Below are 115,343 nucleotides of genomic sequence, written 5' to 3' on the forward strand. Positions count from 1 at the left end.
CGCTCTACGACGCCGTAGATACCAAAAGCGACTACGGAGTTCTGATATGCTGCCCACTGAGAGAAAGTCTGGATAGCAGTACCGATTGGCGGCCATATAAAGGACAAAATCACGCCCACGAAGATCGCTGTGAAACCAGAGATAATCGGAACGAAGCGTTTGCCCGCAAAGAAGCCCAGATATTCAGGTAATTGGATACGATAGAAGCGGTTAAACATGTAGGCCGCTATTGCACCTGCAATGATCCCGCCCAGTACCCCAGTATCAGCTAAATGCTTGGCAGCAATTTCTTCTGCCGGCAGATGCAAGACCAATGGTGCTACCACCGCCATGGTTTTCACCATGATGCCGTATGCAACAACTGCCGCTAACGCAGATACACCGTCGTTATTGGTAAAGCCGAGTGCAACGCCAATAGCAAAAATCAATGCCATGTTAGCAAAAACGGAACCGCCCGCTTCTGCCATTACGTGAGAGACTACCGATGGTAGCCAGCTAAAATTCGCGGACCCGACACCCAGCAGAATACCTGCAATGGGTAACACGGATACCGGTAGCATTAGCGATTTACCGACCTTTTGCAGGTTTGCAAATGCGTTCTTAAACATAGTGAGTGAGCTCCTGAGTAATAGTGCTTTTACTGCTTTTTCTCGCGTTTATTGGCATTACAAAGGGGGGAGTAAGCCTTTGCGAATCAGGGTGTCTAAAGCACCCCTTTAATTTTTACGAAGAGTAAAATAAATAGCCTGCTTAATGTTTGATGGCAGTCACGTTTCTTCCAAGAAAGCGCTTAATTTGCTTCAGATAGCGCATTTTTTGTAAAAAAACGTCAATATTAGCTGCCCTCACCCAATAAATCGGGTGAGAACATTACTCGTTTCGGCGATTAATTACGAGCTTAAAAAAAAGTATTCTTAAGGAAATTAGCGCGTTTCGCTGTGGAGTATTGACGAGTCCAGATGAAATAACCGGCAGAAGTTATCCGTAGTGGCTTGAGCCAAGGATTCAAGACTGACGCCTTTGAGAACTGCCATATACTCTGCAACATCACGGACATAGGCAGGTTGGTTCTCTTTACCACGATGCGGAACCGGAGCCAAATACGGCGAATCGGTCTCGACCAGCAACCGGTCTAACGGCACATAGCGCGCAACATCACGCAGTTGCTCCGCATTGCGGAAAGTGAGAATACCCGAGAAAGAGATATAAAAGCCGAGGTCCAATAAGGTGGCTGCGGTCGCTTTATCTTCTGTAAAACAGTGTAAAACCCCGCCACACTCTTGCGCCTGTTCTTCACGCAAAATCGCGAGTGTGTCTTCGCGCGCATCGCGGGTATGCACAATCACTGGTTTATTTAATTTACGCCCAACCCGAATGTGTTCACGAAACGAAGCTTGTTGCAGTGTGATATTGTCTTGCTGATAAAAGTAATCCAGCCCAGTTTCCCCCATCGCCACCACATTATCTGCCGCGGCTAAAATCTCAAGCTGCTGAAAATCATAGCCGCCATCAAGATTCAGTGGATGAACGCCACATGAAAACGCCACGTTTTCTCTCTCACCGATAAGTGCCGTCATGGCGGAGAAGCCCGGTAATGTAGTGGCTACGGCGAGCACAAAACCCACATCCCGAGCTTTCGCTTTGGCTAATACATCATCGACGCTACTGTGTAGCGTCTGGTAATCAAGGCTATCAAGATGACAGTGAGAATCTATTAACAACATATTAAACTCAATTAAAGTGATGTGGAGTAAGACCCCGCGGTCAGGGCGCTTTCCCAGTTGAGCAAAAGCTCGGTAAGTAATAACTCACGATTGACACCGACCACGGATAACAATTGATGCCGGCAATGGCCCAGCGCCTTGGCTGAATGAAGCAATATAGGTGTCGTGGCCATCTGTGCCAATTGCTGCACCAACGGCAATTGGTCCTGATTAACCGCAAACTCACCTGCACCTTGCTGCCACTTCAAAGCATCCAGCACCAATGAAGAGAGCCATTGCAAGCGCTCTGGGGCATCTTCATGATTAAGCTGCGGTAATAGCGACAGTAAATCCGAACTGTTCAGGGCGCTGCTCAGCGCGCTACACAAGGCCGTTCTGATGGCCCAGAGTTCGGGTTGGAGCAAGCGCTCAGCCGCCAACGGTGCGCCCTCGCTTAATTTAAGTGCCGCCAGCATCGAAATCGGTTCTGCCGGAATCTGCCGTTGCAGCCATTGTAAGCTGAGCGCGGTATCCGGGCAGGCCAGATGCCAGTAAAAGCAGCGGCTGCGTAATGTCGCTAACAAACTGGCGGGTTGATGGCAATCGAGCAGAAAATAGGTTTTCTCTGGCGGCTCTTCCAGAGTTTTGAGTAACGCATTGGCCGCCGCGTCAGTCAGTGACTCGGCATGAGGCAGCCACACAACTTTTGCCCCGCCCTGCTGAGCATGAGAATAGAGTTTTTCAATCTGTTGGCGCACCAACTCTACACCGATGCTATTTTTGCCTTTCTCCGGGGCCAGCACATACCAGTCCGGATGATTACCCGCCAACATCAAGCGGCAACTATGGCATTCGCCACAGCTTTTCTCACCTTGCCGCTGCTGGCACATTAACCAACGGCTGATACCATAAATCAGCGCTTCCTCGCCATTCCCGGGCAAAGAATGCAGTAATAATGCATGATGACCACGCCCGGCCGTCTGCTGTCCAACCCACTGACGATAAGGCGCGGTAAGCCATGGATACCATTTCATTACGCTGTTTCTCGGCGAGTCAGCCATTGCTTAAGTACCCGGCTAATAGATTCACTGACTTGCTCAAGTGGTTGAGAAGCATCAATGGTCTTGATGCTTGAGTCTGCGGCAGCCAACTCAAGATAACGTGCGCGGGTGCGCTCAAAAAAGGCCAATGACTCTTGTTCAATCCTATCTAATTCACCACGAGCCCGCGCGCGCGCTAGCCCAATCACCGGTGGCAAATCGAGATACAGTGTCAGGTCTGGGCGAAATTCACCTAATACGGTGTCACGCAGAGATGTCATGAGGTTGCTATCAATCCCACGCCCACCGCCCTGATAAGCTTGCGATGACAAATCATGGCGATCACCCACCACCCAACTGCCGCGCGCCAGCGCAGGTTTAATCACATTTTCAACCAATTGCACTCGGGCAGCATACAACATCAGCACTTCGGCTTTATCTGTCAGAACTTCGCCGTCAATACCTTGCTTTATCAAGTCACGCAGTTTTTCTGCCAGCGGCGTTCCCCCTGGCTCCCGGGTGAAGACAATATCGTTAATCCCTTGGGCATGCAGCGTAGCAACCACGGTATCTCTGGCGGTGGTTTTCCCTGCCCCTTCAAGCCCCTCAATAACGATAAATTTACTGTTCATTTTTATCCTTTAGCGATTGACGATAAACCCGCACCGCTTGGTTATGGCTGGCTAAATTGGTGGTAAAAGTATGACCGCCCTTGCCGTCTGCCACAAAATAGAGATAAGCCGTTTTAGCCGGATGAGCGGCAGCCATGAGCGATGCCAACCCCGGCATTGCAATGGGGGTCGGCGGCAAACCGGATATCACATAGGTATTATAAGGCGTTGGAGTATCTAAGTCTTTACGACTAATGTTGCCATTATAGTTATTCCCCATGCCATAAATGACGGTTGGGTCTGTTTGTAGGCGCATACCAATGCGTAACCGGTTGATAAATACCGACGCCACTTTGGTTCGTTCTTCATTGACTGCCGTTTCTTTCTCGATGATGGACGCCATAGTGACTAAGTCGCCCGGGGTTTTGTAAGGCAATGACTTATCACGCCCTTGCCAGATTTCATCGACTGTTTTTTCCATCTTCACATGGGCACGTTTGAGTAATGCCAAATCAGTGGTGCCAGCGGTATAGGAATAAGTATCCGGGTAGAGCCAGCCTTCTGGGTGTTCACTGTCATTCAACCCCAACAATAGCGCGATTTCAGCATCACTCTTCCCATCCAATACATGCTTTATATATTTTGATTGTTGTAATTCATCCATCCAATCACGCAGCCGTTTACCTTCAATAAAGCGCACGGTAAATTGTGCTTCTTTGCCACTGGCGAGCAGTTCTAGCATGCCGCGCACCGTCATTCCGGGGGTAAACCGATAAGTCCCCGCCTTGAATTTGGCTAGCTCTGGTTCAAGCCGCAGCAACCAGGGAAACCAGCGGGTGTTTTTAATCAGGCCGTCGCGTTGCAGCAAGTTCTCCAGCGCCACTCGCCCGGTGCCAGCAGGAAGTTTGAAGAAGGTTTCTTGTTGGATAGCCAAAGGCTGATCGGCAAAATGTTGTACTCTTTGGTAACCCAACAGCAGCAATCCCAAACAGATAGCGACAAAAAGGATTAATGCTCTGGTGCTTTTTATTTTCATCGGACGACCATCTTCAAATTAAAGGTATCATTGGTACGAAAATCAAAATCCCCATAAAGCTTATATTTCACAGCAATGAAGATTTAAGAAATCAAACAACTGACGTGAGTGATAAACCCACTCTTCGGCGCGATTTACCGGCTCGATCCTATTTACCGGGAGTAGCGGCATTAGCGCGTTACACAGGATAACTTCATCTGCGTCTGCCAACACACTCACCGGTTGTGCCACAATCTCCACTTGCCGACCATGAGCGGACAGACAAGTGATTATTCGTTGGCGCATAATGCCATCTACACCTGACTGACACAGGTCTGGGGTAAATATTTTATCCCCTTGACGCCAGAATAAATTAGCCGCACAGCATTCCACCAGCATGCCTTCAGTGTCAAGCACCAGTGCCTCATCCGCCGTTGTCTGGTCAAGATGCGCGCGGATCAAGACTTGTTCCAGGCGATTCAAGTGTTTAACCCCGGCCAGTAAAGGATTGCGTGCTAATAATATCGGGCTAAGTGCCAAAGAAATACCCCGTTCACGCCAACTAAGATAATGAACCGGATAATCACTAAGAGAAATAATTCGCGTGGGATGCTGACATGCTGTGCCACTGTAGCCTCGGCCACCGCTTCCCCGGCTGATAATCACCTTCAGCACACCGTCCTCAGTATGATTTGCCGCCTCAACCATTTCCTTGCTCAATGCATTCCAATTTACGACCGGCATTAATAGCCGCTCAGCCGCCTGTTGCAAACGCGATATATGCTTATCCAGCCACACAACTCGACCACCGGAGACTCTGGCGGTGGTAAAGCAGCCATCACCAAACTGCACTGAGCGGTCTGAAGCTGAAATCAAATTTTGTTCAACACCATTAATCCAGAACATTCAGATTCTCTTTAAATGGGGGCGTCTTGGCTCTACATTCAATTAGGGTATAGGTATTGCCCATAAATATAAATCCTACCTGCTGACAGTATCAGATTTAAGGCCGTGGCTGTTTTCAGATTTATCTCTTATTGAGACAATTTTTATGGAAGGATGTTATAGCTGATGCTTGCTAAGCAAATAAAAAACCCGGAAAACCGGGTCTTTTAAGGTTGCTGACAAACGTCTTTTATAGCCCGGAGACTGGCGGGGCGACTGTACCTATGGGCGCTCCGACGGCTTACGCACTTGTATTTGAAACCAAGAGGGACCCATTCGGCACATTTCCCCGCGAATCAACTTTGTCAGCGGTCTTTTGAACAGTGAATGCTATACCTTGCGGAACACCAAAGAGCCGTTAGTACCACCGAAACCGAAGGAGTTACACAGGGTGTACTCCAAATCTGTTACTTGGCGAGAGGCACCCGGAACAAAGTCCAAATCACAACCTTCATCTGGGTTATCCAGGTTAATGGTTGCCGGAATAGCCTGATCACGCAGCGCTAATACCGTAAAGATAGACTCAACCGCGCCTGCTGCACCTAACAAGTGCCCAGTCATGGATTTGGTGGAACTGACCATCACTTTGGTGTCTCCACCAAATACAGACTTAACTGCCTGCGTTTCGGCTTTATCGCCAGCAGGAGTTGACGTGCCGTGGGCATTGACATAGCCGATTTGAGAGGGGGTCACACCCGCATCACGCAACGCATTCACCATTGCCAGAGCTGCACCAGAACCGTCTTCTGGTGGAGAGGTCATATGGTAAGCATCGCTGCTCATCCCAAACCCAACAACTTCAGCATAGATTTTTGCGCCACGTTTTTTCGCGTGTTCGTACTCTTCCAGCACCATCATGCCTGCGCCATCACCCAGAACGAAACCATCACGGTCTTTATCCCAAGGGCGACTGGCAGCCTGCGGATTCTCGTTGCGAGTAGACAATGCACGCGCAGCACCAAAACCGCCGACACCCAATGGGGTACTGGCTTTTTCAGCTCCACCGGCCAGCATAACGTCAGCATCATTGTAAGCAATGATACGAGCCGCTTGCCCGATATTGTGGACGCCAGAAGTACATGCCGTAGCAATAGAAATGCTTGGCCCACGCATACCGAACATAATGGTCAGGTGGCCGGCAATCATATTAACAATGGTTGAAGGCACGAAGAATGGGCTAATTTTACGCGGCCCGCCTTTCACCAATGAGGTGTGGTTCTCTTCAATCAGACCCAACCCACCAATACCGGAACCAATCGCGGCACCGATACGAGGAGCATTGGCTTCTGTCACTTCAAGCCCGGAGTCTCGCATAGCTTGCATGCCAGCCGCGACACCGTACTGTATGAAGGCATCCATTTTGCGTGCATCTTTACGCGAAATGTAATCTTCACAATTAAAATCTTTTACTAAGCCAGCAAATTTCGTTGCATAGTCTGTAGTATCAAAATGGTCGATCAGGCTGATGCCACTCTGCCCGGCAAGAACAGCGTTCCATGTGGATTCTACTGTATTACCGACAGGAGACAACATGCCCAGTCCAGTCACAACAACTCGACGCTTAGACACGGTTGTCCTCCAGGGAGGGAAAATTACACTAGGGCAAAAAAAACTTAGGCGGTCAAATGACCGCCTAACTATCTATCCAAACTTAAAGCATATTCGCTTACTGCTGGTTAGCGTTGATAAAATCAATAGCTGCCTGAACAGTAGTGATTTTCTCTGCTTCTTCGTCTGGAATCTCAGTGTCGAATTCTTCTTCCAGAGCCATTACCAGCTCAACGGTGTCCAGAGAATCTGCGCCAAGATCTTCAACGAAAGAAGCACTGTTCTTCACTTCGTCTTCTTTAACACCCAGTTGTTCAACGATGATTTTCTTAACGCGTTCTTCGATAGTGCTCATACTCTTAAATTTCCTATCAAAACTCGCTTTCGCGATGGTTTTCGTAGTGTATAAAATGTTGAAAAAGATGCAACTAAATCTCGGCTGGTCAAACCACGATTTTACGCTATTTTGCGGTTTTTACCTCAAATAACGCAAATACTTTCGTGATTTTTAAATCATATACATGCCGCCATTGACATGTAACGTTTCACCAGAGATGTAGCTGGCCTCGTCAGAGGCTAAAAATGCAACAGCGCTGGCAATTTCTTTAGCTTGCCCAAGCCGGTTAGCTGGTACTTGGGCTAAAATGCCTGCGCGTTGATCATCTGTCAACGCCGTCGTCATGTCCGTCTCAATAAAGCCAGGTGCCACAACGTTGACAGTAATGCCACGTGAAGCAACCTCACGCGCCAAAGACTTGCTAAAACCGATCAGACCCGCTTTAGCTGCCGCGTAGTTAACCTGCCCTGCATTGCCCATTGTCCCAACTACAGAACCGATGGTGATGATACGCCCAAACCGCTTTTTCATCATAGCGCGCATTACCGCTTTTGATAGGCGGAACACGGAAGTTAGATTGGTGTCAATAATATCTTGCCACTCTTCATCCTTCATACGCATCAGCAGGTTATCACGCGTAATACCTGCATTATTCACTAAAATGTCGACTTCGCCAAATTCCGCACGAATCGTTGCCAGTACTGACTCGATTGATGCAGGATCCACGACATTCAGCATTAAACCTTTACCTTGGTCGCCCAAGTAGGCGCTGATGGCTTCAGCGCCCTTTTCACTGGTCGCGGTACCAATAACACGGGCACCACGCTCAGCTAATAATTCTGCAATCGCACGGCCAATACCGCGGCTAGCGCCAGTGACTAGCGCAATTTTACCTTCGAAGCTCATGTTATCCTCTTTTCTTAGTTTTCGAGCGCGTTGGTCAGCGTGGCAACATCGTTTACCGGTGCTGCAGCTAAAGTATCCACGATGCGCTTAGTCAAACCAGTCAATACCTTACCCGGCCCAACCTCTAACAGCAGCTCAACGCCTTCTGACGCCATGAATTCCACACTTTCAGTCCAACGTACCGGATTATATAACTGACGCACCAGCGCGCTACGAATAGCCTCTGGCGACACTTCAGCTTTCACATCGACGTTGTTCACCACCGGGAATAACGGTGCCTGGAACTCAATTTCTTCCAGTGCGACGGCCAATCTATCTGCCGCAGGTTTCATCAACGCACAATGGGATGGCACGCTGACTGGCAGAGGCAAGGCGCGTTTCGCACCGGCTGCTTTACAAGCCGCACCTGCGCGCTCTACCGCATCTTTATTACCGGCAATAACGACCTGTCCCGGTGAGTTAAAGTTGACTGGCGAGACAACCTGCCCAAGTGCTGATTCTTCGCACGCTTTGGCGATGGATTCATTATCCAAACCAATAATCGCGTACATGGCACCGGTGCCTTCCGGTACCGCTTCCTGCATCAGTTTACCGCGTAATTCAACCAGACGAACCGCCTGTTTGAAATCCAGCACGCCAGCACACACCAGAGCTGAGTATTCACCCAAGCTATGGCCCGCCATCATCGCCGGCAGTTTGCCGCCTTGATGCTGCCAAACACGCCAGATAGCAACAGATGCCGTCAGCAATGCCGGTTGCGTCTGCCAGGTTTTATTCAATTCTTCAGCCGGGCCTTGTTGTACCAACTGCCAGAGATCGTAACCCAGAACTGAAGATGCTTCACTGAAAGTCTCTTCAACTATCGGAAATTGTGCGGCCAAATCGGCCAGCATACCAAGAGATTGAGATCCCTGGCCTGGAAAAACACAAGCAAATTTCGACATTTTACTTTCCTGTTAAATCAAAAAGGCCCTGTTAAATCAAAGAAACCCTGTTAAATCAAAAGCGAACCAGCGCCGAGCCCCAGGTAAAGCCGCCGCCAAACGCTTCCAGCAGCACTAACTGCCCACGTTGAATACGCCCATCTCGCACGGCTTCGTCAAGTGCCGCCGGTACAGATGCTGCAGAAGTGTTGCCATGACGATCGAGCGTGATGACCACTTTCTCCATCCCCATGCCTAATTTTTTAGCCGTTGCGCTAATAATCCGCAGGTTAGCCTGATGCGGCACCAGCCAATCCAGCGCTGAACGATCCAGATTATTGGCCTGCAAGGTCTCGTCCACAATGTGAGCAAGTTCAGTCACCGCAACTTTGAAAACCTCATTACCGGCCATCGTGACATAGGCTGGCTGGTCTTGCTGCTGGCGATCCTGATACGGCAATGCCAGCAATTCCCCATACTTACCATCTGCATGCAAATGGGTAGAGAGAATGCCAGGTTGTTCGGATGCACCTAATACAACGGCACCCGCACCATCACCAAACAGAATAATCGTGCCACGATCTTCAGGATTCAGTGCTCGCGACAGTACGTCTGAACCAATGACGATAGCATGTTTGACAGCACCACTTTTCACGTACTGATCAGCAACACTAAGTGCATAGGTAAAACCAGCACAGGCGGCAGCCAAATCAAAAGAGGCCGCATCTTTGATGCCCAACATTTGCTGCACCTGACAGGCCGAGCTTGGGAAAGCATGGCTTGAAGAGGTGGTGGCAACGATAATCAGCCCGATATCGTCTTTAGCAATACCGGCCATCTCCAGTGCTTGTTCAGCCGCCTGGAAACCCATTGTCGCCACAGTTTCATCAAGGCCAGCAATACGCCGTTCACGAATACCTGTCCGAGTGACAATCCACTCGTCCGACGTATCCACCATTTTTTCTAAATCAGCATTACTGCGCACTTGTACGGGCAGATAACTCCCCGTACCGAGAATCTTAGTATACATGTACGATCAGTCACTCTTGGGTAAAACCGCTTCAAGGCGCGCTGCAATCCGTTGTGGGACTTGCCGCTGCACCGCCTGCACAGCCTGTTCGATAGCCACTGCGAATGCACGTTGATTCGCAGCGCCATGGCTCTTGATTACGATGCCCCGTAATCCTAACAGACATGCGCCATTATACTGGTCGGGGTTCAAATGACCGAACCGCTTAGCCACACGTTTTTGTAGCCAACGGCCAATAAATTTAAGCCACCAGGACTGTTTTTTGCCGTCGCCCGATGATTTGAGCAATGACAAGAACATTCTTATCACACCTTCCATGGTCTTTAGAGTGACGTTACCCACGAAGCCGTCACAAACCATCACATCAGTCTTGCCTGTCAGCAAATCATTGCCTTCAAGATAACCAATATAGTTGATCGCCGGTGTATTTTTTAATACTGCGGCGGCTTCGCGGATATTATCTAACCCCTTGCTCTCTTCTTCGCCAATATTGAGCAAAGCAACACGTGGGGTTTTTATGCCAACAACTTCTTCTGCCATCACCGAACCCATGACAGCAAATTGCACCAGCATCGTGCTATCACATTCAACATTGGCCCCTAAATCCAGTACCACAGTCTTGCTGCGCTGCTGATTGGGGATAACTGTCATCAATGCCGGGCGCTCTATTCCATCCAATGGCTTAATAAGCATCTTCGCCAACCCCATCAATGCTCCTGTATTCCCTGCACTCACACAGGCTGCTGCATCACCGTTTTTGACCAACTCCAGAGCTATACGCATGGAGGTACCACGGCTGGCACGAATAGCTTGTGAGGGTTTAGCATCGCTGGCAATAACATGCTCAGCGGAGATTACCTGTAACCTCTCCAGCAACAAAGGATCGGCATTAACAAGTAACGGAGTGATGGCGTCGGGATTCCCGATCAGCAGGAGTTTTAGCTTTGGATTAGAGGCCAGTGCCTGCAATGAAGCAGGCACTGTGACGTGGGGACCGAAATCCCCACCCATTGCATCTAACGCTAGGGTTAGACAAGTCAAGGTATCGCCTTGCTAAAGATTAGCAAGTACTACTCAGCCGATAACCTTGCGGCCGCGGTAGAAACCGTCGGCTGTGATGTGGTGACGCAGGTGAGTTTCACCGGAAGTTTTGTCCACAGACAGAGTGGCAGTGGTCAGTGCATCGTGTGAACGGCGCATGCCACGTTTGGAACGAGTGGGTTTGTTCTGTTGTACGGCCATTGACCTTACTCCTTAATTACTTTCTTTAAACTGGCTAATACGGCAAATGGATTCGGTTTCTCCACCTCTGCAGGCAGTTTACCAAATACCATGTCCGCCTCGGACACTTCACAGTGTTCAGAATCATGTACCGGAACGACAGGCAGTGAAAGAATAATTTCGTCTTCAATCATAGCCAACAGATCAACTTCGCCAAATTCGTCGACTTCGATCGGCTCGTACGCTTCCGGCAATGCCTCAGCCTGCTCATCATTGACGACCGGGCTAAAACAATACGTTGTATGAACATGGTGCGCAAACGTGCCACCACAGCGCTGACACATCAATGTTACATCGACGTCCGCATGACCTGTAATAACCGCCAGGCGCTGATTATCAATATTAAATGATAATGAGGCCACGACATCGCTGTCCACACTTACCACTGAGTCGGCTACTCGTGTAACCTGCTCAGGCGAATAGATACCTGCGTAATCTAAACGTTTCTGAGCGGTACGAACCGCATCAATGGTCAGGGGTAATTTTACCTTTTGCATAGGGCGCGCATATTAACTTTGTAACGACATAGAGTCAAAGAAAAAGGCCGTTTTACTGCACCTTTCACCAATATTCGCTTCCGAAGCGGAAGACAGTTTAAAATGTCTGATTCAATTACGCCACGGTTTATGGAAAATATTATGCCGCAATTAGTCCTTGCTTCAACCTCGTCATACCGCCGCGCATTACTGGAAAAGCTGCAATTGCCTTTTATCACTGCCGCGCCAGAAACCGATGAAACCCCGTTGCCCACCGAAACCGCGAGCGCATTGGTGCAGCGTTTGGCACAAGCGAAGGCCCAAGCACTGGCTGCGCATTACCCACAACACTTGATAATAGGTTCTGATCAAGTGTGTGTTATCAACAGGGGCATCATCGGCAAACCCCATAATCATGCCAATGCCGTCAAACAATTACACCAAGCCAGCGGGCAATGTGTCACTTTTTATACCGGACTGGCGCTGCTAAACACCGCAACTAATAGCCATAGTTGTCTTTGTGAAACGTTTGATGTTTATTTCCGCACCTTGAATAGTGCAGAAATTGAAGGTTATTTAGTGCGGGAAAAACCGTGGAATTGCGCGGGAAGTTTTAAAAGTGAAGGGTTGGGTATCACCTTATTTGATAAATTATCAGGCCGAGATCCAAATACCCTCATCGGCCTGCCGTTAATCGCCCTCACCCAAATGTTAATTGAGCAAGGGGTAAATCCATTACTTTAGAACTGATGGCCGTAAAACTGATGACTGTAAAACTAATAGCGCTATTTTAAATAGCGCTATTCTTGCGTAATACTGACAAGCAATGGCGCAATTGATTATCCAGCGGTGCTTCAATGCGCATGGTTTCACCGGTATTTGGGTGTTCAAAACGTAAAGCGGCGGCATGCAGGAATAAACGATGTAACCCAGTACCCTGTAATTGTGCATCAAATTCACGGTCACCATAGCGATCGTCAAAAGCGATCGGGTGGCCAGCATGCAGCGCATGGACACGAATCTGATGTGTTCGACCGGTAATCGGGCTAGCTTTAACCAGTGTGGCATGCTCAAAACGCTCTTCTATTTTAAAGCGGGTTTCTGATGGTTTGCCCTCGCTACTGACTTTCACCATGCGTTCACCACTTTGCATAATATTTTTCAGCAAAGGCGCTTGCACGGCTTTGCAATGTGATTGCCATTGTCCGCGCACCAAAGCTAAATAATCTTTCTGCATCCCTTTCAAGCGCAGTTGCTCATGTAAGGAACGCAAAGCTGAACGTTTTTTTGCAACTAATAAAACACCGGAGGTATCACGATCAAGACGGTGGACCAATTCCAGGAAACGCGCTTCCGGGCGCAGGGCGCGTAATGCTTCAATCACCCCGAAACTTAAACCGCTTCCGCCATGGACCGCAGTGCCGGAAGGTTTGTTCAGCACTAAGAGATAGTCATCTTCAAATAGAATGCAATCGGCTAACGCGGCAACTTTATCAAGTTTAGCTGATACCTGAATTTCTTCGCGCTCAGCAACCCGTACCGGCGGCACACGCACCACATCACCGTCAGCCAATTTATATTCTGGCTTAATGCGCCCTTTATTAACTCGAACCTCACCTTTGCGTACGATGCGGTAAATCATACTCTTTGGCACACCTTTCAATTTAGTGAGCAAAAAGTTATCGATCCGCTGACCGGCTTCGTCGGCAGAAATGGTGATTAATTGTACTACTGGATTATTCGTTTTCATGGGACGCGATTCTAAATACACCGAGGAATTAGCGCCACCCCTTTTTCTGTGCTTAACTGTCAATCTGGCTATTTAAAGATAACGTTTGCGTGCATTTATTGTTTAATAAGACAACGATAGCCGCCAACACTGTGAATACAGTAAAAGAATCTTTACCTAGACAGGTAAAGTCATCTTGCTATATCAGTGTCAGCAATGGAATAATGTGTTTAATTCTGCGTTGATTCTCGTTAGACCAAGAGACTTGTGGAATAATAAACTTTGCCTGATCACGCAAAAACGCAGCAATGGCGTAAGACGTAATGTGAAATCAAGCAATTAGCGGGCTGCGGGTTGCAGCTTGGTCGGCAAGTGGGTAAGGCTCTGTTGTCTTATATTCAGAAGCTACCCTTTATATAAAAAGCGCTGTTTTTCAGAAAGAAACACAGGCTTACCGAAATAATGCGCCCCTATGCAGGCGACAACCGTGAGGTTGACGGCTTTGCTAGAAGACTCGGGGTCATCGGTTTACCCGACCATGAGGTTATTTTGCCCGCAGTTCTAATGACAATGTAAAAATAACGAGTAAGTTAAAGATGAAAAGAATGTTGATTAACGCCACTCAGCAAGAAGAGTTGCGTGTCGCCCTTGTAGATGGACAGCGGCTGTATGATTTGGATATTGAAAGCCCAGGTCATGAACAGAAAAAAGCGAATATTTACAAAGGGAAAATCACCCGAATCGAACCTAGTCTGGAAGCCGCTTTTGTTGATTACGGCGCTGAACGACATGGTTTTCTCCCATTAAAAGAAATCTCTCGCGAATATTTCCCTAGTAATTATTCCTCTCATGGCCGCCCAAACATCAAAGATGTGCTGCGCGAAGGCCAGGAAGTTATTGTTCAGGTTGATAAAGAAGAACGCGGTAATAAAGGTGCCGCACTCACGACTTTCATCAGCCTGGCGGGTAGTTATTTAGTTTTGATGCCAAACAACCCACGTGCCGGGGGTATTTCTCGCCGTATCGAGGGTGATGACCGCACTGAATTGAAAGAAGCCCTATCCTCCCTGCAATTGCCTGACGGCATGGGCCTGATTGTTCGCACCGCCGGTGTCGGTAAATCTGCTGATGCGCTGCAATGGGACTTATCATTCCGTCTGAAGCATTGGGATGCGATTAAAAAAGCCGCTGAAGGTCGCCCTGCGCCCTTCCTGATCCATCAGGAAAGTAACGTGATTGTCCGTGCTTTCCGTGATTATCTGCGCCCGGACATCGGCGAAATCCTGATCGATAACCCTAAAGTTCTCGAACTGGCTAAAGAGCATATCGCCGCACTCGGTCGCCCGGATTTCAGCAGCAAAATTAAATTGTATAGTGGTGAGATTCCATTATTCAGTCACTACCAAATTGAGTCACAGATTGAATCTGCCTTCCAACGCGAAGTGCGTCTGCCTTCCGGTGGTTCGATTGTTATTGACACTACCGAAGCGCTGACTGCGATTGATATCAACTCCGCGCGAGCAACGCGTGGTGGTGATATCGAAGAAACCGCATTCAATACCAACCTTGAAGCTGCCGATGAGATTGCTCGCCAATTACGTCTACGCGACTTGGGTGGCCTGATTGTCATCGACTTTATCGATATGACACCGGTACGCCACCAGCGTGAAGTGGAAAACCGTTTGCGCGATGCCGTCCGTCAGGATCGTGCGCGTATCCAGATTGGCCGCATCTCCCGCTTTGGTTTACTGGAAATGTCCCGTCAGCGCCTCAGCCCGTCACTGGGTGAGTCAAGCCACCATGTGTGCCCACGCTGTAGCGGTACCGGTACTGTACGTGACAATGAATCCCTGTCACTTTCTATTCTGCGTTTGATTGAAGAAGAAGCGCTGAAAGAAAATACTCATGAAGTTCACGCGATTGTACCGGTACAAATTGCGTCGTATCTGTTGAACGAAAAACGTGAATCCGTCAATGCTATCGAAAAACGCCAGGGCGGTGTACGTGCAGTGATCGTGCCAAACGATCAAATGCAAACGCCGCATTACTCGGTGCTTCGCGTACGCAAAGGCGAAGAAGTCCCGACTCTCAGCTATTTGTTGCCACAACTGCATGAAGCAGAAATGGCGCAACCGCTGGAAGAAGCGACTATTGAGCGTAAACGTCCGGAACAACCGGCGTTGGCAACTTTCTCTCTGCCAACTGAAGTGCCGCCAGAATCAGCCCCTACAGCTACGCCGGTTGAGCCAACTGTTGCACCACAAAAAACTGCTGCGGCGGTTGAACAACCTGGTTTCTTCAGCCGTCTGCTCAGTGGCCTGAAAGGTATATTCGGCACATCAGAAGAAGAAATTAAACCGGTCGAAGTTGAAAAAACGGAAAACAGCGAAAATCGTCGCAATGATCGCCGTAATCCTCGTCGCCAGAATAATAACCGTAGAGATCGCGGTGACCGCACACCACGTGAAGGTCGCGATAACTCAAGCCGTGATAACTCAAGCCGTGATAATAATGGCCGTGACAATGCTAACCGCGATAATAGCAATCGCGAGGGCCGTGAAGATCAACGCCGCAATAAACGCCCAACACAACAGACAACTGCGCCATTAGCGCAAACTGAAGTTGTAGAAGCGGATAAAGCACCGCGTGAAGAGCAGCCACAGCGCCGCGGTGATCGCCAGCGTCGCCGTCAGGATGACAAACGCCAGGCACCACAGGACGTTAAAGCTAAAGTTGATGACATTGATGTCATTACTGCGGCTGTAGAAGAAGTACAACCTGAGCAAGAAGAACGCCAACAGGTGATGCAGCGCCGTCAACGCCGCCAATTGAATCAGAAAGTCCGTATTCAATCCGCGAATGATGAGCTGAATGTTCTGGAAACGCCGATCACCGCCCCGGTTGCTCAGGTTGCTGCACCAGTAGTGCACGAAGAAGTGAAATTACTGACACAGACCAGCCCTCAGACCGATGATGATGCAACGAACGACCGCAATGCCAACAATGAAAATGGCATGCCACGTCGCTCTCGCCGCTCGCCTCGCCACCTGCGTGTCAGCGGTCAACGCCGTCGTCGCTACCGTGATGAGCGCTATCCAACACAATCTGCTATGCCGCTGGCAGGTGCTTTCGCCTCACCAGAAATGGCGTCGGGTAAAGTGTGGGTGCGTTATCCGGTTGCCCAGCAGGTTGAACAAGCCTTTGTGGAAAACCCGGTTGAAGAGCAATTGCCAGTAGAACGCGTGCAAGAAGTTGCAGCTGTAGAAACGTCAATCGCTATTGCTGCCGCACCAGTTGTTGTTGCTCCAGTGATTGTTGCTCCAGTGATTACTGCTCCAGTTGTTGCCACTGCCGTAGCTGAAATTGCCGTACCGACGCCACAACATAAGCCGGGGGGGTCATCCTCATCCGCCGCTGCCGTACCTGGCCGTGCACCTGTGGTCGTGGAAACAAAAATTGTAGAAACGACAATTGCAGAAACAGCAGTTATTGAGCCAGCAACAGTAGAAGCCACTGTTGAAAGCCGCGCGATTGAAGAACCTGTTCAGGTTACTGAAATAGCAACAGAAGCTGAAACTATCACGGCAACTGAGCCAGTGGTTGAAGAAGTGGCTGCAACAGAAACAGCAGTTGAAAAAACAATCGAGCCAGAAGCGGTTGTTGTAGAAACTGTTGTTGTGGAAACTGTGGTTGAAGAAGCTGTGGTTGAAGAAATAACCGAGCCAGAAGCGATTGCTGCGGAAACTGTAACTGAAGAGGCTGCAGTTGAAGAGGTCAATGTGACAGAAGAGGCCGTTGTAGCGCCTGTTGCCGTGGCAGCACCACAGCCGGTTGTCGCTCATCCTGAAGGTGTGCTATTTAAGCACTATGCTTCAGCACCGATGACTAAAGCACCTGCGCCTGATTACGTCCCAGCATCACCAACTCAAGGCCAATGGGAGCGCCCAGCCTTTGATTTCGCAGGAAAAGGTCCTGCGGGTGGCCATGCTGCTGTTACTCAGGCCACGGCACCGGCAACAAAACCACAATCGGTCGAATAATAGCAATATCATTCAGTCCTAATATTGCAAAACCCGCCATCTGGCGGGTTTTTTATTTCGCCGATAAATTCAAGCGATCTGCTTCACTTTCTTGATCTCAAGGCTTTCCAGCTTGCCCTCTAGTGCTTTAACAAATTCTTTGAAATGTTCAGTTTTGTTATGTTTTTCCAATGCATCATCAGACGCCCAGCGCTCGAAAAATACAAAAGAACCTTCTTGGCCGCTTTCGGTATGGAGATCATATTGCAGATTCCCCTTTTCCTCACGGCTAGGGTCGATAACCTGATGAACCGCCGCTTTAACTTCAGCAACAAACTCAGGTTTCGCCACTAAACTGGCAATGACACGGACTTCCATGATTATTCTCCCATCTGATATTTAATTAGCCTACTTGCCGATAAATCAATCACTCGTCCTGCAGGACAATGTGACTTGGCGCCTCCCTATAAGAGACCCTTTTTATATTATTTTCAACTGACCAAAATTTCCAACTAACCAAAAAATATTGTTTTCAACTTAACCGTAACAATCAGATGCATCCTAAGCGCTTTCCGCTTATCCTTATACCCCGCCGGAAACAGCACAAAAACCCATATCCTAAATAATTCGAGTTGCGAGAAGGCGGCAAGCGAGAGAGTCCCGATGAGCTTACATTTGTAAGTGATTCGGGTGATTGAACGCAGCCAACACACATGCAGCTTAAAGTATGACGGTATATATTTCATGACTGCGGAGCCCGTTAAATGACTGCACAACCTCAAACCCTGAAAATTCGCCGCCCGGATGACTGGCATATTCACTTACGTGATGACGAAATGCTCAGTACCGTGCTGCCCTACACTTCCGAGGCGTTTGCCCGAGCCATCGTCATGCCAAATTTGACCCCACCGATTACCACTGTTGCCAGTGCTATTGCTTATCGGGACCGTATTTTGGCGGCAATACCTACAGGTCATACATTCACCCCACTGATGACGTGCTACCTGACCAATACCCTGGATGTCAATGAACTGACCCAAGGTTTTGAAAACGGTGTATTTACCGCGGCCAAGTTATATCCGGCCAATGCCACCACTAACTCAACGCATGGTGTCTCTGATATTCCAGCGATTTATCCGCTGTTTGAACAAATGCAGAAGATTGGCATGCCGCTGTTGATCCACGGTGAAGTCACCGATGCCGCGGTGGATATTTTTGATCGTGAAGCGCGTTTTATTGAAACAATTCTGGAACCGGTACGCCGTAAATTCCCAGAATTGAAAATTGTCTTTGAGCACATCACCACCAAAGATGCGGCCGACTATGTGCTGGCAGGCAATCGTTTCCTTGGTGCGACCATCACTCCTCAACATTTGATGTTCAACCGCAATCACATGTTGGTGGGTGGGATTCGCCCTCACCTGTTCTGTTTGCCAATTCTGAAGCGGAGCACTCATCAAGATGCCTTGCGGCAAGCTGTGGCCAGTGGCTCAGACCGTTTCTTCCTTGGCACTGACTCTGCTCCTCATGCCAAACATCGGAAAGAATCATCTTGCGGCTGTGCCGGTGTTTTCAATGCCCCATCGGCGCTTTCGGCTTATGCCACTGTGTTTGAAGAAATGAATGCATTGGAACATTTGGAAGCTTTCTGCTCTTTGAATGGCCCGCGTTTTTATGGTTTGCCAGTTAACGAAGATTTTGTTGAGTTGGTTCGGAAACCTTTCCAGCAACCAGAGGACATCACATTAGGAAACGAATCTATCATTCCTTTCCTTGCCGGTCAGACCCTCAATTGGTCAGTTAAAGCCTGATAACACCAGCTGTAGAGCGCACTTTTCTCTGCAGCTGAAAATTTTTTTCTTAGTCAGTTGCGGCCTGAATATTTATACTGTATAAATAAACAGTATAAATATTCGGAGGGCCAAGTATGCGTGTTGAAGTCTGTATTGATAAAAAAAACCAGTTACCCGCAGGTGCTATCGAAGCACTCACCAATGAATTGAGTAAACGACTGAAGACTAAATTCCCAGATACGACCACTGCGGTACAAGTACGTTATGCCAGTGCGAATAATCTTTCTGTTTTAGGTGGAGCCAAAACGGATAAAGACCTCATATCTGAAATATTACAAGAAATATGGGAAAGCGCGGACGACTGGTTCGACGCGGATTAACCCACTGCAATAGGCTGTCAATGACGGCGATATGTTGTAGATAAATGCAGTTTTTTGCCGGGGAGTCGCTCCTCGGCTTTTTTATATCAATGTATATTGGCCCTTTCCGTTTCACATTTTTTATTTTTAACTTTCGATTCATTAATCATCAGAAAATAAATAATTTGTAAATATCTGTAGATAATCGCCAAATTCATCAACGGTTGCGTATACTGAAAAAGCTCACTCAGTATTGGGCCGCATTGATCCTCATTAGTCACTACCGTTCAGTAACTACTATATAAGGGGTCTTTATGGACAGAAATGATGAAGTTATCCAGACTCACCCGCTCGTAGGTTGGGATATCAGCACTGTAGATGTATATGACGCGATGATGATACGCCTTCATTACCTGTCTTCCATGGATCAACCGCCAGAAGATGCGCTAGTTGATAGAACACTCTGGCTGACGACTGATGTTGCGCGACAATTAATAAATATATTAGAAGCAGGCATTGCTAAAATTGAATCATCAGATTACCAAGATTTGGATCACCGTAAGCATTAATTATCACCAGCAATTAATTTCTCAAAGCTCGTAAAAAGGCACCAGTGAATATCACTCGGTGCCTTTTTATTAACCGCTCCCACTATAATATGGTGAACATTCCTTTTGCTCTCTTGGCTCTCATGTTATTACTATCGTTTTAATTTTTATGACAACTTACTGCCTTTAATTTAAATCGCTCTGGTCATTTTCAGGATAAAACTGCGTTACAAATCAAACAATATTAAATAAGATCGGGCGTTAAATAGGGTTCGCGGTGATATTCAGCAGGGTGAAAAATATGGATTATGATTTGATTGTCATTGGTAGTGGCTCGGTCGGTTCAGCCGCAGGTTACTATGCCTCACAAGCCGGTCTAAATGTGCTGATGATTGATAGCGCAATGCCCCCTCACCAAGCAGGTAGCCACCATGGTGATACCAGAATCATTCGCCATGCATATGGTGAAGGCGAGAAATATGTCCCATTAGTATTACGTGCTCAAGCACTTTGGGATCAACTTTCAGCCCAGACTGGTGAAAAATTGTTCCAGGCCTGTGGTGTGCTTAATCTGGGGCCAGAGGATTCGGTCTTTCTAAAAAACTCACAATACAGTGCTCAACAATTTAATTTGCCGGTTGAGATCCTAAATGCTGCACAAATTCGTGAGAAATGGCCGGTATTTACTGTCCCGGATAATTATATCGGCGTGTTCGAACCGCATTCCGGTTTCCTCCGCTCAGAGTTGGCGATAAAAACACTGATAAAAACCGTCACTGAAGCCGGTTGTGGCATTCTATTTAACTGCCCGGTGACCGCGATTGAACCTCTGGATGAAGGCGTGGATGTCGTGACCATCGATGGTACCTACAGCGCTAAAAAAGTGGTTGTGACTGCTGGAACTTGGGTGAAGGAGTTGCTACCGCAATTGCCGGTAACCGCAATACGCAAAGTCTTTTCCTGGCACCATGCCGATGGCCGATACAGTGAAGGGAATCATTTCCCAGCATTCACGGTGGAAACACCGGACAATATTCATTATTACGGATTCCCTTCACAAAATGATGAATTGAAACTCGGTAAACATAATGGTGGGCAGCCCATAGAATCAGCGACACAGCGCAAACCCTTTGGCAGTTATGCTGAAGACGGAACAGAAGTATTTGGCTTTTTGCGTAATTTCTTACCCGGCGTGGGCGTTTGTTTACATGGTGCTGCATGCAGCTATGATATGAGCCCTGATGAAGATTTCATCATCGATACTTTGCCGGATAACCCCAATATTATGGTCGTGACGGGGTTAAGTGGCCATGGGTTTAAATTTGCTACTGCGCTGGGCGAGGTCGCTGCACTGTTTGCACAAGATAAACCATCACCTATTGATATTACTGCCTTTTCTTTGGCTCGATTCACGGATTCATAGCACTCATATCCGCAATTGACTCACTAAATTATTGCCAATGACTATTGAGACTTAAACAAGTCATTGGCAATTAATTCATATCTAATCGTTAGCATCAAAACCACATTAGCCTGGTAATTAATAGCCATCAATTCATAAAACCCGCAAAAAAACATCGTAAATGCCGAATTGACGCTTTGGTCGTCAGAGGATTACCTTATCCTAGTATGCAGTCAGGTATGGTTGCAGTTAGACAAGGATGTATGTCACATGAAAATATTAATTATTGACGAGTGTTTTTATACCCGCTCAGGGGTAAATACTTATTTAAATAGTTCCGCATCTCTTAATTTAATGGATGTTTCTACCGTTGAGCAGGCAACATTAGCCATTGATAATTTTAATCCTGAAATAATAATTGTTAATCTTACGCAATACTGTCGATTCGGTGGACACTGCCCATTATTAGCACAATTCATCAACTGCTGTGGTCAGGCAAGAGTTTATATTTATCTGGATGCATCATATCCCTTTAGCGAAACGCCTATCCCTCTAACGGATTCTGTTTCAATCTTGGCTAAAAAGCATTTGCCCGAATTATTACAAAGCTTATCAAGTGTTTCAAATGATAACGATAAACCAGTGCTGCCATGTCCTGCATCACTGTTCAGCCCACAAGAACATAAAGTTATGTGCTATTGGATGACAGAAATGCCCAATTACCGGATAGCCAGAAAATTAAATATCAGTGACAGTACAGTTTACTCACATAAGCGCCATATTACTGAAAAAATAAAAGTCAGAAACCGCTTGGAACTGTGCTTTATCTATAATGTATTTAAATATTTATACTAGACTTTGGCCTGTATTTAGAGGCAGCATCAGCCAATAGCACTCTAGATATAGCCAAATAATACACATATATATTTATATTATGAATAATGTAGCCGAGAAAACAATGCGACATAGATTACTGTTAAAAATATCGGTTACATTCTATTAAATGCCTTTTTATATAAACTAATTTCTATTTCCTTCAATTTTTACACACGCCTGAAAATAAGTTATTTAATTTATTATTCTCTTAGATAAAGGTTTACCCCCTAACTGATTGTTTACCCAATTAAAATCACCTACAATGGGCTATAACTTTAACCTCAGGCAGTCAGTATGTTAAGTAAATTCATCTCAATGGTTATCAATAATGTACGAGAGCATTTAATACTCTATATCTGTTTGTGGTTAATATTGTTGGCGCTGGATATTTACTTCTTTTTCTATTAACTCGCCTCTCCTTTTTTAACGGGGCCAACAGGCATCAAATCACCTGCGGCCCTCAGATGTTAAGTTACAATATGGGCGTATCCGATTCAATCTTAGCCGGCTTACCATCACTCAGTAACACTGCAAACTTATAACCGGCAGGTGTTAATTCCAGTGCGATTTTGGCAATAATGGTTAATGGAACTGACAGTAACATACCTATCGGCCCCAATAACCATCCCCAGAAAATTAATGATAAGAACACCACCAATGTTGATAGCCCTAAGCCACGGCCCATCATGCGCGGATCGATGATATTGCCACCAATCAGATTAATGAGAATATAACCGCCGGTTACAGCAAAGGCGTCAGCAAAACCGTTAAAGAGTAAGGCCTGAATAATGGGTGGAATAGCGGCCAATACAGACCCGATGTTGGGAATATAATTGAGAACAAAGGCCAGTAACCCCCACAGGAAAGCAAACCTAACCCCCATCGCGGCCAAAAATAGCCAAATGACAATCCCCGTCGCAATACTAATAATGGTCTTAATCACCAGATAATGCGTCACGCCATTCAGCGCACGCCGCAAAATCGCATTCCCTTGTTCTGGGTTATCAAACATTAATTGCATTTTATAGGGAAGGCGCTCGACTTCAAATAACATGAAAACGACCGTCATTAACAGCAAGAACGTGCTAGCCATAGCACCGGAAAGGTGGCTGAGCAGGCGGGTAACAAAGTTCATGGCCATGCTGGGATCGACATGTTTCATAATGTCATCCACCGAAAACTCGATATTAAAGCGCATGGCGAACTCTTGCAGGTCACGCATTTTTTCCAGCATCATCCCGCGATATTGCGGTAGTGAGCGGGCAAATTCATTTAATGAAGAACCTAAGCGGCTAAACAGTAATGCCATCAGTAAAACAATAATGGTTACCAATAAGATGATAGCCAATGTCCGGGGGATCTTTATTTTTTCGAGTAATTTCACCAAAGGGTTTAAAACAATAGCGAGAAATATCGCCAGTAAAAAGGGAACTACAATGGGCGATGCCGCTTTGATCCCGGCCATAATCACCACCAACATTGCCAGCATCGCAACTAACCGCAACCCTTGGCCACCTACCACAGGTTTTGTCATTATTAATCCTTGTATTGGAACCGCCACGGCTCAAATGGCAAAAAAAAGACGCTAGCGGATAAAATAACCGACAACGCCTTATTTTAATAGCACTGGATATTACTTATCTGCGCCCTTTTCCGGCATAGGAATATGCATGGTTGTTTGTAGCAAACCTTTAGATTTATTAAAAATCTTAATGCCATTCTCTCGCCCGGCCCGGCGAGAGCGTTGTTCTTCCTGTGGAAGCTTCAGCTCTTCCTGGCAAATCTGGCTACAGCAACCTTCAAATTTTGCTGCACAAACGGGGCATTGAATAAACAGTAAGTGGCAACCATCATTCTTGCAATTAGTATGCGTATCACTTGGGGTGCCGCACTGATGGCAATGTGCGATAATATCTTCAGATATCCGCTCGCCCATCCGCTCATCGAAAACAAAGTTTTTACCAATAAACTTAAGCGGCAATCCCTGTTCTTTTGCTTTACGGGCATATTCGATAATCCCGCCTTCGACGTGATAAACATTTTTAAAGCCATTATGCAGCATATAAGCGCTGGCTTTCTCGCAACGAATCCCACCGGTGCAATACATCACAATATTCTTATCTTTATTATGTTGCAGCATATCAACCGCCATCGGCAGTTGTTCTCGGAAAGTATCCGACGGAACTTCTATCGCGTTTTCGAAATGGCCGACTTCGTATTCATAATGATTGCGCATATCGACAAACAAAGTATCGGGGTCATCAATCATCTGATTGACCTGATCGGCCTTTAAATAATGCCCAACATTGCTGGGGTCGAAACTGTCATCGTCGATACCGTCAGCCACAATGCGCTCACGAACTTTCATGCGTAGCACCCAAAATGACTTGCCGTCATCTTCATGCGCAACATTCAACCGCACTTGGTTCAGCGCGGGATGAGCGGCAAACAGCGCGACTTGAAACTCATCATAACGATTTGCAGGCACGCTAATCTGGGCATTAATTCCCTCTTTTGCCACATAAACCCGGCCAAATACCCCGAGTTTAACAAATTGGCTATAGAGGTTATCACGGAAGGTTTTTGCATCTTCCAGCATGAAATATTTATAAAAAGAAACTGTGGTGCGCGGTTCGGTTTCAGCCAACATGCGCGCTTTAAGTTCCTCATTAGAAATTCGGTTATGTAACACTGGCATGGTGTACGTTCCTGTCTTTCAGAGAGGTTACTGATGAATATTTAATTATTGCTCAATGGGTTAGGTTAATCATTAGACGGCTAACCACGCTAAATCATCGCGCAATAGAACTGATATTTCGGCACCGGCTATCCCGTGCGGCGCATATAATACCTGAAACCCCGCCACGGCACATCTTTAGCGGCTATCACGCTCAGTCAAAGCAGAAAAAATAACACCCGCGAGCAAGGCAATTCCGGCAGCAATCAGTAACGGTTTGCTCTGCCAATCAGCGCCGAGATAACCCAATATGCCACCGACGACCAATAAACCCGCACTGAGTCTTGCAACTGTCATCGACGGCTCTCCGATAAGAATGAATAATATCCATTTATACACTGGAAATATCATACCGCAGAAATAAAAATCCCTCTTCGACAGACAGGGATTGGACTACTGACCAAGTTAATTTGCGGGGAAATGTGCCGGATGGGTCCCTGTTAGTTTCAAATACAAGTGCGTAAGCCGTCGGAGCGCCCATCGGGGCAATCGCCCCGCTTACATAATCATCAAACAAATGATTTATTTGATGAAGTTTTCGACAAAAAAGCATGAAAATGGCTTTTTGGTGCGCTCTTTTTTCCTGTAGTCTCCTAAAAATGCCACAATAGGCTACCTTAAAACGACAGATAAGTAGGTTGGGACTGGGCTTATTGAGGTTTTCTGATTAACTCAATGTGCACCATCAATATGTCCGAACGAATGACAATAATGCTGAGAACAGATATGCAAGTTCCGTCTTTTAATCGCTCACTACTGCACCCTCGTTATTGGCTGACTTGGCTCGGCCTCGGTATTCTCTACCTACTGGTACTGCTACCCTATCCGGTCATCTATTCCATGGGCACCTCCCTTGGCCGTTTTTCTATGCGTTTTCTTGCACGACGTAAGCGAATAACGCGGCGCAATCTGGAGCTGTGCTTCCCTGACATGCCGAAAAACGAGCGGGATGAACTGCTGGTTAAGAATTTTGAATCCGTCGGCATGGGGTTATTTGAAACCGGCATGGCGTGGTTTTGGCCAGACTGGCGAATTAAGCGCTGGTGCAGTGTCAGCGGGCTGGAGCATATCCAACAGGCGCGTGATGAGGGCAAAGGGGTTTTGTTGATTGGCTTGCATTTTCTGACGCTAGAACTGGGCGCGCGTATTTTTGGTATCTACAATCCGGGAATTGGCGTTTATCGTCCACATGATAATAAAGCCATGGATTGGATGCAGACCTGGGGCCGGATGCGGTCAAATAAAGCCATGCTTGATCGCAGAGACCTCAAAGGGATGGTTCGCAGCCTCAAGCAAGGTGAAATTATCTGGTATGCGCCCGACCATGACTATGGCCCACGCAGCAGTGTGTTCGTGCCCTTGTTTGCCGTCAGCCAAGCCGCCACCACCACCGGGACTTATCTTCTGGTGCGTATGGGTAAACCCGCAATCATTCCTTTCACACCACGTCGGTTACCGGGTGGCAAAGGTTATCAACTGATTTTACAGCCCGCAGTGGATAATTTCCCGCTGGATAATGAAGTCGAAGCCGCGGCCTTTATGAATAAAGTGATCGAAAAAGAGATTATGCGCGCCACGGATCAATACATGTGGCTGCACCGGCGTTTTAAAACCCGCCCCGAGGGCGCACCTTCGCTGTATGACTAGCTTAGCTAAACGGAATTAGCTTAGAGCAAAATAATATAACAGATGATAATGAGAATTAGTTTATATCAGTTTTTTTGATACAATCTGTCAGTATTATCCGATAGAAATATAGTTGTGGTCTGACGATACTGAATTAATTTCCCTTGGTTATCTTCTGGTGACGCCCTAATTAATTCGAGTTGCAGTAAGGCGGCAATTGAGCGACAAATCGGTCGGGAACCGATTTGAACAGCATTTATGCTGCCCATAGGGTGAGCCTCAGGGATGAGGCTCATTAGTCCCCAAGAACTTACACAGGTAAGTGACTGGGGTGAGTGAACGTAGCCAACACACATGTAGCTTGAAGTATGACGGGAATATCTTTTTCTTGATAAGGATATATATGCTCGCAACTCTTAATCTGTGGTTCACGCGGTTAACAGATCATCCGAACGGCGGTAAATTGTTATTACGCCTGACATTCGGTGTTTTGATGTTATTTCATGGCGTGGCAAAAATTCAGCACGGCACCAGTTGGATAGCCGCCTCTTTACAGGCGCAGGGCATCCCTGGCTTTGTTGCCTATGGCGTTTACATTGGCGAGATTATCACCCCGATCCTGATTATTTTGGGCTTATTTACTCGCCCTGCGGCTTTCATTTACGCCGTTAACCTATTGGTCGCGGTATTGATGGTCGGCACCGGTAAGTTCTTTACTCTGACCCAAGTGGGCGCATGGGGTTTGGAAAACGAAGCCATGTACTTCCTCGGCGGCGTGGCTATCATGCTGTTGGGTAGTGGCCGTTATTCCGTCACCAAAAATGAAGCTTATCGCTGATAATAATCTGTGCTGATAAATGAGCTGCTGCGCCCATCGCGTAGTGGCTTTTTTATTTCGCGGCAATGAGTTATAACAAACGGTCAAAGCTCTCTCCATTCAGTTATAACCTAATCGAATAAGCATATCCCCGAATTTCAAACCCTCTTTTCATTTTAATAAAAACTAACATTCATCTCATTGATGTCAATGTGCTATAGGCGCATACTTACCAAGCTAACTGTTTTATTCTTGTGCTTTGTTGCCCCTTCAAACGCCCCTATCGACGAATAAAGAGACGCAAAGCGCTCAGTTTGTTAAGAAGCAATCCCTTGTTTAATCGGTAATTTATGACCTCAGCACCACAACCTGTTAACTGGAAAAGAAACTTATTTGTCACCTGGTTAGGCTGTTTTCTAACCGGCGCGGCATTCAGTTTGATCATGCCATTCCTGCCACTGTATGTGGAACAGTTGGGTGTGAGCGGCCACCAGTCATTGAACATGTGGTCGGGTTTGGTGTTCAGCATTACTTTCCTGTTTTCCGCCATTGCCGCGCCTTTCTGGGGCAGCCTTGCCGACCGAAAAGGCCGGAAAATCATGCTACTGCGATCCGCTCTCGGCATGGGGATTGTGATGGTGCTGATGGGCATGGCGCAAAATATTTGGCAATTCTTGGCCCTACGCGCCCTGCTGGGGCTGTTGGGCGGCTTTATTCCTAATGCCAACGCGCTGATTGCCACACAGGTGCCGCGCAACAAAAGTGGCTGGGCATTGGGCACACTCTCAACCGGCGGGGTCAGTGGTGCATTAATCGGCCCATTGATTGGTGGATTATTGGCGGATAATTATGGTTTGCGGCCGGTGTTTTTTATCACTGCCGGAGTGCTATTCGCCTGTTTTGCCATGACCTGGTTTTATGTCCGCGAGCAGTTTGCGCCAGTGCTGAAGAAAGATATGCTGAATGGCCGACAGGTATTTAACTCACTGAAAAACCCTAAGTTAATCCTGAGTTTGTTTGTCACCACCATGATTATCCAAGTTGCGACCGGCTCGATTGCGCCCATTTTGACCCTGTATGTGCGCGAGCTGGCCGGAGATATCCATAATTTGGCTTTTGTCAGTGGCATGATTGCTTCGGTGCCGGGTGTCGCTGCGCTGATAAGTGCGCCGCGCTTAGGCAAGTTGGGGGATAAAATCGGGCCAGAACGCATTTTGATCGCCATGCTGGCATTATCCATTCTGATTTTAATCCCGATGGCCTTTGTACAAACCCCATTACAACTGGGTATTTTGCGTTTTTTATTGGGGGCGACAGATGGCGCACTGTTACCCGCAGTGCAGACTTTGCTGATTTATAACTGTACCAATCAGATTGCGGGTAGAATTTTCAGCTATAACCAATCATTCCGTGATGTGGGGAATGTTAGCGGCCCACTCCTGGGTGCGGCGGTATCCGCCAGCTATGGTTTCCGCGCAGTATTCTGCGTCACCGCCGTGGTTGTGCTATTTAATGCCCTGTATTCTTACTGGTGTTTGCAACGCCAGCCCTTAAAAGCACAGCGCGAAGTTCAACAACAGCAAGATAGCTAACTCAAGATAACACCGCTGAGGCGACGAAAAGTCAGGATAAAGCAATCTAGATTTGTGTATTTTTTCAGCATAAAAATCCGCAAAATGCGAATAAAAACAGTAAAAAAAACCATAAGATTCGGTTCAAACTGATTGATAATTGCGATGAATGTCGACTTTTTATCTAAAAATACGATATAACCCCCAGTGGAAATTAAAAAATGACGTTATTATTGCGTTAAATTCTACTGTAACGCGTGTTAACTCCGACAATTGGTCACAGCGCCAAAGAGCTGACACTCGATGATAATTACACCCTAAATAATTCGAATTGCAGGAAGGCGGCAACTGAGTAAATTCCTGGGAGCTTACATAAGTAAGTGACCGGGGTGAGCGAAAGCAGCCAACGCACATGCAGTTTGAAGTATGACGGGTTTATTCGCTCATTTTAAAGCGATTCTATGGGAAGACTTTATGCAAACCTCTGTTAACACCCCTGGTGGTCGTACATTTTTTGGGCACCCTTATCCGCTCAGTGGACTATTTCTTTCCGAAATGTGGGAGCGTTTCTCATTCTACGGTATTCGCCCTCTCTTAATTCTGTTTATGGCGGCCACCGTTTTTGATGGCGGTATGGGTCTACCCCGTGAGCAAGCTTCGGCTATCGTCGGGATTTTTGCCGGTAGTATGTATTTGGCGGCACTGCCCGGCGGTTGGCTGGCGGATAACTGGCTGGGCCAACAACGCGCGGTGTGGTATGGCTCGATTCTGATTGCCTTGGGCCATCTGTCGATTGCTTTATCTGCTTTCTTCGGCAATGACCTGTTTTTTATCGGCTTAGCATTTATTGTGCTCGGTACCGGCCTGTTCAAAACCTGTATTTCGGTGATGGTCGGCACCCTCTATAAGCCCGGTGATGCCCGCCGTGACGGTGGTTTCTCACTGTTCTATATGGGTATCAATATGGGGTCGTTTATTGCACCGCTGCTTTCCGGCTGGTTGTTGCGAACTCATGGCTGGCATTGGGGCTTTGGTATTGGCGGGATCGGTATGCTGGTGGCGTTGCTTATCTTCCGTGGCTTTGCCATACCGGCGATGAAGCGCTATGACGCAGAAGTGGGGCTGGACTCAAGTTGGAATAAACCGACCAATCAACGCCAGGGTGTGGGTAAATGGGTTGCAGCCATTATGCTGGTGGTGGTGGCCATTATTGCTCTTATTTCACAGGGCGTTATCCCGATTAATCCGGTGCTGATTGCCAGCTTGCTGGTGTATGTCATTGCCGCCTCCGTGACACTCTATTTTGTCTATCTGTTCGCTTTTGCCAAAATGAGCCGTAAAGATCGCGCCCGTTTGTTGGTGTGCTTTATTCTGTTGGTATCAGCGGCATTCTTCTGGTCTGCTTTTGAACAAAAACCAACCTCATTTAACCTGTTTGCCAATGATTATACTGACCGTATGGTGATGGGTTTTGAGATCCCGACCGTCTGGTTCCAGTCAATAAATGCACTGTTTATCATCCTGTTAGCGCCAGTATTTAGTTGGGCGTGGCCAGCACTGGCGAAGAAAAAGATTCAGCCGAGCAGCATCACTAAATTCGTGATTGGTATTTTATGCGCGGCGGCTGGTTTCGCCGTGATGATGTATGCCGCACAGCATGTCCTCAGCAGTGGCGGCGCGGGCGTTTCACCCTGGTGGTTAGTGATGAGTATTTTGCTACTGACCTTGGGCGAATTGTGTCTTAGCCCTATCGGGCTGGCGACCATGACCTTACTGGCTCCAGACAGAATGCGGGGTCAGGTGATGGGGCTGTGGTTCTGCGCCAGTTCACTGGGTAATCTGGCTGCGGGCTTGATTGGTGGGCATGTTAAAGCTGACCAGCTTGATATGCTGCCAACCTTGTTTGCGCGCTGCTCAATTGCGCTGGTTATCTGTGCGGCGGTATTAATATTGCTTATCGTGCCAATTCGTCGCCTGATGAACAACACTCAGGGCCAGCAAACTGCCTAACAGTGATAACCCGCCTTAATGGCGGGTTTTTTATGTTCAAAATAAGCTTACAGTTCCCATACACGCTGCTGTAAAACCACCCGATAACCATCTGTATCTTCGAAAGTTTTACCACCGATATCCCAATAAGGGTTATAAGACGCCACCGCGCGAAAACCGGCAAACAACATTTGCTGGCACTGCCCTGCCCATTGCGCTTCATCCGGCAGATAAAAAACTAATAAGTTATCCTGCGTGGGCGCAAAACCTACCCGAGTGCCACGATGATGAGTAAACTCTATATGATAAGCATGATGTGGGTGACCCAGAATGGCACCGTCAAATCCTTGATGATCCGCAAAACTGCCCAACAGAGTGAACCCTAAGCCGTTACAGTACATCTCGCTGATTAATTTGAGATTATCCGTAGCTCTGGCCACTCGCATTACCGAAGTTTGTGGCAATATGGCCGCTTCTTTCGTCAAACCGGTAGCAGGCAAACCAATGGATTTGGATGACATCTAGCTCTCCTTTGATAGCACATTTGAATGCTGAGACTAAAAATGAAAATAAGACCTGCGCAACCTGCTGATTACCCCGCCATATTACAGTTACAATCACAAAATACCCCAGCAAATTTAAGCACGGAACAGCGCAAACAGGGTTTTATTGTGTCGCAGATGGACGAAAAACAGCTGGATGCTATCAATCAAGATCTGGGGATTCTGGTGGCTATTGATGATGTTCAGGTGGCGGCATTTGTCTGCCTGGCTCGCACACATCAGCAACCTCGCCCACCGGTGGTCGATGCCATGCTGGAGGCGATAAGTCAGCACCAATTTCAAGGTAAACCATTGAAAGAATTGCGGGTATTTCTTTATGGGCCGGTGTGTATTGATAGCCGTTGGCGGGGAAAAGGCGTGCTAAGTCAGTTAGTTACCGCCGTTAAAGCCCATACCTGCAAAGACTTTGATGTCGGTGCCGCTTTTGTTAACCATGATAACCAACACTCACTGGCGGCCCATGTAAAAGGGTTAAATATGACGCCGATCTGTGAGTTCACTTGCCAGCAACAACATTATCAATTGTTAGTTTTTACGACCACAGCATAGCATTACTCATAGGGGCCGTGCTGGGCGTCAATTGGCAGCATAAAAGTATCAACAATCATTGATAAAGGAACATCAATCACCGTGATGTATTTCCATGGCCCCTCGCGCATATCCCATTGCACTCCGGGGTAATATTGGTGTCCATGCCCCTGCCCCGGCACGGTGCGGCTGATAATACTGCCGCAGCCCGATAACAGCAGAATAACGGCCCCGAGCATGAGAATGCGAGTTCGCGGAAGCCAGCGGCGGGTCAGTTTAAACATGGAGTTCCATCGATTTTTAATCTTCATAGCAAGCTTTTATATACACAAAAAACGGGCAATTTATATGCCCGTTTTTTATTTTACTTCACCGCTATTTCGCGGCGGGAAACGCCTTCATATTATGCGCCAGTTGGCGATAATAACCGTTCCAGATTTGGTACTGTTCCGGCTGCTGCCAGACTTGCTGGTGCAAACGCGAAATCATGACCGGGTCACTGAGCAGTTCCAAGCGCTGTAATTTAGCCAATTTCTCCGGCCCAGCCTCTAGAGCTTGCTCCACCCGCTCACGACGATATTGCTCGATAATCGCGCGAGTGTGATGGCGGGCCGTTGCCATAGCACTGACTAACGCGTTATACGACGGGTTCATTACCGCATGGAAGAAGCCATGACTGAGCGCCCGCTGATGATTAAGTTTCAGATACTCTTCCGTGGCAACCAATTCCCGTGGCGGATTATATTCCTCTGGGATCAGGAATAATTTCGCCCGTTTACTGGCCAGCCCCAAGGTACGGCGGCTGGAGAATACAGAGACCACCGGCGACAGGATCAGCGAAAAGACGATGGGCGATAACCACCATAAGAAACGCAGATCCAACCAGGCCACACCACTCGCCCAAACCACACCTAGCAACAGTTGTGGCCCGTGGCGGACCATAGCTTCACTCCATGGCGTGGCGTCATCATCGCGCTGCGGTGAATTCCACTGCACCGACCAGCCGAGGAAAGCACTGACCACAAACACGGTGTGGAACAGCATCCGCACCGGTGCCAGTAAGACTGAGAACAGCATTTCCGCCAGCATCGACAGCAACAGACGGAGTGCTCCGCCGTACTCTTTCGCCCCCTTAGCCCAGATCAAAATGATGCTGAGTAGCTTAGGCAAGAACAGCAAGACCAAGGTGGTGGAGAACAAACCGATGGCCAATTCCGGCCGCCACTGAGGCCATACCGGGAACAGCTGGCGCGGTTGCAAGAAATACTGCGGTTCCATCAGGGTATGCACCGCCTGCAAAGCCGTGCATAGCACCAGGAACATAAACCACAACGGGGCCGACAAATAAGACATCACACCGGTGAGGAACACTGCACGGTGAACCGGATGCATACCTTTAACCAAAAATAACCTAAAATTCATTAAGTTACCGTGGCACCAGCGACGGTCTCGTTTTAACTCATCAAGTAAGTTGGGGGGCAATTCTTCATAGCTGCCCGGTAGATCATACGCAATCCACACGCCCCATCCAGCACGGCGCATTAATGCCGCTTCCACAAAGTCATGGGACAAAATAGCGCCCGCGAATGAGCCTTCGCCCGGCAAAGGTGCCAAAGCACAATGCTCAATAAACGGCTTCACCCTGATGATGGCGTTATGGCCCCAATAATGGGATTCGCCCAGTTGCCAGTAATGTAACCCGGCAGTGAACAACGGGCCATAAACGCGAGTGGCAAATTGCTGTATTCGGGCATACAGCGTATCCATACCGGAGGCTTTCGGCGCGGACTGAATTATCCCGGCATTCGGATTGGCTTCCATCAACCGCACCAAGCCCGTCAAACAGCCGCCGCTCATCACGCTGTCGGCATCCAATATCACCATATAGCTATACTGGCTGCCCCAACGGCGGCAAAAGTCATCAATATTGCCACTTTTGCGTTTCACCCGACGCCGACGGCGGCGATAGAAAATACGCCCGTGCCCATCCACATCGCGGCACAATTCCAACCAGGCTTTTTGCTCCGCCACACAGATATCGGGGTCATAACTGTCACTCAGCACATAAATATCAAAGTGATCCAGTTGCCCGGTTGCGGCCACCGACTCATAAGTGGCCCGCAAACCGGCAAATACGCGCTCCACGTCCTCATTACAAATGGGCATAATCAGCGCTGTCCGATGTGCTGGATTTAGCGCCTCATCCCCTTTGATGGTGGAGGAAATGCTGTATTTGTCTTTACCAATCAATAATTGCAAGAACCCCATCAGCGCGGTCCAGAAACCGGCGGAGACCCAACAGAACAGAATGGCGAACAGAATGAGAATGCCGGTTTGCAGTAAATAAGGCAGCAATTGCATCACTGAAACCTGCCAGTTCTGCTGCCAAATTTCGAATGGATCGAGTAATGCCCAGCCCTGATAAGGTAAAATGGTCTTCATATAGCTGGTCGCAATGGTGGTTTGCAACACAATCAGTATCAGCAATATATAGCGGCGCAGAGACCCCACGCTGCGCCATTTTTTCTCGGCAAGTGCCTGTTCATGTGTTTGGGCGCGTGACACCGGGCTGCGGCCCAGTAGCGAATCCCAAAAACGCCCGACCGGATTGGTGCGCCAAGCCTGCGGTGCCATACTGGTGCGCTTGATGGGCGGCGTAGCATGAATAACCGTGCGCCCCTCGTCGTCTTGCGCCAGTAATTTTTTATCAGCCAGTAATTTCTTATCGGCCAAAGCATCCGGCCATGCCGCTTGCAAGCGGGCATTGACCGAAGCCAATGCACTGTCTTGCTCACTGAAAACCATCTTTTCTGATGTACTGGCAGCTAATTGCTGATGTACTTGTGGTATCGCATCAGGTGTGCTGCCGAGCAGCACATCCTCAGGCAAAGCATCGCGCAACGCCCCTTGCTGCTGTGCAGTCAGGGGCAAATCCGCAATATAATCCTGTACAGGAGATTGATTTAACTTATTCATTGGCAGGTAGCTGATAGCTCCAGGTTTCCGTCAGGGTTTTGTCGCCATTAACCAGCGCAGCGCGCATTTCTATTGGTTTCTTGGCATCCTTAACTTTTAACCGCAGTGTCAAACGCCAGCCTTTGGTCACTGGATTGTAGCGAACACTGTTTTCGATCAATTCACCGTTGTCATCAATACTGACCTGCGAAGCCAGTGGCGCATTTTCATCCAGTGATTTCAGTACCGGGCCGACAAAATCAACCAGGAAAGCCACACTGCCGTCTGGCTCACGGATCAGATTCGACTGTTTCACATCCCCGGTTGAGCGCAGAGTTTGTTTCACATAAGCCACATCCGGTGAATGCAATTTGTCTTCATCACGGGTGAAATGCAGGCGGTAATTCAGATCGAGCGAATTCTTGGCATCCGGTAAAACATCCGGTGTCCAGAAAGCCACGATGTTATCGTTAGTTTCATCCGCAGTTGGAATTTCCACCAGCTCCACTTTACCTTTGCCCCAATCGCCACGGGGTTCAACCCAGGCGCTCGGACGCAAATCATAGCGATCGTCTAAATCCTCATACTGCGAGAATTCACGGCCGCGTTGCAGCAAACCGAATCCTTTTGGATTTTCAACAATATAAGTGCTAACTGACAAATGCTTTGGATTGTTCAGCGGCCGCCAGATCCATTCACCATTACCAGCATGAATAGAAAGACCATTGGAATCATGTAAGGCCGGGCGATAGTTCAACACCGCAGATGGCTGACTTGGGCCAAACAAGAACATACTGGTTAATGGTGCAATCCCCAGTTTCTCTACTTTATCGCGCAGGAAAACTTTAGCTTGCACATCAATGGTGGTATCGCGGCCCGGATAAACCACAAAACGATAAGCCCCGGTGGCGCGAGGGGAATCTAGCAAAGCAAAAATAACCAGGTGCTTATCATTAGGTTTGGGACGCTCAATCCAGAACTCACGAAAACGCGGGAACTCCTCGCCAGAAGCCAAGGCAGTATCAATCGCCAGCCCGCGCGCAGAAAGACCATAAACCTGGCCTTTACCAATCACACGAAAATAGCTGGCACCAAGCATGCTGATGATTTCGTCTTTTTTATCCGCTTTGTTAATAGGATAAAGCACTTTGAAACCGGCAAAACCCAAATCCTTCACTGACTCGGGATCATGCTTGACCGAGCCAAAGTTAAAGTAGTCCGGGTTATAATTGATAGGCTTCACACTGGTGGCCGTCACTTCATTAATTTGCACCGGTGTATCGAAATACATACCTTGATGATAAAACTCTAACTTAAATGGCGTATCCAGTTTGTTCCAATACGATTTATCATGGTTAAACTGAATTTGCTGATAATCGGCAAATTTCATTTCGCGAAATTGCGATGGCAGATTACTTTTCGGCGTTTCAAAACGTTTACCCGCCAGAGCCTGTGCCTGCTTAGCCACATCATCTAATGAGAAAGCCATGGCCTGAGAAGTGAATAATGACAGCAAGAGAGCCACCCCCAGCCATCTGACGCTGTTTGCGCGTGACCCTTTTGACATTCTATTGACGTTCGACAAAATATTAACTCCCACATCTCCCCCTAAATCATAACAGCCAAATAATTGACGGTTTATCCAGCAGGTGCCGTTGATAAGTCCCGGCTAATGTTATGCCCAAACTTACACCACCAGCCCAGTGTTTAAACCAGTGGCTAAGCCACCAGCCTAGCAAGCTAGACTAAAATACGCTATGGAAAATCATTAACCCTTATAGTAGTGTTTCTTGCCGTACTGATCCATTGATAACGCATATAGTTACCAATGAGTAATTACCATAAAAAATATTCTGGGCAAAATCAGATACGTTATTCTAATTCCGATAACAAACAGCGAATAAGTATGAAAAAAAACACTCACCAACGGGAGTACTTTTTAGACGCCATCCGCGCCTATTTGATGTTACTCGGCATTCCTTTTCATCTTTCACTTATATACTCCAGCCATCATTGGGCAGTGAATAGCAGCCATTCCTCATTGGAATTTACCCTATTAAATGACTTTATCCATGCTTTCCGCATGCAAGTGTTTTTTGTTATTTCCGGTTATTTTTCGTTCATGTTATATCAGCGTTATGAGCGCCACCGCTGGCTGCAAGTCCGGCTGGAACGTGTTGTTATTCCGTTAATTACTGCTATCCCGCTCATTACTTTGCCTCAGTTTTTCTTACTTAAAAATTACACCAGTAAATTACAAGATTGGAATTTATTTACAATTTATCAAAAAATAAATATTGCTATTTGGGAAGTTGTTTCTCACTTATGGTTTTTGTTAACACTCGCCTTATTGACCACACTTTGTTTTTATCTGTTCCAGAAGATAAAGAATAAACAGCACTCAGTTCCGACCTTGATAAAGAGAATGAATAACATAGGAAAAATCTCACTATCATTGTTTTTATTCGTGTTCATTTATTCAGTCATTCGCAGAATAATATTTATCCTAAATCCTGAAATACTCTTTAATAGTGTCTTCAATTTCGTTGTGATGGAAACCGTGTTTTATCTGCCTTTCTTTCTTCTGGGCGCTTACAGCTTTATCTATCCCCCACTCAAGCAGGTTTTTCTCACCTTTTCGCCGGGTGCACTAGCTGCTTCACTCCTGTTATTTGGTGCTTACTATTTAAACCAACACTTTAATACTGCTGAGTTTTTTGCCTTCGAGCTGGATCTTATGATTAAAGCGTTAATGGGCGTGACGATGACCAACGTGGTCTACTCTCTGGGGCACCAGTTGCTCAATTATCCTTCTACACGCATCACCTACCTGGTTAATGCCTCTCTTTTCATTTATCTGGTGCATCATCCATTGACCTTGATTTATGGTGCCTTTGTCACTCCCAAAATTGACAACAATGGCGTGGGCTTTTTACTCGGAATGCTCTTTGTGTGTTTGATTTCATTTATTTTATATGAGGTTCATCGCCGTATTCCTTTGCTAAAATTCTTGTTTTCTGGCAAGTCGCAGCAGCAAACGACGCAACCAAAGTATTGTGCAAAGTAATAAAGTTATTGCTAAGCGATCTACCTAACTGCATACCGTTTTGGTCATAAAACCGCTACACTGTGAGACCATCATGTAGATGCGGGATGGCAAATGCCTCACTGTGCGCTCTGCTTTCAGAGCAATTATCCTGTTGATTCCTTATCAGGGTTTGTTTCACTTGCAGTGACAACAAAAAGAGGAATTGTGATGAGTAAGCAAGAATCTATTGAGAATAATCCCACATCTGATACTACGCCAGTCACCGGGTTCAGCACCTTATTGGCCCTGATTAGCCGCCTTAGCGGTGCTTTAGATAGCGCGATCACCGGCAAAGACCGCAGCGTATTGGTCAATGAACTTTCACAATTTTCTGTCGATAATCTTCCTGAACAGGAAAAATCAGTGACGACTGAAGCACTAAAAAGATCGTTAGCAACACTGAAACGCGATTAATTTCATTATCCAACGCTCACCCTTGATTCCCCGCTGGGCGATTAAAGGTGAGCGATCTGGAGATACTTTCCTATATGCTGCGGCTATACCTTAATTTAACATATTGAATTAGGTCATATCTTCCCATCGATTCCTCCAAATCTGTGTATAATAATTCTGCTCACCCGCCATTTCTTTTCATATCAGGAGACCTCCCACATTGGACGCCATCACTATTAACAGCCTTTTTTTGATTGGCGCTGTGCTGGTGGGAGCCAGTATTTTACTGAGTTCACTCTCTTCCCGCCTGGGCATCCCCATTTTGGTCATTTTCTTGGCCATTGGCATGTTGGCGGGTACCGACGGCATCGGTGGAATTGCTTTCGATAATTATCCTGTCGCGTATTTGGTGAGCAATCTGGCGTTGGCCGTCATTCTATTAGATGGCGGTATGCGCACCCGAGCATCATCATTCCGCGTCGCATTGTGGCCGGCCCTCTCGCTGGCGACAGTCGGGGTATTGATTACTGCTGGCCTAACCGGCATGGCCGCTGCCTGGCTATTTGATTTAGATATCATTCAAGGCTTATTAATTGGGGCAATTATAGGGTCAACCGATGCGGCGGCGGTCTTCTCACTGTTAGGTGGGAAAGGTCTCAACGAACGTGTTAGCGCCACTCTTGAGATAGAATCGGGCAGTAACGACCCCATGGCCGTCTTTTTGACCGTGACTCTGATTTCCATGATTTCAGCCGGTGAAACTAGCCTAAGCTGGATGTTTTTGGTGCACTTAATTCAACAATTTGGCTTGGGTATTCTCATCGGCTTGGGCGGCGGCGGCTTACTGATATTACTCATCAACCGGATAGAATTACCCAGTGGTTTATATCCATTACTGGCGGTATGCGGCGGGATTCTGGTTTTTTCACTCGCCACCGCGCTAAATGGCAGCGGTATTTTGGCGGTCTATCTCTGTGGCTTGCTACTGGGCAATCGCCCCATCCGCAACCGCTCTGGGATTTTGCAAACCTTTGATGGGCTGGCCTGGCTCAGCCAAATTGGCATGTTCTTGGTATTAGGGTTGCTGCTTAATCCAAGTGAGTTGTTGCCGATCGCCATTCCGGCATTAATTCTCTCATTGTGGATGATTTTGTTCGCCCGACCGCTGTCAGTGTTCATCGGCCTACTGCCCTTCCCCAGTTTTAATCTGCGCGAGCGTATCTTTATTTCGTGGGTCGGTTTACGCGGTGCAGTCCCAGTTATTCTGGCAGTATTCCCGATGATGGCGGGTATACCCAATGCAAATTTATTCTTTAATGTCGCCTTTTTCGTGGTGCTGGTTTCACTGCTGCTGCAAGGCACCAGTTTGTCATTCGCGGCGCGCAAAACAAAACTGGTGGTGCCTCCTGCCCTCGCGCCAGTGGCACGGATTGGTTTAGACATTGATAAGAATAACCAGTGGGAGCAATTCATTTACCAGCTCAGCTGTGATAAATGGTGTATCGGAGCTACCCTGCGTGATTTGAAAATGCCGGAGGGCACGCGCATTGCCGCACTGTTCCGTGGCAAGGATCTCTTACATCCCACCGGTAGCACTCGCCTGAAAGAGGGCGATATTTTGTGTGTTATTGGTCAAGAACATGATTTACCCGCACTAGGGAAACTCTTCAGCCAGTCCCCCAGCATCCAGTTGGATGAGCGTTTCTTCGGCGATTTCATTCTTGATGCTGATGCAAAACTTCATGATATTTCTCAGATTTATGGTCTCAATCTGGAGCCGGGTGTTGATAAACAACAAACACTGGGCCAATTCGTGCTCTATCTCTTTGGTGGTGAACCGGTTATTGGTGATCAGATTGAATGGGATGGTCTTACGTGGACAATTGCCGAAATGGAATCTGACCGAGTGAGCCGGGTCGGGGTTAAGATAGTCACGGATAAAGCCTGAGTTGAGTAGCACAACCGCTTGATCTAATATTCAACTCGGGCTTAGAGTTCGCTTAATTTATTTAAGAGTTTTCTTGTATTTTATTGGCAATATAAATATTAGCCCGTGGTGAATTCTAGTCTCAGTCAATTTCATTTCAAAAAAAACCATTAAATACAATATATTAAGAAATGTTGGCCTGTTGTATATATTTGTTGATAAATTAATCAATAATGGTATATATTGTGAATTATAATCAGTGGTTTATAATGAATTAGTAGCCACAGTTCTTATTGACACACGACGTAGTTAATTATTCTCTCTATGCCTTCGCTCTAAGGTCGTGAGTATAAGCTGACAGATAACATTATAAATTCGCTTGGTAATTCTAATGTCAGAATAGTGTTTTCTCCACGGTCAAGAATACAAACTCAAGCACTAAAACCCTAAATTTAGCCCGATTTCACACTTAGGCTATATAAAGAGCCAGTCATTATGAAAAATTTTTTAACCGGTATCATTTTCGTTGTTCTGACATTTTTAACCTATGGCACTGTCGCTGCCCCACAAGAAATAATCAGAACATTAGTTAATGTAGGTTATCTTGATAACCTGTCGCCACTTGTGTTTCGCGAAGGAACTTCACAGCCCAGTGGGTTAGCTGTCGACTATCTCAATCAATTCAGCGAAATAAATAATTTTCAATTTGAATATGTTCATTATAAAAATAAAAATGATTTATGTGATGATTTAGAAAGCGGAAAAATCAGTATTGCTATTGGGTTTACTCAAATAACACAATGTAAAATTGCCATTAACTCACCGGTTTTTTGGCAAACTCGCCTTTATAAACTACAAAACAGCCAGCGCCAGAGAGACATAAAAACAGTCTATTCACTCTCACAACAGATTTCCGCTGAAAGCCTGAAAAAGATTTATCCTCATGCTCAAATAATAGAAGATCTGCCCGAGGCCGAAGTTCTAAAGGTTTTACTGGCAGATCCTTATTCTATCTATATTGCAGGTATTTTTAACACTAACCGTATCGTGCAAGAAAACGCAGCAAATATTCAATATGCGCCGTTAACTTATAATTATGATACAAAATTTATTTTTGCCTTAACGCCCTCTATTGATAGAAAATTATTTAATGCACTTAATTCCTTCATGACAGAGAAGTCGTCCAAATATCCTAACGACGATGAGATGTATTGGCTTAATTATGCCCAATTAGGTAACTATCAAAGAATTCAATTAACTCCCGAACAAAAAGAATGGGTGGCAGAGAAAAAAACCATCATTGTTGCGGTGCCTAAATACTCTTATCCAATAGGATACCAGGACGATGAAGGTAATTTTAGTGGATTATCGGCACAACTTTTGGATATTGTCTCAGCCAGTACCGGTCTTAAATTTAAACCTGTGTTTGTCGAATCATTAGGGGAAATGATTGAGTATGTCTCATTAGGAAAAGCCGATATGGGGGCTCATCGCAGTGTTACATCAAATTACACACCTAATACCATTTTCAGTCCACCATTTTATATTTCAAGATTCGTCGCGGTTGCAAGGGCAAGTGATAACGATATCCAAAGCTCAAAAAATATCAATGGTAAGCGTATTGTGCTGGTGAAGGGCCAGAAAGTCATTCAGGAAATTGCGGCTGAATTTCCCAAGTCAGAAATAATCACTATTGAAGGTTCAGAATTAGATTTATTAAGTGCCATCGTTAATAATAAAGCAGACATTGCTATTATACCGAAAATTGTATCATCTTATTGGATTAAATATTTTTACGAAAAAAAACTAAAAGAATACCCATTAACCAATCCACCGGCGGTCATAGCATTTACAATTAATCGTAAATATACCATCCTCAATGATATTATCAAAAATGTCATGCTTACATTACCTTATAACAATTTAGAGATGATTGACTATCATTGGTCAAAGTCAATAACCCCTCCCTCCACCATTGCGCCAAGAATTCCGACTATTATTTACCTGACTTTATCAGTATTAGTTGTTATAGCAGCAATTAGTGTGATCATTTATATAAATAGCCGCCTAAGAAAACGACGGAAGACCAATTTAGAATTGTATAACAGTAACTTAAAAGAAATTATAGATGCAACCCCGTCCCCGCTTTATAAAGTGAGTGTCAATGGCGATATTATTTTAGCCAACAAAGCATTTTATGATTTCCTTTCAATCAAAGACCCTGACAGTATTAGCTCATTGCAAGATATTCAATCTCTGGCACCAAACAGCTTGTCAAAGATAATGGAATTACACGAGACCGCATACACAACTAACAGAGAGATAAATTCGGGTCAAACGTATAAAATTTCAGATATCGACTTCTACATTAGGCAATGGATATCACCAACTCAAAACAGTGATAAGCAACAAGTCATGTTAATTGGTGGTTGGTTCGATGCTATACACAGTAAAAAAACAGATATTACATTTGCAACCGCGAAAAAAAATGCTGTCGACAGCAATTATAGCATGCTTCACATCGCTATTATTGACGACAATTCCATCAGTAAAATCTTACTTAAAGCCCAACTTCTAGAATATGGGGTTAATGTTAGCGAGACTAATGACCTGCTTGAATTAAAACAGCTAGTGGAGAAAGGATCACTTGATGCCGTTATTAGTGACTTAACCATGAAAAATATAACAGGCTACGATGTACTCAAAACGCTGGTAGAATCTACCCAATATCCACCACCTTGTTATATTTATACTGACCGTATTGAAAAAGAAATCGAAGAGAAGAGCTTGGCACTTGGGGCCACCGAACTCATCGCCAAACCATTATCAATTGAACAACTACAAGAGATACTAGACAATATTAAGTCATCGCAACAGACCTACAAATTACTCACACTATTAGAGAAAAATGCTTATGGTAACCAAGACACGTTATTAGCTATAGTCAATGTTCTGTCAGATGCAGTGAATGAAAATATCCAACAGTTACAAAATACGCATCCTGAAGATAAAGAAGCCAGACTCGAGATAGTCTATAGCATTAAAAGAATGTTAAGTTTGCTCCAGTTTGAGGATCTAATGAATCAGTGCGATAGCTATGCTGCTATTTTGCAACATGAGTCTGAAAATATTGCACTCATATCGCACGCTTTTGAGCAAAGCTTGATACCCTTCTTATCTATCATTCAGCAATGCCAAATATTGATCACTAAAAAGCAGAGTCAATGACATAGCCATTCAGTCAAGACGGCAAGAGTCGTACTTTGTATTCGCTGTAATCATCTATTACAGCGAATACATTATAGGATTACTTTTTGGTCACACTTTCCAGTTTTTCTTCTACACTGATTTAATTTTATTAACCAAAACAATCCCCACACAGACCAATATTAGGGCGATGGCATTCTTCCATTCTAAAATACTTTCGTTCAGGAAAATGGCGGATAAAACCGCACCAGAAACCGGGATAAGGAAATTGAATGGCGCCACCATGCCGACTCGATTATATTTCAGCAACAAGCTCCACAGTGCAAAGGCGGCCGACGACAACAGCACCAAATAGCCCAGCAACAATAATGCCTGCCAATCAAAATCACTTAAATAGCCACCAAAGAGATAGCCGCCCAGCGTTAATACTAACCCGCCGATCGCCAACTGATACCCCGTCATCACGGTGGTGTCCATGGTTTGTGAGATCCGTTTACCATAAATACTGGCGGCGGATAGAATAAAAGCCGCCAACACCACACAACCCTCGCCCATCAAGGAAAAATTAAAGTCCATTAAATCGGAACCAAAATTCACCACCATGACACCGGCAAAGCCTAAAGCGCATCCAATGATTTTATTGAACGTCAGGCGGTCATTTTTATAAATATAATGCGCTAATAGCACACTGAAAAATGTACCTGTCGCATTCATGATAGAGCCTTTGACACCCGTGGTATAGGCCAGACCAATATAGAAAAACACATACTGTAACGTTGTCTGTGTTAGCCCCAATAGAGCAATTTGTTTATATTGGCTCTTTTTGAGGCGGCCAATCGCCTTGCCGCTGGCCACAGCAAAAAATAGCAACACCACTCCGGCCAATAAAAAACGATAACCCGCAAATACCATCTTGCTCGGAATATCATCTGGTGCAATATGAAACAGCGCATAGCCATTCTTTATCGCCGGATAGGCACTGCCCCAAAGAAGGCAACAAAATGTCGCGACAAGAAAAACAAATTTTTTATTGGTAAAAAGCGGAGGACTCCGGTCCACGTCAACATCCTTTCAAACAAGAAATGAAACATTGTTTCGTTATAACCATTTCTGGTTTAAAAATCCTGTCTAATGTCACTTTTCTCCTAAAAAGATGCCAATAAAATTATTGCTTCACACCTATAGCGCATCTGGATGTCAAAACCCTCAAAACTGTTTGTATTAAAACTATCAAAGCTCTTTGCGTTTGATCTTTTTACTGATTCCAGCCCCCAAAGTCGCTTTGCTATGTGACAGCCCTGCCCGGACGATTTTATCGTCACAATACGCAATTTATCTTGTCGCCTATCACGCATTTAAGCTGCAACCTACTTTCAAGTGTATTAATGCCGCTAAGAGTGTAAAAAAATATTCTTCAAAAACATATAAACATTAAACATATTAATGTAATTTTGATAAACTTGACTTAAGTCATTTCAATAACCTAAATTAATCGCATGATAAGTAACCGGTTATAATGTTTCCCTGGTGTTGGCCGAATTGGCATCCCTTACCAAATGAGATTGGTAAGGGTTTTTTTTGTCTATTATTTGGCCTACAACCGCGTTTTATTGGATGACGACTCTACTGTAGCGCTCGAGCTAAAGTAATGGCTCGGATAATCATCGCGCGATCGACGTCAGGATGGGGGCTTTCGAGTAATTGCTGCCAGATAACTATAGCTTGTGCATACTTGGCATGAATAAAGTCATCATTGGCTTGCAACATCAGTGCGGTGTATTGCAACGGATCTTTTGCCAGTGCTTGCTGTAGCCAATAGGTCACATCCTCAGTCATTTTTTGCCCTGACTGATAATAAAACAGAGTCGCTCGGGCAGCATCTATTGAAGCACTCGCCCCCTGCAAACGTTCTGTCTGCTGCAATGCCACCAGCGCGTCCTCAAATTCATTCTGATACAAATAATATTGAGCCAAACTAAACCAGAGTTCACTGTTATCAGGTGACTGTCGGATACGCTGCTGTAATAGAAATAATGTGGGGTCACTGCTTTGCTTATCCAACATATTGTTCAATCGCGTAGCTTCTTTCTGGCGTAAAACTTCCTGCTGCACCGCGGCATAGTGGCCTAATTGCTGATATCCCAACAGAATAAGTATCGGGAGCAACAAGCTCAATCCCAACGGCCAGCGCCAACTCAGACGACCATATTGCCGCAACCAAGGCCACCATATGCCGCTTAAAATCATGAGCAATAATATCGCCATTCCGATTGCCAATATCATCAGCGCCCCTCTCTTGAACTTGAGGCCGCTCGGTTTCGAATGCGTAACACTAATCCGCCTAACACACCGGCCAGCAGCACTCCCGGCCCAAACCACAGTATCAATGTTGCACTGCGCACCGGCGGCCTATAAAGAACAAAATCACCATAGCGCTGAGTCATCAGGGCCATAATTTCTGGAGAGCTGTGCCCCGCTTCCACCAACCGGTAGACTTCTAAGCGCAAGTCCTGCGCGATGGGTGATGTTGATTCCAATAAGTTTTGATTCTGACATTGTGGGCAACGTAACTCTTTTGCCAGTGCCAGCGCTTGTTGTTGATTTTGTTGCGAACTAAAGTGGTAAGTATCCACCAAATCGGCCAACACCCACGGCGAGAAAACCAGTGATAACAGCAGCAAAAGGGTTTTCATGGTGTTTCCGCCTCAGCCCATTGCGCCAATAATGGCATAAACTGCTGTTGCCATATCTCTAATGTCATTTCACCCGCATAGCGCTGGCGAATAATACCATCAGCATCAATCAGCCAGGTTTCGGGGGTGCCATAGACTCCCATCGCCAGCGCTAAAATCCCTTGTGGGTCATAAAGATTCTTTTGATAAGGATTGCTGTAGCGGTGGAGTGTATTCAATGCCGCCTGGCGCTCGTCGCGGTAATTCAACCCGTAAAACTGTACTTTATTTAAGCTGCTAGCAATCTGGTCTAATACCGCCAGCTCTTGTTTGCAACTGGCGCACCAACTGGCCCATACATTAATCACAGTCACTTTCCCCAGCAGTTGGCTCCGCGTTATTTTTTGTTCTGGTTGCTGTAATTCAGATAATGAAAACTCGGGGATTGGCAGGTTTTTCTCTGCTAACTCAATATGATGCGGGTCACGATTTAGGCCGCTGTAGAGCACCAATCCTAAGAAAAAGGCCAGCACTGGAACCAGCAACCAAGGCCACCGCTGTTTCATTTGTCCTCCACAATATCACTGGCAGGTTTGGCTCTACGCCACAGTGTCAGCACGCCACCAAACACCATTATCAATGCGCCGCCCCAAATCCAGCTAACCATCGGTTTATGATATAAGCGCACGCTATACTCCCCGGCAGACAGATTATCCCCTAACACGGCATAAAAATCGGCCAAGGGGCCACTGGCTATCGCCGGCTCAATCATCAACATTTCACGCGCGGTATAATGCCGCCGTTCAGGTAACAATGTGGTGATAGGCCGCCCATGCTGACTCACCCTGATGTGCGCCCGTTCGCTGGTGTAATTCGGGCCGACCAGTAATTCGGTTTGCTGATAAGTCAGTTGGTAGCCCGCCAATGTTGCTTCGCGACTAGGTGACATGCGGCTGCCCAGCTCCGTCGAGTGATAGGAAGCAAACAGCATGCCCAGCAAGCTGATGGCCACCCCGCCATGAATCAACCATGAGCGCCAGCGGATCTTGGCGGCAAACAGCGGGGCAAATAATGCCCAAAGAGCCAGTGTGACGCCCGGCATCATGGCTGGCTGCCATTGTGATTGTGGTTGCCATAGAAATTGAAACCAGCCCGCACTGAATAGCGCCCCGAAGATAGCCAACAATGCAGGAGCCACCAGACGCCAGCGCGGGGTTTTGCGGCTTTGCTGCCAATCAGCAAATGGCGCGGCCCCCATCAGCAATAACAACAGCAACACAAAAGGCGTCAGTGTTTGGTTAAAATAAGGCGCACCAACAGAGAGTGACCCCAAACCTAATGCGCTGAAAATTAAAGGATATAAAGTACCAATCAACACCGTAACCGCCGCGATACTGAGTAACACTAGCGCCGCCAGCAGCAAGGTTTCCAAAGAAAATAACGCGAAATCAGCCGCGCGGTGATTACCCCGCACCCGCAGTGCAAATAACATCAAAGAAATCAATGTCACCATGCCAAATAGCGCCAGTAAAACCTCGCCACGGGCGGTATCAACAGCAAAAGCATGAACTGAGGTCAACACGCCGGAGCGGACGATAAAAGTCCCTAACAAGCAGAGCTGAAATGTCACCAATGACAGCAAAATGCCCCATTGATGATACAAACCGCGCCGCTCATTGATAGCCAAAACATGCAATAGTGCCGTGCTGGTAAGCCAGGGTAATAATGACGCATTTTCTACCGGGTCCCAGAACCACCAGCCTCCCCAGCCCAATTCACTGTATGCCCACCAAGCGCCCAGTAAAATCCCGATGCTCAATAACCCCCAAGCCGCCAGCACCCATGGACGGCTGTAACGCGCTATATTTTGGCTACTTTTGCCCTCAAGCAATGTCGCGACCGCAAAAGCAAAACTGATAGCAAAACCGCTATAACCCAGATACAGCAGCGGAGGGTGAAATATCAGCGCGAGATCTTGCAGCATCGGGTTCAAATCGCGCCCCTCCGCTAAGGTGGGGAATAATCGCACAAAGGGGTTGGAGAAGAAGAGGATAAAAGCGCTGAAAGCAACCAGCAGCCAGCCCATCACGCCCAAGGCGCGGGCAAAGAATCGCAACGGAAAATGGTGGCGAAAGAGTGTCAGCGCGCTGCTCCACAAGCTCAGTGCAAACAGCAGAAATAACATGGAACCTTCGTGCCCCCCCCAGATTGCCGCAATTTTATAAAACAGTGGGAGCTGACTATTGGCGTGCTGGGCAACATACAATACAGAAAAATCATTGGTGACAAAGCACCACCCCAGAGCCAATAGCGCCAATGTGATCAATAAAGTCACGCCATAGCTGAGCGACGGCAGCCAGACAAGCAATGGCATTCGCCGCCCATACAAAGCTATAAAGGGCACACAACCGAGCAATAGCGCCAGTGACGCCGCCGCCAGCAGTGAAAGCAGCCCAAACTCTCCTGTCATAGAATTTTATCCATTACTCTACCTTATCCATCAGACCATTTTTCCATCACACTATTCCCTATCACACCAGGGTCATCTGACCGGCATAAAGAATGAAAAAACGCAAAACGAATACGCCGAACAAGCTGAAACCGGAAACCGTGAGCAGGAATGAGACCCGGTGGCGCAGGTTATGGCTGCAATAGCGGTTTAGAGCCAATGGCAGCACCATGCCGCAGCCAACCACCCAGAACCAGAACATCAGCGCCCAGAAACCGCCGCCGAGGGCGGCTGTCACCGCCACTTCTTTCTGTCCGCCGCCAAACCATAGTCCGGTAAAAAAAGCCAACAGCAGAAAAAGCTCCAGCCAAACCACCGGTTTTTCCAATCGATGAACAAAAGCCAATGCCGGGCTATGGAGCGGCTCTTTGAAAAAAGCCACCGAGCACAGCACCATGGCGGCGATACCGGAAGAAACACCTGAAAACAGGAATAACACCGGCAATACTGGGTTATTCAACAGTGGGTAACTCTTCAACGCGGATAACAGAAAACCGGTATAAGCCCCTAATGCGACCGCCAGAAACATCATCAACGGCTCAAGTTTGCGTTCAATTGGAGCCAGTTTATTCAGTAGCGCGCTAATCCAGCTCAATTTAGGATAAGGCTGTAAAAATGCCGTTATTCCCCGACGGAATATCACCGCCAGCCAAACCAATAACACCAACATATAGATCTGAAATAACATGACGCCCAATGACATCACCGAGCTGCTGCTGTAGAAAAACATCAGCTTCCAGAAAGTCCAGGGGCGGGTAAGGTGCAGGATCAAAATAAGCAAACCCGCGATAACTGCCAGTGGCGCGATAATTGCGGTGGATTTTAGTAAGCCACTTTGCGCGGCATCCTCCCCCAAGACGCGCCACTTAACCAGCAAGCTCACCACCACCATACCGGCCGAAACCCCGATTAAAAACAGATAGATAGCAATCGGCCAGTCCCAGACTAATGACTCAAAATGAAAGGGCGTATTCAGTGCAGGACTCATCCGGTTATCTCCCCATACTGGAAAGGAACACGATAAAGTTTCGGTTGTGTTCCCAGATGTAACTTGGCGCGATAGACCGTGCGCTGATGCAACAGCTTCACCAACTCACTGTTGGCATCATCCAAATTGCCAAAAACCAGTGCTTTAGTTGGGCACGACAAGACACAAGCCGGTTGTTTGCCCTGCTTGAGATTAGTTTTGCGGCAAAAATCGCATTTGTCGGCGGTTTTCGTCACCGGATGAATAAAGCGAACCCGATACGGACAGGCCGCGATGCAATACTGGCACCCGACGCAAAGGTCAGGATCGACGTCAATAATTCCGGTCGCCTTATCGCGATAAGAAGCCCCGGTGGGGCAAACATCGACACACGGCGCTTTATCACAATGCTGGCAAGAGTGGCGGTAAAACTGATATTTCACCGCCGGGAACTCGCCAATAGGCTGACTGCGGATGATGCTTAAGCGCGAAACACCGGCGGGCACCTGATTAACTTCACGACAAGCATCCATACAGGCGGTGCAGCCAATGCAGCGGGTTTCGTCATGCAACATACCGTAACGAACACCATCAATCGTGCCGCTCAGCGCCAATGACCGCCCAGATGAGCTGGTCATAAAAATCAGCGCCCCCATACTGACGATAAAGTGACGACGATTGGTCTTCATGGCGCGTCCTTAGGTAGCAACTCCTGCTGACGGCGATGGCAATCCACACAGATTTTGACCCGCCCTTTATCATCCAGCCCATGCATTGGATCTGTTTTGGGGTGCAACTGATGACAACTGACACAAGAAAGTTTCAGCATATGCACATCATGTGGCCAGAATGCTTCGCGTAATTTTTCCGGCTGATGACAACTCATACAAACACTGTTTTGTTGTGACACACTGAACATCGCCTTATCGGCATTCAACATATCACTATTAAAACGCATCACATCTTTGACGCCATTTCGGTGCAGTATTGATGCTTTTCCATGACAATTAGTACAAGTTACCGCCAGTTGAGTATTCGGATTGATGGCTCCGGCATGTTTACCGTGTAACTCATCTTTTTGTTCTTTATGGCATTGGACACAAGCTGCATCCGGGTTGCGCTGCGGCTCCACCACATGGCGCGAGTCGGCAGCTTTCGGCGGTTCGGCCGATGTTGTGGCGAATGTGGGCAGAGCCAACACTGCCAGCAACACTGCTGAACAGAATGAACGTAAAACGCGCATAGTTATTCCACCTTTGCTATGGCTCCAAGTGGGAGCCAGTTTGTCTCTGGAATAGCTCCGGCAGGTGTTTTACCCCACCGGAACGCCTTTTACTGGCTCAAACGGCCCGCTTTTTTGGCTTCGGCATCCCAGGCTGGCACCACTTGTTGCAGAAACTCCTGCTTCTGACTGTTCAGCTTATCCATGTCCATCCCCAGCGCTTTTTGCGCATTGAGTTTGGTGGAGATATCCGGCAGTGGAATTTCGTGGCTAATCCCCTTGGTGGCCAGTAAGCGCGCTAATTTGGTACGGGCGTCTGCGGCTTTATTCAACGCGCCGCCGAGAACCCGCAGCCCCACATCCGGTGCATGCATATGAATGCCGTGGGAGGCAATGGCGTAATCCCAGCGCCACTGCGCATGGCGAATATCCTGCAAAATCGGCTGCATTTCTTGCTCCGTCGCCCCTGCATCCCAAGCCGCTTTGGCCTCGTAATGCGCATGAACCAGCTGTTTCTCAACATTCAGTTTCAACTCCTGAATGCTGGCTTTGCGTTCGGCGACAATATCTTGCAAGGTTTTTTTATCTTGGGTATGGCAGTTAACACAGGTGGTTTCGAAACTATCAAAGGGATTACGAATTTGATGATCGGTATACACTTTACCCGCCGCATTTTGGATTTTCGGCATATGGCAATCAATGCAACTGACATTATTTTTACCGTGAATACCTGCACGCCAGGTTTCGTATTCAGGATGTTGCGCTTTCAGCAGAGGGGCTTTTGACAGAGGGTGAACCCAATCAGAGAAAGCAATTTCATCGTAATATTTCTCCATCGAATCTACATCAGTCCCTTGATCCCAAGGGAGTTTCACGGCTTTATCTTTACCGGCGAAGTGATATTCCACATGGCACTGACTGCACACCATAGACTGTTGATCCAGGCGGCTGGCATGCTCGAAAGGTTTGTTGATAGATTGCAGCGCGCGGTCAATATAGGGGCGAGATAGCACCAATGCAGGTTTACCCGCCGCAAAATCGGCCGAGGCGGTGTCATGGCAATCGGCGCATCCCAACTGATTGACCACTTCCGGGCCGCCTCTGGCCCATGTGCCGTTGAAATAGCCCTCCTCCCCCTGTTCATTAATTAAACGGGCGACATCCGGGCTTTTGCAGCTCCAACACGCCATGGGTAGTGGGCCATCTTCCGCGGTTTTGGGGGCCGCTGTGCGCAATGTTTCCCGCACATCAGTGACGGCATAAGCATGCCCGCGCGGTTTGTTATAATCTTTGGCGAAAGGATAACCCGCCCACAGAATCACCAAATTAGGATCTTCGGCCAATGCATCTTCTCGCGGCCCACTTTCTTTGGTTTTCAACCAAGAGGTGAACTGATCCGCATGCTGCTGCGCGAACTTATCGTTGCGGGCCTCAATCGGCGGCGTAGGTGCTGCCGACACAGAAAACACCCCTCCGATGACCAATAGCGCCAATATCCCTACCGACATTTGTCTTATAAATTTGCTCACAATAGATACTCCAGTGTGTTTTTCCATACCGGACGCCGCCGGTGCTTGCACCAGACAGTCATTTTTTTATTTTTAAATCCGCACCGGAATGTAAGACACTCACTCAGTGATACCCATGACAGATTTACCCAGTGCGGGTTATGGAGATAGTAAGGAGGATTTTCAGTAAATGATTTGTTGTAGTAACAATGCTTGTTTTAGATCAAATATTCTTTGTGTGGGTATTTGATTTTATGAACCAGCTCAAAAAAAACTCAGCACCAAACAATTTTTGCATAAAATCAAACATATACCTCTTTGGAGGTATGAAGCGAGAAAGGAGAAATAAGAAGTCGGATAGATTTCTAAAGCTGCCTGTGCGGCAGTGAACCGTGTGACCAGCTTCGCCGCTGGACATATGCCTTTCTAAGCTGCCGGTGCGGCAGTGAACATAGCCGTGCAAAAGCAGCGGCCATATGACGTTTTCTAAGCTGCCTGTGCGGCAGTGAACGATTAGATTACTGTGGGCCTTGGGATTGTTTATTTCTAAGCTGCCTGTGCGGCAGTGAACACATAACTATTCCTCAGTAGATTGCTGTAATGTTTCTAAGCTGCCTGTGCGGCAGTGAACCCCTGCGCCTTTATCTCGTTAAGCGCCTGAGTTTTCTAAGCTGCCTGTACGGCAGTGAACACGTTACCACTAAGAAGGGCCGTGACCGTATTTTTCTAAGCTGCCTGTACGGCAGTGAACAATATGGCGCTGATTTCCCTGGTGTTAAAGTATTTCTAAGCTGCCTGTGCGGCAGTGAACCAGTCAGTTTCTTGACGAGAAAGAGGGTAACCTTTCTAAGCTGCCTGTGCGGCAGTGAACATCACCACGCGCACCAGCTCCCAATCCATCGGTTTCTAAGCTGCCTGTGCGGCAGTGAACGATGAGTCTGCGTTCCTGGAGCGGCCTTATCTTTTCTAAGCTGCCTGTGCGGCAGTGAACCTCTTCATGCTCTGGAATGATGGGCCAGTGTCTTTCTAAGCTGCCTGTGCGGCAGTGAACGTGCGAGCTTGTCTTCCGGGCTTGGTTCTTTCTTTCTAAGCTGCCTGTGCGGCAGTGAACGTGGGGTGCGCCGCTAACAGGCATTCCCCGCTTTTCTAAGCTGCCTGTGCGGCAGTGAACTGGGTTTCAAACGTATCAGTCGCGTCCATCAGTTTCTAAGCTGCCTGTGCGGCAGTGAACACCGCCAGCCATTTCACGCTGGAACGGGTTTTTTTCTAAGCTGCCTGTGCGGCAGTGAACAATGACCATTTGGCTAAAGTGTGGCTTGAGTGTTTCTAAGCTGCCTGTGCGGCAGTGAACTCGCTAGATGGTGCTTGCGGTTGACTGGTGTATTTCTAAGCTGCCTGTGCGGCAGTGAACCGCTGCGGCAAGAGAAAATTGACGAAATTTTATTTCTAAGCTGCCTGTGCGGCAGTGAACAGTAGAACAATACAGATAACTTACTGATAATAAAAGCGCATTAGACCGTAGTAATAAAAAATGATTTTTTAAAATCTTGGGGGTTTTTATATAAAATCAATAAGTTAAAAAGTACGTTAAAAAAAGGGTTTAAAATGAGGTTTAGCCAAAATGTTATTAAGCCTTTTTCTGCTGCGGATGATGTGACGAACAACAGAGAGTTTGAAAAACTTATAGTTCACTATTTTGTGGGCGGGCTTTGCTAGTTTTGTTATGTCAGAAAGAATAAATATGACCGATAAAATTGAGGTACTTCAGGAGATTAAGCAAGGATAATCAGCGGGAGAAACAGAGAAATGATGGCGGAGGAGGAGAGATTCGAACTCTCGAACGGTTACCCGTCGACGGTTTTCAAGACCGTTGCCTTCAGCCACTCGGCCACCCCTCCGCAACGAGCCGAACTATAAACACAGCTCCGCCGCTTGTAAAGCTTGTTCGTGTTTAATCGCCCAAAAAGCCGCCATCTGATTATCGAATGATGAATTAATCATCATGATGATGATTCACTGTACAACCGCTCCGAATATTTATTATCTAGAGGCCATTTTACCCAGCAACAGCACAGACTTCTTTGGGGTACCGGCAAATATTTGCTAAATTAGCAGCCGTTTCATTGATTGAACCACCGAGGTTGTATGTTGGAGTTTGAAGGCCGCAGGATTGATACCGACACTCAGGGTTACCTGAAAAATAGCGCAGACTGGAGTGAAGCTCTGGCCCCGATATTAGCTGAACAAGAAGGCATTACCCTCACCGAACCTCATTGGGAAGTGGTGCGTTTTGTGCGCGCTTTTTATCAGGAATTCAATACGTCACCAGCCATCCGAATGTTGGTAAAAGCTATGGCGCAAAAATATGGCGAAGAAAAAGGTAATAGCCGCTATCTCTACCGTTTATTCCCTAAGGGGCCAGCCAAGCAAGCGACAAAAATTGCCGGGCTGCCAAAACCGGTGAAATGTATTTAATTGGCGGCCATATTCTAGGTGGGTTGGTTAGTAGCGAATGTTAAATGTCTCAAATGGCGTGGCAGGATGAGGCTCTGTCAGCAGGCGATCAACTCGCGCCCCCCGTGGCCCGCCCTGTTTAATCCACGCCATCAGTTGCTCGACCGCCTGTTGTTCACCATAAGCCACCACTTCTACACTGCCGTCGTCACAATTGCGGGCATAACCGGTCACCCCTAACGCCAATGCTTGCCGTTGCGTGCTATAGCGAAACCCTACACCTTGAACCACACCATAGACATACGCCGCGGTGCATACTTTTGCCATATTAACCCCGCATCTATTTATCACCGTTCTTTTGGTTCAAGTGGAACGAAAAACGCGACTGGAAATAAGATTTAACCTGTTCTTCCATCGAGTGAATTTTTTGGTCAATGCTATTACACAGAAACTCATCACTGTTCATTGCCTGGACGCGCTGTAACGCAATCTCGTCAATTTCTTCTTTTTGTTTTTCTGTGAGTGCTAAGTCAGTTTGCTTATTCGTCATGATGCTGTCCCTATTTGGCAGAAAGAAAGTTACTATATCTCTATGAAGACTATAGCTCTATGAAGACTATAGCTCTATGAATACATATAGCTCTATGAATATAGTAGTGAAAAAGTTTTTAGTCGCCCTGTTGAACACAATATGCCCGCCCATAAGACACAGAATCGCCCCAATGGCCGCCAGATATCAAGGCCGCCGTGGTAGTGAGCGGCATGATATTGCTATATCATAATGGCCTTATTTTGATTGATAATGACTTATCAATTTCAACTATTTTGATTTAATAAGAATATTACAATGCGCCTATTTCTTGCTAAAGGACGTGAAAAATCCTTACTTCGTCGCCATCCATGGATTTTCTCTGGGGCCGTACAACACCTTGAAGGCAATGCAGTTCCCGGTGAAACCATCGATGTTCTTGATAGTCAGGGTAAATGGCTGGCCCGCGCCGCCTACTCTCCTGAATCACAAATTGTGGCGCGAGTCTGGACGTTCCAACAAGATGAAGTTATCGACAGTGAATTTTTTGTTCGCCGTCTACAACGGGCGCAAACCTGGCGGGATTGGTTGGCGCAACGCGATGGTTTGAATGGCTACCGCCTGATTGCCGGTGAATCCGACGGCCTACCGGGCATCACCATTGACCGCTTCCAAAATTTCCTGGTATTGCAATTGTTGTCGGCAGGGGCTGAATATCAACGCGCAGCGCTGGTCAGCGCATTACAACAGTGCTACCCGGAATGCTCTATTTATGACCGCTCCGATGTTTCGGTGCGTAAAAAAGAAGGTTTGCCGCTGACTCAGGGCACTGTTTGTGGCGAAATGCCCCCGGCACTGTTACCTATCACTGAGCACGGAATGCAATTGCTAGTCGATATTCAGCAAGGCCATAAAACAGGCTTTTATTTAGACCAGCGCGATAGCCGCCTCGCCGCGCGTCATTATGCTGAGGGCCGCCGCGTTCTGAACTGCTTCTCTTATACCGGGGCCTTTGCCGTTGCGGCGTTGATGGGGAATTGCCAGCAAGTTATCAGTGTTGATACCTCGCAATCAGTATTGGATATTGCCAAACAAAACGTCGAGCTGAACCAGTTAGATTTGAGCAAAACCGAGTTTATTCGTGATGATGTGTTCCAATTGCTGCGTAATTACCGCGCACAAGGGGAAAAATTTGACATGATCATCATGGACCCACCGAAATTTGTGGAAAATAAAAGTCAACTGGCCAGCGCTTGCCGTGGTTATAAAGATATTAATATGTTAGCTATACAGCTATTACGCCCCGGCGGCATCTTATTAAGTTTCTCCTGCTCGGGCTTGATGCCAATAGATTTATTCCAGAAAATTTTAGCCGATGCTGCATTAGATGCAGGCCATGATATACAATTTATAGAGCAGTTCCGTCAGGCCGCGGACCACCCTGTTATCGCGACATATCCTGAGGGTTTGTACCTGAAAGGCTTTGCGTGTCGGATAATGTGACTTGAAATGCCCTGCACTGCCCTCATATAGATGGCAGCGTAATGTTTATCCGGAGGTTATCATGATCGCCAGCAAATTCGGTATTGGGCAGCAGGTTCGCCACAACCTACATGGCTACTTGGGTGTAGTGATTGATATCGATCCTGAATATTCTCTTGAGCCACCAGCTCCTGATGAAGTTGCAAATAATGATACTTTGCGTTCATCACCTTGGTATCACGTGGTTATTGAGGATGATGAGGGGCAACCGATACATACTTATCTGGCTGAAGCGCAGCTGACTTATGAAGATATGGATGCTCACCCGGAGCAACCTTCATTAGATGAATTGGCCGCTTCTATCCGCCATCAATTACAGGCTCCGCGCCTGCGCAACTAAGTTTTGCACTGATTGATAAAACCCGGCATTGGTTGCCGGGTTTTTTATACCCAATAGATTTCGGGCTGCAGGTAGGCGGCAACAGAATGAACCCAAGGAGTTGAGATAACTCAATGAGTTGGGTAAGTGATAGCAGCCAACACCCCTGCATATTGAAAGATGACGGGGATAGAAAAATTACTCTTTCTCGAGTCCTAATCGCGGAATTTCAATTTTAGGACAGCGATCCATAACAACTTTTAGCCCTGCATCTGCCGCCAATGTTGCCGCTAACTCATTAATCACACCAATTTGTAGCCACAGCACTTTGGCTCCGATAGCAATGGCTTCCTGCGCAACGCCATATGCCGCTTCAGTGTTACGGAATACATCAACCATATCAATAGGATAAGGGATGTCGGCCAATTCAGCATAAACCGGCTGACCCAATAATGTCTTCCCCGCCAATTTGGGGCTGACAGGCGTCACCTGATACCCCTGCTGTAGCAGGTAAGCCATAACACCATAGCTGGGCCGCGCAGGGTTATCACTTGCCCCCACTAATGCAATTGTCTTCACCTGTTGGAGAATGTCAGCAATGTCTTTATCGTGCATTTTCAGTTCCTCTGATGCGCTAAAAGAGTATTTCAATCCATTTGCATCCAGATGGATTTACACATGTCAGGTGATAGCAAGTGTATATCATGTAGAAAAATGATGATAAACGCCGTCTAATTGATTTGATGTAATAGGTATAGTGGGAATAACTGTTAGATTGGTTATCTAATCTTTAAAATTCATTGAGATAACATCAATATAGTTATACTGATTGTTTCAGAAAGTAAATAAATATGGGCAACCTGAAAGACTTTGACACATAATCTAGCGTGTCTGACAATATAAACGGATATCACCCTCAGGAGTAGCACATGAAAGTTGGTCTGGTGGTCGCAGGGATTCTGGCCGTTAGCTGTAGTGCTTCCGCTATAGCCACGACCTTAAAACTCGCGCCGGAAATTGACCTGTTGGTGGTCGATGGTAAAAATATGTCAGGATCCCTGCTCAAAGGGGCTGATAGCTTGGAATTAAATAATGGACAGCATCAAATATTGTTCAAAGTTGCAAAACCTCTTCCGGCTGACCCGAAGATATTATATGCCTCCCCGCCATTAGTGGTGGTATTTAACACCCGCAATATCAGCTCGGTGGCGATACAATTACCCACTCTCGAGACTGAACGAGATGCCAGCAAGTTCTCTAAAAACCCGACATATCAGCTTATAGGTGATAACGGACGGCCATTATCGGTACGCCACGATGTATTGCATCAGGATAATCTCAATACTGCTACAACCCTTGAAACAGCCATGGCCACCTATAACGTCGGGCAATTCAGCGCTTCGGTTCCGTCTTTTGCCAAGATCCCGCCATCACCGGTGAGTGCTGTGCCGGGAACAACAATCGCAGTTGCGGGCACGAATACCGCCCAGAAAAAGACCAATTTACAAGGTGAGAATGTAGCAGAACAAATGCTGCAATATTGGTTCCTACAAACCGATGCCGAAACGCAACAGCGTTTTCTACTGTGGGCTAAAAAACAATCCACAAAGTAGTGAGGTAGAACCAAGGGCGTTCTTAAACATCAGGTTATGCTTGTCCCCTCGCATTTCTTGGCGTTACCCCTATGCACAAAATCGCCATTTCAGTAATCTGTCTGCAAACCGCTGGCACTCATACCCTAAATAACTCGAGTTGCAGGAAGGCGGCAACTGAGTGAATCCCCAAGAGCTTACACCAGTAAGTGATTGGGGTGAGCGAAGGCAGCCAACGCCCATGCAGCTTGAAGTATGACGGGTACATTGAAGGAAAACTTGATGGAACTCACCACCCGCACTATTGCGGCACGTAAACACATTGCACTGGTTTCCCACGACCATTGCAAAAAATCTCTGCTCGAATGGGTCATGGAAAACAGAGATCTTTTGGCACAGCACGAACTTTATGCAACAGGCACCACCGGAAACCTGGTACAGAAAGCAACGGGGATTGATGTCCGCTGCTTGCTCAGTGGCCCAATGGGGGGGGACCAGGAAGTTGGAGCGCTGATATCTGAGAAGAAAATTGATATTTTGATTTTCTTCTGGGACCCACTCAATGCTGTACCACATGACCCAGATGTCAAAGCCCTGCTACGTTTGGCGACAGTGTGGAATATTCCGGTCGCGACCAACCGCTCTACCGCCGATTTCTTGATTGGCTCCATCTTATTTAGCAGTGAAGTGACCATTGCAATACCGGATTATGAGCGCTACTTACAGCAACGCCTGAAATAATCATTAGGCTCGGGGGCGATAACTGGACTGATACCATACCTCGTCATTCTTCAAGCTGCATGGGCGTTGGCTGCCTTCGTTCACCCCAGTCACTTACTTATGTAAGCTCCTGGGGACTAATGAGCCTCATCCCTGAGGCTCACCCTATGGGCAGCATAAATGCTGTTCAAATCGGTTCCCGACCGATTTGTCGCTCAATTGCCGCCTTCCTGCAATTCGAATTATTTAGGGGATTACCCCTGGGCTTTATTTTTAACAAAAAACTGCACATGTGAATTTTTCATGCAATGACGTTCTAGGGTTTGCGCTGAGTTGACACTCCTAACTCGCTAAGTTGATTAACAAAAACAGAGGGGTTAGCCGTATCTTGTAGTAGCCAAACCTGATGTTTTGCTCGCGTCATGGCGACATACAGCAAACGCCGTTCTTCCGCATCAGGGAAATCTTCAGGGGCCGGTAGCAACACATCCTCCAAAATTGACTCGCGCGCCGCTGCCGGGAAACCATCACTCCCGTAATGTAAACCAACAATAATCACATAATCTGCTTGTTGACCTTTGCTGGCATGAATCGTCATAAAATCAATGGTTAACTTCGGCCAGCGGGTGGACACCTTTTGCAAAATTGCTGGGCGCAAATGATGATAGCGGGCCAAAATAAGAATGCGCTCATCATCCTTAACAAAACCACTTAACTTATCCAATAGCGATTCCAGCTGTTCATTCGGCAAAATAGTCACTGACTTTTCATTACCTTTACTCAAGCTGTTCAGTGGTTTTTTCAATTGGTATGGATTCTGTTGAATAAACCGGTTAGCAATTTCACCAATCCTGTCATTAAAACGATAGGTGGTATCCAATGCGCACTCAGCGCCCTCACCAAAATTCTGGCTAAAAGCCGTTGTGAGAGAAAGTTCTGCGCCGCTGAACCGGTAAATAGCCTGCCAATCATCCCCAACCGCAAACAGGCAAGTTTGCTTATTTTGTTTACGCAAAGCAGTCAATAACATGGCGCGCTGTGGCGAAACATCCTGAAACTCATCGACTAATATGTGTTTCCACGGGCTAACAAACCGCCCTTTTTCCAGCAAGTTAACAGCCTGATGAATCAGCCCGGAGAAATCAACTGCCCCCTCTTCTTTCAGCGCTGCTTTCCATGCTTTCAGTAACGGTGCCATTAGTCGGATACGTTTTTGGAAGAGATCTCGCACTTCTTCATCAGCCTGCTCAATCATTTCGGCCTGACTACCGCCGTGCATACGCATCAACCCTAACCAACGTTCAAGCCGCCCAGCCAGTCGGGCTGCAAGGCGCGAATCACGCCAAAACTCGCCATCATCGACTTCCCACGCTAACTCATCCGTTAGCCATTCTCGCCACCCTTTAGCCTGCGCCTTTTTTTCACTGCACTGCTGCTGCCAATGTTTGATCAACAGCGACCGTCTGGCTTGGCTGTCAGATTCAAGTTGACTAATCACTGGCATTTTACGGCTACCTTGCTGGATTATCTGCAACGCAAGTGCATGGAAAGTTTTGGCTTGAATATCATCCACACCAAGCCGTTGCTTGATGCGGCTGTTCATTTCATCGGCAGCCTGACGGCCAAAAGCGAGGAGTAAAATTTGCTCCGGCAGTGTTTCATTGCGGCGCAGTAACCAACCCGCTCGCGCAACCAGCACCGAGGTTTTGCCGCTGCCAGCACCGGCCAGCACCAATACCGAATCTTCGCCGTTGACGACCGCCCGACTTTGCGACTCATTGAGGGGCGAAGTTTCTACGCTCTGGAAGAAATCTTGATGTTCTTCCAACATGCGATGAGTCCATTGCTGATTGCGACGATCAACACTGCGGTTACCTTGATCCAGCCAGCGCAAACAAAGCTCATAATCGGCGCGGCAAGAATCAAACTCGGTTAAACGCTGAACCGGGATCGGCAATGACGTGAAAGCTTCGCGAATAGACGCCTGCACCTGACTTAACTCACTGCGTTTAAACCATTTATCCTGCTGCTCAATTCGCTTAATTAATTCAACTTGTTTATGTAAAACCTCAACACAAACCAGGCTCATCTCCTCACTCCATTGCTGCCAGATGCCCAGTAAATGATGATAGAAACGTTGCGTTTCCTGCCATTCGGTACCATGCAAACGCACAACTTGCTGATTCGGCAATTCAAACTCCATCTCGCCCCAGACAATACCGCGCTTACATTGAATGTTAACCAACTGGTTGAAAGGAATCAGGTATTGATGTTTATCACCGCATACTTCGATGCCCGCATTCAGCAAACGAACCCGGTTATAGGGATGCTGAGCCAGATGCTTGCCAAAAGATGTCGCTTTAAGTTCCATATCTGCGCGCCATTACTCGTATTAAGTGAATTGAAATAACATGATGGAGTGTAAATAAAATAATTGAGTTTAAACAACAGGTATCCGATAGTTAACAAAGGAAACTAACCGGCGCTATGCGTATAGAATAGCTAACGCCAGTTATCACTCACCCGCATTGCGGTTTTTATTCAGCCAGGTAGATTAATCACTATGCGTACTGTATTGAATATTCTTAATTTTGTTTTAGGTGGTTTCTTCACCACATTGGGTTGGTTATTGGCCACCGTGGTCAGTGTCATGCTGATTTTCACCTTACCATTAACTCGCTCTTGCTGGGAGATTACCAAGTTATCATTTCTCCCTTATGGCAATGAGGCGATCCATGTCAATGAATTATACCCAGAAAAAAGTAATCCTCTGTTATCCGCCAGTGGTTCTTTACTGAATATCGTTTGGTTTATTTTATTTGGTTGGTGGCTATGTTTATCACATATTGCAACCGGAATTGTGCAATGTATCACCATAATTGGTATTCCCGTCGGAATTGCCAATTTTAAGATTGCCGCTATTGCGTTATGGCCAGTAGGCCGCCGTGTCGTTTCTGTCGAAATGGCGCAACAGGCAAGAATGGCTAATGCTCAACGCCAGTATCAGCAACGCTGAATTTTCTGTTTTTAGAGGTTTTTTGTGCTCACTTTCGTCACTGGTTTACGCCGTTATATCTACAATAGCAGCCTGCTTTATCATGTTCGTATCTTTATCGCGTTGGTGGGTGTAACGGCGGTTCCTTGGTGGATTGAGCAGCCCAAACTGACAATCCCCCTAACTCTCGGTGTCGTGGCCGCAGCATTAACTGATCTTGATGACCGCCTGGCTGGGCGGTTGCGCAATCTATTCATCACACTGATTTGCTTTTTTATCGCATCAGCCTCTATTGAACTGTTATTTCCTTATCCTTGGCTCTTTGCCCTTGGCCTGACTTTTTCAACCTGTGGCTTTATCTTGCTGGGCGCCTTAGGCCAACGTTATGCCACTATCGCCTTTGGTGCCTTGTTAATTGCTATCTACACCATGTTGGGCACTTCGATGTACCATATTTGGTATCAGCAACCTTTGCTACTGATACTCGGTGCCGTCTGGTATAACGTGCTGACCCTATGTGGACACCTTATTTTCCCTATCCGACCCTTACAGGATAATTTGGCCCGCTGCTATCAACACCTGGCTCAATACCTGGAAGCAAAAGCCAACCTATTTGATCCTGATATTGAATCTGAGGTTAACCAGCCGCTTATTGATGTTGCAATGGCCAATAGCACATTAGTCTCGACACTGAATCAAGCCAAAACCTCACTTGTTACGCGGCTGAAAGGCGATCGCGGCCAGCGCGAAACACGACGAACCCTCCACTATTATTTTGTGGCGCAAGATATTCATGAACGCGCCAGTTCATCCCATGTTCAATATCAAATATTGCGCGAAAAATTCCGCTACAGCGACGTGTTATTCCGCTTTCAACGTCTGCTGAACATGCAATCCCGAGCTTGTGTGCAACTGTCGCAATCAATTCTCATGAGACAGAAATATCAGCATGACCCGCGTTTCGAACGGGCGTTTACTTTCCTGGATGCAGCCCTTGCCAGAGAATTAGCTCAAAACGAGAATGTGCCGCAAGTTAAAGCGCTTTCCCATTTGCTCAAAAACCTGCGGGCCATTGATGCCCAATTAGCGGGGATTGAATCAGAGCAAGTCCTTGCTGAAGGGCCGCAACCTGAAAGCCGCCTATCTGACGACCGTATCACCGGATGGAGCGATATAAAATTGCGGATCAGCCGCCATCTGACCCCACAGTCCGCACTTTTCCGCCACGCTGTCCGCATGTCAGTAGTACTCTGCGTGGGTTATGCATTTATTCAACTGACCGGCATGCGACACGGTTATTGGATTTTACTGACCAGCCTTTTTGTCTGCCAACCCAACTACAATGCAACCAGGCGTCGCCTGGCGCTGCGCATCATTGGCACCTTGGCGGGTATCCTGATCGGACTACCAATCCTCTATTTCGTCCCTTCCATTGAGGGCCAGTTAATCCTAATTGTCATTACCGGCGTGCTGTTTTTTGCTTTCCGCAATGTTCAGTATGCTCACGCGACGATGTTCATTACGTTGCTGGTTTTGTTGTGTTTTAACTTACTCGGAGAGGGATTTGAGGTTGCTGCACCCCGCGTGTTTGACACCTTACTCGGTTGCGCAATTGCCTGGGTCGCGGTGAGTTTTATCTGGCCAGACTGGAAATTCCGCCAACTTCCCGCCGTAGTTCGTAGAACACTTAATGCGAACTGCCGCTATCTGGATGCTATCTTAGTGCAATATTATCAAGGTAGAGATAATAGTTTGCCTTACCGTATTGCCCGCCGTGATGCTCATAATTGCGATGCCGAATTGGCTTCCGTCATTTCAAATATGTCAGCAGAGCCCAAGAACGACAAAGAAACTCAGGAAGCCGCATTTCGTTTACTTTGTCTCAACCACACTATGCTCAGTTATATATCTGCGCTAGGCGCTCATCGTGAAAAGCTGACCAATACAGCTACGCTGAGGTTGCTCAACGATGCTATTTGTTATGTTGAAGGTACACTTGAGCAAGAACAACCCGACAGTATAAAAATGGCGCAAGTGTTAGCCGGCTTATCAACCCGGCTACAGAGCTGTAATCCTGAGCCGGAGAGCAAAGATCAATTGGTATTACAACAGATTGGCTTATTGCTTGAACTATTACCTGAACTCAGTGAGCTCAATAAACGTATCGGCCACACTGGCTAATTGAACCCAGGGCCAGTTTCTATCAATGGCCCTTCTTTATGCTGTTTCATATTGTGAAACATCATCTGTTCGAATGTGCATTTCAAACCATTCAATAAGTTCACTGCGCATTATGAGGGGCAGCGCAGCATAGTGATGGCCACTGATCGCCCCAGCAAGAGCCAATAAAACATTCACGCCAAGTGAACACCTCAACGTACGCAACTTCAAATAACAGCGCTTAGCCCCTTCAAACCTCAATTCCGCTACACTCTTGATACCGACTTTCCATAATAGTCGCTCGAGGCTGGCACTGAGGTTAGGTAAGTCTTTCAACCGAACTGGCGGGCATTTTTTGCTTAAAACTTCAGATTTAGCCCCTTGATAGGCCTGTTTTACAAAATGGCGTAGTGCGAGGTCGTCATCCCACAAGAGAGAGTCCACCCAATAATAACGCAATAAAATAGGAATCCCCCGCTTAGCATAAACAAGATTGGTCATTTCTCTGGCGCGAAATAAATTTTCAACCCTGTCATTTGCACGTAAATACAGCTCCCCCTCAGAAACCACTGAAAACATAATGCCATTGGCTAGCAACCCATAACCGCCAAATTGTGAGCGAGCCGTAATTTTCCCTAAAAAATCAAAGCGATTCTGTGCTTGTCTTATCTTATTCTCTGATATGTTTTTCATCACTACTCCTTTAGTAAAAATCCGATCCAACGTCCCTATCCAGTTGTAATAAGTGTAAGAGGAACAACTAATTAGAAAATACGCAATATGGATAACAGAGCCAAACACAAAATCAGTTTTCATGTATTTTCATCACAATAATGCGAAGCATCTTGTAAAAATTTAGTTGATCTTCGAACAAACAGTGACTACTGTATATACATACAGCACACTACAGGCGAGGTTCATAATGCGTACTCAATCACTAAAACCTTATAATGCTAATCATCATTCTCTTGCTACCCGTGATGTATCGCAACGAGTTGATACTCAAACGGATAGTGGCCTTATCAGTGAACTTGTGTACAGTGAAAACCAGTCTGTAGTAGCACAATTATTGCTTCCTTTATTACAACAGCTCGGTAAACAATCTCGATGGCTTCTATGGTTAACCCCACAACAGAAATTGAGCCGTTTATGGCTACAGCAATCGGGGTTACCAATAACTAAAGTCGTTCAGGCGAGGCAAATCAATCCATTATCAACTGTTGATGCTATGGAAAAAGCGCTGTTAACAGGAAATTACAGTGTTGTTCTTGGTTGGCTACCCGAGTTGTCAGAAAATGACCGCATCAGATTGCGTTTGGCGGCAAAATTAGGGAACGCTTATGGGTTTGTTATGCGTCCTTTAGAAGACACAAAACTCGATCAAGGACAGTGCGCAACGTTAAAAATTCATTCTTCTTTGTATCATTAAGTAAATTTAGGATTTATCCCATGAATTATTACAATATTTAGGGCTTACTCCTGATAAATCGACATAAAGCGAGTCAGAATGCGGCTTACAGTAGAAAATAACGTCTACAAAAAGAGCCTTTTTACGGCTAAATCGTTAAAGATTATGCACAATTTCGGTTTTTTTTCAGTCAGAATATCACATCACACTTGTAACTTTCTCGCCACGTTGTAGACTTTACATCGCCAAGGTTGCTCTAAAACGCCAAATTATACTGGCAGCGTAATTAACGGGAGCGTTAAAACCTTGACGAAGAATTTTAACCAAGGGCTTAGCTTTTAAAGCTCATTGCCTATTTGGATGATAACGAGGCGTAAAATGAAAAAGACAGCTATCGCATTAGCAGTGGCACTGGCTGGTTTCGCTACAGTAGCGCAAGCCGCACCGAAAGATAACACCTGGTACACCGGTGGCAAACTGGGCTGGTCTCAGTATCAAAATACTGGCACTGGCGGTATCTATGGCGACCAAGGCAATGACGGTCCAACTCATAAAGACCAATTAGGTGCTGGTGCGTTCTTGGGTTACCAAGCAAACCAATACCTGGGCTTTGAAATGGGATACGACTGGCTTGGCCGTATGCCTTACAAAGGCGACGTTCGTAACGGCGACTTTAAAGCACAAGGCGTTCAACTGGCTGCAAAACTGAGCTACCCAATTGCTCAGGACCTGGACCTGTACACCCGTCTGGGTGGTATGGTTTGGCGTGCAGACTCCAGCGCGTTTAACGCAGCTTCTGGCACACGTTTGAACAACCATGACACCGGTGTTTCTCCATTGGTAGCTCTGGGTGCTGAATACGCATGGACCAAGAACTGGGCAACCCGTATGGAATACCAATGGGTTAGCAACATCGGTGATAAAGCTACCGTTGGTGCTCGTCCAGACAACGGCATGCTGAGCGTAGGTGTTTCTTACCGTTTCGGTCAGGAAGATGCAGTAGCTCCAGTAGTTGCTCCAGCACCAGCTCCAGCTCCAGTTGTTGACACTAAGCGTTTCACTCTGAAATCAGACGTGTTGTTCGCTTTCAACAAGTCAACTCTGAAAGCAGAAGGCCAGCAAGCTCTGGATCAACTGTATTCACAGCTGAGCTCTATCGATCCTAAAGACGGTTCTGTAGTTGTTCTGGGCTTCGCTGACCGTATCGGTCAACCAGCTCCTAACTTAGCTCTGTCTCAGCGTCGTGCTGACAGCGTACGTGATTACCTGGTTTCTAAAGGTATCCCTGCTGACAAAATCACCGCTCGCGGTGAAGGCCAAGCAAACCCAGTTACAGGCAACACCTGTGACAACGTGAAACCACGTGCTGCTCTGATTGAGTGCCTGGCACCAGATCGTCGCGTAGAGATCGAAGTTAAAGGCTACAAAGAAGTTGTAACTCAGCCACAGGCTTAAGTTTACTCCTTTCGTAAAAAACCCCGCATTGCGGGGTTTTTTTTATCATGCAATTAAGAAAAATCGAGTCATATCCTGTTTTCTTAATTGCAGTATTTTAGCTACGTTAATATTGAGTTACACCTAGTCATATCAAATGTCTTTACTGAGAATATCCTGCAAGTCCTGTTTCAACGATGACATCTGGCTCTTATACTTCTCTTTACGCTCAGCATCTTCAATTAACTGAACAACAGTCTCTGATAGAGTATTGCCTCGACGCCTTGCCAAGGCCGCCAAACGTTGCCACACCAAAAACTCCAGATCGATTGATTTCTTGCGAGTATGTTGGTGCTCCGCATTAAAATGCCGCTTACGCCTGGCACGGATAGTCTGCTTCATCCTGTTAGCCAGTTGCACATTCATGTGAATATCAATCCACTCCAACACTTTCACTGGTTCACTTTCCAGTTTCATCAACTGCTCGACAGCATCCTGAGCCGCACTGTTTTCTATATGGCGCGTAATGGCTTCACCTTCACGGTGTTTTTTAACCAAATAGGTCCATTTCCAACCACTTTCTAGATTTTCCAGTTGCTGATATTTCATTCTGAACTCTTCAGTGACCGCGTAACTTAACTTAAGCATAACAGTTTTACGCAGAATTTCACCCTACTAAAAGCACATGATTAGATTGTTTTTTGTACGAAACACTACCGATATCTTACTCCTTGCCACCAACTGCTACTCTACATATATGCAGCCTGCTTTATTCTTGTATAATCGCCCTTTCCCTTTTTGACGATTGCATCTATCACTTTGACCAATAACAGACTTGAATGGCAGTCGCTGCTGCCGAACACAGCGCCATATGAAGCGTTATTTGCTACAGCTTCCCAGTTGGAGCCTGTTTCTTTTTCGGCGATTCAACCGCGGCTCGAAAATGGCATGACGCTATTCTGTCATCCACAGTCACGTCCGCGTTTTATGCTGATCAAAGCACAGGAAAGCACTGAGTATCTGACATTGATCGCTCAAGCTGTTAAAGAGCTCCAGCCTGATGCTTCAGCCCTGTTTGGCGGAGACTACCTCGTGCATGGCCACCAGGTCAGTTGGCAACCCGCTCAACGCGGTGACGAACCCTTTGCGGCAGTTTCACGCTGTCTCTACCAAGAATGGGTCGAACCCGAACAACTGTTTGGTTGTGTCAGATGGCATAAAGATCAAATAAATCTACAACCCGGTTTAGTGCATCAAGCTAATGGTGGTGTATTGATCTTGTCGGTACGGGTATTACAAGCTCAACCTTTGATGTGGCTGCGCCTGAAACAGATGATAGTTCAACAGCGCTTCGACTGGTTGTCGCCTGATGAAACCCGTCCTCTACCAGTACATATCCCCTCAATGCCACTGGACCTGCGCTTGATTCTAGTTGGCGATCGTCTTGGTTTGGCTGATTTCCACGATATGGAACCTGAACTAGGCGAATTGGCTATTTACGGCGAGTTCGAAGTCGAGCTGCCGCTGGTCGATATTGATGGCATGACATTGTGGTGCGGTTATATTAATTCGCTGTTGCAACAGAAACAGTTACCTTCGTTATCTGCTGATGCCTGGCCGGTGCTATTCCGTCAAGCGGTGCGTTATAGCGGTGATCAAGGAAGCCTGCCTTTATGTCCGCAATGGCTTACTAGCCAACTGGCAGAGGCTGCACTCTATGCCGAAGAGAACACCATCACAGCCAATACGCTAGAAGTTGCGCTGAATGCCCGTGATTGGCGTAATAGTTACCTCGCTGAACGGATGCAAGATGAAATAGAGCTTGGGCAAATTCTGATTGAAACCGAAGGTCAGGTTGTTGGCCAGATTAATGGTCTGTCAGTATTGGAATATCCTGGGCATCCTTACGCCTTTGGTGAACCAGCACGTATCAGTTGTGTGGTCCATTTAGGCGATGGCGAATTTGTTGATGTGGAACGTAAAGCTGAATTAGGCGGTAATATTCATGCTAAAGGCATGATGATTATGCAGGCGTTCTTGATTTCAGAACTGGAACTTGATCAGCCACTGCCCTTCTCCGCCTCGATTGTTTTTGAACAATCTTATGGTGAAGTTGATGGCGATAGTGCATCACTGGCAGAACTTTGCGCGCTGATCAGCGCCCTTTCACAACAACCGATCAATCAGCAAATCGCTGTTACAGGTTCTGTTGACCAATTTGGTAATGTGCAGCCTATTGGTGGTGTGAATGAAAAGATCGAAGGTTTCTTCGAAGCTTGTCAGCGCCGCGGGCTAACGGGTAATCAGGGGGTTATTTTACCTGCCACTAATGTCCGCCATTTATGTCTGAATCAAGCAGTGATTGATGCGGTGCAGCAAGGCCAGTTCCATTTATGGGCTGTTGATACCGCCGCAGAAGCATTACCGTTGTTAACCGGCGTGGTTTATGCCGATGAGCAACAACCTAGCTTATTGGGTATAATTCAAGAACGAATCTCACAAGTCAATCCGCAAGACAGACACCGTTGGCCATGGCCATTACGTTGGCTGAACTGGTTTAACCAGGGCTGATCGGACTTGTTCAGCGTACAGGTGTACGCTATTGTGCGCACTTCATTAAAATAAGGCTTACTGAGAACATGGTAGATAAACGCGAATCCTATACAAAAGAAGACCTTGAAGCATCAGGCCGTGGCGAGCTGTTTGGCGCTGGCGGTCCACCATTGCCAGCAGGAAATATGTTAATGATGGATCGTGTCGTCAAAATGACAGAAGACGGCGGCACCTATGGCAAAGGTTATGTGGAAGCGGAACTGGATATTAATCCGGACCTATGGTTCTTCGGTTGCCACTTTATTGGTGACCCGGTAATGCCTGGCTGCTTGGGCCTTGATGCTATGTGGCAATTGGTTGGTTTCTATCTTGGCTGGTTGGGTGGCGAAGGCAAAGGCCGCGCACTCGGTGTCGGTGAAGTGAAATTTACCGGGCAAGTTCTGCCAGATGCCAAAAAAGTGACATACCGTATTAATTTTAAACGCATTATTATGCGTAAACTGATTATGGGTGTGGCTGATGGCGAAGTATTAGTTGATGGCAAAGTTATTTATACCGCCACCGACTTGAAAGTGGGCCTGTTTAAAGACACTGCTGCTTTCTAATACTTCTGGTGCAGGGGCTGTTAACCCCCTGCACCATTATTATGATGCCAATGGCATTTTTTTAAACATTAGTCACTACAATAAATGTAGTGACTAATGTTTAGCTTTGGCGGCAGCTCTCTATGCCCACAAAAATCATCCGAGGAGTGATATGCAAAGAACTCACTTTCAAGATATGCCTTGCCCGGTGGCGCGCTCTCTCGAACGGGTAGGCGAATGGTGGAGCATACTGATCATCCGTGATGCTTTTCAGGGGTTAACACGGTTTGATGAATTTCAGCAAAGTTTGCAGCTTTCACCCACGATCCTCACCCGCCGCCTTAAATATTTGGTGGAAAGTGGCATCCTGAAGAAACAGCTTTATCATTCTCGCCCCGCCCGCTATGAATACTTATTGACTGAACGTGGTAATGATTTCTTCCCAGTGATCGCTGCCTTGTTTCATTGGGGTAATCAACATTTTGCGCCGGATGGCCCGGCAGCCATACTCACCGATCGCCGGAGCGGTGCCCCTGTCGAACCCATATTACTGGACAATGCGACTCGACGACCTATCTGTGCAGAGGATGTCACCCTCGCGGCAGGTTCGGTCAGGAGCGATATAATTAATAAACGGTTGGCATTGATGCGTGAGAAAAACTCAACCAATGCCAAGTATTCCCCCTATTCAATTGAGTCTCCAAAGGAAAAATAATGAATATGCGCCGTGTAGTAATTACAGGAATGGGTGTGGTTTCCCCATTAGGCTGCGGTATCGACGCTGTATGGCGGCGTCTATTAGCCGGGAAATCGGGTATCCGTATTCTGCCAGACGAAATTGTAGGTGATTTACCGGCAAAGATTGGTGGGCAAGTTCCCACAATTGCAGACGATCCTGAAGCTGGCTTTGATCCTGATAAAGCTGTTGCACCGAAAGATCAAAAGAAAATGGATCGTTTTATTGAGTTTGCTATGGCCGCGGCAGATGAAGCCATTGCCCATGCTGGCTGGCAAGCCGATAGTGAAGATAAGCAAGAGCGCACCGCGACTATCATTGGTTCGGGTATTGGCGGTTTTCCTTCCATCGCCAATGCGGTGCGAACCACGGATAGCCGTGGGCCAAAGCGCCTCTCCCCTTTCACCGTGCCCTCATTTCTGGTGAATCTGGCCGCTGGTCATGTCTCCATCAAACATCATTTCAAAGGGCCGATTGGTGCGCCAGTCACTGCCTGTGCAGCTGGAGTTCAGGCGATCGGCGATGCGGTGCGTTTGATCCGCAATGATGAAGCTGATATTGCTTTGTGCGGTGGTGCTGAAGCCGCGATTGATAAAGTCAGTTTGGCGGGCTTTGCGGCCGCACGCGCATTATCAACCGGTTCTAATCATGCGCCCGAAAAAGCCTCTCGGCCATTCGACAGTGCCCGGGATGGCTTTGTGATGGGTGAAGGTGCCGGTTTGCTGATTATTGAAGAGCTGGAACATGCTCTGGCGCGGGGCGCAAAACCATTAGCAGAGATTGTCGGCTACGGCACCAGTGCCGATGCCTACCATATGACCTCGGGTGCGGAAGACGGTGACGGTGCATATCGTGCAATGAAAATTGCATTACGTCAGGCGGGAATAACTCCTGCACAGGTTCAGCATCTCAATGCTCATGCAACCTCAACGCCAGTAGGCGATTTGGGTGAAATCAATGCCATTAAGCACTTGTTTGGTGAGGGTAATACACTAGCGGTAACCTCAACAAAATCGGCCACTGGCCACTTGCTAGGTGCTGCTGGCGGGTTGGAAACTATCTTCACCGTGCTAGCATTACGTGACCAAATCGTGCCGGCAACACTTAATCTGGAAAATCTGGATCCAGCGGCTCAAGGGCTGAATATAATTGCAGGTCAAGCACAGCCTCATGAAATGACCTATGCACTATCAAATGGTTTTGGTTTTGGTGGTGTGAATGCCAGCATCCTACTGAAGCGCTGGGCTGAATAGCCCAGGTGCACGAGAGCAGCCAACAACGCTGCGATGCCAAGCAACAACGAGAGTGTTACTCAAAGTCATTGGTGTTGCAGCAAGGCGGCAAACGAGTAAATCCCGATGAGTTGACGCCAGTCAATGATTCGGGTGCACGAGAGCAGCCAACAACGCTGCGGTGCCAAAGACAAAGAGTAAAAACAACAACCTCCGCAATATACGCATAAAGCGGAGGTTATCCCTTAGTCTGACAGAGAGCCGCTTAAGCGGTCACAGCCCTGTCCTCCATGGCTTGTCGCCAACCTCCTAACCAATGCGATCTGGCGTCTAAAGCTTGATAGGGGCAAATTTCTCTTGAACGCCCTGAAATACCTGCTTGATAGCCTCGTGACAATGCCCTTTCCAAGCGATCTCTTTTCTGTCTCTTCATGCCTCGTTTCCCTCATATTTCGGTCTGGTGGAAAGAAAACAGTGGCTAATTTATGTTCAGCCACAATTAAGTGATAGACCTTAGGAAACAGAAAAGCAATGCGCAAAATTCACGCCAATATCATATTTGTGAACTATGCACACTGAATTGGCTAAGTGATTGATTTGAAACAATGAATGTTATCTGGTTGATTTTAAATAAAAAACCCTCTTCCGGTATCATATAAGTATGACTACCGAAAGAGGGTTAGATTTATTTAAGATAAAATATTACTGAGCGTTTTGTAACTGCACCGCAATTGTCTTGGCTTCCTGCTGCCAACCCTCGGCCAAAGTACGGATCAGTGCATCATAACCATCGTCACTTTGTTTGATCTCTAAATCGAACGGCTGCTTAATCAGCTGCCCCTGATGTTTGAGTATCCACACGCCACGGATGATAGCTCGGCCATCATAACGGCCGTGGAACCCGGTGACAGTGACATTGAGGACATCCTGATCGCTATCAAGTGGTTGTGAAGACACCAACCAGCCCGGCAGCGCACTGCTCAGATTAGTGACCAGAGTTTGCTGCAATTGCTGGTCCAATGGGCTGGCCCAAAGGTTGTTGCTGGCAATCACATACTGCACATCGTTGGTTTGATACACCAAACCCGCCGCCGCCAGATAATCAGCGACTCCCACATGTTCAACCCACAATTGCCGCGATGCCACACTGCTAGTCGCGGTTGCTGGCGCACTGAGTGCCGGTAGCTGATAATAGGTTTTGCTCGGTGTGCTGCTGCATGCACTGAGTAATAGCGCTGCGATAACTGCCATCCATTTCATCATTTTTTGGCCTTCTTAGGCTGAGGGTCCTGACTTCCTGCCGCTTCAAATACCAGTGCATTACTCTTTTCATTCAGCGTACGCAATACTGGTTGTAATTCACGCAAGACCTGATCTAACCGCTGCATATCACCCACCATTTTATTATAGGCGGGTGAACCTGGCTGGAAACCTTTCATACTGCGATTCAACTCATTCAAGGTCTTTTGCAGATCTTTGGGCAGATCTTGCATCGCCGGGCTGGAGGTAATCGCGGTCAATGATTCCAAGGTTTTCTGAGTTTCACGCATGGTTTTTTGGCTTTCAGCCAGTGTTTTGGTGACTTCTTTGACCATAGGATCCAACGGCAGATTATTAACCTTATCCAACGTTTGCATCACTTTTTGCTGAATTTGCGCCAAGCCACCACTGACAGTTGGCAACAACGGATAGCCCGCCACTTCCATTGGCCCTTTCCACGGTTTGGCATCTGGATAGAAATCCAGATCGACAAACAGTGCGCCAGTCAACAAGTTACCTGATTTCAAAGATGCACGCAGACCGCGTTCTTTGGCGGTTTTCAAGATTTGCTCAAAATTGGCATCCGGGCCTAAGTCCTCGCGGAAACGGCCTGGCTCAATGCGGATTAGCACCGGAATGCGGAAGTCATTATCAACGCGCTGTCTCATCCCTTCGGCGAAGAAAGGAACATCCCCGACAGTACCGATACGAATACCACGGAATTCAACTGGTGCTCCCGCCTGCAAACCTCGCACAGAATCGGAGAAGAATAATAAGAAATCTTCATGTTCGGTGTACAGCGAGTTCTGGATGCTACTGCGGTTATCAAACAGTTTGAACTCAGCCTTATCTTGTGTGATTGGTTTACCCAAATCCACACCCTCTGGCACATCAAAGCTGACTCCGCCACTGAGCAAAGTCGCCAGCGATGCCATTTCAACCCGCATCCCCTGTGAGGAGAGGTCGACTGCTACGCCACTGTCTTTCCAGAACCGGACATTGCTAGTGACCAAACCGTCATAAGGCGCACCAATAAATAACTGATAACGCATCAGGCGTGATTTAGCATCAAAGGTGCTAGTTTCCACTGAACCGACGCGATAGCCACGGAATAAGACCGGATCACCTGCATTCAACTGCCCGGCTCGTTCGCTATCGAGTGTAATACGAATCCCTTTAGCATCCGGTGAGGCCAATGGCGGGGAATCGAGCAAGGTGAACTCATGAAGTGCCTTACCTTTGCTACCAGGTTGTAACTCAATGTAGGCCCCTGAAAGCAAGGTTCCCAGACCGGAAACCCCCTCACGACCAATCTGCGGCTTAACCACCCAGAAAACCGTGTCACTGTGCAACAAGGTATTCATGCCGGAATTTAACCGCGCCTGCACGATAACATGGTTAAGATCTTCACTCAGAGTGACCTGCTCAACAATGCCAACATCCACGCTGCGGCTCTTTATTTTTGTTTTACCGGCTTCAATACCCTCAGCATTCAAAGTGGTCATCACCACCTGTGGCCCCTGATGGCTAAAATGATAAAACAGTATCCATGCGCCAATCAGCGCAGTGACAATGGGGATGATCCACACCGGGGACCAGCGCTTGATTTTTTCAATTTCCGCCACACCCTGGCTGGGATTATTGTCCGTCACCTTGCGGCTCCTTTTGGGTTGTTTCACTTATCCGATCCCAAGTTAAACGCGGATCGAAGGTTAATGCAGCAAACATGGTCAGGATAACCACCATGGCAAATAGCAGCGCACCAATCGCCGGATAGATACTCATCAGTTGCCCGATACGCACCAATGACGACAGCACCGCGATAACAAAGACATCAATCATTGACCAGCGACCAACAAACTCCACTATTTCATAAATAAAATGCATCCGTTCGGTGTCGGTATTACCTTTGCCTTTTGCATCCCAACATAACCAACCGATCGCCAACATTTTTAATGATGGCACCATAATACTGGCAATAAAAATCACCAACGCCACTGGATATGAACCTTCGCTCCACAAGAAAACCACCCCCGCCATGATGGTGGAGTTCATCTGGTTCCCCAAACTTTCGGTGATCATAATGGGCATTAAGTTGGCTGGAATATACAACAAGATAGACGTGACTAATAATGCCATAGTCCACTGTAAGCTATTGCGGCGACGGATATAACCATGAGTATGACAACGCGGACATTCCACCTGAGCTTGCGGCAAGATTGCAGTGCAGCACGAGCAAGAACGCAGACCTTGGCGTAAGCCCGTTCGGCCCGCAATAAGTGGGTGAGGTAACGCCGGTGCGGGGGCAATATCTTGCCACATCCAATGGCGGTCAACACATTGGAAAGCGCGCACTTGTAATAAGCAGAATAAACAATAAGGGACAAAGCTGCTGCCGATGCCGATTTCACCATAGGCCATCAGTTTGACAAAACTAACCAGCACGCCGGCGAGGAAAATCTCCACCATGCACCAGGTTTTAAATTGGAATAATGCTTTTGCCATCAGTGCTTTCCACCGGTGCGGCATGCGCACCCGCAGACAAAGCAGGATAATAGCCACCATGCAGAAAGCGGGTATCAATTGAACCAGAACCATAAATAACGTTGCCATGCTGGCATAGTTATCTGCCACCATCACTTTGGATATTTGGATCAACGTTATTTCGCTGGTGATCCCCGCCACACGCATGTTGACGAAGGGAAACATATTAGCCAGCAATAACATAAACAATGCGCTGATAGCATAACCCACCGGGCGCTTACGTGGTTCATCCCACCGCGCAGTCAGTGTGGTTTTACAACGCGGACATACCGCTTTGGTGCCGTATGGCAAAGGGGGTAAGGCCACTGACATATCGCACTGCCGGCACAGGATGACGTCCCCTGATTGCCCAGAGTGCTCGCCGTGCTCAGGCTGAATTACAGAACACAATATCGAATCCCTCACGGCTGAACTGTCTATCCCTTTATCTTTCAACGCGCAGGTGTGTTGGCTGTTCTCGTCACCCGAATCACTTACTGATATAAGCTCATCGGGGTTCTCTCGCTTGCCGCCTTCCTGCACATTGAAATCTATTGGGTATATTAAGTATCACATTGTCACGATACTAATATAACAATAGGCATACTATCGTATAGCACATCATTTAATTGAGCGGCGAAACACCATTTAGCCGTTTTTCTGAGCTTCCAGCTCTTCCCAGCGGCTAAATGCAACTTCTAGTGCCTGTTCGGCATCAGCTAATGCTTGCAAAACCTGTTGCGTCTCTGCATGCGGACGGGAGAAGAAATCTGCATGGCTGACCTCGGCCTGTAAGCTACTGATTTCATTTTCCAGTTTTTCTAGCTGCTGCGGTAACTGATCCAGCTCGCGCTGCAAGTTATAGCTCAGTTTGCCGGGGCGTTTTGCTGCCGGGGTATTGTTTTTCACCGGTGCAGCCGCTTTGGTTTCTTCAACTTTAGCCGCCACTTGACGAATAGGTTTTGCCTCAGCGCGCTGCTGGTGAGCATCATAATAACCGCCCACAAAGCTACTGATTTGACCATTACCTTCAAAAATCCAGCACTCTGTTACTGAGTTATCCACGAATTGACGATCATGGCTAACCAGCAATACGGTGCCCTGATAGCTATCAACCATTTCTTCCAACAGTTCCAGTGTTTCCACATCCAGATCGTTGGTCGGTTCATCGAGGATCAACAAGTTGCTTGGCTTAAGGAATAACTTAGCCAATAACAGGCGGTTACGCTCACCACCAGACAACGCTTTCACGGGGGTCATGGCGCGTTTCGGGTGGAACAAGAAGTCTTGCAGATAGCCCAGAACATGGCGTGAACGGCCATTGACCATCACTTCCTGCTTACCTTCGGCCAGGTTATCCATCACCGTGCGCTCTGGATCAAGCTCTGCACGATGCTGGTCAAAATAGGCCACTTCCAATTTGGTTCCGCAATGCACTTTACCGCTGTCGGCTTTAAGCTGACCGAGCATCAGTTTCAGCAAGGTGGTTTTACCACAACCATTCGGCCCCACCAGCGCGATTTTGTCGCCACGCTGTACTTGTGCGGTGAAATCTTTCACCAACACTTTGCCATCAACCTGATAGTTAACATTTTCCAGATCAAAGACAATTTTGCCCGAACGCACAGTTTCTTCTACTTGCATCTTGGCGGTGCCCATCACTTCACGACGCTCTGAACGCTCCATCCGCAGCGCTTTCAGGGCGCGAACACGGCCCTCATTACGGGTACGTCGTGCTTTGATTCCTTGGCGAATCCACACTTCCTCTTGCGCTAATTTGCGGTCAAATTCCGCATTTTGCAGCTCTTCAACCCGCAGTGCTTCTTCTTTGCTGGCAAGATACAGTTCGTAATTACCCGGCCATGACACCAATTTGCCGCGATCCAGGTCAACAATACGTGTTGCCATCGCACGAATAAAGGAACGGTCATGGGAAATAAAGACAATGCTGCCCTGGAAATCTTTCAGGAAACCTTCCAGCCAGTTAATGGTTTCGATATCCAAATGGTTAGTCGGTTCATCCAGCAGCAGCACTTTTGGTGAGCTAACCAATGCGCGACCTAATGCCGCTTTACGCAACCAACCACCCGACAGAGATGAAAGCTCCGCATCGGCTGATAAACCCAACTGAACCAATACTTCCTGAATACGGCTGTCTAATTGCCATAGCCCCTGATGGTCCAGAATTTCCTGCAATGCCGCCAGGCGATTAAGGTTTTTTTCGCTCGGGTCAAGTTCAACCTGATGCAGGGTGGCATGATAAGCTTTCAGATGCTCGGCTTGTTCTTGTACGCCTTCTGCAACAAAATCAAACACGGTTCCGGCTACATTGCGCGGAGGATCTTGTTGCAGACGTGCGACAATCAAATCCTGCTCATAAGTTATCCGGCCATCATCCAATGCAATTTCTTTGCTCAGAATTTTCAGCAAGGTAGATTTGCCCGCGCCATTACGGCCCACCAGACAAACACGCTCGTTTGGCTCAATATGCAATTCAGTATTATCTAATAAAGGTGCATCGCTGAACGACAGCCAAGCACCGGACATGCTAATTAACGACATAGTTTCTACTTTTCCTCGTGGCTGTGGGTAACCAGCCAACAGTTGTGGATTTGACGATTGCGGGCAAAGTCTTCAGATTGTGTTTGTGCGGTGATTTCTTTCGCTTCCAATCCCAACGCTTTTATCCCGTCCAAATCCATCTGGAAACCGCGCTTATTGTTCGAGAACATGATTGTTCCCTTACGGCGCAGTAACCGTTTAAGTTCTTTCATCAGCACTAAATGATCGCGCTGAACATCAAAGGTGGTCTCCATTCGCTTAGAGTTGGAGAATGTCGGTGGATCAATAAAGATCACATCGAATTGCTCATCGGTGTTACTTAGCCAAGAGAGGCAATCAGCCTGAATAAGGCGGTGTTGCTGGCCAGTTAAACCATTGGCCCGTAGGTTCTTCTCAGCCCACTCCAGATAAGTCCGCGACATATCAACCGTCGTGGTACTGCGCGCACCGCCCAGCCCGGCATGGACACTGGCAGTACCGGTATAAGCAAACAGGTTAAGAAAATCTTTACCCTGACTCATTTTGCCCAGCATCTGACGAGCAATGCGGTGGTCAAGGAACAGGCCAGTATCAAGGTAATCAGTCAGGTTAACCCATAGCTTGGCATTATATTCACTCACCAGCAGGAACTCGCCTTTCTGCGCCAATTTCTCGTATTGGTTTTTGCCTTTCTGGCGTTCACGTGTTTTCAACACCAACTGGTTGGATGGCAGATTCAGCACCGCCAAAGTCGCATTAATCACATCAAACAGGCGCTGACGCGCTTTTTGTGCATCAATGGTTTTCGGCGGCGCATACTCTTGCACCACGACTTTGCTGCCATAGCGGTCAACGGCCACGTTATAATCCGGCAAATCGGCATCATACAAGCGGTAGCATTCAATGCCCTGCTGTTTAGCCCATTTATCCAGTTTTTTCACATTCTTACGCAGACGGTTGGCATAATCCTCAGCGACCTGAACACCCGCAGCTCCCTGTGGATTGGCTGCTAATTGGTAATTTTTCTGCACGCAATCCAATGGGCCATTCTTCGCTTTGAATTCGCGTTCGGCGCGCAATTGCAAGCAACTCAGCAGTTCCGGCGAGGCACTGAACAGGGATAAACGCCAGCCACCGAAGGCGCTTTTCATAATGCGGCCCAGCATATTGTGCAACGCAATCAATGCCGGTTCGCTTTCCATGCGCTCACCATAAGGCGGGTTACTGATAACCGTCCCCACAGGCCCTTCAGGTAATGGATTCACCAGCTTACTGACATCATTGGCATTAAAGGTTATCAGTTCTGCTACCCCAGCGCGGCGGGCATTGGCCCGAGCCATCTCGATAACGCGGCGGTCAATATCAGAACCAAAGAAGCGGGAGGTTGTCTCTTGCAAACCACGGCGCGCACGAACTTGCGCTTCAGTGGTCAATTCACGCCACAGCTCTTCGTTAAAAGCATTCCAGGCGGTAAAACCCCAATGCGCTCGGTGCAACCCTGGGGCGCGATCTGAAGCCATCATGGCGGCTTCAATCAGCAAAGTACCAGAACCACACATCGGATCGACCATCGGGGTGCCCGACTGCCAGCCAGAACGTTGGATAATGGCCGCTGCCAGGTTTTCTTTCAGCGGTGCCTGACCGGTCAGATCACGATAACCGCGCTGATGTAACCCTTCGCCGCTGAGATCCAGCGCAACACTGGCCATATCCCGTTGCAGGAACACATTCACCCGGATATCCGGCTGCTGTTTAGCCACGGTTGGGCGCTGATCCAGTTTACGGGTAAAGCTATCGACGATGGCATCTTTAACTTTTAAGGCCCCGTACTGGCTATTGCGGATTTCGTCATTCACACCGCTAAAATGCACGGCAAAGGTTTTATCCACACCAAAAATTGATGGCCAATCAATCGCCTGCACCCCAAGGTACAAGTCTAAGTCACTGTATACTTTAAAATCGTTAAGCGGTAACAAAATGCGCGAAGCCAGGCGACTCCACAACAGGCTTTGGTACATGAGTCGATCGTCGCCCTGAAAATGTACCCCACCCTGTACTATTTTACAGTCGTGAGCGCCCAGCGCTTCGAGTTCGCTTTTTAACAGTTCTTCCAGTCCACGCGCCGTGCTGGCAAACAGAGAGTTCATATCGCACTATCACCAAAAAGAAAATTGTTGCGCATTATAGCTAATCCCAGCAGCTTGTCATAAAGTTGCTCCCTCTTATTTAATACTCGCACGGAGGCAATGGTGATTACCCTCTCCCGACTCTATGTTCATCCGGTAAAATCCATGCGTGGTTTGCAGCTTTCTCATGCTCAAGTCAGCAGCAGCGGATTGGCCTTTGACCGCGTATTTATGATTACCGAACCGGATGGCACTTTTATTACTGCGCGCCAATATCCAAAGATGGTGATGTTTACCCCCGCCTTAATGTCAGACGGCTTATATCTCACTGCCCCTGATGGCGAGAGTGCCAGTATCCGCTTTAATGATTTTTTAGCCAATGCCGAACCGACTGAAGTTTGGGGAAATCATTTTACCGCGCTCATTGCCCCTGCGGCTATCAACAACTGGCTCAGCGGCTATTTTCAGCGAGAAGTACAATTACGCTGGCTGGGGCCGGAACTCACCCGGCGGGTAAAACCCATGCCGGAAATTCCGCTATCATTTGCCGATGGCTTCCCTTATCTACTGATTAATGAAGCCTCGTTTAAAGAATTACAGCAACGCTGCCCCGGCAGTATTAAGCTGGAACAGTTCCGCCCCAATTTAGTCGTGACCGGCGCGAGTGCATTTGCTGAAGACAGTTGGCAGGTTATCCGAGTGGGCGATATTACTTTTGATTTGGTTAAGCCATGCAGCCGCTGCGTATTAACCACCGTCAGTGTTGAGCGCGGTCGCAAACATCCAACGGGCGAGCCATTACAAACACTACAGACATTCCGAACTGCCGAGAATGGTGATATCGATTTTGGTCAAAATATGGTGGCCAGAAACAGTGGTATTATTCGAGTTGGGGACGAAGTGGAAATTCTGTCAACCAAGCCACCGCGCCCCTATGCCGCTGGCGCGGTAGTTGAAAGCCTTAGCGCACCGCAAGATCAATCCAAAGCCGTATCCATTGAATATAATGGCATTCGCTTTAACGGTAATAATCAGCAAGTATTATTGGAACAACTGGAACAACAAAATATCCGTATTCCTTACTCTTGCCGAGCAGGAATATGTGGTAGTTGCAGAATCACCTTAGTCGATGGTGATGTCGCACCGTTAAAACAAAGTGCTATTGGCAATGACGGGACGATACTTTGTTGCAGTTGCATACCCAAAGGAAATATTACTCTTAGCGGTAAATAAGATACAAATCGGCCGGGAGCATATTGGAATGCGACTCGCAGAAGGGCAGCCCATGGACGGGACGAATAACGAGAGCAGCCAACACACATGCAGCTTGAAGTATGACGAGTATATACTCTAGATAATTCGAGTTGCAGGAAGGCGGTAATCGAATGAATCCCGATGAGTTGACGCCAGTCAATGACTCGGGTGAGTGAGAGCAGCCAACACACATGCAGCTTGAAGTATGACGAGTATCAAGAGATTATACTGCCCGGTCATAGGCCGTCGTGGTGTAAACCTCTTGAATCACTAATGGTAACAAACGGTCATTCATTATTTTTATCGCGTCACCCAATGCCAACTGACGCCCAGCTAATACAACTTGGGGCTGCGCTAATAAACACAAACTGGCGGTGTCACCGGATTCAACCACTAACAAACTAATCTCTTCACTGCTATCCAATACTTTTACTGTGGCCAGCGCCGCATTCTGTGGTACCCACGTTTTAGGCTGTTGTGCAAAATACCAGCTTTTGGGCATTAATGGTTTTAGAAAACGAAATGCAACTAAAGCATTTAATATTAATTCTGAGCGTTGCTCATGGCCCATTTTAATTTGGCGGCATTGATCTTCGAATTCAAAATAAAGTGCGGCATCATCAACGCAAAATGCAGATTCATCAAAGGCGTCAGGAGTTAACATCTTAGATGGGAACCGCGACCGAAATATCATACCATTGGCTAAATCCAACATGAGCCTGTCATGTTCGATATCAAAATACCAACGCCATTTATCGTCTGGTTTAATCCGCATATTTTATCCTTCCCGCCAGGCTCGCCAACATTATTGACTCAATAACTGAGCTCTCACCCATCTAATTGCACTAAATCATATAAGGCTTTTGATGTATATTTAATCTATAGGGATAAAATATAGACGAGCTGGGGGAATAAATAAACCCCCAGACAAGTAAAGAAGATAAATAATTAGATATGAGTAATGATATTCTTAATCAAACTTGGCCCACGGAAGATAAACCCGGAATAAATTTGAATCAATGAAGCACCCGCAGCCATTTTTTCCCGCGCAGCAATGACCGAGTCAATTCCACCGACGCCGATAATAGGTAACCGACCTTGTAGCTCTTGCGATAAACGACGAATCACTTCAGTGCTGCGTAATTGCAATGGACGGCCACTTAATCCACCAGCTTGTTCGCAATAATTTAAACCCTGAATAAGAGAACGATCTAATGTGGTATTAGTAGCAATAACACCATCTATATTATGGCGAACCAAACTATCCGCTATTTGGATCAATTCCTCTTCAGTAAGATCCGGCGCGATCTTAACTGCGACAGGAACATACTTATGATGCCGCTGATGTAATTCAGTTTGTTTATTTTTAATTGCTGCCAACAAATCATCCAGTGCTTCACCATACTGCAAAGATCGTAATCCTGGGGTATTAGGCGATGAAATATTAATCGCAATATAACCGGCATAAGGATAAATTTTATCCATGCAAATCAAGTAATCTTCTTTACCTTGCTCTACCGGCGTATCTTTATTCTTGCCGATATTAATACCTAAAATACCGCCGAAATGTGATTTCTTAACGTTTTCAATTAAGTTATCAACCCCGTGATTATTAAATCCCATGCGGTTGATCAAACCTTCGGCCTCGACGACTCTAAACAATCTTGGTTTATCATTTCCAGACTGTGGTCGTGGTGTTACTGTCCCGACTTCAATAAAACCAAACCCCATCGCGCCCAGAGCATCAATACACTCGCCATCTTTATCCAAACCCGCAGCTAAGCCTAATGGATTTTTGAATGACAGCCCCATGCAGCTTACTGGTTTGGTTGGCACTGATTGCCGAATCAAGAATTGAAGTGGTGTGCCGGTAACGCGTTTTAACTGGCGAAAAGTGAGTTCGTGTGCACGTTCTGGATCAAGCTGAAAAAGTGCTTTTTTGACAAGTGGATAATACATGTAATCTCCTGAGCGGGCGGTGACTAGCCTTTGATGCTGGAATGGTAAATTCATCTTTCAGGAAAGTAAACGTTTGCGAAGTAAAGCCATGCAAAGACCTTGCTCTCTGATGTTACTCTGGTGTTAACAATTGTAAGGATAAAAAATAGAGGGCCGTTATGCCCTCTATCTATTTAAACAATAATTTTCACAAATTATTTACTTTTGCAAATAACCGACTTATGCCGCTAATGCTCTGGTTATCTTCTCGTATAAGTCACCAGATAAATTATCCAATGTTTTCAATTGTTCCAGGGCCTGACGCATCAGAGTTTGACGCCCTGAATCATAGCGCTTCAAACGAATCAATGGCTCAATCAAACGAGCAGCAACCTGTGGATTTCGGGTATTCAAATCACTGAGTATTTCTACCAAGAATTGATAACCGCTGCCGTCAGTGGCATGGAATGCTGCTGGGTTGCCGGAAGCAAAACTACCAATGAGCGAGCGAGTACGGTTTGGATTACTCAAACTAAAGGCGGGGTGTGTAAGTAAACCGCGCACTTGCGCCAGAACATCAACCGCTGGGCTGGTTGCTTGCAGAGCAAACCATTTATCCATCACCAAACCATCATGATTCCAGCGTACATCAAAGGCCGCCAGTAACTCATCGCGACAAGGTAACTGTGCAGCAACAGCGGCTGCCAGCGCCGCCAGCGAATCAGTCATATTATCTGCCTGATGATATTGGGAAGAAACAAGCTTGTTGGCAAATTCTTCATCCGCAAAGGCCAGGTAACTCAGACAAATATTGCGCAATGCCCGCTTGGCGATATCAGTGTGTTCAATACGATATTCAGGGGTGATATTCGCCACATAGACAGCCAATAATTCATCAGACAGTTCATTTGCCAGACAACGGGTAATGGCTTCATGCACCGCACTGATAGCTTGCGGATCGATAGTGGTGAACAACTCTGCAATTTCATTTTCTGATGGCAATGTCAGGATCTGTGCTGCTAAAGCAGGATCAAGATTTTCATCAAGCAATATTGCGCGGAAAGCATCAGCCACATGATTAGGTAAACTCAACGGCTGTTTTTGCTGGTATTTAGCAACATTGAGCTTGATATAAGTTGCCAGCAAACTTTGTGCCGCATCCCAGCGCGAGAATTCATTACGCGCATGCTGCATCAAGAAAGTCAGTTGCTGGTCACTGTAGGTGTAATCCAGTTTGACTGGCGCGGAAAATTCACGCAATAGAGACGGAATGGGGGGGTGTTCAACATTATCAAAAGTAAAGGTTTGCTCGGCTTCTGTGACATTCAGAACATGATGAACCGGCAAACCATTTCTCTGCAACTCAATCACATTGCCTTTACTGTCATAAAGCTCAATATCCAATGGGATATGTAATGGCAGTTTTTCCGGCTGATCGGCGGTTGGCAATGTTTTCTGACTAACATGCAGATGATATTGCTGATTTTCAGCATCATAATCATCACGTATCGTCAGTATCGGTGTACCCGATTGACTATACCAGCGGCGGAATAAAGACAAGTCGACATTAGATGCATCTTCCATTGCCTGTACGAAATCATCACAGGTCGCCGCACTGCCATCATGGCGTTCGAAATAGAGTTGCATACCCGCTTGGAACTGTTGTTCCCCCAGTAAAGTATGCATCATCCGGATGACTTCTGACCCTTTCTCGTACACCGTCAAGGTGTAGAAATTGTTCATCTCGATGACTTTATCTGGACGAATCGCATGAGCCATTGGACTGGCATCTTCAGCAAATTGCGCCGAACGCATCACACGGACGTTTTCAATACGATTAACCGAGCGTGAGCCCAAATCGGAACTGAATTCTTGATCACGGAATACCGTTAACCCTTCTTTCAAGCTTAATTGGAACCAATCACGGCAAGTAACTCGGTTACCTGTCCAGTTATGGAAATATTCATGACCGATAACGGCTTCAATGTTCAGATAGTCTTTATCTGTCGCCGTTTCTGCTTTTGCCAGAACATATTTTGAGTTGAATACATTCAACCCTTTATTTTCCATAGCACCCATATTGAAGAAATCAACCGCCACAATCATATAGATGTCGAGGTCATATTCCAGGCCAAAACGGGTTTCATCCCATTTCATGGAGTTCTTCAATGAGGTCATTGCCCAGTCAGCACGATCCAAATTACCGCGATCAACAAAAAGCTCTAATGCAACTTCACGGCCTGAGCGCGTTATAAACTTATCTCGCAAGACATCAAAATCGCCCGCGACCAAGGCAAACAGGTAGCAAGGTTTCGGAAATGGGTCTTCCCATTTAACCCAATGCCGACCATTATCCAGATCTCCCTGCCCCACACGATTCCCGTTGGAGAGCAAATAAGGATAAAGTGATTTATCCGCGACGATGCGGGTGGTAAAACGCGCCAACACGTCAGGGCGATCCAAATAATAGGTAATGTGGCGGAAACCTTCGGCTTCACATTGTGTGCATAATGCATTACCAGAAAGATATAACCCTTCAAGTGCACTGTTGGTCGCCGGATGAATATCATTCACGATAGTCAGTGTAAAATTCGCGGGTAATTGCTCAATAACCAGTGAATTTTCCTGTAAATGGTAATGGGGCCATGCTTGCCCATCAACGCTGATACTGATGAGCGTTAAATCTTCACCATCCAAAACCAACGGCGTCGCGTCTGCTGCCTGACGTTTTACCTTACTCACCGCCGTCACCGTCGTCTTTTGCGCATCGAGGGCAAAGTCTAGGTCGATATCGGTAATAGTGTAATCCGGTGATTTGTAATCGTGACGGTATTTAGCTTGCGGCTGTTGTGTCATAGAAACCCTTTTGACGTCATCAGTGAATATGATTATCAAGTCTATATTTATGGCCGTTTTGGCTCATAAAATCAGGTTCAAAGCACCGCTATCAGTGACTTCATCCTGGACTCAGATAGTCTTTTCAATGTATCACAATTGTGAAAAAAACCTAGGTGAGAGCCAGTGCTATTGAGGCAAATAAAGCATTGAATGCCACTTTTTCGAGCCGCTTCGCAAGGTTATTGTCTTATTGCATTGAGCCCAGATAAAACCTCGGGTAGACGTTATCTAGGGTAAAAACTGCCTAACTGTTTAAGAATCACTCAGAATATGTGCAATATTATTGCGGATATTATATTCAGTGAATAACCCTACTATTTTAATACAACTTTCTCTTTATTATCTAAATAGCTAAAAAACTGACCTTAATTGGATTGAACATTTAGCAAAAAACTTTTTTCATCGCTAATGGCACGTTTAATCCTAGACCTCTGATTAGCATTTATGGTGTGATGAGGCTTCAATAACAGGATAATACCGGTATACTTCCGCGACATTCATACTGTGGAAAATGCTCCTACGAGGATGCTATACAGCGCCATGACCCAAGACGCCTCACCGATTTTGACTTCATTGCTTGATACGGATGCTTATAAGCTTCATATGCAACAAGCAGTGTTCCATCGTTATCGCCATATTACCGTTGCCGCTGAATTCCGCTGCCGTGGTGATGAGCTGCTGGGCGAATATGCCGACGAAATCCGCCATCAGATAACATTGATGAGCCAATTAACACTGAGCGATGATGAGTATCTCTATCTCTCCGGCTTACCCTTTTTTAAAAATGATTATTTAAATTGGTTACATAGCTTTCGTTTTAATCCCGAACAAGTCAGCGTATCTGATAATGGTGGCAAATTAGACATTCGGATTACCGGGTTATGGTGCGAAACAATTCTGTGGGAAGTGCCGCTATTAGCGGTAATCAGTGAGATTGTCCATCGCCGCCGCTCCGAGCTTGTCACTGCTGACCAGGCGATTACACAGTTGCGCAGCAAACTTCAGCAATTTAAAGCGCTCAGTGCTGATATCGACATAACTCACTTCAAGTTAATGGATTTTGGCACGCGGCGCCGTTTTTCCCGCGAGGTTCAGCACGCCATTGTCAGCGAATTAAAAGATGAGTTTCCCTACTTTGTCGGCACCAGTAACTATGATTTAGCACGGAAGTTGTCTTTAGCTCCGGTAGGCACTCAGGCTCATGAATGGTTCCAGGCCCACCAACAAATTAGCCCGGTTCTGGCCAACAGCCAGCGCGTAGCATTGCAAATCTGGTTAGATGAGTATCCAAACCAACTTGGCGTGGCATTAACAGACTGTATTACTATGGATGCATTCCTGCGTGATTTTGATGAAACATTCGCTACTCGCTATCAGGGATTACGCCATGACTCGGGTGATCCGGTCGAATGGGGTGAAAAAGCTATCGCCCATTATAAAAAACTGGGCATTGACCCAATGAGCAAAACATTGGTGTTCTCGGATAATTTAGACTTGGAAAAAGCACTGTCGCTGTACCGCCATTTTTACCAACGGATTAAATTGGTATTCGGTATTGGAACGCGTTTAACCTGTGATATTCCCGGCGTCAAGCCACTGAATATTGTTATTAAGCTGGTGGAGTGTAACGGCAAACCGGTGGCGAAACTCTCCGATAGCCCGGGGAAAACTATTTGTCATGACCCAGCATTTGTTGATGAATTGCGTGAAGCATTCGCCCTCCCTTTGGTCAAGAAAGCCAGTTAATACCTGAATGCCGGGCGGCTGATGCTTGCCCGGCCCAATTAAACTGGTACTTTTTGCCCCTCTTTACTCTTCCGTATTTCGCGATTCAATCATTTCTCAGTTTGTGCCGTCTTTATACCCAAGATAATTCAGATTGCAGGAAGGCGGCAAGCAAGTGAGTCCCGATGAGCTTACTCGAGTAAGTGATTCAGGTGATTGAGTGCAGCCAACGCAAATGCAGTTTGAAGTATGACGGGTATATTTATAGAAATGTTGCACTGAACGGGTGATTTCTACTTGTGTCCTGCACTGTCGCAAGTAACATAGCAATATCCCCATTTTGTTGGGTTGTTAACTATTTATCAAAACTATTAAAGAGAGAAATCTATGAGCGTAGTGCCTGTAGTCGACGTACTGCAAGGCCGTGCTGCGGTTGACAGTGAAGTCACCGTACGCGGTTGGGTGCGTACCCGGAGAGATTCTAAAGCGGGTATCTCCTTCGTTGCCGTTTATGACGGTTCCTGCTTTGACCCGTTACAGGCCGTCGTGAATAATACTTTGCCTAATTATCAGGACGAAGTATTGCATTTAACTACCGGCTGCTCAGTAGAAGTCACTGGCACTGTGGTTGCATCACCAGGTGAAGGGCAGAGTTTTGAAATTCAGGCCACCGCTATCAAAGTCGTCGGTTGGGTTGATGACCCTGATACTTATCCAATGGCAGCAAAACGTCATAGTATCGAATACTTGCGTGAAGTCGCTCACTTGCGCCCGCGGACTAACCTGATCGGCGCAGTTGCTCGCGTTCGTCATACTTTGGCACAAGCCATTCACCGTTTCTTCGATGAGAACGGTTATTTCTGGGTTTCAACCCCACTTATCACCGCTTCAGATACTGAAGGTGCCGGTGAAATGTTCCGTGTTTCCACATTAGATCTGGAAAATCTGCCGCGCACAGATACTGGCGCTGTTGATTTCAGTGAGGATTTCTTCGGTAAAGAAGCTTTCCTTACGGTATCCGGCCAGCTAAACGGTGAAACCTACGCCAGTGCGTTATCCAAAGTTTACACTTTCGGCCCGACTTTCCGTGCTGAAAACTCCAATACCAGCCGCCATTTAGCCGAATTCTGGATGGTTGAACCTGAAGTTGCTTTCGCCTCATTGGATGATGTCGCCGCACTGGCCGAGAAAATGTTGAAATACGTTTTCCAGGCGGTATTGAACGAACGCGCTGATGATATGAAGTTCTTTGCCGAGCGTGTCGATAAAGATGCGGTCGATCGCTTACAGCGTTTTGTCACCTCTGACTTTGCTCAGGTTGACTACACCGATGCTATTGAGATTTTATTGGCATCAGGTCAGAAATTTGAAAATGATGTCTCTTGGGGCATTGATTTGTCTTCTGAGCATGAGCGTTACTTAGCTGAGCAACACTTTAAAGCGCCGGTAGTGGTCAAAAACTATCCGAAAGATATCAAAGCTTTCTATATGCGTATGAATGAAGATGGTAAAACCGTGGCAGCGATGGATGTCCTCGCCCCTGGCATTGGTGAGATTATCGGTGGTTCACAACGTGAAGAGCGTTTAGATGTGTTGGATGCACGTCTGGCAGAAATGGGCCTCAATAAAGAAGATTATTGGTGGTATCGTGATCTGCGTCGCTATGGCACTGTACCACATTCAGGTTTTGGCCTTGGATTTGAGCGTTTGATCTCCTATGTGACTGGAGTTCAAAACGTTCGCGATGTGATTCCATTCCCACGTACGCCGAGAAATGCCAGTTTCTAAGTTCGTCATTTAGAAAAAAATGTGATTTTGTATAAATAAAAGCCAGCTCTGCTGGCTTTTGTCATTTTTTAAAGTTCGATCTAAGTCACAAAGTTCCCTGAAATTTACATTTAGTAACACATAGTATCCCTATGAAACATATTCAGGTAATTGGTAGCATTTTCGGTCTGGATTATAACCCCCGTGAATGGAACACTGCGTTCAGACACAGACGACACCAAACTCTCAACAATAGTTCCAAAAAAATTATTGGCGGCAGTGGCAGGTGTCCGAATAACACCAATGAGGGTAATAATAATGATGAAGCGCAATATTCTTGCAGTAGTAATCCCTGCACTGTTAGTAGCTGGTGCAGCTAATGCAGCAGAAATCTACAACAAAGACGGCAACAAACTTGACCTGTACGGTAAAGTTGACGCCCGTCACCAGTTCTCTGATAACAAAGGCCAAGACGGCGACGAATCTTATGTTCGTTTCGGCTTCAAAGGTGAAACCCAAATTACTGACCAACTGACCGGTTACGGCCAGTGGGAATACAACATTCAGGCTAACCACGCTGAATCCCAAGGCGACAAAGGCAACAAAACCCGTCTGGGCTTTGCTGGTCTGAAATTTGCTGAATTCGGTTCATTCGACTACGGCCGTAACTACGGCGTAATCTATGATGTCAACGCATGGACTGACATGCTGCCAGTGTTCGGTGGTGATTCAATCTCCAACTCTGACAACTACATGACTGGCCGTTCTACTGGCCTGGCAACTTACCGTAACACTAACTTCTTCGGTCTGGTTGATGGTCTGAACTTTGCTCTGCAATACCAAGGCAAAAATGAAGATGGTCGTAACGGTATTGTTGAAACAACTGATGCACTTGGTAATGTAACCAGCACTACTTACAGCAACCTGAAAGATCAGAATGGCGACGGCTTCGGTATTTCTTCTACTTATGATATCGGTTACGGCGTGAACTTCGGTGCTGGTTTCTCTTCTTCAAACCGTACTGATCAACAAAAACGTTTCAGTACTGCTGAAGGCGATAAAGCTCAGGCATGGAACGTTGGTGCTAAATATGACGCAAACAACGTATACTTGGCTGTAATGTATGCTGAAACTCAGAACATGACTCCGTACGGCGATGCTAACGATACTATCGCTAACAAGACTCGTGACATTGAAATCACTGCACAATATCAGTTCGACTTCGGTCTGCGTCCATCTTTAGGCTACGTTCAGTCTAAAGGCAAAGATCTTAACGCGACTCGCGATAACCAAGATCTGTTGAAATATGTTTCTGTTGGTTCTTACTACTACTTCAACAAAAACATGTCTACCTATGTTGATTACAAAATCAACTTGTTGGACGAGAATGATTTCACTCGTACTAACGGTCTGAACACTGATGACGTTGTTGGTGTTGGCTTGGTATACCAGTTCTAAGTTAAACTTAATCAAGCAGTTTATCTGCTGACCTAAGTTAAAAAAGACAGGACCTCGGCTCTGTCTTTTTGTTTTTATGCTTGGCTAACATTTTTACCCTTGATTAATCCAGGGAGATTGCGCTGTAGAAAGCGTTATTTTGCCGATTTTTCACCCTGAATCCCCTCGCCTCACAACATTCATTTCTTTTTATTGCAAACGGTTGGCAAAGGCCGCAACTGGCGCTACTCTGGTAGTTCTGTTTGCTTAAAGCTAAGCCATGGAAATCTCTGAAATGTTTGAAAAAATCACTGCCGCACCTGCCGACCCTATTCTGGGTCTGACCGATATTTTCCGCGCGGATGACCGCTCTCATAAAATTAACCTCGGGATCGGGGTCTACAAAGACGAAACCGGGAAAACGCCGGTGCTGACCAGCGTAAAGAAAGCTGAACAGTATTTACTGGAAAATGAAGTCACCAAGAACTATCTGGGTATTGATGGCCTGCCCGTTTTCGCCAGTTGTACTCAGGAACTGTTGTTCGGGGCCGATAGCGCAATTATTGCTGATAAACGTGCGCGTACCGCTCAAACCCCTGGTGGTACTGGTGGTTTGCGTATCGCCGCTGATTTCATTGCCCATCAAACCAGCGCCAAACGTGTCTGGGTCAGTAATCCAAGCTGGCCAAATCATAAAAATATCTTCGCCGCTGCTGGGCTGGAAGTCGTTGAATATGCATATTATGACGCAGCCAATCATGCGCTGGACTTCGATGGGTTGTTAAATAGCCTGTCAGAAGCCCAGGCTGGTGACGTAGTGCTGTTCCATGGTTGCTGTCACAACCCAACAGGGATTGACCCAACAGAAGCCCAGTGGAGCCAATTAGCCGAACTTTCAGTTGCTAAAGGTTGGTTACCACTGTTTGACTTTGCTTATCAAGGTTTTGCTAAAGGTTTGGAAGAAGATGCCCAAGGCCTGCGAATTTTTGCCGCGACACATCAAGAATTGATTGTTTGCAGCTCTTATTCCAAAAACTTCGGTTTGTACAATGAGCGTGTCGGGGCTTGTACTATTGTTGCCGCAAACAGTGAAGTCGCTGATATCGCTTTCAGCCAAGTGAAAGCCGTTATCCGCGCTAACTATTCCAATCCACCAGCTCACGGTGCCTCTGTGGTTGCCACCATTTTGAGTAACCCAGCGCTGCGTGCTATTTGGGAACAAGAACTGACTGATATGCGCCAACGCATTCACCGTATGCGTCAGTTGTTTGTTAATACTTTGCAGGAAAAAGGCGCTAAGCAAGATTTCAGCTTTATCATAAACCAGAATGGTATGTTCTCGTTCAGTGGCCTGACCAAAGAACAAGTTCTGCGTCTGCGTAATGAGTTTGCTGTTTATGCCGTAAATTCTGGTCGCGTTAACGTTGCCGGTATGACGCCAGACAATATGGCGCCATTGTGTGAAGCTATCGTTGCGGTGCTCTAATTAAGCCTCCGCGACCGGCCTTAAAAAGGGTGCCTTAGAGGCACCCTTTTTTATTCTCCTGCCTATAATCTTAACGGAACAAATATTTGGCAAATTCGTTCATTGGCATAGGTCGTCCATACATATATCCTTGTAGATAATCCACATTATGGGCCTGTAAATAACGCATTTGAGTTTCGTTTTCGACTCCCTCGGCAATAGTTTGCAATCCCAGCCGAGTTGCGAGATCGATGACATTCCCCACTATGTGGCTCGACAAAGCATCTGAACCAATCATCCCGACAAAACTTTGATCAATCTTGAGAAAGTCGACTTTAAATTTCTGCAAATAAGTTAGGCTCGAATGCCCGGTACCAAAGTCATCAATGGCAATATAAACACCTAAAGCATGAAGTTCGGCAAATAATTTATCTGTAATCTCATCTGCAACAATCAATTTTCGTTCAGTTAATTCCAGCATGATATTAATTTTATTACCGCCAAAAGCCTGAATGAAATTACGGCAGTCATCTACCAGACTGAGATCACGGCAATGATTGGCGCTAATATTAAAACCAAAGTGGAACCCTTCGGGTAATTGATTGACGTAAGGCGCAAACTTTGTGCTAACCTGCTGCATAATAGCACGCGTCATCGGCTCGATAAGTTCACTGTCCTCCGCCATAGGAATGAAATGATTTGGTTGAATTAATCCCTGCTCTGGATGCTGCCAACGCATTAAAACTTCACACCCCACCCAGCATTGCCTCTTACCGCTGACAATCGGCTGCATATAAGGAATAAATTCATTATTTTCTAATGCTTGTTTTAATACCTGAGTGGGTGATGATGCCCTTCCTGACAACCAGAAAACAAGTGCCGCCGAGCCAATACTCATTAATATGAAGAAAATTAAACTGCCTTGAGCGTATTGCCAAGCATAAGCCCAATATTGTTGATGAGAAAGTGCAGTGCTTAATGAATAAGCATATCTTTCTGAGGCCAAGTATAAAGGTTCGCCTTTATTCGTCGGATGACCTGAATGCACCATTCCGATCGCATCCATCCATTTATCGCCAACTCTCAGTTGCAATGCGATATCGCCGCTCAATAAATTAAGAATACTGCGTAAATAATAACCATCAACAGCGACCAGAATGCTGTAATCCCCTCGAGCTTGCCGATAAACCATCAAAGCACGATCAGGAGTTACATCATTACCCGACATTAATTCTAATTGCCCATCAACAAATGCATCTAAATAGAATTGCTCGGAAATTGGACCATATATTGAAGAACAATAAATAGTCGTGTTTTTTGCCAAAGAAACTGAACGCACATCCGGTATAAAGACAACTTGATCGCGTAAGTTCTGCACAACTTGTAAACAAGGTTTTCCCAGCCCTGTTTCCACCTGGGTAGCAGCATGCTGCAAGTTATTAAATATTTGGTCGAAACGTTCTCTACCCTGTAATAACTTGGCTTGAGCATCTTGATGCATATTAGCTTTTGTTTGCGCATAAATCACAACAGCGCCCAACAGCAGAAATAGCAATAATACCATAGAAGAAAAACCGAGCCGGGACAGGAATTTATTCACTCTGAAACGACGAAATGGCATAGTAGATTCCATTGAAAGGCGCTCATAATATGACGAACTTAAAACGGCAGTAAAGGTCGTGGCGGGTCAATATCAGTTCTATACCTGTGCCCTCAAGACGCAGGAGTGTTGGCTACCTTTGCTCACCCCAATCACTTACTTGTGTAAGCTCCAAGAGGTTCACTCAGTTGCCGCCTACCTGCACCTCGAAGTCGCTAGGGTATATTTCTCTGTTATGTTACGCCTTATGAATATTATAGGGTCATGCTAATTTTATGAACCCCATAATTATGTTCGTCGTATTTATAAATAGCTGATTAAGAGTTCACAAAATACTTTAACAAAAAATTAAATCTAATATAAGAAAGGCACCTCACGGTGCCCTCCTTGATCTGACGCTATCTGATACTCAGTGTTATATCGCACTAAGTTGCCATTCTTACCAAACAGCAGGTTCTTCACGTATAAACGGATTGGTCTGCCGCTCATGCCCTAACGTAGACATCGGGCCATGGCCCGGAATGAATGTGATATTGTCACCCAAAGGCAATAATTTGGTTCGGATAGAATGAATCAATTGCTGATGGTCACCCCGTGGAAAATCACTGCGTCCCACACCACCATTAAAAATAACATCCCCAACTAATGCCAAACGATCTTTTTGATCGATGAAAACAATATGGCCTGGGGTATGCCCTGGGCAATGCAATACTGATAATTCTATTGCGCCCACCGTCATTGTATCCCCTTCTTCCAGCCAACGAGTTGGGGTGAAAGCTTCACACTCACTCAGCCCAAACATTCTGCTTTGAGCGGGTAATCCTTCTAACCAAAACGTATCTTCTTTTTCTGGGCCATAGATAGGCACCTGAAAATGTGCAGCTAATTCAGCAGCAGCACCCACATGATCCAGATGACCGTGAGTCAACAAAATCTGGCTGACCTTAACACCCTGACGGGCGACTTCAGCAATTATCTTGGCAGCTTCACCACCGGGATCCACTAGAGCAGCTAGCCCTGTTTCTTCACACCAGATCAGTGTGCAATTCTGACTAAAGGCCGTCACTGGAATAATTTGATATTTCATAGAGCTCCCCCAATGCACTGGATAGATTCAAAGCATTGGCATAAAAATGCGGATACCCAAGTTACTTCAAGATGCAGGTAGGCGGCAACCGAGCAAATCCCCAGAAGCTTAGATAGCTAAGTGACTGGGGTGAGCAAGGGCAGCCAACACCCCTGTATCTTGAAGGGCGACGGGTATATTACCAGGTTCGTATTGGCCCAGTATCAATATGCACAAAATTACTGCGAGGGTAATATCCTACACCACCTGCACGCATTTTTAATGCCGCTTTGCGGATATTGCTCAATTGAATACCTTGAATATGGAAATCCATCGCCTGCCCTTTAGTGTGGTAGCTATGTTTGGCCACACCGCGGCTCCGCTCACGCAGTTCATTATTGGTATCCAGTGAACGGTAGCCAGAAATCAGCTGCACCGGTTTAGTGGTGCCAAGAAGGCCTTGTAGGCGGTATAGCTGGTCAAATAGGCGGGGATCGATGCTTTTTACTTTGTTAGCTCGGTAGTCGCGGAATAAATGATTTAAACGGGAAAGTTCATCTTTATTATAGTTTCGACCGTCAAAGAACTCGGCTTTTATGGACTCACCTGTATTCAGGTTATTCAGGGTCAAAATGCGTGGGCGAGGAGTTGAAAGGGTAGCAAATGCTTGCCCTGGGAGTAGCGACATCCCGAGCGCTACCCCGCCTAACGCTAGCCATTTACGGCGATGATTATCAATTTTATCCATGATCTCTGTTAATACCCGGCAAGAATGTCAAAAGTAAGTACTGTCCCCTCATGGCTTGGAGCCACGGCTGTGTTGGCTGGCTGCAACTCCAATAACTTTGGGTATATATGTACCGTCCCGAACCATAACCGTCTACGGAAAACCAGTCAACCCGCATTCGGTACGCATTCACTGTGCGTTTAGTCCAGGTTTATAGGGCGCCCGTTTAGAAGCGCCCACAAGACAACCTGATATTGAGACCATTAGTTATTGAGTTTTACTGCATTTATTGCAGCAAAAGTTCAGCTTGATGAGCGATTTGTGAACCGGATCTCACCGTCATATCATAATTGTAAATATCTGTTCTAAACTGTGGTTTACCATCTTCAGCCACCCATGCCGTCAGATAATACAGTTGCACCGGAATACGTTGGCGAATGTTGACATAAGTGGTGTCCCCTTTTTTCAGGGTCGAGGAAACACGAGCATCATTCCAACCCGCATCCTGCAACAACATATTGGCTAAATCAGACGCTTTATTCACGCGAACACAGCCCGAGCTTAAGGCCCGAATATCTTTCTGGAACAAACCATGGTTCGGCGTGTCATGCAAATAGATAGCATCAGAGCTTGGCATATTGAACTTGAACCGCCCTAATGAATTGCTGGCACCCGGTGCCTGACGCAGGCGATATGGGAAGTTATTCGGTGAAATCATGCTCCAGTCAATCATTGACGGGTCGACAACTTCGGCATCATTGCTCCAACCGGACAATACCGTATAGCCATGGCGCTGGAAATAACTGGAATCGTAACGCGCTTTCGGCACGATATCCTGGCGCACCAGAGAGGTCGGCACATTCCACGGCGGGTTAACCACTACATTATTCAACGCGCTGCTCATCAACGGCGTTTTACGGCTTGGGCGGCCGACAATCACGCGTGACGAAAGCACCTCGGCACCATTCTTATAATAATTCAGCGAATAGTTTGGAATGTTAACCATGATGCCGTTATCCACCCGCCCCGGCAAAATGCGTAAGCGCTGAATATTTAAGGCTAATAATGTCGCCCGTGTTTGTGGAGAAACATTCAACCATTCGCGAGTACGGGCACCGATAACGCCATCATCACTCAAACCATGCCACTGTTGGAACCGTTTGACGGCTTCCATTAGCTCTGGCGTATAGACATTGTCAGTTACCGTGACAGTCGCGGCCAGTGGTGCCGCAGATGGCGCAACTACCCCTTCGCTAGCGGGAGTGTCTGCAACCGGGGCTGCTGATGGGCTAACCACCAAACTGTGGGCCTGAGCACGGTTTTTCTCTTCATCAACCGAGAGGTCATCATTAACAACCGCGACCGCAGGATTATCAGCCGGGATAACCTCCGGGGTGTGCACTGGTGTAGACGCCACCGGGTGCAACATGCCGGTTCTGTCGAGAATCTCCCGCAGCGCTGGAATATCGTCGCTTAACTGCCCTGGACGTAAACTCGGGCCATTGGCCATTTGTGGCCACGGACGCCGGTCTGCCAGCATCTGTTTCAGCGCCAGACGCATTTTCTCATATTGAGGATGTTGAGGTGCCAGAGATGCCAGATAAAGCGCGGTGTTCCCCTCGTGTACAGCTTGTTGCCAGCGATTTAAAATCGTCGCCGGTGGCATCGCCATCTTGTACGGCACATTGTTGTAGAGCCAGACGCTACCATTTGCACCAACGCCTGAGATAAAGTGCAAATAACCTAACATGGCATCGGACAGAATAACGTCGCGAGCCAAGCCGGTAATAGCAGGATCACTGAGCCATTTCACCCATTGCATAAATTGCGGCTGAATACCGGAGAGAGCCACTTCCGCTAATTGTTGCTGGAAATGCTGGACAGCAGTCTGGTCTTGCCACATTGGCTGCATATTATTGGCAGCATAGAGCACGGCTAATTCAGAAGAATAGAACGGCGTGATAGTTTTCGGTAACACTGCCAATAATTGAGAGCGGCTTTGTGCGACCGACATGCTTTGTGGCGGTGATTTTTGCGCTGAAGATGAATCAACAGGCATCATCGGCACTGTGGCCGATGCTGTAAATACGGGCATTACGCTACAAATCACAGCGCAATATAACGCTAATACAGGTCGCGGATTTCTTTTCTCTACCGACATTCTATGCCCCCGGTATGCTTATCTAAGTACGTCATAGTTTGTCGTTACCTTTCTTCCCTGAAGTCGCAGTAGGTTAGCGGCTCTCGTTACCCGATTCGGTCGTTGACAACATCGGCCGTTGACAACACCACCACTATCTTTGGGTATTATTATATAAACAGAAATGCTACTCAGTAGATAATAATCTAAATTAGCCATTAACCTTACGCTAACAGATTTTCTTCGGTTATAAAATATAACCCTCAAATGTCGCAACAAATAAAAATGGCCGCTAGGCGGCCATTGGATGGAATTAATTATTATTACGTCTTTATTGTGCGAAAATTAACCGAAATATCATTGTTCAGCAGATATCTGTGGCAAAGTCGGTATTTCATTGGCAAAACCGCGTAAGCCCACTACGTGTACATGCTCATGATTTTGGAAGACTTTTCGCACCAGTTTATAAGTCGTCCCTTTTTCTGGACTGATATTTTCTGGAGCGGCAATAATTAATTGCATTTCCAGCCGCTCGCACAGTTCAAATAATGTTGCGATAGATTTCGCATCCAGACGCGCAGCTTCATCCAGGAACAATAAGCGGCAAGGTGAAATATCTTTACCGCGTAAACGGCGAGATTCTTCTTCCCAGCTCTGTACCACCATCACCAGAATAGACATCCCGGTACCGATAGCCTCACCGGTTGACAATGCGCCACTCTCGGCCCGTAACCAGCCATCTGCACCGCGGTTAACTTCAACTTCCAGCTCTAAATAGTTACGGTAATCAAGTAACTCTTCACCAATGGTTTGCGGCAAACGCTGCCCCATATCCATTTGTGGGTTTAGGCGCTGATACAGTTTTGCCAGCGCTTCAGAGAAGGTCAGGCGGTTACTGTTGAACAAATCCTGATGCTGTTCTTGCTGTTCGGATAACACATCAAGCAAGGTCGCATGGGCTTCGCGCACATTCACATTTAGCCGCACACTTTTGACCTGACCAAATGACACCGCTTGCAGGCCCTGATTCAGCATCCGAATACGGTTCTGTTCGCGTTGAATGGTTTTACGGATGATATTCGACACGCTTTTCGAACTGATCGCCAGCTTCTGTTCACGGGCGGTCAGTTCTTCGGTCAGCCGGCCGAGTTCAATCTCCATTTGTTCAATGGCTTCGACCGGGTCATCAGTGCGGATGATATCCTGGCGAATACGCTCGCGTAGATGCTGATATACCGCAATATAGAACTGAATTTTGCGCTCAGGCCGTTTGGGATCTTCCGACATGCGCAGCACATCGCGCAAATGCTCATTATCAGCCACCGCCAGACGCAATGCCCCCAGCGCCTTATCCGACATAGAACGCAGCTCATCGCCATCCATATAGGCCAATTCACGACGATGTAAGCGGCGCTCGACACCATTGTCTTTCACCATCCGCATCACGGCACACCAGCCCGCTTTAGCATTAACGACCTGCTCGCGAATTTGGTGATAATCGCGCTCCAGCTTGCGTAATTTCTTCTGCAAGCTGTCCATCTCGGCTTCACAGAAAGTCAGCTGTTTTTCCAACTGATTGCGCCGTGAGCGGTTGGTGCTCAATGCAGCATGCAATTCATCGCGGCGCGTGCGGGCGCGGGCTTCGGCATTAGCATCCGCCTGAACGCCAATATCCACCAGCTCCTGACTCAGCTCTTTGAGCATGTCACGTTTGGCATCATAAGAACTTTTCAATGACGCCAGCACTTGATTGTATTGAGTAAACTGCGCCTGATATTGACGCAACTGCTCGCGCGCGCGCGTACGCTCTGCTTCGGCTTGTTCTAAGCGCTGGCGCAGTTTATCGTTCAGAGAGGAGTTTTCAGTCAGCATCCCCGCAGAATCGGTATAGCTAAAGTGGGCACGCCGCTGCACAACTTCCGTCAAGGCGAAAGCTTGCTGCTTAGCCTGGCGCTGGCTGTTTTGCGCCTGAGTATAGTTTTTCTGCAACTGTTCGTGTTGCTGCGGGTCACTTTGTAGCACCGCCAGCAGCGGTTCAAGCTTGGTCAAAGAAGCGCCGTGTTTCTGAATATGGCGGGCGGCCTCTTGTGCTTCAGCTAGCTCTTCAGTGATTTCTTCGACGCGATCTGTCAGGCTGTCATCAAGCAGCAATGACACCAATGGAATCAAACGGTTAAGAGCTGAAATACCCTCTTTAGCTTGTTCGAATTGCTGGCGCTGCTGTTGATTTTGGTCTTCGTGCGCATTCAGTGCGCGCTCGATTTCACCACGGCGAGTATTTAACAACCGAATTTCAGCTTCTGGATCAGAATCGAATGCCACACCCAGATGAGAACCAATAAACCGGCTGAATGCCTGATGCAAACGCTGGGTTTTCTGCACATCAAACGACAGTGTCGCATAGCGCTCCGCCAGACTATCACGCTCTTGGTACAGCGCTTCTAGCCGGTTTTCACGGGCAGCACGACCAAACAGCGGCACTTCCGGATAGCGAGAATAGCGCCATTGGCGATCGGCAATTTTCACCACCACCGCTTTATCCAGTTCTTCGACGGCAAAGACACTGTCATCAAATGACTGCGGGTCACCCTCGATGAGATATAAATCTTCCGGGCAATCTTCCAATCCAGCCAATTGGTCACGAACTAATGATAAATCCGGCACCACGATACCGTGGCGAGACGGGCCATACAGCGCGGAGAAATAGGGCGCATCGTCGAGCGTGACATCATCATAAATCTCGGATAACAGCACGCCGCCAAAGCGCTCGGCCAATGCAATCATCCGCGAATCTTCAGCGCCACTTGGCTGACTCAGGCGCTCAATTTGTGCATCAATCGCCCGTTTAGTTGCCGCCACTTCATCGCGTTCGACGGTGGTTTCGCGCTCACGCTCTAGCAACTGTTGCATATATTCAGTCACTTGGCGGCTGTCTTCCAGCGCTTCACCGCTCTGATCACTCAATTGGCTCAGAGCATCTTGTGCCGCCAACCATACTGGAGCTCGCGCCGTCAATTCCTGAATTTTCTGCTTCAGTTGCTCGAGTTCCTGGCGCATTTCCATCCGCCGCTCACCAGCATCACTGACACTGAGAGAAAGTTCTTCAATCTGTGATTCCAGCTCACGCTGCAACTCTTCCAATTCTTCCGGCTGATAAGCTTGCCCCTGACGTTTGCAAAACTCTTGCAATAAACGCTCGGCATCTTGCTGGGCACGTAAACGCTGCTCAAGCTCGGACAGGCGCATGCGCAAGGGCTGAACCCGCTCGGCCAAATGTTGCTGCGACGGCCAGTCACGTAATAATTCGCGCGCGGTTTGCCAAGCTTCACTGCGGCTGACCTCACCGGCGATGGTCACCACCAACTGATAAGCTTGCTCAAATTGGCTGTGGGCGGCATCTGCAACACTCAGTTTTTGCTCAAGTTGCAATAAAGATTCGGTCGCTTCCTGCTCTTTGGCCTGGAAAGTTTCCAGCCAATCTTCAGCATTATCGGCCGTTAATTCAGGTAATTGGCACAGCGCACGGGCGCGCTCCAATGCTTGTAATGCTTGCTGATATTGAATGGCGCGGGTTTGCTGTACATCCAGCGCTTGCTGATAATCAGCCAACTGACTTTTCAGCTCATCCACTTCCAGCTCTGCGGCTTCGGCACGGGCTTCGTTATCAGCCTGTTGCTCGCTGGCCTCAGCAACAACTTCATTTTGCTCTTCCAGCCGGTAAGTCAGCTCTTCCAAATCACTTTGGTAGCGCTCGATTTTTTCCTGCTGGCGCATCGCGGTTTGCACCAGACTGAGATGGTCACTGGCAGCTTGATAATCAGTCTCGAGATCAGATTCAGCAGCACTTTGCTCGGCCAATTCACGGGACATTTCGACATGGCGATACTGCTCGGTCACCAGTTGTTTGCGGCTGCCCAGTAAATCGCGGCGCAAGACCAAAGCGCCATCGAGATGAATACGCCGCTCATTAGCATGGCGCATATAGTCAGCGGCGACATAGGAAGTTGCTTCGGAAATGAGATGCTTAAACAGGTCACGGTCGGATTGGGTGACACGGATAGCTTCCAGCGTCATGCGATTTTCGCGCAACGCCGCCTCCATATCCTGGAATGCTTTGCGGACGCCGCTGTTTTCTGGCAATAAATAATCGCGTAATGAGCGGGTAATGGCGCTGGAAATACCGCCGTACAGTGACGCTTCAATCAAACGATAGAATTTACTGCGATCAGTTGAAGAGCGCAGCCGTTTGGGGATCACACCCAAATCAAACATCAGCGAGTGGTAATCGGTGATGGAGTTAAATTGCTTAAACTGCACCCCTTCCATGGCTTCAACGCGTTCTTTCAGCTCTGGCAAGGACAACACCCGCGCCTGACGCTCGTCCACCACTTCGGTGAGGATCTGTGTGGGTTGAATTACCGTCGGAAGCCCTTGAATAGTAAAAGGTTTGATATCAACTTTGCGATCGCGCCCGGCCACTTGTTGCAGTCGCACCCCGACAACCACCCGTTGGTGGCGAGAGTTGACCACATCTAACGTGGAGTAACACACTCCGGCGCGCAATTTACCGTGCAAGCCTTTATCGCGCGAGCCACTGGTGGCCCCGGCTTCGGTGGTGTTACGGAAGTGCAGCAAGGTTAAATCTGGAATCAATGCTGTGACAAAAGCGGCCATGGCGGTAGATTTACCGGCCCCGTTACCACCGGATAAGGTAGTAACCAGTTCATCAAGATCAAATGTTCGGGCAAAAAAACCATTCCAGTTAACTAAGGTCAGTGAGCGAAATTTACCGCGTTCAATCATTCCTGTTCATCCTCTGCACTGTCCGTTGCATTGCCCATGGTGATGTCGCTTTCATCGCTTTCATCATGGAGTGACAGACTATTTTCGACCGCCATGGCTTCGCCATCCCGGATCATACGCAATTGAGCTTCTCGTGGATCATCACCGCTGCGCACATCGGCACCAAAGCGGAATACCGCCTCCGTGATACGAAACTTGCTACTGTCATTGCCCATAAAGTAAATCATACCCAAACGGCGCAGCCGGTTGAGTGAGGTTCGCACTTTTTCCTGCAATTTCTGTTTATCCAAATCCGAACCGGTTGAGCGCTGATTAACAAACTTCAGCAATTTGCTCTCATCGGCCAGACTCAGCAGCTCTTCGTACAACTCGTGCTGGGCGAAAATCCCTTCATGAGCCAGACGTTCCGGGCTGAGATACAGATAACAAAGAATTTTGCCGACCATCATATCCAGCTCAGATAACACCGAGCGCGGGATTAACGTGGTTGAACGAGGGCGCAGATAGAAGAAACCTTCCGGCGCACGAATTAATTCCACATTATAGCGGGTATAAAACTCTTCCAGTTGCTCCTGAAAATCCATCAGGAAAGCATGGTTATCCAGCTCATCAAGCCCGATATGACGGCCAGCACGTAGCTGACTATCCAGTGCCGGAAACAAGGAGTTGGCCAATGCTTGAGCCAGTTTAACCGGCATTACTACTTCAATATTTGTTGATGACATGTGCCTGCACCTTGGCTCCGTAATCATTGATTGCCAGCCATTCAGCGGGTAACCCTGAGAAATCGGCTTCGGCCACACCAAGGCGAACTGCCTGGTCGACCAGGATACGAGCCACGTCAAAATGACGAGCACGCGGATATTGCGCGAGGTAATCGCGCATGACTTCCCCCAAATTGAGCGGCAGTTTTTTCTGCTGATACACCAGCAATGCTTGTTCAATCAGGGCGGCTAATTGCTCACGGATAGCATTAAACTCTTCAAATTCCAGGTCCGGTGGCAGTTCTCCGGTGACTTCTTCACTACGCAGTGACAGCTCTTCATCGCGCATATCCAGCAAGCGATCGGCATTGGCGTAGGTCAAGGCCCAAGGGCTATCAAAATAATTTTGCACTGACTGGCGCAAGCGCTGGGCGAATACCCGATTTTTATCCATATCAATCGCAGTACGGATAAACTTGTGCACGTGGCGGTCATAACCAATCCACAGGTCAATAGAGTGCTGGCCCCAACTGATAATGCGGTCAAGTTTACTTTGTAAATCAAAGACCAGTTTATCAACCAAATCCAAGCCCGCATTGCCGATGGTGGCTTCTTGAATGCGCAATAAATTCGCCTGAAGCTTATCACCGGCCGCTTCCAGCGTATCTTGCAGTTCTCTGAGTGTACCGGAGGTTTCTGACAGCAACATTTCGCAGCTGGCAATGGCAGCACGCCAATCTTGATTCAACAGCGCCGCGATATCTTCTTTAACACTATGCTGCTGCTCGTCCATCAGGCGCTGGGTCATGTCGATACTGTCAAAGATTTCAGCGACTGAATATTTAAGCGGGGCAAAGACATTACGATGCCAGTGGAATTCATCACCGCCCTCTTCTGCCGCTTCTGCCGCCCGTTGCAGCTCTTGCGCCACAATCGACAACTGCATCGACAACCGCAGAGTGGAGAACTCGCGCTGACGGATATAATAATCTGTGATACCAATGCCCAATGGAGTCAGGCGGTAAATAGCATTACCATCAGCCAACTCACTGGTAAAGCGGTTGAGCAAGCGCTGGCGCACCATATCATTAATGGCATTATTGGCGCGCACTGCCACGGTTTCGGTGGTCTGTTCAAACCCTTTACTGACGTGACGAAATGCATCAACTAACTCGCCTTCGCTCATTTCGCCGTCCAGCCGCTCACCATTTAAGGTGGCAATAGCCATAAGAAAGGCCAGACGCTCTGTTGGCAGAGTAATCGAAAAATCATTTTTTCGCGCCCAGGCGACCAGTTCGGGTACTGTCTGGGAAAATTCACTCATAATGGGTCCTTCAGATTCGGCTTAAACGCCATGACATGCACGTAGCGCCCCAAACTGATAAAGGGCTCCTGCCGGCAATAGCGCTGTTCCAACGCCAATAATTCAGCAAACTCATCGACTTGTTGCTGTTTATTTTTCATGTAATCGTGAAACACCCGTACTCCTGTCTTACCGCTAATGGATAAACCCATTTGCTCAAGCCAACCGTATACCGTCGGCGGGTCTAACGGGTATTGCGGTGATAACGAGCGCTGCCGACGCCTTTTGAGGCCCGGTATCGCCAACTGAAAGTTACCTAATACCGCATTACGCATCACTAACCCATTGGCATTGAAAAACATCAATGACAATGCGCCACCTGGGTTTAACGCATTAAAAAGTATTTGCAGAACTTGCTGTGGCTCTGCAATCCATTCTAAAACCGCATGGAACAATATCAGATCAACGGGCTGTTCCAAATGTTGGGTGATGTCCTGGGCTGCACTTTGTACAAATTGCATGTTGTGGCTCACACCTTTTTCCTGAGCGGCCACTTTTGCACGTTGGATCATCTCAGCGGACAGGTCACATAATAGAACCTGATGACCCAATTCCGCCAGTTGACAAGCCATATGCCCTTCACCACCACCTGCATCTAAAATCCGTAACGGGCGTTGCGGCAACTGCGCTAACAGCCCGGTGATATCTTGCCACACCACCGCCTGACGGATCATTCCCTTCGTCGTGCCGTAGATATTGCGCGAGAATTTCTCGGCAATATCATCGAAATTGCGATCCTGCATGGACAATTGCTCCGCGATTGTATCTATAACTATTGATTTACCGGCCTTGATAGAGACTCGCAAATCAATAGCGACAGCAAAAAGAATGACTATCAACCTGCTATTTTGGCACAGCCTGACTTAGAATAAATCTTCTTGGCCCGTAATCATCGCCAAATGCCGTTTTTTCAGCCAAAAGGTGCCTGTTTTTATGCTTTTTACCCTAAAAAAGTTTGTTGGCGGCTTATTAATGCCACTGCCCTTTCTGCTTATCATCATGGGGCTGGCATTAATCTTATTGTGGTTTACCCGCTGGCAAAAAAGTGGCAAAACGCTTTTTGCATTAAGTTGGCTGGTATTATTGCTTATTAGCCTACAACCCGTCGCCGATCGCCTGTTATTGCCGTTGGAAAAACAATATGCAACTTATCAGGGAAACGACCCGGTAGATTACATTGTTGTCCTCGGTGGCGGCTACACGTTTAATCCGAATTGGGCGCCAAGTGCTAATTTATTCTCGAATAGTTTACCGCGAGTGACTGAAGGGATCCGGCTGTATCGCGTGCATCCTAACGCAAAAATGGTATTTACCGGTGGCGCTAGCCCGAACAGCCAAAGCAGTGCAAAAACAGCGGCGCAGGTAGCGGAAAGTTTAGGGGTTCCGGCGGCGGATATTATTGCATTAGAGCAACCCAAAGATACGGCTGAAGAAGCGGCAGCGGTAGCTACCTTGGTGGGTAATAAACCTTTTTTGCTAGTAACCTCAGCCAGTCATTTGCCTCGGGCGATAAAATTCTTTACCGCCAAGGGGTTAAATCCTATTCCAGCGCCCGCCAATCAGTTAGCTATTACCAGCCCCTTACACAGTTGGGAGCGTACTATTCCGGCAGCAACCTATTTGGGTCATTCCGAGCGCGCCTGGTATGAAACCTTGGGGCTAATCTGGCAAACATTAACGGGCAATAAAAATGATGAATAATTTTGCGGTTAATTCAGCCAAGGTAACAGTTGTTTAGCCGCATTATCAAATGAAGCGCGATCCAAATTACCGGTGTGAATAAAGCGGGAAACCAACTCCCACAGCGTGTAGAGCCAACGACGGGCCACAAAGGATTCCGAGACCGGCGCTTTATTGAGGTAGCGATAAAATAGCTGGCTCGGCATCCCCTCTTCACTAAGACGGAATAAATCATACTCCCGCGGTGCCCATAGCATGGGGCCGGGGTTGAGCATCGCCAGCAATTGATCACTGCGGGGATCTTTAAGCATGCTGCGTAAGGTCAGATTGCCATGAACCAGCACCGAACTGTCGTCAAAACCGGCGAAAAGTGCATTTAATGATGCCCGAGCACGATAAAGAATTGCCCTATCTTCCAAGGTCATTTGTGGTGAATTCATATTCGATAGCGTGGCCCACAGCACTTCAACTCGTTGCTGATACCAACTGAACCAATCATTTTCTTGTGTGCTATCAACATTGCCGACACACCCATGGCTATCAATCCGGTGCCAAGCTAATACGCCCTCAACTATCTGATCCATCAAAGCATTCCAGCGTTCCCCTGTTCGGGTGGGCGCTTCTACCGAAACACCCCGAAGGCGTTCCATCAGCAAGATTTCTTTATACGGCGGTTGATGGGTCATAACTAAACCATACACAGTCGGCAAGCGGATATCGCCTTCGCGCGACAACATTGACAGTTTATAGGCTTCTTGCTGTGCAATTCCCTGACAGACATAACTCTTTGCCAACAATGGGATCGCCTGACCCTGCTGATTATACATCGCATACAGGTGGGCATAAGGCTGCTCGCTGATGCGCTCAAGGCGGGTAATCGACTCCCCAAGCACGACGCTTAATTCAGCTTTCAGCTGTTCCATAAGGCTTTGTCCGATTATCTGACGAAATAGATTATTCATCATGGGATGATGGGAGGGATATTTCCAGAATGCAGATCAAATAATAGCCACAATAAAAGTTAAATAATTGAAGCCCGTGGGATCCAGAAATAACAACGCCAAACTCAACTGAGCTTGGCGTGGAAAGCTGCACAATGATTACTGCGATTACTGCTTGAGCATAATAGCCCGAACTCTGTCTAAATCTTCTTGCGTATCAACCCCAACTGCTGGCACAGCTTTTGCCACAGCAACGTGAATTTTTTCACCGTACCACAGCACACGCAATTGCTCTAACAGCTCTATCTGCTCGAGTTTACTTGGTGCCCAATTAACGTAGCGGCGAACAAAACCAGCGCGATAAGCATAAATACCAATATGGCGTAAGAAACAATCACCAATGGTTTCTTTCGATTGAGCAAAGCGCTCTCTTTCCCACGGAATGGCGGCACGCGAGAAATACAGCGCATAACCTTGCGCATCCATCACCACTTTCACGGCATTAGGGTTAAAAGCTTCTTCGCTGCTTTCAATCGGCACTGCCAATGTCGCCATACCTGCACTGGAGGCAGCCAAATTATCAGCAACTTGACGGATAATCATTGGCGGCACCAATGGCTCATCCCCTTGCACATTGACAATAATATCATCATCAGCAAAACCATAGCGTTCAATGACTTCCGCTAAGCGTTCGGTACCGGACTGATGATCTGCGCGGGTTAAACATACTTCGCCGCCCGCTGCTTCAACAGCTTTCACCACTTCCGGATGGTCTGTTGCCACAATCACCCGAGATGCACCTGACTCCAATGCCCGCTCCATCACATGCACAACCATTGGTTTGCCTGCAATATCAGCCAGTGGCTTACCGGGCAGACGGGTTGAAGCATAACGGGCGGGTATTATAGCAATGAAACTCATGCGTGCTTCTCATCAATGGACAGTGGGCGGGCTTCGTTCTCTAACAATACCGGGATGCCGTCACGCACCGGGTAAGCCAGATTGTCAGCTTTGCATACCAGCTCAAGGTTTTCTTTATTGAAGTACAACTTACCGTTGCAGACAGGACAAGCAACGATTTCGAGTAAACGGTGGTCCATACATCCTCCAGAATGGAGTTTAGCCAGCAGGAAAGTGGTCGAGGATACCATATCCGCCGATGCAGGTTAACTGCGCCGATGCCGTCATTTATATCAGCTATTGATAACAAGCGGTTATGTTAATTGACATTGGTATAAGTGAATATATTCAGCAATCGGGATGATAAATGTTGGTTTTGTTATTGATATGTTGAATTGTGAGGAGTAGTATTTTTGTGACACAAGTCACATAACCATATCTATCGAGTAAGAAATGAAAGTATTCCATAAAATTATTGCGCTGTTTGCTAACTTCAGCAATTAAGCCGCAAAAACAAATAGAAGCACCTGCAAAACTGCCCGACGACAAAATAAACATGTCGAACAGAGGCAAAAAAACTAGCGGCTACCCTTGGGTAGCCGTTTGCTTAGAAAGCGATCACATCTGCTGCTGACGGCCCATGAATACTACGATAAGTAGAGAATTCAACGTCCTGCCCTTCACTCAGTGATTTATTTTTGGTGTTGGCAATGGCTGTCTTGCTGACATACACATCCAAACCACCGTCGTGGGGTGAAATAAAACCGTAGCCTTCAGACTGGTTGAACCATTTCACGCGGCCCATTTTTAACGTCATAATAAATTTCCTTTTACTGGGCATCCTAACAACTCATTTTTATTTATTGTTTAGATGCAGTTGCCCATCCTAAAGTTTTCTGATTAAACCTCTATGAGCTTGATTTTATGAAAAACCCGCATAAATGTGGGCTTAGAATTTTGTCTATCTCCAGAATAAATGATAGGCACATTTGCGCGATCATTTTATTCCGCCGATAACCCAACGTTATTACTTTAAACGTTATTATTTTAAGTAATAGAGCAGCAACAGATACAGCAACTAACAAACCAGCCACAAAGCAATAAATGCTTATTCAACAGGTTCGCCTAAAATATGACTTATGGGAGTTGCTTATAGGAGATTCAGGGGTTCGTCTTTGAGGCTGTATCAGAAAATAGCGTCTTGGGAGGAACTGCTTTACTTTGCTCTCGTGCACTCTTACACATAAATAAGCCTGCAAAACAGGCCGATGTGTATTTATACATAAAAAACGCATCTATACAACTTTTTTATTGCATGGATCGCAACAAACCCCAGAATCAATGAGATATAACGCATAAAAAACTAATATTCTCCGCCAGCGCCTCCCCAGCTCAGCGAACTCACCTAAAATAAAATGGAATCAGCGTGATCCGCAGCCGTAAATATCTGCGTTGAAAGGTAAAAAGGAACATTCCAATGATTACCGCCCTGCCATTTGTTCATCCCGATGAGATACGCGCCAGGTTCTCCAGTGCTATGTCGAATATGTATCAGACGGAAGTCCCGTTATACAGTGATTTATTGCAATTAGTTGCCGAAACCAACAACCAAACTATGGAGCAATCGCCAGAACTGACCCGCCATTTGCTTCGAACTGGGGAAATTGAGCGATTAAATATGGAAAGGCATGGCGCTATCCGCGTGGGAACTGCCGCCGAGCTCGCCACTTTACGCCGCTTATTTGCTGTCATGGGGATGGTTCCCGTCGGGTATTACGACCTGGCCCCTGCTGGTGTACCTGTTCACTCTACGGCTTTTCGCGCGGTACATGAGGCTTCATTGCAAATATGCCCATTCAGAATTTTCACTTCATTGCTGCGGTTAGAGTTGATTGAGCGGCCAGAAATGCGGCAACAAGCAGTTGATATTCTTGCCAAAAGAAATATTTTCACGCCCCGCCTTATCGAATTGATTGTTAAGCATGAAACAGCCGGGGGGCTGGCCGACAATGACACGGCTGATTTTATTACTGAATCCCTGGAAACATTCCGCTGGCATAATCAAGCCACTGTGAGTGTTGAGATTTATCAGCAACTGCATGATCAACATCGGTTAATTGCTGATGTCGTTGCCTTTAAAGGGCCACATATTAACCACTTGACCCCACGAACACTGAATATAGACGCAGTACAAGCTGCCATGCCGAAACACAATATTCCCCCCAAAGCCGTCATCGAAGGGCCACCACCACGCCATTGCCCAATACTGCTGCGACAAACCAGTTTTAAGGCACTGGAAGAAAAAGTCGCGTTTGTATCATCCGATGGGCAGATTATTCAAGGGAATCATACCGCCCGCTTTGGCGAAATAGAACAGCGTGGCGCTGCGCTGACCGCCAAAGGCCGCAATCTTTATGACCGCCTGCTGCAAGCGGCTCAGGATCAGTTGCAAACTCCTGCAAATGAGGAGAATGCAGCGCAATATATGGCAATTCTTAGCGAAAAATTTAGCCAGTTTCCGGATAATTATCCAGCAATGCGCGCAGAAAAACTCGCTTTCTTCCGCTATTTCCCGACAGAAAAAAAACTCGGCGGATCTGCAACCTCAATACAAAATTTAACTTTAGATGAATTGATTGGCGCTGGATTCATCCAATTTGAACCTTTGGTTTATGAAGATTTCCTACCGGTCAGTGCCGCAGGTATTTTTCAGTCGAATTTAGGGGATAAAGGGCAAAACCATTTTGCAGGACATTCCAGTAAGCAGGATTTCCAACGGGACTTGGGCGCTGATGTTGTTGATGAACTACAACTGTACGAGAAAACTCAGCAACGTTCGCTAACAGCATGCGCGGCGGCCCTAAAGCTCACATCACTGAGTCTATAAATTGGATTATGCAGAATGTCGCGCTAGCGCTTGAATTTTCAACAGTAATTGTTCAGCCTGGTCAGGAGGTAACTGCGCATCCACTGGCAAATACCACCAATTGGGCTGAGCAAAAGCTCGACACTTAACAGCATCTTTTTCAGTCATTAGCAAAATTTGTGGCCCGGAAGTCAGCGAGCTAAGTTGAGACAATGAATAATCCTGATGGTCAGCGAAAGCATATTCCTTGTTAGGCTCAATGCCGAGCAGACTTAGCGTAGCAAAAAAGCGCGGGGGATGACCAATCCCGGCCATGGCAACGACATGCTGTAATTGCTGCGCAGGAAAACGTTCGCCCGTCACCAAATTGACAGCTTTCTGTACAACCAGTTGCATCGGTATTTCACCGGCGGCAGCAATACCACCATTGGTTATCACCGCATCGACTGAGCGCAGTCGCCCTGCCCGCTCGCGCATCGGGCCTGCGGGCAGCCACCAACCATTACCAAAGCGGCGAACACCATCAATCACCACCAGCTCGAAATCCCGCTGTAATGCATAATGCTGCAATCCGTCATCAGTAATAATGAAATCCAAATCATGAGATTCCAGTAATGCTTTAACCGCATCAGAACGCTTTGGCGAGACCGCAACAGGGGCACCTGTTCGTTGATAGATCAGAACCGGTTCATCACCGGCCTGAGTGGTTGTGGTCTCGCTGGATAGCAGTAACGGATACACAGACTTACCACCGTAACCTCGGGAGACAACCCCGATGCGGTAACCCCGCTGTTTCAGCTGTTCCACCAACCAAATAACTACTGGCGTTTTACCATTACCGCCGGCAGTCAGATTACCCACAATAATGACAGGCACTGGGGAGCGCCACGCCGAACGCAACCCCAGAGTATAACTGACACGGATAAGCCAAGTGATTGCACCATATAGCCAGGACAGCGGCAGCAATAGCAAATACAGCCAAGACTTTCCAGACCAGATGCGCTCAATCATTGGCCAAACTGCATACGGTTAAGTTGAGCATAAACGCCCTTTTTCGCCAGCAATTCTGCATGCATGCCGCGCTCCACAATGCGTCCATCCTCAATGACCAGGATCTCATCTGCTTTTTCGATGGTCGACAAACGGTGGGCAATGACCAGTGAAGTACGGTTTTTCTGCAATTCATCCAATGCGGCCTGAATTGCCCGCTCTGATTCAGTATCCAGTGCCGAAGTCGCTTCATCCAGAATCAATATTGGGCAATCCCGTAACAGCGCCCGTGCAATGGCAATGCGCTGGCGCTGACCACCGGAGAGCATGACGCCGTTTTCACCAATAACGGTGTCCAGGCCATTTTCCATTTTATTGATAAAGTCCATGGCATAAGCCATGCGGGCAGCTTCTTCAATTTCCGCGCGGCTGTACTGCTCATCACGGGCATAAGCAATGTTATTCGCCACCGTATCATTGAACAGATGAACATTTTGCGACACCAACGCGACCTGGTTGCGTAATGCACCCAATCGGTAATCACGTAAGTCATGACCATCCAACAAAATACTGCCTTCACTGACATCATAGAAACGAGTCATTAAATTAGCGATAGTTGACTTACCCGAGCCTGAGCGCCCCACCAATGCAACCGTTTTACCGGCATCGATATGCATATTGATGTCATTCAGTGCCGGGGTATCTTTGCCCGGATAGTAGAACGTCACATGGCGGAATTCTATTTCGCCTTTAGCGCGTTCAACTTCCAGTTTACCTTCATCTTTTTCCTGCTCCATATCCAAAATAGTGAACAATGTCTGGCAAGCAGCCATCCCACGTTGGAATTGAGCATTCACATTGGTCAGTGATTTCAACGGACGCATCAGCGCAATCATGGCTGAGAACACCACGGTAATAGTACCGGCGGTCAGTGTTTCCATCACACTGGGAAAGCTTGCTGCATACAATACAAATGCCAAAGCAAAAGAAGCTATCAACTGGATAATAGGATCTGAAATCGAAGAAGCAGAAACCAGTTTCATCCCTTGCTGGCGCATGCGGTTACTCACAGCTTCAAAGCGCTCAGTTTCAACTTTTTGGCCGCCGAAGATCAAAACTTCTTTATGCCCTTTCAGCATTTGCTCTGCACTGGTGGTCACTTCCCCCATGGTGCTTTGCATATTTTTACTGATATTGCGAAAACGCTTAGATACCAACCGGATAGAAATCGACACAATCGGTGCAATGACGATTAAAATCAGCGACAACTGCCAGCTGTAATAAAACATCATAATAAACAAACCGATGATAGAAGCCCCTTCTCGCACCACTGTAACCAGTGCGCCAGAAGATGATGCTGCTACCTGTTCGGAGTCATAAGTAATACGTGATAGCAATGTACCGGTTGATTGCTGGTCAAAAAATGAAACCGGCATTCCCATCATATGGCTGAATAAGCGGCGACGGATATGCATCACTACTTTGCCAGAGACCCACGAGATGCAATAGCTTGAAATAAAGCCAGTTATGCCACGAACCACCATTAAGCCG

General features: G+C 47.1%; 98 protein-coding genes, 1 tRNA gene and 1 CRISPR repeat array (2 of these 100 only partly in view). Of the genes, 37 read left to right on the plus strand and 62 right to left on the minus strand.

Annotated features, from left to right (window positions below; genetic code table 11):
- From ptsG to yceD, 14 genes are all read right to left on the minus strand, one after another.
- Positions 1-608, minus strand: the 5' portion of a protein-coding gene (ptsG, locus tag DXZ79_RS12185) for a PTS glucose transporter subunit IIBC (RefSeq protein WP_038632278.1). Its footprint begins 826 nt before the window's first position; the window shows 608 of its 1,434 coding nt (coding positions 1-608); it begins with the start codon at positions 606-608; its stop codon lies beyond the left edge, outside the window.
- 315 nt (positions 609-923) lie between these two features.
- Positions 924-1,724: a metal-dependent hydrolase gene (locus DXZ79_RS12190; RefSeq protein WP_038632276.1), complete on the minus strand. Its 801-nt coding sequence runs from the start codon at positions 1,722-1,724 to the stop codon at positions 924-926.
- Between the two features lie 11 nt (positions 1,725-1,735).
- On the minus strand, positions 1,736-2,737 hold the full coding sequence (gene holB, locus DXZ79_RS12195; RefSeq protein WP_038632274.1) for a DNA polymerase III subunit delta': 1,002 nt from the start codon (positions 2,735-2,737) through the stop codon (positions 1,736-1,738).
- Positions 2,737-3,375: a dTMP kinase gene (gene tmk, locus DXZ79_RS12200; RefSeq protein WP_038632272.1), complete on the minus strand. Its 639-nt coding sequence runs from the start codon at positions 3,373-3,375 to the stop codon at positions 2,737-2,739. Before tmk ends, holB begins: the two co-directional genes overlap by 1 nt.
- Positions 3,365-4,390: an endolytic transglycosylase MltG gene (gene mltG / locus DXZ79_RS12205; RefSeq protein ID WP_038632270.1), complete on the minus strand. Its 1,026-nt coding sequence runs from the start codon at positions 4,388-4,390 to the stop codon at positions 3,365-3,367. The genes tmk and mltG overlap by 11 nt, the downstream gene beginning before the upstream one ends.
- Before the next feature lie 60 nt (positions 4,391-4,450).
- Positions 4,451-5,275 carry an aminodeoxychorismate lyase gene (gene pabC, locus DXZ79_RS12210; protein ID WP_038632268.1) on the minus strand — a complete coding sequence of 275 codons (825 nt, stop codon included), beginning with the start codon at positions 5,273-5,275 and terminating at the stop codon, positions 4,451-4,453.
- Positions 5,276-5,644: 369 nt separating this feature from the next.
- Positions 5,645-6,883: a beta-ketoacyl-ACP synthase II gene (fabF, locus tag DXZ79_RS12215; RefSeq protein WP_038632266.1), complete on the minus strand. Its 1,239-nt coding sequence runs from the start codon at positions 6,881-6,883 to the stop codon at positions 5,645-5,647.
- 97 nt (positions 6,884-6,980) lie between these two features.
- Positions 6,981-7,217: an acyl carrier protein gene (gene acpP / locus DXZ79_RS12220; RefSeq protein ID WP_002220787.1), complete on the minus strand. Its 237-nt coding sequence runs from the start codon at positions 7,215-7,217 to the stop codon at positions 6,981-6,983.
- A 153-nt stretch (positions 7,218-7,370) separates the two neighbouring features.
- On the minus strand, positions 7,371-8,105 hold the full coding sequence (fabG, locus tag DXZ79_RS12225; protein ID WP_038632263.1) for a 3-oxoacyl-ACP reductase FabG: 735 nt from the start codon (positions 8,103-8,105) through the stop codon (positions 7,371-7,373).
- Between the two features lie 14 nt (positions 8,106-8,119).
- A complete protein-coding gene (gene fabD / locus DXZ79_RS12230; protein ID WP_038632261.1) occupies positions 8,120-9,049 on the minus strand; it encodes an ACP S-malonyltransferase in 930 nt (309 codons plus the stop codon).
- A gap of 55 nt (positions 9,050-9,104) precedes the next feature.
- Complete coding sequence (locus tag DXZ79_RS12235; RefSeq protein WP_038632259.1) at positions 9,105-10,058, minus strand: beta-ketoacyl-ACP synthase III; 954 nt, start codon at positions 10,056-10,058, stop codon at positions 9,105-9,107.
- A gap of 6 nt (positions 10,059-10,064) precedes the next feature.
- Positions 10,065-11,099, minus strand: a complete 1,035-nt coding sequence (plsX, locus tag DXZ79_RS12240) for a phosphate acyltransferase PlsX (RefSeq protein ID WP_120011297.1) — start codon at positions 11,097-11,099, stop codon at positions 10,065-10,067.
- A 33-nt stretch (positions 11,100-11,132) separates the two neighbouring features.
- Positions 11,133-11,300 carry a 50S ribosomal protein L32 gene (gene rpmF, locus DXZ79_RS12245; protein WP_002210931.1) on the minus strand — a complete coding sequence of 56 codons (168 nt, stop codon included), beginning with the start codon at positions 11,298-11,300 and terminating at the stop codon, positions 11,133-11,135.
- Between the two features lie 5 nt (positions 11,301-11,305).
- Positions 11,306-11,836 (minus strand): 23S rRNA accumulation protein YceD, encoded by a 531-nt coding sequence (gene yceD, locus DXZ79_RS12250; protein WP_038632255.1) that lies wholly within the window; start codon positions 11,834-11,836, stop codon positions 11,306-11,308.
- A gap of 141 nt (positions 11,837-11,977) precedes the next feature.
- On the opposite strand from yceD, the gene DXZ79_RS12255 reads away from it, so the two are divergent.
- Positions 11,978-12,559 carry a Maf family protein gene (locus DXZ79_RS12255; RefSeq protein WP_120011298.1) on the plus strand — a complete coding sequence of 194 codons (582 nt, stop codon included), beginning with the start codon at positions 11,978-11,980 and terminating at the stop codon, positions 12,557-12,559.
- 46 nt (positions 12,560-12,605) lie between these two features.
- Here DXZ79_RS12255 and rluC read toward each other — a convergent pair whose 3' ends face one another.
- The gene (gene rluC, locus DXZ79_RS12260; protein WP_038632251.1) at positions 12,606-13,565 is read right to left on the minus strand and encodes a 23S rRNA pseudouridine(955/2504/2580) synthase RluC; all 960 of its coding nucleotides are present in this window, start codon (positions 13,563-13,565) and stop codon (positions 12,606-12,608) included.
- A gap of 575 nt (positions 13,566-14,140) precedes the next feature.
- Here rluC and rne point away from each other — a divergent pair.
- Positions 14,141-17,584, plus strand: coding sequence for a ribonuclease E (gene rne / locus DXZ79_RS12270; protein WP_050291270.1), 3,444 nt, complete (start codon positions 14,141-14,143; stop codon positions 17,582-17,584).
- A 69-nt stretch (positions 17,585-17,653) separates the two neighbouring features.
- Here the strand turns inward: rne and DXZ79_RS12275 are convergent, their stop codons facing one another.
- Complete coding sequence (locus DXZ79_RS12275; protein ID WP_038632247.1) at positions 17,654-17,941, minus strand: putative quinol monooxygenase; 288 nt, start codon at positions 17,939-17,941, stop codon at positions 17,654-17,656.
- Between the two features lie 386 nt (positions 17,942-18,327).
- On the opposite strand from DXZ79_RS12275, the gene pyrC reads away from it, so the two are divergent.
- The 6 genes from pyrC to DXZ79_RS12305 all read left to right on the plus strand — a co-directional run bounded on the left by pyrC (position 18,328) and on the right by DXZ79_RS12305 (position 22,949).
- On the plus strand, positions 18,328-19,374 hold the full coding sequence (gene pyrC, locus DXZ79_RS12280) for a dihydroorotase (RefSeq protein ID WP_050291271.1): 1,047 nt from the start codon (positions 18,328-18,330) through the stop codon (positions 19,372-19,374).
- 116 nt (positions 19,375-19,490) lie between these two features.
- Positions 19,491-19,736 carry a DNA damage-inducible protein I gene (dinI, locus tag DXZ79_RS12285; RefSeq protein WP_038632241.1) on the plus strand — a complete coding sequence of 82 codons (246 nt, stop codon included), beginning with the start codon at positions 19,491-19,493 and terminating at the stop codon, positions 19,734-19,736.
- Between the two features lie 293 nt (positions 19,737-20,029).
- Entirely contained in the window at positions 20,030-20,284 is a 255-nt protein-coding gene (gene bssS / locus DXZ79_RS12290) for a biofilm formation regulator BssS (RefSeq protein ID WP_032819502.1), read from the plus strand.
- 280 nt (positions 20,285-20,564) lie between these two features.
- Positions 20,565-21,686: an N-methyl-L-tryptophan oxidase gene (gene solA / locus DXZ79_RS12295; protein ID WP_038632238.1), complete on the plus strand. Its 1,122-nt coding sequence runs from the start codon at positions 20,565-20,567 to the stop codon at positions 21,684-21,686.
- A gap of 249 nt (positions 21,687-21,935) precedes the next feature.
- Positions 21,936-22,520, plus strand: coding sequence for a LuxR C-terminal-related transcriptional regulator (locus tag DXZ79_RS12300; RefSeq protein WP_038632236.1), 585 nt, complete (start codon positions 21,936-21,938; stop codon positions 22,518-22,520).
- A 336-nt stretch (positions 22,521-22,856) separates the two neighbouring features.
- Positions 22,857-22,949 (plus strand): DUF2770 family protein, encoded by a 93-nt coding sequence (locus DXZ79_RS12305; protein ID WP_227744204.1) that lies wholly within the window; start codon positions 22,857-22,859, stop codon positions 22,947-22,949.
- 64 nt (positions 22,950-23,013) lie between these two features.
- Here DXZ79_RS12305 and DXZ79_RS12310 read toward each other — a convergent pair whose 3' ends face one another.
- From DXZ79_RS12310 to DXZ79_RS20690, 3 genes are all read right to left on the minus strand, one after another.
- Positions 23,014-24,075 carry an AI-2E family transporter gene (locus DXZ79_RS12310; protein WP_038632234.1) on the minus strand — a complete coding sequence of 354 codons (1,062 nt, stop codon included), beginning with the start codon at positions 24,073-24,075 and terminating at the stop codon, positions 23,014-23,016.
- A gap of 99 nt (positions 24,076-24,174) precedes the next feature.
- Positions 24,175-25,239: an oxygen-dependent tRNA uridine(34) hydroxylase TrhO gene (trhO, locus tag DXZ79_RS12315; protein ID WP_038632231.1), complete on the minus strand. Its 1,065-nt coding sequence runs from the start codon at positions 25,237-25,239 to the stop codon at positions 24,175-24,177.
- A 177-nt stretch (positions 25,240-25,416) separates the two neighbouring features.
- The gene (locus DXZ79_RS20690) at positions 25,417-25,575 is read right to left on the minus strand and encodes a hypothetical protein (RefSeq protein ID WP_038632229.1); all 159 of its coding nucleotides are present in this window, start codon (positions 25,573-25,575) and stop codon (positions 25,417-25,419) included.
- Positions 25,576-26,004: 429 nt separating this feature from the next.
- On the opposite strand from DXZ79_RS20690, the gene DXZ79_RS12320 reads away from it, so the two are divergent.
- The 4 genes from DXZ79_RS12320 to DXZ79_RS12345 all read left to right on the plus strand — a co-directional run bounded on the left by DXZ79_RS12320 (position 26,005) and on the right by DXZ79_RS12345 (position 31,302).
- Entirely contained in the window at positions 26,005-26,925 is a 921-nt protein-coding gene (locus tag DXZ79_RS12320) for a Kdo(2)-lipid IV(A) acyltransferase (RefSeq protein ID WP_038632227.1), read from the plus strand.
- Positions 26,926-27,307: 382 nt separating this feature from the next.
- Positions 27,308-27,742, plus strand: coding sequence for a DoxX family protein (locus DXZ79_RS12330; RefSeq protein WP_038632225.1), 435 nt, complete (start codon positions 27,308-27,310; stop codon positions 27,740-27,742).
- 329 nt (positions 27,743-28,071) lie between these two features.
- Complete coding sequence (gene mdtG / locus DXZ79_RS12335; RefSeq protein ID WP_038632223.1) at positions 28,072-29,313, plus strand: multidrug efflux MFS transporter MdtG; 1,242 nt, start codon at positions 28,072-28,074, stop codon at positions 29,311-29,313.
- 453 nt (positions 29,314-29,766) lie between these two features.
- Positions 29,767-31,302: a peptide MFS transporter gene (locus DXZ79_RS12345; RefSeq protein WP_038639462.1), complete on the plus strand. Its 1,536-nt coding sequence runs from the start codon at positions 29,767-29,769 to the stop codon at positions 31,300-31,302.
- Positions 31,303-31,349: 47 nt separating this feature from the next.
- On the opposite strand, the gene DXZ79_RS12350 is transcribed toward DXZ79_RS12345, so the two are convergent.
- Positions 31,350-31,802 carry a VOC family protein gene (locus DXZ79_RS12350; protein ID WP_080723389.1) on the minus strand — a complete coding sequence of 151 codons (453 nt, stop codon included), beginning with the start codon at positions 31,800-31,802 and terminating at the stop codon, positions 31,350-31,352.
- 42 nt (positions 31,803-31,844) lie between these two features.
- On the opposite strand from DXZ79_RS12350, the gene DXZ79_RS12355 reads away from it, so the two are divergent.
- Complete coding sequence (locus DXZ79_RS12355; protein ID WP_120011300.1) at positions 31,845-32,393, plus strand: GNAT family N-acetyltransferase; 549 nt, start codon at positions 31,845-31,847, stop codon at positions 32,391-32,393.
- A gap of 2 nt (positions 32,394-32,395) precedes the next feature.
- On the opposite strand, the gene DXZ79_RS12360 is transcribed toward DXZ79_RS12355, so the two are convergent.
- The 3 genes from DXZ79_RS12360 to DXZ79_RS12370 form a co-directional block, all read right to left on the minus strand.
- Positions 32,396-32,611 (minus strand): YceK/YidQ family lipoprotein, encoded by a 216-nt coding sequence (locus DXZ79_RS12360; protein WP_038639457.1) that lies wholly within the window; start codon positions 32,609-32,611, stop codon positions 32,396-32,398.
- A gap of 136 nt (positions 32,612-32,747) precedes the next feature.
- On the minus strand, positions 32,748-35,348 hold the full coding sequence (gene mdoH, locus DXZ79_RS12365) for a glucans biosynthesis glucosyltransferase MdoH (RefSeq protein WP_120011301.1): 2,601 nt from the start codon (positions 35,346-35,348) through the stop codon (positions 32,748-32,750).
- The gene (locus DXZ79_RS12370) at positions 35,341-36,894 is read right to left on the minus strand and encodes a glucan biosynthesis protein G (RefSeq protein WP_120011302.1); all 1,554 of its coding nucleotides are present in this window, start codon (positions 36,892-36,894) and stop codon (positions 35,341-35,343) included. The genes mdoH and DXZ79_RS12370 overlap by 8 nt, the downstream gene beginning before the upstream one ends.
- 339 nt (positions 36,895-37,233) lie before the next feature.
- Here DXZ79_RS12370 and mdoC point away from each other — a divergent pair, with 339 nt between their 5' ends.
- The 4 genes from mdoC (at position 37,234) to DXZ79_RS12390 (ending at position 43,963) form a co-directional block, all read left to right on the plus strand.
- Positions 37,234-38,394, plus strand: a complete 1,161-nt coding sequence (mdoC, locus tag DXZ79_RS12375) for a glucans biosynthesis protein MdoC (protein WP_038632218.1) — start codon at positions 37,234-37,236, stop codon at positions 38,392-38,394.
- A 189-nt stretch (positions 38,395-38,583) separates the two neighbouring features.
- Positions 38,584-38,829 carry a hypothetical protein gene (locus DXZ79_RS12380; RefSeq protein ID WP_038632216.1) on the plus strand — a complete coding sequence of 82 codons (246 nt, stop codon included), beginning with the start codon at positions 38,584-38,586 and terminating at the stop codon, positions 38,827-38,829.
- A gap of 199 nt (positions 38,830-39,028) precedes the next feature.
- Positions 39,029-40,756, plus strand: a complete 1,728-nt coding sequence (locus DXZ79_RS12385; protein ID WP_038632214.1) for a potassium/proton antiporter — start codon at positions 39,029-39,031, stop codon at positions 40,754-40,756.
- Positions 40,757-41,230: 474 nt separating this feature from the next.
- Positions 41,231-43,963 (plus strand): transporter substrate-binding domain-containing protein, encoded by a 2,733-nt coding sequence (locus DXZ79_RS12390; protein WP_038632213.1) that lies wholly within the window; start codon positions 41,231-41,233, stop codon positions 43,961-43,963.
- Between the two features lie 111 nt (positions 43,964-44,074).
- Here DXZ79_RS12390 and DXZ79_RS12395 read toward each other — a convergent pair whose 3' ends face one another.
- The 10 genes from DXZ79_RS12395 to DXZ79_RS12440 form a co-directional block, all read right to left on the minus strand.
- Positions 44,075-45,001: a DMT family transporter gene (locus tag DXZ79_RS12395; RefSeq protein ID WP_038632211.1), complete on the minus strand. Its 927-nt coding sequence runs from the start codon at positions 44,999-45,001 to the stop codon at positions 44,075-44,077.
- A gap of 564 nt (positions 45,002-45,565) precedes the next feature.
- Positions 45,566-46,225: a TPR domain-containing protein gene (locus DXZ79_RS12400; RefSeq protein ID WP_038632209.1), complete on the minus strand. Its 660-nt coding sequence runs from the start codon at positions 46,223-46,225 to the stop codon at positions 45,566-45,568.
- The gene (gene nrfF, locus DXZ79_RS12405; RefSeq protein ID WP_038632207.1) at positions 46,225-46,635 is read right to left on the minus strand and encodes a heme lyase NrfEFG subunit NrfF; all 411 of its coding nucleotides are present in this window, start codon (positions 46,633-46,635) and stop codon (positions 46,225-46,227) included. The genes DXZ79_RS12400 and nrfF overlap by 1 nt, the downstream gene beginning before the upstream one ends.
- The gene (locus tag DXZ79_RS12410; protein ID WP_038632205.1) at positions 46,632-47,180 is read right to left on the minus strand and encodes a DsbE family thiol:disulfide interchange protein; all 549 of its coding nucleotides are present in this window, start codon (positions 47,178-47,180) and stop codon (positions 46,632-46,634) included. The genes nrfF and DXZ79_RS12410 overlap by 4 nt, the downstream gene beginning before the upstream one ends.
- The gene (locus DXZ79_RS12415) at positions 47,177-49,084 is read right to left on the minus strand and encodes a heme lyase CcmF/NrfE family subunit (protein ID WP_120011303.1); all 1,908 of its coding nucleotides are present in this window, start codon (positions 49,082-49,084) and stop codon (positions 47,177-47,179) included. Before DXZ79_RS12415 ends, DXZ79_RS12410 begins: the two co-directional genes overlap by 4 nt.
- A 61-nt stretch (positions 49,085-49,145) precedes the next feature.
- On the minus strand, positions 49,146-50,111 hold the full coding sequence (gene nrfD, locus DXZ79_RS12420) for a cytochrome c nitrite reductase subunit NrfD (protein WP_038632203.1): 966 nt from the start codon (positions 50,109-50,111) through the stop codon (positions 49,146-49,148).
- The gene (gene nrfC, locus DXZ79_RS12425) at positions 50,108-50,746 is read right to left on the minus strand and encodes a cytochrome c nitrite reductase Fe-S protein (RefSeq protein ID WP_425330483.1); all 639 of its coding nucleotides are present in this window, start codon (positions 50,744-50,746) and stop codon (positions 50,108-50,110) included. The genes nrfD and nrfC overlap by 4 nt, the downstream gene beginning before the upstream one ends.
- Before the next feature lie 29 nt (positions 50,747-50,775).
- Entirely contained in the window at positions 50,776-51,333 is a 558-nt protein-coding gene (nrfB, locus tag DXZ79_RS12430) for a cytochrome c nitrite reductase pentaheme subunit (protein WP_038632199.1), read from the minus strand.
- Positions 51,334-51,422: 89 nt separating this feature from the next.
- A complete protein-coding gene (gene nrfA, locus DXZ79_RS12435) occupies positions 51,423-52,820 on the minus strand; it encodes an ammonia-forming nitrite reductase cytochrome c552 subunit (protein WP_042562383.1) in 1,398 nt (465 codons plus the stop codon).
- Positions 52,821-53,183: 363 nt separating this feature from the next.
- Positions 53,184-54,291: a CRISPR direct-repeat array (repeat unit 28 nt; unit sequence TTTCTAAGCTGCCTGTGCGGCAGTGAAC).
- 339 nt (positions 54,292-54,630) lie between these two features.
- Positions 54,631-54,718 (minus strand) — tRNA-Ser (locus DXZ79_RS12440).
- 247 nt (positions 54,719-54,965) lie between these two features.
- On the opposite strand from DXZ79_RS12440, the gene tusE reads away from it, so the two are divergent.
- Positions 54,966-55,295, plus strand: coding sequence for a sulfurtransferase TusE (gene tusE, locus DXZ79_RS12445; RefSeq protein ID WP_050291280.1), 330 nt, complete (start codon positions 54,966-54,968; stop codon positions 55,293-55,295).
- A gap of 27 nt (positions 55,296-55,322) precedes the next feature.
- Here tusE and yccX read toward each other — a convergent pair whose 3' ends face one another.
- Positions 55,323-55,601: an acylphosphatase gene (gene yccX, locus DXZ79_RS12450; protein WP_038632195.1), complete on the minus strand. Its 279-nt coding sequence runs from the start codon at positions 55,599-55,601 to the stop codon at positions 55,323-55,325.
- 13 nt (positions 55,602-55,614) lie between these two features.
- Positions 55,615-55,824, minus strand: a complete 210-nt coding sequence (locus tag DXZ79_RS12455; protein WP_038632193.1) for a hypothetical protein — start codon at positions 55,822-55,824, stop codon at positions 55,615-55,617.
- A gap of 291 nt (positions 55,825-56,115) precedes the next feature.
- On the opposite strand from DXZ79_RS12455, the gene rlmI reads away from it, so the two are divergent.
- Positions 56,116-57,306 (plus strand): 23S rRNA (cytosine(1962)-C(5))-methyltransferase RlmI, encoded by a 1,191-nt coding sequence (gene rlmI, locus DXZ79_RS12460; RefSeq protein ID WP_172667597.1) that lies wholly within the window; start codon positions 56,116-56,118, stop codon positions 57,304-57,306.
- A 61-nt stretch (positions 57,307-57,367) separates the two neighbouring features.
- On the plus strand, positions 57,368-57,685 hold the full coding sequence (hspQ, locus tag DXZ79_RS12465) for a heat shock protein HspQ (protein ID WP_038632189.1): 318 nt from the start codon (positions 57,368-57,370) through the stop codon (positions 57,683-57,685).
- Between the two features lie 177 nt (positions 57,686-57,862).
- On the opposite strand, the gene DXZ79_RS12470 is transcribed toward hspQ, so the two are convergent.
- On the minus strand, positions 57,863-58,279 hold the full coding sequence (locus tag DXZ79_RS12470; protein ID WP_038632187.1) for a CoA-binding protein: 417 nt from the start codon (positions 58,277-58,279) through the stop codon (positions 57,863-57,865).
- Positions 58,280-58,593: 314 nt separating this feature from the next.
- Here DXZ79_RS12470 and DXZ79_RS12475 point away from each other — a divergent pair, with 314 nt between their 5' ends.
- On the plus strand, positions 58,594-59,277 hold the full coding sequence (locus tag DXZ79_RS12475) for a DUF2057 family protein (RefSeq protein ID WP_038632185.1): 684 nt from the start codon (positions 58,594-58,596) through the stop codon (positions 59,275-59,277).
- Positions 59,278-59,538: 261 nt separating this feature from the next.
- A complete protein-coding gene (locus DXZ79_RS12485; protein ID WP_038632183.1) occupies positions 59,539-59,997 on the plus strand; it encodes a methylglyoxal synthase in 459 nt (152 codons plus the stop codon).
- Between the two features lie 295 nt (positions 59,998-60,292).
- Here DXZ79_RS12485 and helD read toward each other — a convergent pair whose 3' ends face one another.
- Positions 60,293-62,347 (minus strand): DNA helicase IV, encoded by a 2,055-nt coding sequence (helD, locus tag DXZ79_RS12490; RefSeq protein WP_120011305.1) that lies wholly within the window; start codon positions 62,345-62,347, stop codon positions 60,293-60,295.
- 192 nt (positions 62,348-62,539) lie between these two features.
- On the opposite strand from helD, the gene DXZ79_RS12495 reads away from it, so the two are divergent.
- Together DXZ79_RS12495 and yccS are read left to right on the plus strand one after the other, a co-directional pair.
- The gene (locus DXZ79_RS12495) at positions 62,540-62,992 is read left to right on the plus strand and encodes a YccF domain-containing protein (RefSeq protein ID WP_038632180.1); all 453 of its coding nucleotides are present in this window, start codon (positions 62,540-62,542) and stop codon (positions 62,990-62,992) included.
- 24 nt (positions 62,993-63,016) lie between these two features.
- Entirely contained in the window at positions 63,017-65,152 is a 2,136-nt protein-coding gene (gene yccS, locus DXZ79_RS12500; RefSeq protein WP_038632178.1) for a YccS family putative transporter, read from the plus strand.
- 36 nt (positions 65,153-65,188) lie between these two features.
- Here the strand turns inward: yccS and DXZ79_RS12505 are convergent, their stop codons facing one another.
- Positions 65,189-65,824, minus strand: a complete 636-nt coding sequence (locus tag DXZ79_RS12505; RefSeq protein ID WP_038632176.1) for a TfoX/Sxy family DNA transformation protein — start codon at positions 65,822-65,824, stop codon at positions 65,189-65,191.
- A 229-nt stretch (positions 65,825-66,053) separates the two neighbouring features.
- Between DXZ79_RS12505 and sulA the strand changes: the two genes are divergently transcribed.
- Positions 66,054-66,560, plus strand: a complete 507-nt coding sequence (gene sulA, locus DXZ79_RS12510; RefSeq protein WP_038632174.1) for an SOS-induced cell division inhibitor SulA — start codon at positions 66,054-66,056, stop codon at positions 66,558-66,560.
- 357 nt (positions 66,561-66,917) lie between these two features.
- Entirely contained in the window at positions 66,918-67,994 is a 1,077-nt protein-coding gene (ompA, locus tag DXZ79_RS12515; protein ID WP_038632172.1) for a porin OmpA, read from the plus strand.
- Positions 67,995-68,126: 132 nt separating this feature from the next.
- Here the strand turns inward: ompA and matP are convergent, their stop codons facing one another.
- Positions 68,127-68,582: a macrodomain Ter protein MatP gene (gene matP / locus DXZ79_RS12520; RefSeq protein WP_038632170.1), complete on the minus strand. Its 456-nt coding sequence runs from the start codon at positions 68,580-68,582 to the stop codon at positions 68,127-68,129.
- A gap of 210 nt (positions 68,583-68,792) precedes the next feature.
- Between matP and DXZ79_RS12525 the strand changes: the two genes are divergently transcribed.
- The 4 genes from DXZ79_RS12525 (at position 68,793) to fabF (DXZ79_RS12540) (ending at position 73,099) form a co-directional block, all read left to right on the plus strand.
- The gene (locus DXZ79_RS12525; protein ID WP_038632168.1) at positions 68,793-70,544 is read left to right on the plus strand and encodes an AAA family ATPase; all 1,752 of its coding nucleotides are present in this window, start codon (positions 68,793-68,795) and stop codon (positions 70,542-70,544) included.
- A gap of 68 nt (positions 70,545-70,612) precedes the next feature.
- Entirely contained in the window at positions 70,613-71,131 is a 519-nt protein-coding gene (fabA, locus tag DXZ79_RS12530) for a bifunctional 3-hydroxydecanoyl-ACP dehydratase/trans-2-decenoyl-ACP isomerase (protein ID WP_004873784.1), read from the plus strand.
- Between the two features lie 151 nt (positions 71,132-71,282).
- Positions 71,283-71,825 carry a winged helix-turn-helix transcriptional regulator gene (locus DXZ79_RS12535; RefSeq protein WP_038632165.1) on the plus strand — a complete coding sequence of 181 codons (543 nt, stop codon included), beginning with the start codon at positions 71,283-71,285 and terminating at the stop codon, positions 71,823-71,825.
- Positions 71,825-73,099: a beta-ketoacyl-ACP synthase II gene (fabF, locus tag DXZ79_RS12540; RefSeq protein WP_038632163.1), complete on the plus strand. Its 1,275-nt coding sequence runs from the start codon at positions 71,825-71,827 to the stop codon at positions 73,097-73,099. Before DXZ79_RS12535 ends, fabF (DXZ79_RS12540) begins: the two co-directional genes overlap by 1 nt.
- A gap of 244 nt (positions 73,100-73,343) precedes the next feature.
- Here the strand turns inward: fabF (DXZ79_RS12540) and rmf are convergent, their stop codons facing one another.
- From rmf to rlmKL, 6 genes are all read right to left on the minus strand, one after another.
- Positions 73,344-73,511 carry a ribosome modulation factor gene (rmf, locus tag DXZ79_RS12550; protein ID WP_005170911.1) on the minus strand — a complete coding sequence of 56 codons (168 nt, stop codon included), beginning with the start codon at positions 73,509-73,511 and terminating at the stop codon, positions 73,344-73,346.
- A gap of 269 nt (positions 73,512-73,780) precedes the next feature.
- Positions 73,781-74,341: a membrane integrity-associated transporter subunit PqiC gene (pqiC, locus tag DXZ79_RS12555; RefSeq protein ID WP_038632161.1), complete on the minus strand. Its 561-nt coding sequence runs from the start codon at positions 74,339-74,341 to the stop codon at positions 73,781-73,783.
- Complete coding sequence (pqiB, locus tag DXZ79_RS12560) at positions 74,338-75,990, minus strand: intermembrane transport protein PqiB (protein WP_050291284.1); 1,653 nt, start codon at positions 75,988-75,990, stop codon at positions 74,338-74,340. Before pqiB ends, pqiC begins: the two co-directional genes overlap by 4 nt.
- Positions 75,977-77,272 carry a membrane integrity-associated transporter subunit PqiA gene (gene pqiA / locus DXZ79_RS12565; protein ID WP_071841711.1) on the minus strand — a complete coding sequence of 432 codons (1,296 nt, stop codon included), beginning with the start codon at positions 77,270-77,272 and terminating at the stop codon, positions 75,977-75,979. The genes pqiB and pqiA overlap by 14 nt, the downstream gene beginning before the upstream one ends.
- A 237-nt stretch (positions 77,273-77,509) precedes the next feature.
- Entirely contained in the window at positions 77,510-79,423 is a 1,914-nt protein-coding gene (locus DXZ79_RS12570; RefSeq protein ID WP_038632155.1) for an ABC transporter ATP-binding protein, read from the minus strand.
- 5 nt (positions 79,424-79,428) lie between these two features.
- A complete protein-coding gene (rlmKL, locus tag DXZ79_RS12575) occupies positions 79,429-81,549 on the minus strand; it encodes a bifunctional 23S rRNA (guanine(2069)-N(7))-methyltransferase RlmK/23S rRNA (guanine(2445)-N(2))-methyltransferase RlmL (protein WP_038632153.1) in 2,121 nt (706 codons plus the stop codon).
- 99 nt (positions 81,550-81,648) lie between these two features.
- Between rlmKL and DXZ79_RS12580 the strand changes: the two genes are divergently transcribed.
- On the plus strand, positions 81,649-82,761 hold the full coding sequence (locus DXZ79_RS12580; RefSeq protein ID WP_072088972.1) for a YcbX family protein: 1,113 nt from the start codon (positions 81,649-81,651) through the stop codon (positions 82,759-82,761).
- 244 nt (positions 82,762-83,005) lie between these two features.
- Here DXZ79_RS12580 and DXZ79_RS12585 read toward each other — a convergent pair whose 3' ends face one another.
- The 3 genes from DXZ79_RS12585 to pepN form a co-directional block, all read right to left on the minus strand.
- A complete protein-coding gene (locus tag DXZ79_RS12585) occupies positions 83,006-83,557 on the minus strand; it encodes a cell division protein ZapC (protein ID WP_038632151.1) in 552 nt (183 codons plus the stop codon).
- Between the two features lie 173 nt (positions 83,558-83,730).
- Positions 83,731-84,741 (minus strand): quinone-dependent dihydroorotate dehydrogenase, encoded by a 1,011-nt coding sequence (gene pyrD, locus DXZ79_RS12590; protein WP_038632149.1) that lies wholly within the window; start codon positions 84,739-84,741, stop codon positions 83,731-83,733.
- Between the two features lie 219 nt (positions 84,742-84,960).
- Positions 84,961-87,576, minus strand: a complete 2,616-nt coding sequence (gene pepN / locus DXZ79_RS12595; protein ID WP_038632147.1) for an aminopeptidase N — start codon at positions 87,574-87,576, stop codon at positions 84,961-84,963.
- Positions 87,577-88,158: 582 nt separating this feature from the next.
- Here pepN and pncB point away from each other — a divergent pair.
- The 4 genes from pncB (at position 88,159) to DXZ79_RS12615 (ending at position 94,033) form a co-directional block, all read left to right on the plus strand.
- Positions 88,159-89,364, plus strand: a complete 1,206-nt coding sequence (gene pncB, locus DXZ79_RS12600) for a nicotinate phosphoribosyltransferase (RefSeq protein ID WP_120011307.1) — start codon at positions 88,159-88,161, stop codon at positions 89,362-89,364.
- Between the two features lie 366 nt (positions 89,365-89,730).
- Complete coding sequence (gene asnS, locus DXZ79_RS12605) at positions 89,731-91,131, plus strand: asparagine--tRNA ligase (RefSeq protein WP_038632143.1); 1,401 nt, start codon at positions 89,731-89,733, stop codon at positions 91,129-91,131.
- Between the two features lie 300 nt (positions 91,132-91,431).
- Positions 91,432-92,568, plus strand: coding sequence for a porin OmpF (gene ompF / locus DXZ79_RS12610; protein WP_162928777.1), 1,137 nt, complete (start codon positions 91,432-91,434; stop codon positions 92,566-92,568).
- A 274-nt stretch (positions 92,569-92,842) separates the two neighbouring features.
- Positions 92,843-94,033: an amino acid aminotransferase gene (locus DXZ79_RS12615; protein WP_038632139.1), complete on the plus strand. Its 1,191-nt coding sequence runs from the start codon at positions 92,843-92,845 to the stop codon at positions 94,031-94,033.
- 70 nt (positions 94,034-94,103) lie between these two features.
- Here the strand turns inward: DXZ79_RS12615 and DXZ79_RS12620 are convergent, their stop codons facing one another.
- The 8 genes from DXZ79_RS12620 to cmoM form a co-directional block, all read right to left on the minus strand.
- Positions 94,104-95,633 carry an EAL domain-containing protein gene (locus DXZ79_RS12620; protein WP_038632137.1) on the minus strand — a complete coding sequence of 510 codons (1,530 nt, stop codon included), beginning with the start codon at positions 95,631-95,633 and terminating at the stop codon, positions 94,104-94,106.
- Positions 95,634-96,051: 418 nt separating this feature from the next.
- The gene (locus DXZ79_RS12625) at positions 96,052-96,699 is read right to left on the minus strand and encodes an MBL fold metallo-hydrolase (RefSeq protein WP_120011308.1); all 648 of its coding nucleotides are present in this window, start codon (positions 96,697-96,699) and stop codon (positions 96,052-96,054) included.
- 178 nt (positions 96,700-96,877) lie between these two features.
- The gene (gene mepK / locus DXZ79_RS12630) at positions 96,878-97,426 is read right to left on the minus strand and encodes a peptidoglycan L,D-endopeptidase MepK (protein WP_038632133.1); all 549 of its coding nucleotides are present in this window, start codon (positions 97,424-97,426) and stop codon (positions 96,878-96,880) included.
- 265 nt (positions 97,427-97,691) lie between these two features.
- Positions 97,692-99,566, minus strand: a complete 1,875-nt coding sequence (ldtD, locus tag DXZ79_RS12635) for a L,D-transpeptidase (protein ID WP_050291289.1) — start codon at positions 99,564-99,566, stop codon at positions 97,692-97,694.
- 336 nt (positions 99,567-99,902) lie between these two features.
- Entirely contained in the window at positions 99,903-104,348 is a 4,446-nt protein-coding gene (gene mukB, locus DXZ79_RS12640; RefSeq protein ID WP_120011309.1) for a chromosome partition protein MukB, read from the minus strand.
- Positions 104,345-105,073: a chromosome partition protein MukE gene (mukE, locus tag DXZ79_RS12645; protein ID WP_038632128.1), complete on the minus strand. Its 729-nt coding sequence runs from the start codon at positions 105,071-105,073 to the stop codon at positions 104,345-104,347. The genes mukB and mukE overlap by 4 nt, the downstream gene beginning before the upstream one ends.
- The gene (mukF, locus tag DXZ79_RS12650; protein WP_038632126.1) at positions 105,054-106,376 is read right to left on the minus strand and encodes a chromosome partition protein MukF; all 1,323 of its coding nucleotides are present in this window, start codon (positions 106,374-106,376) and stop codon (positions 105,054-105,056) included. The genes mukE and mukF overlap by 20 nt, the downstream gene beginning before the upstream one ends.
- A complete protein-coding gene (gene cmoM / locus DXZ79_RS12655) occupies positions 106,373-107,158 on the minus strand; it encodes a tRNA uridine 5-oxyacetic acid(34) methyltransferase CmoM (RefSeq protein WP_038632124.1) in 786 nt (261 codons plus the stop codon). The genes mukF and cmoM overlap by 4 nt, the downstream gene beginning before the upstream one ends.
- A gap of 190 nt (positions 107,159-107,348) precedes the next feature.
- On the opposite strand from cmoM, the gene elyC reads away from it, so the two are divergent.
- On the plus strand, positions 107,349-108,116 hold the full coding sequence (gene elyC / locus DXZ79_RS12660; RefSeq protein WP_050291290.1) for an envelope biogenesis factor ElyC: 768 nt from the start codon (positions 107,349-107,351) through the stop codon (positions 108,114-108,116).
- An 8-nt stretch (positions 108,117-108,124) separates the two neighbouring features.
- Here the strand turns inward: elyC and DXZ79_RS12665 are convergent, their stop codons facing one another.
- The 4 genes from DXZ79_RS12665 to DXZ79_RS12680 all read right to left on the minus strand — a co-directional run bounded on the left by DXZ79_RS12665 (position 108,125) and on the right by DXZ79_RS12680 (position 110,753).
- Positions 108,125-109,018 carry a YcbJ family phosphotransferase gene (locus DXZ79_RS12665; RefSeq protein ID WP_004391100.1) on the minus strand — a complete coding sequence of 298 codons (894 nt, stop codon included), beginning with the start codon at positions 109,016-109,018 and terminating at the stop codon, positions 108,125-108,127.
- Positions 109,019-109,204: 186 nt separating this feature from the next.
- The gene (gene kdsB / locus DXZ79_RS12670) at positions 109,205-109,957 is read right to left on the minus strand and encodes a 3-deoxy-manno-octulosonate cytidylyltransferase (RefSeq protein WP_038632118.1); all 753 of its coding nucleotides are present in this window, start codon (positions 109,955-109,957) and stop codon (positions 109,205-109,207) included.
- Complete coding sequence (locus DXZ79_RS12675) at positions 109,954-110,136, minus strand: Trm112 family protein (RefSeq protein WP_004700032.1); 183 nt, start codon at positions 110,134-110,136, stop codon at positions 109,954-109,956. Before DXZ79_RS12675 ends, kdsB begins: the two co-directional genes overlap by 4 nt.
- A gap of 407 nt (positions 110,137-110,543) precedes the next feature.
- Positions 110,544-110,753 (minus strand): cold-shock protein, encoded by a 210-nt coding sequence (locus DXZ79_RS12680; RefSeq protein WP_038632114.1) that lies wholly within the window; start codon positions 110,751-110,753, stop codon positions 110,544-110,546.
- 660 nt (positions 110,754-111,413) lie between these two features.
- Here DXZ79_RS12680 and hglS point away from each other — a divergent pair.
- Positions 111,414-112,823 (plus strand): 2-oxoadipate dioxygenase/decarboxylase HglS, encoded by a 1,410-nt coding sequence (gene hglS, locus DXZ79_RS12685; RefSeq protein ID WP_038632112.1) that lies wholly within the window; start codon positions 111,414-111,416, stop codon positions 112,821-112,823.
- 6 nt (positions 112,824-112,829) lie between these two features.
- Here the strand turns inward: hglS and lpxK are convergent, their stop codons facing one another.
- Both lpxK and msbA read right to left on the minus strand, forming a co-directional pair.
- Positions 112,830-113,813, minus strand: a complete 984-nt coding sequence (gene lpxK, locus DXZ79_RS12690; RefSeq protein ID WP_038632109.1) for a tetraacyldisaccharide 4'-kinase — start codon at positions 113,811-113,813, stop codon at positions 112,830-112,832.
- Positions 113,810-115,343, minus strand: partial view of a lipid A ABC transporter ATP-binding protein/permease MsbA gene (gene msbA / locus DXZ79_RS12695; protein ID WP_004391094.1) — the 3' portion only. Its footprint extends 215 nt past the window's final position; only the last 1,534 of its 1,749 coding nucleotides appear in the window; the start codon falls outside the window, past its right edge — the gene reads right to left on this strand; the stop codon is at positions 113,810-113,812. Before msbA ends, lpxK begins: the two co-directional genes overlap by 4 nt.

Origin of the sequence: Yersinia rochesterensis (assembly GCF_003600645.1) — a bacterium.
GTDB lineage: Bacteria > Pseudomonadota > Gammaproteobacteria > Enterobacterales > Enterobacteriaceae > Yersinia > Yersinia rochesterensis.

Coding starts and splice junctions, on each gene's coding strand:
- DXZ79_RS12190 (WP_038632276.1), bottom strand. CDS start 1,724: ATGTTGTTAATAGATTCTCACTGTCATCTTGATAGCCTTGATTACCAG.
- holB (WP_038632274.1), bottom strand. CDS start 2,737: ATGAAATGGTATCCATGGCTTACCGCGCCTTATCGTCAGTGGGTTGGA.
- tmk (WP_038632272.1), bottom strand. CDS start 3,375: ATGAACAGTAAATTTATCGTTATTGAGGGGCTTGAAGGGGCAGGGAAA.
- mltG (WP_038632270.1), bottom strand. CDS start 4,390: ATGAAAATAAAAAGCACCAGAGCATTAATCCTTTTTGTCGCTATCTGT.
- pabC (WP_038632268.1), bottom strand. CDS start 5,275: ATGTTCTGGATTAATGGTGTTGAACAAAATTTGATTTCAGCTTCAGAC.
- acpP (WP_002220787.1), bottom strand. CDS start 7,217: ATGAGCACTATCGAAGAACGCGTTAAGAAAATCATCGTTGAACAACTG.
- fabG (WP_038632263.1), bottom strand. CDS start 8,105: ATGAGCTTCGAAGGTAAAATTGCGCTAGTCACTGGCGCTAGCCGCGGT.
- fabD (WP_038632261.1), bottom strand. CDS start 9,049: ATGTCGAAATTTGCTTGTGTTTTTCCAGGCCAGGGATCTCAATCTCTT.
- DXZ79_RS12235 (WP_038632259.1), bottom strand. CDS start 10,058: ATGTATACTAAGATTCTCGGTACGGGGAGTTATCTGCCCGTACAAGTG.
- rpmF (WP_002210931.1), bottom strand. CDS start 11,300: ATGGCCGTACAACAGAACAAACCCACTCGTTCCAAACGTGGCATGCGC.
- yceD (WP_038632255.1), bottom strand. CDS start 11,836: ATGCAAAAGGTAAAATTACCCCTGACCATTGATGCGGTTCGTACCGCT.
- DXZ79_RS12255 (WP_120011298.1), top strand. CDS start 11,978: ATGCCGCAATTAGTCCTTGCTTCAACCTCGTCATACCGCCGCGCATTA.
- rluC (WP_038632251.1), bottom strand. CDS start 13,565: ATGAAAACGAATAATCCAGTAGTACAATTAATCACCATTTCTGCCGAC.
- rne (WP_050291270.1), top strand. CDS start 14,141: ATGAAAAGAATGTTGATTAACGCCACTCAGCAAGAAGAGTTGCGTGTC.
- DXZ79_RS12275 (WP_038632247.1), bottom strand. CDS start 17,941: ATGGAAGTCCGTGTCATTGCCAGTTTAGTGGCGAAACCTGAGTTTGTT.
- pyrC (WP_050291271.1), top strand. CDS start 18,328: ATGACTGCACAACCTCAAACCCTGAAAATTCGCCGCCCGGATGACTGG.
- dinI (WP_038632241.1), top strand. CDS start 19,491: ATGCGTGTTGAAGTCTGTATTGATAAAAAAAACCAGTTACCCGCAGGT.
- bssS (WP_032819502.1), top strand. CDS start 20,030: ATGGACAGAAATGATGAAGTTATCCAGACTCACCCGCTCGTAGGTTGG.
- solA (WP_038632238.1), top strand. CDS start 20,565: ATGGATTATGATTTGATTGTCATTGGTAGTGGCTCGGTCGGTTCAGCC.
- DXZ79_RS12300 (WP_038632236.1), top strand. CDS start 21,936: ATGAAAATATTAATTATTGACGAGTGTTTTTATACCCGCTCAGGGGTA.
- DXZ79_RS12305 (WP_227744204.1), top strand. CDS start 22,857: ATGGTTATCAATAATGTACGAGAGCATTTAATACTCTATATCTGTTTG.
- DXZ79_RS12310 (WP_038632234.1), bottom strand. CDS start 24,075: ATGACAAAACCTGTGGTAGGTGGCCAAGGGTTGCGGTTAGTTGCGATG.
- trhO (WP_038632231.1), bottom strand. CDS start 25,239: ATGCCAGTGTTACATAACCGAATTTCTAATGAGGAACTTAAAGCGCGC.
- DXZ79_RS20690 (WP_038632229.1), bottom strand. CDS start 25,575: ATGACAGTTGCAAGACTCAGTGCGGGTTTATTGGTCGTCGGTGGCATA.
- DXZ79_RS12320 (WP_038632227.1), top strand. CDS start 26,005: ATGCAAGTTCCGTCTTTTAATCGCTCACTACTGCACCCTCGTTATTGG.
- DXZ79_RS12330 (WP_038632225.1), top strand. CDS start 27,308: ATGCTCGCAACTCTTAATCTGTGGTTCACGCGGTTAACAGATCATCCG.
- mdtG (WP_038632223.1), top strand. CDS start 28,072: ATGACCTCAGCACCACAACCTGTTAACTGGAAAAGAAACTTATTTGTC.
- DXZ79_RS12345 (WP_038639462.1), top strand. CDS start 29,767: ATGCAAACCTCTGTTAACACCCCTGGTGGTCGTACATTTTTTGGGCAC.
- DXZ79_RS12350 (WP_080723389.1), bottom strand. CDS start 31,802: ATGTCATCCAAATCCATTGGTTTGCCTGCTACCGGTTTGACGAAAGAA.
- DXZ79_RS12355 (WP_120011300.1), top strand. CDS start 31,845: ATGAAAATAAGACCTGCGCAACCTGCTGATTACCCCGCCATATTACAG.
- DXZ79_RS12360 (WP_038639457.1), bottom strand. CDS start 32,611: ATGCTCGGGGCCGTTATTCTGCTGTTATCGGGCTGCGGCAGTATTATC.
- mdoH (WP_120011301.1), bottom strand. CDS start 35,348: ATGAATAAGTTAAATCAATCTCCTGTACAGGATTATATTGCGGATTTG.
- DXZ79_RS12370 (WP_120011302.1), bottom strand. CDS start 36,894: ATGTCAAAAGGGTCACGCGCAAACAGCGTCAGATGGCTGGGGGTGGCT.
- mdoC (WP_038632218.1), top strand. CDS start 37,234: ATGAAAAAAAACACTCACCAACGGGAGTACTTTTTAGACGCCATCCGC.
- DXZ79_RS12380 (WP_038632216.1), top strand. CDS start 38,584: ATGAGTAAGCAAGAATCTATTGAGAATAATCCCACATCTGATACTACG.
- DXZ79_RS12390 (WP_038632213.1), top strand. CDS start 41,231: ATGAAAAATTTTTTAACCGGTATCATTTTCGTTGTTCTGACATTTTTA.
- DXZ79_RS12400 (WP_038632209.1), bottom strand. CDS start 46,225: ATGATATTGGCAATCGGAATGGCGATATTATTGCTCATGATTTTAAGC.
- nrfF (WP_038632207.1), bottom strand. CDS start 46,635: ATGAAAACCCTTTTGCTGCTGTTATCACTGGTTTTCTCGCCGTGGGTG.
- DXZ79_RS12410 (WP_038632205.1), bottom strand. CDS start 47,180: ATGAAACAGCGGTGGCCTTGGTTGCTGGTTCCAGTGCTGGCCTTTTTC.
- DXZ79_RS12415 (WP_120011303.1), bottom strand. CDS start 49,084: ATGACAGGAGAGTTTGGGCTGCTTTCACTGCTGGCGGCGGCGTCACTG.
- nrfD (WP_038632203.1), bottom strand. CDS start 50,111: ATGAGTCCTGCACTGAATACGCCCTTTCATTTTGAGTCATTAGTCTGG.
- nrfC (WP_425330483.1), bottom strand. CDS start 50,746: ATGGGGGCGCTGATTTTTATGACCAGCTCATCTGGGCGGTCATTGGCG.
- nrfB (WP_038632199.1), bottom strand. CDS start 51,333: ATGCGCGTTTTACGTTCATTCTGTTCAGCAGTGTTGCTGGCAGTGTTG.
- nrfA (WP_042562383.1), bottom strand. CDS start 52,820: ATGTCGGTAGGGATATTGGCGCTATTGGTCATCGGAGGGGTGTTTTCT.
- tusE (WP_050291280.1), top strand. CDS start 54,966: ATGTTGGAGTTTGAAGGCCGCAGGATTGATACCGACACTCAGGGTTAC.
- yccX (WP_038632195.1), bottom strand. CDS start 55,601: ATGGCAAAAGTATGCACCGCGGCGTATGTCTATGGTGTGGTTCAAGGT.
- DXZ79_RS12455 (WP_038632193.1), bottom strand. CDS start 55,824: ATGACGAATAAGCAAACTGACTTAGCACTCACAGAAAAACAAAAAGAA.
- hspQ (WP_038632189.1), top strand. CDS start 57,368: ATGATCGCCAGCAAATTCGGTATTGGGCAGCAGGTTCGCCACAACCTA.
- DXZ79_RS12470 (WP_038632187.1), bottom strand. CDS start 58,279: ATGCACGATAAAGACATTGCTGACATTCTCCAACAGGTGAAGACAATT.
- DXZ79_RS12475 (WP_038632185.1), top strand. CDS start 58,594: ATGAAAGTTGGTCTGGTGGTCGCAGGGATTCTGGCCGTTAGCTGTAGT.
- DXZ79_RS12485 (WP_038632183.1), top strand. CDS start 59,539: ATGGAACTCACCACCCGCACTATTGCGGCACGTAAACACATTGCACTG.
- helD (WP_120011305.1), bottom strand. CDS start 62,347: ATGGAACTTAAAGCGACATCTTTTGGCAAGCATCTGGCTCAGCATCCC.
- DXZ79_RS12495 (WP_038632180.1), top strand. CDS start 62,540: ATGCGTACTGTATTGAATATTCTTAATTTTGTTTTAGGTGGTTTCTTC.
- DXZ79_RS12505 (WP_038632176.1), bottom strand. CDS start 65,824: ATGAAAAACATATCAGAGAATAAGATAAGACAAGCACAGAATCGCTTT.
- sulA (WP_038632174.1), top strand. CDS start 66,054: ATGCGTACTCAATCACTAAAACCTTATAATGCTAATCATCATTCTCTT.
- ompA (WP_038632172.1), top strand. CDS start 66,918: ATGAAAAAGACAGCTATCGCATTAGCAGTGGCACTGGCTGGTTTCGCT.
- matP (WP_038632170.1), bottom strand. CDS start 68,582: ATGAAATATCAGCAACTGGAAAATCTAGAAAGTGGTTGGAAATGGACC.
- fabA (WP_004873784.1), top strand. CDS start 70,613: ATGGTAGATAAACGCGAATCCTATACAAAAGAAGACCTTGAAGCATCA.
- DXZ79_RS12535 (WP_038632165.1), top strand. CDS start 71,283: ATGCAAAGAACTCACTTTCAAGATATGCCTTGCCCGGTGGCGCGCTCT.
- fabF (WP_038632163.1), top strand. CDS start 71,825: ATGAATATGCGCCGTGTAGTAATTACAGGAATGGGTGTGGTTTCCCCA.
- rmf (WP_005170911.1), bottom strand. CDS start 73,511: ATGAAGAGACAGAAAAGAGATCGCTTGGAAAGGGCATTGTCACGAGGC.
- pqiC (WP_038632161.1), bottom strand. CDS start 74,341: ATGATGAAATGGATGGCAGTTATCGCAGCGCTATTACTCAGTGCATGC.
- DXZ79_RS12570 (WP_038632155.1), bottom strand. CDS start 79,423: ATGTCGTTAATTAGCATGTCCGGTGCTTGGCTGTCGTTCAGCGATGCA.
- rlmKL (WP_038632153.1), bottom strand. CDS start 81,549: ATGAACTCTCTGTTTGCCAGCACGGCGCGTGGACTGGAAGAACTGTTA.
- DXZ79_RS12580 (WP_072088972.1), top strand. CDS start 81,649: ATGGTGATTACCCTCTCCCGACTCTATGTTCATCCGGTAAAATCCATG.
- DXZ79_RS12585 (WP_038632151.1), bottom strand. CDS start 83,557: ATGCGGATTAAACCAGACGATAAATGGCGTTGGTATTTTGATATCGAA.
- pyrD (WP_038632149.1), bottom strand. CDS start 84,741: ATGTATTATCCACTTGTCAAAAAAGCACTTTTTCAGCTTGATCCAGAA.
- pepN (WP_038632147.1), bottom strand. CDS start 87,576: ATGACACAACAGCCGCAAGCTAAATACCGTCACGATTACAAATCACCG.
- pncB (WP_120011307.1), top strand. CDS start 88,159: ATGACCCAAGACGCCTCACCGATTTTGACTTCATTGCTTGATACGGAT.
- asnS (WP_038632143.1), top strand. CDS start 89,731: ATGAGCGTAGTGCCTGTAGTCGACGTACTGCAAGGCCGTGCTGCGGTT.
- ompF (WP_162928777.1), top strand. CDS start 91,432: ATGAAGCGCAATATTCTTGCAGTAGTAATCCCTGCACTGTTAGTAGCT.
- DXZ79_RS12615 (WP_038632139.1), top strand. CDS start 92,843: ATGTTTGAAAAAATCACTGCCGCACCTGCCGACCCTATTCTGGGTCTG.
- DXZ79_RS12620 (WP_038632137.1), bottom strand. CDS start 95,633: ATGCCATTTCGTCGTTTCAGAGTGAATAAATTCCTGTCCCGGCTCGGT.
- DXZ79_RS12625 (WP_120011308.1), bottom strand. CDS start 96,699: ATGAAATATCAAATTATTCCAGTGACGGCCTTTAGTCAGAATTGCACA.
- mepK (WP_038632133.1), bottom strand. CDS start 97,426: ATGGATAAAATTGATAATCATCGCCGTAAATGGCTAGCGTTAGGCGGG.
- ldtD (WP_050291289.1), bottom strand. CDS start 99,566: ATGTCGGTAGAGAAAAGAAATCCGCGACCTGTATTAGCGTTATATTGC.
- mukB (WP_120011309.1), bottom strand. CDS start 104,348: ATGATTGAACGCGGTAAATTTCGCTCACTGACCTTAGTTAACTGGAAT.
- mukE (WP_038632128.1), bottom strand. CDS start 105,073: ATGTCATCAACAAATATTGAAGTAGTAATGCCGGTTAAACTGGCTCAA.
- mukF (WP_038632126.1), bottom strand. CDS start 106,376: ATGAGTGAATTTTCCCAGACAGTACCCGAACTGGTCGCCTGGGCGCGA.
- cmoM (WP_038632124.1), bottom strand. CDS start 107,158: ATGCAGGATCGCAATTTCGATGATATTGCCGAGAAATTCTCGCGCAAT.
- elyC (WP_050291290.1), top strand. CDS start 107,349: ATGCTTTTTACCCTAAAAAAGTTTGTTGGCGGCTTATTAATGCCACTG.
- DXZ79_RS12665 (WP_004391100.1), bottom strand. CDS start 109,018: ATGGAACAGCTGAAAGCTGAATTAAGCGTCGTGCTTGGGGAGTCGATT.
- kdsB (WP_038632118.1), bottom strand. CDS start 109,957: ATGAGTTTCATTGCTATAATACCCGCCCGTTATGCTTCAACCCGTCTG.
- DXZ79_RS12675 (WP_004700032.1), bottom strand. CDS start 110,136: ATGGACCACCGTTTACTCGAAATCGTTGCTTGTCCTGTCTGCAACGGT.
- DXZ79_RS12680 (WP_038632114.1), bottom strand. CDS start 110,753: ATGACGTTAAAAATGGGCCGCGTGAAATGGTTCAACCAGTCTGAAGGC.
- hglS (WP_038632112.1), top strand. CDS start 111,414: ATGATTACCGCCCTGCCATTTGTTCATCCCGATGAGATACGCGCCAGG.
- lpxK (WP_038632109.1), bottom strand. CDS start 113,813: ATGATTGAGCGCATCTGGTCTGGAAAGTCTTGGCTGTATTTGCTATTG.